The 112965-nt window shown below is 58.9% G+C and carries 110 protein-coding genes and 2 tRNA genes (1 of these 112 only partly in view); 58 read left to right on the forward strand and 54 right to left on the reverse strand.

Annotation, left to right across the window (positions count from 1 at the left end):
- Window positions 1-542 precede the first annotated feature (542 nt).
- The 4 genes from ACR0DS_RS08020 to ACR0DS_RS08035 all read left to right on the forward strand — a co-directional run bounded on the left by ACR0DS_RS08020 (window position 543) and on the right by ACR0DS_RS08035 (window position 4459).
- Entirely contained in the window at window positions 543-1292 is a 750-nt protein-coding gene (locus tag ACR0DS_RS08020) for a 5-oxoprolinase subunit B family protein (protein ID WP_480558941.1), read from the forward strand.
- Window positions 1289-2287, forward strand: coding sequence for a 5-oxoprolinase subunit C family protein (locus ACR0DS_RS08025; protein WP_480558940.1), 999 nt, complete (start codon window positions 1289-1291; stop codon window positions 2285-2287). Before ACR0DS_RS08020 ends, ACR0DS_RS08025 begins: the two co-directional genes overlap by 4 nt.
- 12 nt (window positions 2288-2299) lie before the next feature.
- Window positions 2300-3061 carry a LamB/YcsF family protein gene (locus tag ACR0DS_RS08030; protein ID WP_480558938.1) on the forward strand — a complete coding sequence of 254 codons (762 nt, stop codon included), beginning with the start codon at window positions 2300-2302 and terminating at the stop codon, window positions 3059-3061.
- Window positions 3062-3211: 150 nt separating this feature from the next.
- On the forward strand, window positions 3212-4459 hold the full coding sequence (locus ACR0DS_RS08035) for a hypothetical protein (RefSeq protein ID WP_480558937.1): 1248 nt from the start codon (window positions 3212-3214) through the stop codon (window positions 4457-4459).
- A 55-nt stretch (window positions 4460-4514) separates the two neighbouring features.
- Here the strand turns inward: ACR0DS_RS08035 and ACR0DS_RS08040 are convergent, their stop codons facing one another.
- Window positions 4515-5909, reverse strand: coding sequence for a D-alanyl-D-alanine carboxypeptidase family protein (locus ACR0DS_RS08040; RefSeq protein WP_480483349.1), 1395 nt, complete (start codon window positions 5907-5909; stop codon window positions 4515-4517).
- Window positions 5910-6188: 279 nt separating this feature from the next.
- Entirely contained in the window at window positions 6189-6890 is a 702-nt protein-coding gene (locus tag ACR0DS_RS08045) for an HAD family hydrolase (RefSeq protein ID WP_480538886.1), read from the reverse strand.
- A 93-nt stretch (window positions 6891-6983) separates the two neighbouring features.
- Between ACR0DS_RS08045 and clpS the strand changes: the two genes are divergently transcribed.
- Genes clpS through hemF form a run of 4 tightly spaced genes read left to right on the forward strand, consistent with a single transcriptional unit; the run spans window position 6984 to window position 10063 of the window.
- On the forward strand, window positions 6984-7325 hold the full coding sequence (gene clpS, locus ACR0DS_RS08050) for an ATP-dependent Clp protease adapter ClpS (protein ID WP_209598551.1): 342 nt from the start codon (window positions 6984-6986) through the stop codon (window positions 7323-7325).
- A gap of 44 nt (window positions 7326-7369) precedes the next feature.
- On the forward strand, window positions 7370-8335 hold the full coding sequence (locus tag ACR0DS_RS08055) for a class I SAM-dependent methyltransferase (protein WP_480545977.1): 966 nt from the start codon (window positions 7370-7372) through the stop codon (window positions 8333-8335).
- Window positions 8336-8372: 37 nt separating this feature from the next.
- On the forward strand, window positions 8373-9173 hold the full coding sequence (locus ACR0DS_RS08060; RefSeq protein ID WP_209507832.1) for an SDR family NAD(P)-dependent oxidoreductase: 801 nt from the start codon (window positions 8373-8375) through the stop codon (window positions 9171-9173).
- A 5-nt stretch (window positions 9174-9178) separates the two neighbouring features.
- Entirely contained in the window at window positions 9179-10063 is an 885-nt protein-coding gene (hemF, locus tag ACR0DS_RS08065; RefSeq protein ID WP_209507834.1) for an oxygen-dependent coproporphyrinogen oxidase, read from the forward strand.
- Window positions 10064-10066: 3 nt separating this feature from the next.
- On the opposite strand, the gene ACR0DS_RS08070 is transcribed toward hemF, so the two are convergent.
- Window positions 10067-10474 carry a hypothetical protein gene (locus ACR0DS_RS08070; RefSeq protein ID WP_480558934.1) on the reverse strand — a complete coding sequence of 136 codons (408 nt, stop codon included), beginning with the start codon at window positions 10472-10474 and terminating at the stop codon, window positions 10067-10069.
- A 182-nt stretch (window positions 10475-10656) separates the two neighbouring features.
- Between ACR0DS_RS08070 and ACR0DS_RS08075 the strand changes: the two genes are divergently transcribed.
- Complete coding sequence (locus tag ACR0DS_RS08075) at window positions 10657-11169, forward strand: toxin-activating lysine-acyltransferase (protein ID WP_209507836.1); 513 nt, start codon at window positions 10657-10659, stop codon at window positions 11167-11169.
- On the forward strand, window positions 11170-12096 hold the full coding sequence (locus ACR0DS_RS08080; RefSeq protein WP_480483335.1) for a Hint domain-containing protein: 927 nt from the start codon (window positions 11170-11172) through the stop codon (window positions 12094-12096). It begins immediately after the preceding gene.
- Window positions 12097-12098: 2 nt separating this feature from the next.
- On the opposite strand, the gene modC is transcribed toward ACR0DS_RS08080, so the two are convergent.
- From modC to modA, 3 genes are read right to left on the reverse strand one after another with little or no spacing between them, the layout of a single operon-like run.
- Entirely contained in the window at window positions 12099-13199 is a 1101-nt protein-coding gene (modC, locus tag ACR0DS_RS08085; RefSeq protein WP_480483333.1) for a molybdenum ABC transporter ATP-binding protein, read from the reverse strand.
- Window positions 13196-13888: a molybdate ABC transporter permease subunit gene (gene modB, locus ACR0DS_RS08090; protein ID WP_480483331.1), complete on the reverse strand. Its 693-nt coding sequence runs from the start codon at window positions 13886-13888 to the stop codon at window positions 13196-13198. Before modB ends, modC begins: the two co-directional genes overlap by 4 nt.
- 5 nt (window positions 13889-13893) lie before the next feature.
- Complete coding sequence (gene modA / locus ACR0DS_RS08095) at window positions 13894-14673, reverse strand: molybdate ABC transporter substrate-binding protein (RefSeq protein WP_480558932.1); 780 nt, start codon at window positions 14671-14673, stop codon at window positions 13894-13896.
- Between the two features lie 243 nt (window positions 14674-14916).
- Here modA and ACR0DS_RS08100 point away from each other — a divergent pair.
- The 4 genes from ACR0DS_RS08100 to ACR0DS_RS08115 all read left to right on the forward strand — a co-directional run bounded on the left by ACR0DS_RS08100 (window position 14917) and on the right by ACR0DS_RS08115 (window position 20538).
- Window positions 14917-14992, forward strand: a tRNA-Val gene (locus ACR0DS_RS08100).
- A gap of 146 nt (window positions 14993-15138) precedes the next feature.
- Complete coding sequence (locus ACR0DS_RS08105; RefSeq protein WP_480558931.1) at window positions 15139-18735, forward strand: adenylate/guanylate cyclase domain-containing protein; 3597 nt, start codon at window positions 15139-15141, stop codon at window positions 18733-18735.
- Between the two features lie 26 nt (window positions 18736-18761).
- The gene (locus ACR0DS_RS08110) at window positions 18762-19019 is read left to right on the forward strand and encodes a DUF4242 domain-containing protein (protein ID WP_267366859.1); all 258 of its coding nucleotides are present in this window, start codon (window positions 18762-18764) and stop codon (window positions 19017-19019) included.
- 103 nt (window positions 19020-19122) lie between these two features.
- On the forward strand, window positions 19123-20538 hold the full coding sequence (locus ACR0DS_RS08115; RefSeq protein WP_480538896.1) for an FAD-binding oxidoreductase: 1416 nt from the start codon (window positions 19123-19125) through the stop codon (window positions 20536-20538).
- 327 nt (window positions 20539-20865) lie between these two features.
- Here ACR0DS_RS08115 and ACR0DS_RS08120 read toward each other — a convergent pair whose 3' ends face one another.
- The 4 genes from ACR0DS_RS08120 to ACR0DS_RS08135 are packed head-to-tail and all read right to left on the reverse strand — an operon-like array spanning window position 20866 to window position 24028.
- Entirely contained in the window at window positions 20866-21663 is a 798-nt protein-coding gene (locus ACR0DS_RS08120) for an ABC transporter permease (RefSeq protein WP_480483323.1), read from the reverse strand.
- Window positions 21660-22412 carry an ABC transporter permease gene (locus ACR0DS_RS08125; protein ID WP_480475310.1) on the reverse strand — a complete coding sequence of 251 codons (753 nt, stop codon included), beginning with the start codon at window positions 22410-22412 and terminating at the stop codon, window positions 21660-21662. Before ACR0DS_RS08125 ends, ACR0DS_RS08120 begins: the two co-directional genes overlap by 4 nt.
- Window positions 22413-22421: 9 nt before the next feature.
- A complete protein-coding gene (locus tag ACR0DS_RS08130) occupies window positions 22422-23186 on the reverse strand; it encodes a transporter substrate-binding domain-containing protein (RefSeq protein WP_480475308.1) in 765 nt (254 codons plus the stop codon).
- Window positions 23187-23230: 44 nt separating this feature from the next.
- Window positions 23231-24028 carry an ABC transporter ATP-binding protein gene (locus ACR0DS_RS08135; protein WP_480558930.1) on the reverse strand — a complete coding sequence of 266 codons (798 nt, stop codon included), beginning with the start codon at window positions 24026-24028 and terminating at the stop codon, window positions 23231-23233.
- Window positions 24029-24105: 77 nt separating this feature from the next.
- On the opposite strand from ACR0DS_RS08135, the gene ACR0DS_RS08140 reads away from it, so the two are divergent.
- From ACR0DS_RS08140 to ACR0DS_RS08160, 5 genes are all read left to right on the forward strand, one after another.
- Entirely contained in the window at window positions 24106-24762 is a 657-nt protein-coding gene (locus ACR0DS_RS08140) for a TetR/AcrR family transcriptional regulator (protein WP_480558928.1), read from the forward strand.
- The gene (locus tag ACR0DS_RS08145; RefSeq protein ID WP_480538902.1) at window positions 24759-25943 is read left to right on the forward strand and encodes a pyridoxal phosphate-dependent aminotransferase; all 1185 of its coding nucleotides are present in this window, start codon (window positions 24759-24761) and stop codon (window positions 25941-25943) included. The genes ACR0DS_RS08140 and ACR0DS_RS08145 overlap by 4 nt, the downstream gene beginning before the upstream one ends.
- A complete protein-coding gene (locus ACR0DS_RS08150; protein WP_480558926.1) occupies window positions 25940-27544 on the forward strand; it encodes a 5-guanidino-2-oxopentanoate decarboxylase in 1605 nt (534 codons plus the stop codon). Before ACR0DS_RS08145 ends, ACR0DS_RS08150 begins: the two co-directional genes overlap by 4 nt.
- Before the next feature lie 3 nt (window positions 27545-27547).
- Window positions 27548-28330, forward strand: coding sequence for a dimethylarginine dimethylaminohydrolase family protein (locus tag ACR0DS_RS08155; protein WP_480558924.1), 783 nt, complete (start codon window positions 27548-27550; stop codon window positions 28328-28330).
- A gap of 225 nt (window positions 28331-28555) precedes the next feature.
- Window positions 28556-29554, forward strand: coding sequence for a LacI family DNA-binding transcriptional regulator (locus tag ACR0DS_RS08160; RefSeq protein ID WP_480538907.1), 999 nt, complete (start codon window positions 28556-28558; stop codon window positions 29552-29554).
- Here ACR0DS_RS08160 and ACR0DS_RS08165 read toward each other — a convergent pair whose 3' ends face one another.
- Together ACR0DS_RS08165 and ACR0DS_RS08170 are read right to left on the reverse strand one after the other, a co-directional pair.
- Window positions 29555-30688: a Gfo/Idh/MocA family protein gene (locus ACR0DS_RS08165; protein ID WP_480558922.1), complete on the reverse strand. Its 1134-nt coding sequence runs from the start codon at window positions 30686-30688 to the stop codon at window positions 29555-29557.
- 37 nt (window positions 30689-30725) lie between these two features.
- Window positions 30726-31829 carry a Gfo/Idh/MocA family protein gene (locus ACR0DS_RS08170; RefSeq protein ID WP_480558920.1) on the reverse strand — a complete coding sequence of 368 codons (1104 nt, stop codon included), beginning with the start codon at window positions 31827-31829 and terminating at the stop codon, window positions 30726-30728.
- Between the two features lie 124 nt (window positions 31830-31953).
- On the opposite strand from ACR0DS_RS08170, the gene iolC reads away from it, so the two are divergent.
- From iolC to ACR0DS_RS08185, 3 genes are read left to right on the forward strand one after another with little or no spacing between them, the layout of a single operon-like run.
- Window positions 31954-32922: a 5-dehydro-2-deoxygluconokinase gene (gene iolC / locus ACR0DS_RS08175; protein ID WP_480483371.1), complete on the forward strand. Its 969-nt coding sequence runs from the start codon at window positions 31954-31956 to the stop codon at window positions 32920-32922.
- Between the two features lie 9 nt (window positions 32923-32931).
- Window positions 32932-33768 carry a 5-deoxy-glucuronate isomerase gene (locus ACR0DS_RS08180; protein ID WP_480558918.1) on the forward strand — a complete coding sequence of 279 codons (837 nt, stop codon included), beginning with the start codon at window positions 32932-32934 and terminating at the stop codon, window positions 33766-33768.
- Window positions 33765-34604 (forward strand): class II fructose-bisphosphate aldolase, encoded by an 840-nt coding sequence (locus tag ACR0DS_RS08185; protein WP_480558916.1) that lies wholly within the window; start codon window positions 33765-33767, stop codon window positions 34602-34604. Before ACR0DS_RS08180 ends, ACR0DS_RS08185 begins: the two co-directional genes overlap by 4 nt.
- 15 nt (window positions 34605-34619) lie before the next feature.
- Here the strand turns inward: ACR0DS_RS08185 and ACR0DS_RS08190 are convergent, their stop codons facing one another.
- The 12 genes from ACR0DS_RS08190 to ACR0DS_RS08245 form a co-directional block, all read right to left on the reverse strand.
- Window positions 34620-35378: an SDR family NAD(P)-dependent oxidoreductase gene (locus ACR0DS_RS08190; protein WP_480483303.1), complete on the reverse strand. Its 759-nt coding sequence runs from the start codon at window positions 35376-35378 to the stop codon at window positions 34620-34622.
- The gene (gene iolB / locus ACR0DS_RS08195; RefSeq protein WP_480506798.1) at window positions 35375-36181 is read right to left on the reverse strand and encodes a 5-deoxy-glucuronate isomerase; all 807 of its coding nucleotides are present in this window, start codon (window positions 36179-36181) and stop codon (window positions 35375-35377) included. The genes ACR0DS_RS08190 and iolB overlap by 4 nt, the downstream gene beginning before the upstream one ends.
- A gap of 48 nt (window positions 36182-36229) precedes the next feature.
- The gene (locus tag ACR0DS_RS08200; protein WP_480558914.1) at window positions 36230-37411 is read right to left on the reverse strand and encodes a phytanoyl-CoA dioxygenase family protein; all 1182 of its coding nucleotides are present in this window, start codon (window positions 37409-37411) and stop codon (window positions 36230-36232) included.
- 47 nt (window positions 37412-37458) lie between these two features.
- Window positions 37459-38358, reverse strand: coding sequence for a myo-inosose-2 dehydratase (gene iolE, locus ACR0DS_RS08205; protein ID WP_480558912.1), 900 nt, complete (start codon window positions 38356-38358; stop codon window positions 37459-37461).
- Window positions 38355-40187 carry a 3D-(3,5/4)-trihydroxycyclohexane-1,2-dione acylhydrolase (decyclizing) gene (gene iolD, locus ACR0DS_RS08210; protein ID WP_480558910.1) on the reverse strand — a complete coding sequence of 611 codons (1833 nt, stop codon included), beginning with the start codon at window positions 40185-40187 and terminating at the stop codon, window positions 38355-38357. Before iolD ends, iolE begins: the two co-directional genes overlap by 4 nt.
- Window positions 40188-40338: 151 nt before the next feature.
- Window positions 40339-41160, reverse strand: a complete 822-nt coding sequence (locus tag ACR0DS_RS08215; RefSeq protein WP_209507866.1) for an ATP-binding cassette domain-containing protein — start codon at window positions 41158-41160, stop codon at window positions 40339-40341.
- Between the two features lies 1 nt (window position 41161).
- Window positions 41162-42268, reverse strand: a complete 1107-nt coding sequence (locus ACR0DS_RS08220; protein WP_267364099.1) for an ABC transporter permease — start codon at window positions 42266-42268, stop codon at window positions 41162-41164.
- A 68-nt stretch (window positions 42269-42336) separates the two neighbouring features.
- Window positions 42337-43257, reverse strand: coding sequence for a sugar ABC transporter substrate-binding protein (locus ACR0DS_RS08225; protein WP_267364100.1), 921 nt, complete (start codon window positions 43255-43257; stop codon window positions 42337-42339).
- A 124-nt stretch (window positions 43258-43381) separates the two neighbouring features.
- Window positions 43382-44395 carry an inositol 2-dehydrogenase gene (gene iolG / locus ACR0DS_RS08230; RefSeq protein ID WP_480558908.1) on the reverse strand — a complete coding sequence of 338 codons (1014 nt, stop codon included), beginning with the start codon at window positions 44393-44395 and terminating at the stop codon, window positions 43382-43384.
- Window positions 44396-44783: 388 nt separating this feature from the next.
- A tRNA-Arg gene (locus ACR0DS_RS08235) sits at window positions 44784-44860 on the reverse strand.
- Window positions 44861-44881: 21 nt separating this feature from the next.
- A complete protein-coding gene (locus tag ACR0DS_RS08240; protein WP_267366437.1) occupies window positions 44882-45358 on the reverse strand; it encodes a GNAT family N-acetyltransferase in 477 nt (158 codons plus the stop codon).
- Window positions 45359-45670, reverse strand: coding sequence for an ETC complex I subunit (locus ACR0DS_RS08245; protein WP_209507877.1), 312 nt, complete (start codon window positions 45668-45670; stop codon window positions 45359-45361).
- Between the two features lie 269 nt (window positions 45671-45939).
- On the opposite strand from ACR0DS_RS08245, the gene uvrB reads away from it, so the two are divergent.
- The 4 genes from uvrB (at window position 45940) to ACR0DS_RS08265 (ending at window position 50636) form a co-directional block, all read left to right on the forward strand.
- The gene (gene uvrB / locus ACR0DS_RS08250; protein WP_480558906.1) at window positions 45940-48126 is read left to right on the forward strand and encodes an excinuclease ABC subunit UvrB; all 2187 of its coding nucleotides are present in this window, start codon (window positions 45940-45942) and stop codon (window positions 48124-48126) included.
- Between the two features lie 79 nt (window positions 48127-48205).
- Entirely contained in the window at window positions 48206-48856 is a 651-nt protein-coding gene (locus tag ACR0DS_RS08255) for a hypothetical protein (protein WP_480558904.1), read from the forward strand.
- Between the two features lie 170 nt (window positions 48857-49026).
- A complete protein-coding gene (locus ACR0DS_RS08260; protein WP_480558902.1) occupies window positions 49027-49818 on the forward strand; it encodes a formate/nitrite transporter family protein in 792 nt (263 codons plus the stop codon).
- Between the two features lie 110 nt (window positions 49819-49928).
- A complete protein-coding gene (locus tag ACR0DS_RS08265; protein ID WP_480558900.1) occupies window positions 49929-50636 on the forward strand; it encodes an ORF6N domain-containing protein in 708 nt (235 codons plus the stop codon).
- Between the two features lie 15 nt (window positions 50637-50651).
- On the opposite strand, the gene ACR0DS_RS08270 is transcribed toward ACR0DS_RS08265, so the two are convergent.
- The 6 genes from ACR0DS_RS08270 to ACR0DS_RS08295 all read right to left on the reverse strand — a co-directional run bounded on the left by ACR0DS_RS08270 (window position 50652) and on the right by ACR0DS_RS08295 (window position 56604).
- The gene (locus ACR0DS_RS08270) at window positions 50652-51110 is read right to left on the reverse strand and encodes an excalibur calcium-binding domain-containing protein (protein ID WP_480585716.1); all 459 of its coding nucleotides are present in this window, start codon (window positions 51108-51110) and stop codon (window positions 50652-50654) included.
- Between the two features lie 102 nt (window positions 51111-51212).
- A complete protein-coding gene (locus ACR0DS_RS08275; RefSeq protein WP_267366111.1) occupies window positions 51213-51620 on the reverse strand; it encodes a universal stress protein in 408 nt (135 codons plus the stop codon).
- Window positions 51621-51684: 64 nt separating this feature from the next.
- Complete coding sequence (locus tag ACR0DS_RS08280) at window positions 51685-52011, reverse strand: antibiotic biosynthesis monooxygenase family protein (protein ID WP_480545942.1); 327 nt, start codon at window positions 52009-52011, stop codon at window positions 51685-51687.
- Window positions 52012-52152: 141 nt separating this feature from the next.
- Complete coding sequence (locus ACR0DS_RS08285; RefSeq protein ID WP_480558896.1) at window positions 52153-54441, reverse strand: glycosyl hydrolase family 28-related protein; 2289 nt, start codon at window positions 54439-54441, stop codon at window positions 52153-52155.
- 138 nt (window positions 54442-54579) lie between these two features.
- Window positions 54580-54981, reverse strand: a complete 402-nt coding sequence (locus ACR0DS_RS08290) for a DUF4864 domain-containing protein (protein WP_480558894.1) — start codon at window positions 54979-54981, stop codon at window positions 54580-54582.
- Between the two features lie 48 nt (window positions 54982-55029).
- The gene (locus ACR0DS_RS08295; RefSeq protein ID WP_480486734.1) at window positions 55030-56604 is read right to left on the reverse strand and encodes a lysine--tRNA ligase; all 1575 of its coding nucleotides are present in this window, start codon (window positions 56602-56604) and stop codon (window positions 55030-55032) included.
- Between the two features lie 219 nt (window positions 56605-56823).
- Here ACR0DS_RS08295 and ACR0DS_RS08300 point away from each other — a divergent pair, with 219 nt between their 5' ends.
- Both ACR0DS_RS08300 and ACR0DS_RS08305 read left to right on the forward strand, forming a co-directional pair.
- Complete coding sequence (locus ACR0DS_RS08300) at window positions 56824-57300, forward strand: hypothetical protein (protein WP_480558892.1); 477 nt, start codon at window positions 56824-56826, stop codon at window positions 57298-57300.
- A gap of 118 nt (window positions 57301-57418) precedes the next feature.
- Window positions 57419-57841: a tellurite resistance TerB family protein gene (locus tag ACR0DS_RS08305; protein WP_209507905.1), complete on the forward strand. Its 423-nt coding sequence runs from the start codon at window positions 57419-57421 to the stop codon at window positions 57839-57841.
- 26 nt (window positions 57842-57867) lie between these two features.
- On the opposite strand, the gene dacB is transcribed toward ACR0DS_RS08305, so the two are convergent.
- From dacB to ACR0DS_RS08320, 3 genes are all read right to left on the reverse strand, one after another.
- A complete protein-coding gene (gene dacB / locus ACR0DS_RS08310; protein ID WP_480558890.1) occupies window positions 57868-59346 on the reverse strand; it encodes a D-alanyl-D-alanine carboxypeptidase/D-alanyl-D-alanine endopeptidase in 1479 nt (492 codons plus the stop codon).
- A gap of 66 nt (window positions 59347-59412) precedes the next feature.
- Complete coding sequence (locus ACR0DS_RS08315) at window positions 59413-60033, reverse strand: nicotinate-nucleotide adenylyltransferase (RefSeq protein ID WP_209507910.1); 621 nt, start codon at window positions 60031-60033, stop codon at window positions 59413-59415.
- Between the two features lie 32 nt (window positions 60034-60065).
- Entirely contained in the window at window positions 60066-60536 is a 471-nt protein-coding gene (locus ACR0DS_RS08320) for an MOSC domain-containing protein (RefSeq protein ID WP_480558888.1), read from the reverse strand.
- 137 nt (window positions 60537-60673) lie between these two features.
- On the opposite strand from ACR0DS_RS08320, the gene ettA reads away from it, so the two are divergent.
- Complete coding sequence (gene ettA, locus ACR0DS_RS08325; RefSeq protein ID WP_010442471.1) at window positions 60674-62341, forward strand: energy-dependent translational throttle protein EttA; 1668 nt, start codon at window positions 60674-60676, stop codon at window positions 62339-62341.
- A 524-nt stretch (window positions 62342-62865) separates the two neighbouring features.
- Here the strand turns inward: ettA and ACR0DS_RS08330 are convergent.
- On the reverse strand, window positions 62866-63465 hold the full coding sequence (locus tag ACR0DS_RS08330; RefSeq protein WP_480538943.1) for an REP-associated tyrosine transposase: 600 nt from the start codon (window positions 63463-63465) through the stop codon (window positions 62866-62868).
- 136 nt (window positions 63466-63601) lie between these two features.
- A complete protein-coding gene (locus ACR0DS_RS08335; protein WP_480558886.1) occupies window positions 63602-64039 on the reverse strand; it encodes a hypothetical protein in 438 nt (145 codons plus the stop codon).
- 534 nt (window positions 64040-64573) lie between these two features.
- Here ACR0DS_RS08335 and ACR0DS_RS08340 point away from each other — a divergent pair.
- Complete coding sequence (locus ACR0DS_RS08340) at window positions 64574-64780, forward strand: cold-shock protein (protein ID WP_209506380.1); 207 nt, start codon at window positions 64574-64576, stop codon at window positions 64778-64780.
- 169 nt (window positions 64781-64949) lie between these two features.
- Window positions 64950-65504, forward strand: coding sequence for a L,D-transpeptidase (locus ACR0DS_RS08345; RefSeq protein ID WP_209506382.1), 555 nt, complete (start codon window positions 64950-64952; stop codon window positions 65502-65504).
- Between the two features lie 18 nt (window positions 65505-65522).
- Here the strand turns inward: ACR0DS_RS08345 and ACR0DS_RS08350 are convergent, their stop codons facing one another.
- Complete coding sequence (locus ACR0DS_RS08350) at window positions 65523-66149, reverse strand: arylesterase (RefSeq protein WP_480558884.1); 627 nt, start codon at window positions 66147-66149, stop codon at window positions 65523-65525.
- Between the two features lie 65 nt (window positions 66150-66214).
- Here ACR0DS_RS08350 and ACR0DS_RS08355 point away from each other — a divergent pair, with 65 nt between their 5' ends.
- Complete coding sequence (locus ACR0DS_RS08355; protein ID WP_480506777.1) at window positions 66215-66910, forward strand: ABC transporter ATP-binding protein; 696 nt, start codon at window positions 66215-66217, stop codon at window positions 66908-66910.
- The gene (locus ACR0DS_RS08360) at window positions 66907-69435 is read left to right on the forward strand and encodes an ABC transporter permease (RefSeq protein WP_480558882.1); all 2529 of its coding nucleotides are present in this window, start codon (window positions 66907-66909) and stop codon (window positions 69433-69435) included. Before ACR0DS_RS08355 ends, ACR0DS_RS08360 begins: the two co-directional genes overlap by 4 nt.
- Before the next feature lie 2 nt (window positions 69436-69437).
- Here ACR0DS_RS08360 and ACR0DS_RS08365 read toward each other — a convergent pair whose 3' ends face one another.
- Window positions 69438-69884: an RrF2 family transcriptional regulator gene (locus ACR0DS_RS08365; protein WP_267366061.1), complete on the reverse strand. Its 447-nt coding sequence runs from the start codon at window positions 69882-69884 to the stop codon at window positions 69438-69440.
- Between the two features lie 93 nt (window positions 69885-69977).
- Between ACR0DS_RS08365 and ACR0DS_RS08370 the strand changes: the two genes are divergently transcribed.
- Window positions 69978-70547, forward strand: coding sequence for a gamma-glutamylcyclotransferase family protein (locus tag ACR0DS_RS08370; RefSeq protein WP_480558880.1), 570 nt, complete (start codon window positions 69978-69980; stop codon window positions 70545-70547).
- A 47-nt stretch (window positions 70548-70594) separates the two neighbouring features.
- Here ACR0DS_RS08370 and gltX read toward each other — a convergent pair whose 3' ends face one another.
- Complete coding sequence (gene gltX / locus ACR0DS_RS08375; protein ID WP_480558878.1) at window positions 70595-71920, reverse strand: glutamate--tRNA ligase; 1326 nt, start codon at window positions 71918-71920, stop codon at window positions 70595-70597.
- A 75-nt stretch (window positions 71921-71995) separates the two neighbouring features.
- Window positions 71996-72430, reverse strand: a complete 435-nt coding sequence (locus ACR0DS_RS08380) for a DUF1801 domain-containing protein (protein ID WP_480483253.1) — start codon at window positions 72428-72430, stop codon at window positions 71996-71998.
- Between the two features lie 116 nt (window positions 72431-72546).
- Between ACR0DS_RS08380 and ACR0DS_RS08385 the strand changes: the two genes are divergently transcribed.
- The gene (locus tag ACR0DS_RS08385; protein ID WP_480483251.1) at window positions 72547-73479 is read left to right on the forward strand and encodes an MBL fold metallo-hydrolase; all 933 of its coding nucleotides are present in this window, start codon (window positions 72547-72549) and stop codon (window positions 73477-73479) included.
- 4 nt (window positions 73480-73483) lie between these two features.
- Here the strand turns inward: ACR0DS_RS08385 and ACR0DS_RS08390 are convergent, their stop codons facing one another.
- From ACR0DS_RS08390 to ACR0DS_RS08400, 3 genes are all read right to left on the reverse strand, one after another.
- Complete coding sequence (locus ACR0DS_RS08390) at window positions 73484-74815, reverse strand: NAD(P)/FAD-dependent oxidoreductase (RefSeq protein WP_480558876.1); 1332 nt, start codon at window positions 74813-74815, stop codon at window positions 73484-73486.
- Window positions 74816-74951: 136 nt separating this feature from the next.
- Entirely contained in the window at window positions 74952-75176 is a 225-nt protein-coding gene (locus ACR0DS_RS08395; RefSeq protein WP_245220582.1) for a hypothetical protein, read from the reverse strand.
- Between the two features lie 308 nt (window positions 75177-75484).
- Window positions 75485-77143, reverse strand: coding sequence for an NAD+ synthase (locus ACR0DS_RS08400; RefSeq protein WP_480558874.1), 1659 nt, complete (start codon window positions 77141-77143; stop codon window positions 75485-75487).
- 153 nt (window positions 77144-77296) lie between these two features.
- Here ACR0DS_RS08400 and ACR0DS_RS08405 point away from each other — a divergent pair, with 153 nt between their 5' ends.
- A complete protein-coding gene (locus ACR0DS_RS08405) occupies window positions 77297-78778 on the forward strand; it encodes an MORN repeat-containing protein (protein ID WP_480558872.1) in 1482 nt (493 codons plus the stop codon).
- A 4-nt stretch (window positions 78779-78782) separates the two neighbouring features.
- On the opposite strand, the gene ACR0DS_RS08410 is transcribed toward ACR0DS_RS08405, so the two are convergent.
- The gene (locus tag ACR0DS_RS08410) at window positions 78783-79448 is read right to left on the reverse strand and encodes an SDR family NAD(P)-dependent oxidoreductase (RefSeq protein WP_480558870.1); all 666 of its coding nucleotides are present in this window, start codon (window positions 79446-79448) and stop codon (window positions 78783-78785) included.
- A 290-nt stretch (window positions 79449-79738) separates the two neighbouring features.
- On the opposite strand from ACR0DS_RS08410, the gene ACR0DS_RS08415 reads away from it, so the two are divergent.
- The gene (locus ACR0DS_RS08415; protein WP_480558868.1) at window positions 79739-81307 is read left to right on the forward strand and encodes a 2-isopropylmalate synthase; all 1569 of its coding nucleotides are present in this window, start codon (window positions 79739-79741) and stop codon (window positions 81305-81307) included.
- Window positions 81308-81412: 105 nt separating this feature from the next.
- Here the strand turns inward: ACR0DS_RS08415 and ACR0DS_RS08420 are convergent, their stop codons facing one another.
- Complete coding sequence (locus ACR0DS_RS08420; protein ID WP_480486707.1) at window positions 81413-82198, reverse strand: 23S rRNA (adenine(2030)-N(6))-methyltransferase RlmJ; 786 nt, start codon at window positions 82196-82198, stop codon at window positions 81413-81415.
- 155 nt (window positions 82199-82353) lie between these two features.
- On the opposite strand from ACR0DS_RS08420, the gene ACR0DS_RS08425 reads away from it, so the two are divergent.
- Genes ACR0DS_RS08425 through ACR0DS_RS08450 form a run of 6 tightly spaced genes read left to right on the forward strand, consistent with a single transcriptional unit; the run spans window position 82354 to window position 88920 of the window.
- Window positions 82354-83400 carry a rod shape-determining protein gene (locus tag ACR0DS_RS08425; RefSeq protein ID WP_039523195.1) on the forward strand — a complete coding sequence of 349 codons (1047 nt, stop codon included), beginning with the start codon at window positions 82354-82356 and terminating at the stop codon, window positions 83398-83400.
- Window positions 83401-83458: 58 nt separating this feature from the next.
- Entirely contained in the window at window positions 83459-84361 is a 903-nt protein-coding gene (gene mreC, locus ACR0DS_RS08430; RefSeq protein ID WP_209506411.1) for a rod shape-determining protein MreC, read from the forward strand.
- Window positions 84354-84890 (forward strand): rod shape-determining protein MreD, encoded by a 537-nt coding sequence (locus tag ACR0DS_RS08435; protein WP_480558866.1) that lies wholly within the window; start codon window positions 84354-84356, stop codon window positions 84888-84890. Before mreC ends, ACR0DS_RS08435 begins: the two co-directional genes overlap by 8 nt.
- Complete coding sequence (gene mrdA, locus ACR0DS_RS08440; protein ID WP_480483236.1) at window positions 84887-86836, forward strand: penicillin-binding protein 2; 1950 nt, start codon at window positions 84887-84889, stop codon at window positions 86834-86836. The genes ACR0DS_RS08435 and mrdA overlap by 4 nt, the downstream gene beginning before the upstream one ends.
- On the forward strand, window positions 86833-87972 hold the full coding sequence (gene rodA / locus ACR0DS_RS08445; RefSeq protein ID WP_209506418.1) for a rod shape-determining protein RodA: 1140 nt from the start codon (window positions 86833-86835) through the stop codon (window positions 87970-87972). Before mrdA ends, rodA begins: the two co-directional genes overlap by 4 nt.
- Before the next feature lie 15 nt (window positions 87973-87987).
- Window positions 87988-88920, forward strand: a complete 933-nt coding sequence (locus ACR0DS_RS08450; RefSeq protein WP_480558864.1) for a 2-hydroxyacid dehydrogenase — start codon at window positions 87988-87990, stop codon at window positions 88918-88920.
- A gap of 2 nt (window positions 88921-88922) precedes the next feature.
- Here the strand turns inward: ACR0DS_RS08450 and ACR0DS_RS08455 are convergent, their stop codons facing one another.
- The 6 genes from ACR0DS_RS08455 to ACR0DS_RS08480 all read right to left on the reverse strand — a co-directional run bounded on the left by ACR0DS_RS08455 (window position 88923) and on the right by ACR0DS_RS08480 (window position 95493).
- The gene (locus ACR0DS_RS08455) at window positions 88923-90938 is read right to left on the reverse strand and encodes a M3 family metallopeptidase (RefSeq protein WP_480558862.1); all 2016 of its coding nucleotides are present in this window, start codon (window positions 90936-90938) and stop codon (window positions 88923-88925) included.
- A 75-nt stretch (window positions 90939-91013) separates the two neighbouring features.
- A complete protein-coding gene (locus ACR0DS_RS08460) occupies window positions 91014-92063 on the reverse strand; it encodes a HesA/MoeB/ThiF family protein (RefSeq protein ID WP_480558860.1) in 1050 nt (349 codons plus the stop codon).
- Complete coding sequence (gene dut / locus ACR0DS_RS08465; RefSeq protein ID WP_480558858.1) at window positions 92063-92518, reverse strand: dUTP diphosphatase; 456 nt, start codon at window positions 92516-92518, stop codon at window positions 92063-92065. The genes ACR0DS_RS08460 and dut overlap by 1 nt, the downstream gene beginning before the upstream one ends.
- A 15-nt stretch (window positions 92519-92533) precedes the next feature.
- Window positions 92534-93730, reverse strand: a complete 1197-nt coding sequence (coaBC, locus tag ACR0DS_RS08470; protein ID WP_480558856.1) for a bifunctional phosphopantothenoylcysteine decarboxylase/phosphopantothenate--cysteine ligase CoaBC — start codon at window positions 93728-93730, stop codon at window positions 92534-92536.
- 63 nt (window positions 93731-93793) lie between these two features.
- Window positions 93794-94618, reverse strand: a complete 825-nt coding sequence (locus tag ACR0DS_RS08475; RefSeq protein ID WP_480558855.1) for a ChaN family lipoprotein — start codon at window positions 94616-94618, stop codon at window positions 93794-93796.
- Complete coding sequence (locus ACR0DS_RS08480; protein WP_480486695.1) at window positions 94615-95493, reverse strand: RNA polymerase factor sigma-32; 879 nt, start codon at window positions 95491-95493, stop codon at window positions 94615-94617. Before ACR0DS_RS08480 ends, ACR0DS_RS08475 begins: the two co-directional genes overlap by 4 nt.
- Window positions 95494-95593: 100 nt before the next feature.
- On the opposite strand from ACR0DS_RS08480, the gene cobU reads away from it, so the two are divergent.
- From cobU to ACR0DS_RS08500, 4 genes are read left to right on the forward strand one after another with little or no spacing between them, the layout of a single operon-like run.
- A complete protein-coding gene (gene cobU / locus ACR0DS_RS08485) occupies window positions 95594-96115 on the forward strand; it encodes a bifunctional adenosylcobinamide kinase/adenosylcobinamide-phosphate guanylyltransferase (RefSeq protein ID WP_480558853.1) in 522 nt (173 codons plus the stop codon).
- Window positions 96112-96690, forward strand: coding sequence for a histidine phosphatase family protein (locus ACR0DS_RS08490; protein WP_480558851.1), 579 nt, complete (start codon window positions 96112-96114; stop codon window positions 96688-96690). Before cobU ends, ACR0DS_RS08490 begins: the two co-directional genes overlap by 4 nt.
- 58 nt (window positions 96691-96748) lie before the next feature.
- Window positions 96749-97633 carry a glutathione S-transferase gene (locus tag ACR0DS_RS08495; protein WP_480558849.1) on the forward strand — a complete coding sequence of 295 codons (885 nt, stop codon included), beginning with the start codon at window positions 96749-96751 and terminating at the stop codon, window positions 97631-97633.
- 46 nt (window positions 97634-97679) lie between these two features.
- On the forward strand, window positions 97680-99194 hold the full coding sequence (locus ACR0DS_RS08500) for a YifB family Mg chelatase-like AAA ATPase (protein WP_480558847.1): 1515 nt from the start codon (window positions 97680-97682) through the stop codon (window positions 99192-99194).
- Here ACR0DS_RS08500 and gshB read toward each other — a convergent pair.
- The 3 genes from gshB to rsmI all read right to left on the reverse strand — a co-directional run bounded on the left by gshB (window position 99191) and on the right by rsmI (window position 101415).
- The gene (gshB, locus tag ACR0DS_RS08505; protein ID WP_480558845.1) at window positions 99191-100123 is read right to left on the reverse strand and encodes a glutathione synthase; all 933 of its coding nucleotides are present in this window, start codon (window positions 100121-100123) and stop codon (window positions 99191-99193) included. The genes ACR0DS_RS08500 and gshB overlap by 4 nt on opposite strands.
- A gap of 61 nt (window positions 100124-100184) precedes the next feature.
- A complete protein-coding gene (locus tag ACR0DS_RS08510) occupies window positions 100185-100556 on the reverse strand; it encodes a YraN family protein (protein WP_480558843.1) in 372 nt (123 codons plus the stop codon).
- 1 nt (window position 100557) lies between these two features.
- The gene (gene rsmI / locus ACR0DS_RS08515; protein ID WP_480558841.1) at window positions 100558-101415 is read right to left on the reverse strand and encodes a 16S rRNA (cytidine(1402)-2'-O)-methyltransferase; all 858 of its coding nucleotides are present in this window, start codon (window positions 101413-101415) and stop codon (window positions 100558-100560) included.
- 88 nt (window positions 101416-101503) lie between these two features.
- Here rsmI and ACR0DS_RS08520 point away from each other — a divergent pair, with 88 nt between their 5' ends.
- Genes ACR0DS_RS08520 through murJ form a run of 3 tightly spaced genes read left to right on the forward strand, consistent with a single transcriptional unit; the run spans window position 101504 to window position 106993 of the window.
- Window positions 101504-102676, forward strand: coding sequence for a penicillin-binding protein activator (locus tag ACR0DS_RS08520; RefSeq protein WP_480483206.1), 1173 nt, complete (start codon window positions 101504-101506; stop codon window positions 102674-102676).
- Entirely contained in the window at window positions 102636-105455 is a 2820-nt protein-coding gene (locus ACR0DS_RS08525; protein WP_267365490.1) for a [protein-PII] uridylyltransferase, read from the forward strand. Before ACR0DS_RS08520 ends, ACR0DS_RS08525 begins: the two co-directional genes overlap by 41 nt.
- On the forward strand, window positions 105452-106993 hold the full coding sequence (gene murJ, locus ACR0DS_RS08530) for a murein biosynthesis integral membrane protein MurJ (protein WP_480558839.1): 1542 nt from the start codon (window positions 105452-105454) through the stop codon (window positions 106991-106993). Before ACR0DS_RS08525 ends, murJ begins: the two co-directional genes overlap by 4 nt.
- Here murJ and ACR0DS_RS08535 read toward each other — a convergent pair whose 3' ends face one another.
- Complete coding sequence (locus ACR0DS_RS08535) at window positions 106994-107680, reverse strand: rhomboid family intramembrane serine protease (RefSeq protein ID WP_480506755.1); 687 nt, start codon at window positions 107678-107680, stop codon at window positions 106994-106996. It lies immediately after the preceding gene.
- Between the two features lie 86 nt (window positions 107681-107766).
- Here ACR0DS_RS08535 and trpS point away from each other — a divergent pair, with 86 nt between their 5' ends.
- The 8 genes from trpS to ACR0DS_RS08575 all read left to right on the forward strand — a co-directional run.
- Entirely contained in the window at window positions 107767-108795 is a 1029-nt protein-coding gene (gene trpS, locus ACR0DS_RS08540; protein ID WP_480518485.1) for a tryptophan--tRNA ligase, read from the forward strand.
- 59 nt (window positions 108796-108854) lie between these two features.
- Window positions 108855-109718, forward strand: coding sequence for a branched-chain amino acid aminotransferase (locus ACR0DS_RS08545; protein WP_480558837.1), 864 nt, complete (start codon window positions 108855-108857; stop codon window positions 109716-109718).
- A 77-nt stretch (window positions 109719-109795) separates the two neighbouring features.
- Window positions 109796-110251, forward strand: a complete 456-nt coding sequence (locus ACR0DS_RS08550) for a universal stress protein (protein ID WP_267366250.1) — start codon at window positions 109796-109798, stop codon at window positions 110249-110251.
- Between the two features lie 9 nt (window positions 110252-110260).
- Window positions 110261-110854 carry a DsbA family protein gene (locus tag ACR0DS_RS08555; RefSeq protein WP_480486674.1) on the forward strand — a complete coding sequence of 198 codons (594 nt, stop codon included), beginning with the start codon at window positions 110261-110263 and terminating at the stop codon, window positions 110852-110854.
- Window positions 110855-110923: 69 nt separating this feature from the next.
- Window positions 110924-111487 (forward strand): NifU family protein, encoded by a 564-nt coding sequence (locus tag ACR0DS_RS08560; protein WP_267366253.1) that lies wholly within the window; start codon window positions 110924-110926, stop codon window positions 111485-111487.
- Complete coding sequence (gene tsaB / locus ACR0DS_RS08565; RefSeq protein ID WP_480558835.1) at window positions 111477-112067, forward strand: tRNA (adenosine(37)-N6)-threonylcarbamoyltransferase complex dimerization subunit type 1 TsaB; 591 nt, start codon at window positions 111477-111479, stop codon at window positions 112065-112067. Before ACR0DS_RS08560 ends, tsaB begins: the two co-directional genes overlap by 11 nt.
- A gap of 11 nt (window positions 112068-112078) precedes the next feature.
- Entirely contained in the window at window positions 112079-112477 is a 399-nt protein-coding gene (locus tag ACR0DS_RS08570) for a GNAT family N-acetyltransferase (RefSeq protein WP_480616723.1), read from the forward strand.
- 158 nt (window positions 112478-112635) lie between these two features.
- Window positions 112636-112965 carry the beginning of a BMP family lipoprotein gene (locus tag ACR0DS_RS08575; RefSeq protein ID WP_480486668.1) on the forward strand. It continues 669 nt past the right edge of the window, so only the first 330 of its 999 coding nucleotides appear in the window; its start codon is at window positions 112636-112638; its stop codon lies off the right edge, out of view.

Here is a 112965-nt window from a genome sequence, read left to right on the forward strand (position 1 = left end):
CGAAACCGCCTAAACCTCAACCTCAGATGCCCACCGTCTCTCCGGTGCGTCTCAACCGTCTTTCCAGTCCGTCAGGCCAACCTCAGTTGCGCCGGTGAAGGGGGTTCTAAGTATTACTCTCAAAACCCGCAAGCGGAAAATGACGTTATTGGTCTTTTTTTTGAATTTTCTTTGTTTATTGTTTTATTTCAACAGCTTACAATCATTCATAATTGACCTCCACCCTTCTGTCCGGGTACTTTTTGGCTTGATCTGACTGGCAAGCCCCATAAGATAAAATGGGCCGACACAAGATATAGAGACTCCGCGATTTCAAGATACAAGTCAGGGCGACTCGAAACGGGAAAACGAGTCGGAACTGCGGCCAGAATCCGGTCAAAAACCTCTCACCCCCGCCGGACGCCTAATACTGCGGGTCGCTCCCTGCCGGGATGTGGACGGAACAGGCACAATGTCCGCTATTGAACGCCCTGTCTTGCGCATCCCCTAAAGATGCGGTCAGGTTCCACCAATTCACTCTTCGATCCGAAAGCAGATCAGCAATGGCGCGCAACATTCAGTTTCCTTTGGTCAGAACCGTCGGATTTGACGGCGCGCTGGTGACCTTTTCGGATAGGATGACCAACACCGCGAACCGGGCAGCGCTGGCGTTTCGGTCTGAAGTCGATCGTCTGCACTGGGATGAGGTGACCGAGTCGTCAGCCTCCCTGGGCTCGGCCTTTGTTCGGTTCGACACGCAGCGCATCTCTCATCAGAAAATGCTGCAAAAGCTTCGGGATCTGGTTGACCAGAAAGACTGGTACACTACACCCCTGCCCGCAGGTCGCAGGTTGTGGCGCGTTCCGACAGTTTACGGGACCGACCTTGCCCCCCAGCTTGACGATGCCGCCGCTGCTGCCGGCCTGTCGCCGGAAGAAGCAATACGTCGGCTTGGACAGTCCCGCGTGCGGGTTCTGACCATCGGCTTCGCTCCGGGGCAGCCTTATCTTGGGCCTCTGGGACCCGAATTCAACATTCCCCGGCTGCAAAGCCTGACCCCCATGGTGCCGGAAGGGGCTTTGGTTCTGGCGATCTCGCAATTTGTTCTGTTTTCCGGGCCGACGCCAACCGGGTGGCGGCATATCGGGCAGACCGCCTTTCGGTGTTTCCGTCCCGAAAGGGTCGAGGCCTTTACCCTCAGACCCGGCGATGAACTGTTGTTCGAGCCCGTTTCCCGCGACGTTCTGGAACACATCAGAGTCAACAACGAGGACGGCACAGGCGGCGCAACCTGTGAGGAGATCGCGCCATGAGCCTGATCGTCCACCGGATTGGCCCGGCCTGCACCATTCAGGATCAGGGGCGCACAGGTTTTCTGGATCAGGGGCTGTCCCGATCAGGGGCCGCGGATATTCTGGCCTTGCACGAAGGGGCGGCGCTGCTGGATCAAAGCCCAAACCTTGCGGCGCTGGAGATGGCCGGGATGGGAGGCGAGTTCGAGGCGACGCATAACACGCGCATCGCCCTGACTGGCGCACGAATGCAGGCCAGCATTGATGGCAGCCCTGTCGCCTGGAACGCCTCGCACCAACTGAGCGCCGGGCAAAGGCTGGTCATCGGGGCGACGCTGGCTGGAAACTACGGCTATCTGCATCTGGGCGGCGGTATTGATGCCGAGGTTTTTCTGGGGTCCCGCTCCACCCATCTGACAGCGCGGATTGGCCGGGCGTTACAGCAGGGTGACAGGCTGACCCGTGGACCGGATGCAGGCAACAGCGGGATGAAACTGGCTGCTGTCGAGCGGTTTTCGGGCGGGGTGCTGCATGTGGTTGCCAGTTTTCAGACATCTTTGTTTGACGGCGCGACGCTTGAACGGTTTGCCCAAACCAATTTCCGGCGCGGCGCACGCGCCAACCGGATGGGCATGCAGGTAGATAGCGACGGCGATGGCTTTGCAGCCTCGGGCCAGCTGAATATCCTGTCCGAGGTGATCACCCCCGGCGATATCCAGATGACCGGCACTGGCGACCCGTTCATCCTGTTGCCGGAATGTCAGACCACGGGCGGGTACCCTCGTATCGCGACCGTTCTGCCATGCGATATGCCCCGCGCGGCACAGACACCCGCAGGCGGCGACATCCGGTTCGAATTTGTCAGCATGGAACAGGCTGAAGAAATGCACAAAGCGTTCCTGTCAGACCTTGCGCACCTGCCCTCAAAAGTCGAGGCACTGGTGCGTGATCCCCATGACATACCGGACCTGTTGTCCTACCAATTGATCGGCGGAGTGATCTCTGCCACCGACTAAGGAGATGTGCCAATGCCAAGCGTCGATCTGAATGCCGATATGGGGGAAAGCTTTGGTCCCTGGAAAATGGGCGATGACGAAAGCCTGTTGAAAATCATCACCTCGGCCAACATCGCCTGTGGGTTTCATGCCGGTGATCCGGATGTGATGGCATCAACGATGAAACTGGCGGCCGAAAACGACGTAGGCATCGGCGCGCATCCCGGCTTTCCAGATCTGCAGGGGTTTGGCCGGCGGAACATGAAGCTGCCCCATGACAACCTGTGCAATCTGGTCCGGTATCAGTTGGGGGCCGCAATCGGCATGGCCACGGCGGTTGGTACCAAGGTACGGCACCTGAAACTGCACGGGGCGCTGGCCAATATGTGTTCAGCCGATATCAATATGGCGCACGCCTGTTATCAGGGTGCACTGGATGTTGATCCCGATATCATCGTCATGGTGCTGGCCGCGACAAAACAGGAAGAGGCCGTGCGTGAACTCGGGTGCAATTGGGTGGGCGAGATTTTTGCCGACCGTGCCTATAACGACGACGGAACATTGGTCGACCGCAGCCTGCCCGGCGCCGTCATCCACGATGCCGACGTCGCCGGACCTCGCATCCTGAACATGGTCCGCGAAGGTGCGATCATCACCGAAAGCGGCAAGCGGCTGGAAACGTCCATCGACACGATCTGCCTGCACGGGGATGGTCCAACTGCCGTTCAGATTGCCCGCTCAGTTCGCGAAAGCCTGATCGGGGGAAGTGTCGAGGTGACGAAATTCACCCGCTGAACATCATGCGTTAACGTCAGCAACCCAATTTCACGACTGTTGCCCGTACAGGTCTCAGCGCCTAGCATGACGGGCAAGCACATGTTCTGAAACCTACAATTTCAAGCGATAGCTCGCCTCGGTTGGGGTGTCGCGCAAGGAGGTAGTCGAATGTCCTTTGATCTGATGTCCTATCAACCCCGGGGCGACAAGAAGAACTCGGACTTCTTCGCGGAATACCTTCCGAAAATCTACGAGCGCCGGACAAGCTCGGGCATCGCCGATCAGGTCGGGCCAATGCGCGCGATCTGTATGCAGGTCGAAACCGGCGCGCTGTTCGATACGCTGGTCGAGCTTTACGTGATGACACCCTATCGCCACACCGCCAGCTATCTGGGGCAGACCCACAAATTTTCGGTCCTGCATTCGCATCCCGATTATCCCGCGCTGATCGTGATGGCCCCGCTCAGCCCCGGTTTCGAAGACTTCATCCCCCGCATCAATCGCATGTACCCGCTGGCCCGCAATACGCCGCAAACGCGGTATGTTGGCGAGATTTTCGGCGCCTGTGATCTGAAGGCGCTGACCGGGACGCTTGAGGATCAGAATATCCGCTTCGAATATGCGGGAGACACAGAAAACCCGTTCTACACATTGGACGGCTTCCGCTTTACGACCCCGTCCGATTTCACCTGTAACCGGGTCGGGTATTCGACACTTGATTTCAACGACACAGACAGCCTGGGCCTTGGTGATCGTGTGTTATTGAGCGACGCGGAACAAGCCCGGCTGGATCAGGCAGCCGCGTTCGGATCGGACAGCAAAATAGCGCCCTTGATGCTGGGCATCGATCATCTGGCGACGCGCGTGCTGGCGGGTGAGCGCGAGGATGCGATCCTCGAATTCCTGACCATGGTGCCCTACTATTTCTGGGGGGCTTACAACATCTTCGACATGAACTCGTCCACCAATGTGAACCGCAACGCCAATGTGGACGATGACAAGAAATCTCCGGCCAAGGTTTTCACCGCCAACAACACGCCGTCCTTCGTCAACTCATTCGCCAAGCTGCCGATGCCGACCGAGGATTTTGTGCGCAATTTTGGCCGTCGCCTGCATCACATGGCCGTCGAGATCAAGGATGGCGACCATGGTGCCGGGGAAAAGAATGTCGACTTTGTCGTGAACACGCTTAAAGACAAGGGCGTGCCGTTCCTGGCCCATGTGGTGGGCGAATGCAAAGACGACCCGAACCTGAAACAGATCTTCTCGAAACACTCGAAGAACACGCTGCTGATCACTGAATATATCGAACGGTGTCACAAGTATGACGGGTTCTTCACCAAGGACAATGTCGCCGCCCTGACCGCCGCCGCGGGACAGGACGAACAATATCAGCACGGTCACGTCTTCGATTAAAAAAGGGCCGCGGATGACCGCAGCCCAGACCCAACAGGAGAGAATATGCCGGACCTTATGATGGCCCGATCATGAAACAGGTGACATTGCGGGCTTGCAGACGGCGACACGCAAGATCGGCCTGTTCCCGCGTCATGCCCTGGAATGTCGCATCAAAGCCGCGCGAGCTCTGACTGACCTTGCGCAGACTGCCATCCAGCGTGGTCATCTCCGACAGCGCCGTTTTCAGCAGAATCTTCTCGGCCTCGTATCGTGTGGTGTAGCGGCCCACATTGACCCCCCACAGATGCCCACCGGACGAGGACAGGCGGGTAATCACTTCCTGCTCGGGCTCTGGTGGGCTGGCGGGCTCGGTCGAGGCCAGCACCAGATTGTCCGGGCGCAATGCCGGGCGGGTGTCCGACGTTTCAACCGGCGGGGCGGTTGGGGCAACATCCGCTTCGGCAATCGCTGCGGCAATGCCGCTGCTGATACGGTCGCTGTTCTGGTCTGCCGATGCAGCAACCGCACTTGCAACCTGTGTCCCGGCACTCGGGCGCCCAAGCGGGCGCAGGCTGGATTTCGGTGCTCCGCTCAGCGCTGCGACCTGGGTATCGCCCCCCAACCCGACATTGCCCGCATAGACCGGGCGCTCAGGTTTGCGGATAGGTGCACGAGACGGGGCACGGCGAAACCCCAGATCCAGCAGTTCCGCAACTTTGGCATTCCGCGACGCCCCGGATTTACCGCCAAAGACAGTTGCGATGATACGCTCATCCTTGCGTTTGGCCGACGCCACCAGGTTGAACCCCGCCGCACGTGTGTATCCGGTCTTGATCCCGTCCGCGCCTTTGTAGGCAGCCAGCAGGCGGCGGTTGGTGTTGGGAACAGTTTTGATACCGGCATCCGTCGATTGACGCGAGAACAGGTTGTAATACTGAGGGTAATCATACAGCAGATGCCGTCCCAGCGTGGTCATGTCGCGCGCGCTGGACAGGTGCCCTGCCTCGGTCAGACCATGCGCATTCTTGAAGGTTGTGCGGCTCATCCCCATCGCTTTGGCGGTTCGGGTCATACGGCGGGCAAAGGCCGCTTCCGAGCCACTGATGGCAATGCCGATCGCCGTGGCCGCGTCGTTGGCCGATTTTACCGCAGCGGCGCGGATCAGATAGCGGAACGCAATCGTCTGGCCCGCGCGCAGGCCCAGCTTCGACGGGGGCTCTGCGGCTGCCTTCTGGGTAATCCGAACGGGTGTATCCAGTGTGATCTCGCCGTTTCGCACCGCCTCAAACGCGATATAGAGCGTCATCATCTTGGTCAGCGAGGCCGGGTGCAGCCGCGCATCCGCATTTCGTGAATGCAGCACCTCGCCAGTTCGGGCGTCAATCACCATAGCTGCATAAGGCGCCGCTATGGACCTGAGCGGCGCAAACGCCAGCACACATAGCAACGCTATAAGGAAAAAGCCCATTCGGGCCGGAACTGTCCGCCGAATCTGCACGATCTTTGCCTCTGTCTGCCTCGCGCTGCCGGGTTTTCCCGGTCAGCAATATTTATTTTATTGTCTCCAAGGCTATCACAGCGACCCAATGAAATAAACCGAAAGCTGAGGTTTTCGCAGTTTCGTTTTGCCTCTGGGCTGAGGCTATATTTTGCGAATTTCCCCCTCAGAACCACCAGATGTGCGATAAAGGCAAAACTGCGCCCGGTTGCGGCAGGGTTTATGTGAAACTGAGGCGAAAAGGCAACATCACTTCAGGTCGCGCAACAGATCGGCCAGATCACCCAAATCTCTCAACTCGCGGAATCGGGTGCTTTCGACCGGGGCTTCTGCATGTTCCACCTCCCAGACCAGACCGTGGGGCACGTAGACACCCCAGCACCCGGCCTGAATCGGGGCTACGACATCTGACCGCATCGAATTGCCGATCATCATTGCGGCAGTCGGGCCATCACCATGACGGTCGAACACGAACCGATAGGTTTCGGGGGTCTTTTCGGAAACGATTTCCACCCCATCGAACAGATCACCCAGCCCGGACTGGGCCAGTTTGCGTTCCTGATCGATCAAGTCGCCCTTGGTGATCAGGATAACCCGATACGCATCGGCAACACCTTCGACGGCCTCGCGGGCATGGGGCAACAGCTCGATCGGATGGGCCAGCATCTCTTGCCCCGCTTCGATCAGCTGCCGGATGACCCAGGCCGGAACGCGGCTTTCGGTAACTTCGATCGCCGTCTCGATCATCGACAGAACAAATCCTTTGATGCCGTACCCATAGCGCTGAATGTTTCGTTTTTCTGCCGCAAGAAGACGGTCCATCAGGTGATCACGATCGGCATGATCGGCCAAGAGTTCAGCAAAACGAGCCTGCGTCATCTGAAAAAACCGTTCGTTATGCCAAAGGGTGTCGTCTGCATCAAACCCGATTGTCGTCAGCTTGGTCGTCATCCCGTTTACGTCCGCTTGCTCTTTTCACTGGCCATGCACACGTTATATAAGCGCCAAGATAAACCCCAAGCCTGAATCGGACAGTTGCACACGATGCTTGAAATGATCTGGATGATGTCTGACAAGCCGGACGACGACAGTGACGCGTCCGTCCTGGTACAGACACGCCCAAAAACCAAGCGTCCGCCTTTATACAAGGTCCTGTTGCTGAACGACGATTATACACCGATGGAATTTGTGGTGCATGTGCTTGAACGCTTCTTCGGCATGACCCATGCGCAGGCGTTCGAGATCATGCTGACCGTTCACAAGAAAGGCGTGGCCGTAGTCGGTGTTTTCAGCCACGAAATTGCCGAGACCAAAGTTGGTCAGGTGATGGATTTTGCCCGCAGGCACCAGCACCCTTTGCAATGCACAATGGAACGCGAAGAGTAAGGCCTTTGGCCTGACGCGCGCGCCTCTCTCAGCCGGAATTGCCCATGTCCCCTCGTCTGGAACTTGCCTTGCAAAACGGCCTGACGCTGTCCCCCCCTCTTAGCGTGATTTGCCCCACACCCGACCATGATCTGTCTGCGCTGGCGGGCGGCGCACAAGTTGTGCAGCCTTTCAAACCATTTCACGACCATTTCGCCGCGCAGGGTTTTGAAACGGTGCCCGACGCAGATGGCCCCTGTCAGGACGCCATTGTCTTTCTGCCCCGCGCCAAGGCACTGGCCCGGTCGCTCATTCATCAGGCCTGTGCGCGGGCGAGCGGCCTGGTTGTCGTCGACGGTGCCAAGACGGACGGTGTGGACAGCATATTGAAGGATGTGCGCAAGCGGGTTCCGGTCGAGGGACCGCTTTCCAAAGCACATGGCAAGATTTTCTGGTTTCAGGCCGATGATCAGGCCTTTGCGGACTGGGCCGCGCCGAAACATCAGATGGTTGACGGATACCACACAGCGCCGGGTGTGTTTTCAGCGGACGGGATTGATCCTGCCTCAGCCCTGTTGCTGAAGACTCTGCCTGACCGGCTTGGTCCCCGCGTGGCCGATCTGGGTGCGGGATGGGGGTATCTGTCTGCGGAAATCCTGAAGCGCTGCGGGATAACCTCGCTGCATCTGGTCGAAGCTGACCATGCGGCCCTGACCTGCTCGCGGCTTAATGTCACTCAATCCCAGGCGCATTTCCACTGGAGCGATGCCGTATCCTGGACCGCCCCGGAACCTATCGACACCGTTGTGATGAACCCGCCATTCCACACGTCTCGCAGCGCGGATCCCGCCTTGGGGCAAGGGTTTATAACCTCCGCCGCCCGCAATCTGACACGCAACGGAACCCTTTGGATGGTCGCCAACCGGCACCTTCCTTACGAAGCTACACTGAACGAACATTTCGCTCAGGTCGGTGAAATTGCCGGCGACAACCGGTTCAAGGTATTCCAGGCCTCTCGCCCTCGGCGTTAAGGCCCGTTAACCTGCGCCCAAATTCAGGAGGATTCGGATGTCCTTTTCCATCGCTGGCAAGACAGCAATCGTAACGGGCGGAGCCAATGGCATCGGCCTGGCCATCGGGCGGCATTTCGCGGATGCGGGCGCAAATGTCATGTTTGCCGACATAGATGAAAAACGCCTGATCGACGAGCTTGGAGAACAGGCCGAAGGCAGCAATATCCGGTACTTTGCGGGTGATCTGCGCGAAAAGCTGACCATTGCCAACCTGTTATCTGCAACGCTGGATGCGTTCGACCAGGTGGATATTCTGGTCAACGGCGCACGACAGGTGATCCCGTCTGATCCGCTGGATCCGGATGACGATTCGATGCGCACCCTGCTGAACCAGAACCTGATGCCCGCCTTGCGGCTCAGCCAGCTGGTCGCAAATCGCATGATCAAGCAAGCCGACGGCGATGTCGAAAACCCGGCGGGGACGATCATCAACCTGTCCTCGATCGCGGCCCGGCGAACCCACCCCGACCTGATGGCCTATTCCGTTTCGACCGCTGCACTGGATCAGCTGACCCGATCCCTTGCGGTTGCGCTGGCTCCGAAACGGATCCGCGTCAACTCGATTGCGCTGGGTTCGGTCATGAGCGCATCGCTGCAATCGACCCTCAAGGACAACCGCGATTACCGCGTCGATATCGAAAAGCATACGCCCCTGGCCCGTATCGCCTCGGCAACGGAACTGACGGAAACCGCGCAATATCTTGCGTCTGATGCAGCTGGTTTCGTTACCGGGCAGATCCTGACAATCGATGGTGGCCGTACCCTGCTTGACCCGGTCGCGGCCCCTGCACATTAAGACCCATGTTCGAAACAGAAAAATCTACCGCCTCCGCCTGGTTTCGCCAATTGCGCGATGACATCGTTGCAGCGTTCGAAGCCCTTGAAGACAGCCACACCGACGGGCCGTTTGCCGATGCCGCACCCGGACGGTTCGAGGTCAAGGAAACCAAACGCCAATCGGACGATGGGTCAGACGCGGGCGGCGGGCTGATGTCGGTCATGCGCGGCGGGCGTGTGTTTGAAAAGGTCGGAGTCAATGTCTCGACCGTCTACGGCACGCTGGGCGACCGGGCGCAACAGGCGATGGCGGCGCGCAAGGGCATCCCCGGAATGACCGAAGATCCGCGCTTCTGGGCGTCGGGTATCAGCCTTGTCGCCCATATGCAGAACCCCCATGTCCCGGCGGTCCACATGAACACACGCATGTTCTGGACACCCCATGCCTGGTGGTTCGGTGGCGGCTCGGACCTCAACCCGTGCATCGAGTATGACGAGGACACCGCGCATTTCCACGCCACGCAAAAGGCGCATCTTGACCCGCACGGACCCGCCCATTACCCGCGCCTCAAGGATTGGGCTGACGAGTATTTCTACATCCCTCACCGCAAACGCGCGCGCGGCGTTGGAGGGATATTCATGGACGACTATTGTACCGGTGACTGGCAGGCGGATTTTGCCCTGACACAGGACATTGGCAGGGCCTTTCTGCCGGCCTTCCTGCCCTTGGTCGAAAGGCGCCGCGTTCAGAACTTCTCAGAGGCGGACAAGACCACCCAACTGGTGCATCGCGGCCTTTATGCGGAATACAACCTTGTCTATGACCGGGGCACAAAATTCGGTCTGGAAACCGGGCATGACCCGGATGCCGTTCTGATGAGCCTGCCTCCGATGGCAAAATGGGTCTGACGATCAGAACGGGTCCATGATGAAATTGTCGTAGCAATAGTTCTGCGCCGACACCGCCGACATGTTTGCTCCGACTTTCTTGACCGTGATCGAATAGCCGGGTTTCGTATCGGCCCCCGGCGGCGGAGTCATGGAAAACTGCACCGTTCGCACGCCGGGTTCATACGCCCGCCAGATATAGATCCTCTGCGAGTTCGGAACGCCCAGTGTGCGAATGGCATAATCTCCGATCCCGCACCAATAATTGACCGGCGCGGATGAACCGACAGCCTTTACTTCGTAAACCCCGTCCGGCAAGGGCGTGATCTCGGTTCGGAACTGCGGCCGGACTGACAGGCCGAACCCAACGGCCCCGGCCACCGCAGGCGTCATAACAAGTGTGGCAGCGATGAATGGCTTGAGAAAACGCATGATCCAGATATCCCGAAACAATGGTACCAATACCGATAGCATAACCACGACACCCTGCGAGTAAAGTGGGGCAAACCAGCTGCGCCGGCACAGTTATCCGGGGAAATTCCACTATTCATATCGCCGGAAACAAGTACACTACCCGAAAGAATTAATAACGCATCAAACTGTCGGCAGTTCCGTTGAACAAGAGTTTTCCAAAAGACTGGTTCGATTTCCCACCCGAGAAATATGCGGATCTGGGGGCGATGTTCTATCTCGCGGGTCTGACAAAAACGCACCAGAAACGTAACCTTGCGCAAGTTCTTTATGCGTTCGAAACCCCGTTCCGCCTGGGCCAATACCAGATCTTCAGGCAAAATGGCTTTCCCCGCGGATTTGTCACTTTTGCCGGTCTCAGCCCCGACGCCGAATATCGCTATGCGGTGAAAGAAACCTCACTGACAGACAAGGATTTTACCAGCGGGTCTTCCTTCTGGATCATCGACCTTGTCGCGCCGTTTGGACAGACCAGCCAGATTGTTGATATCCTCAAGCAAGAGATCCCGCATCCGCGCGTGCGCACCAACCGAATGGACAGCGACATGACACGCAACCGGATTGTCGAATGGACACGGGACGATGCAGGCGAGGTTCATATGCGCCTGTACCGAAAGAAGGAATTTGAGCGGATGCTGCAACAAGGCGAGGTCTAGTTGGTTTCAGTTCCGATCACAGGTGAATTGACCGGCAACGTGACCGGGTCCCCACCCAATGTGGCGATGGGGCAACCCACGCTGAACAACGGAAACTTTACACCGCTCACCCAAACCTGGACAATTGCGACACCCCCTGCCAACGGTACAGCCACGATCGACCCAAATACCGGTGAGTGGACCTATACGGTCGATCCGACGTTTTTCGACAGCCTCGACAATGGTGAAGTTGTTTTTGATTCCTTCTTCATCAGTGTCTCGGGAACAACGCAAGCCGGTCCGATTACACTTCCGTTTACCGGCTCCCCGGACCCGGTAGAGGTGGTCATCCGGATCGAAGGCGTGTGTTTCGTAGCCGGAACCCTGATCGAGGCCGAAAACGGCCCCCGCGCCATAGAGACCCTGAAGGTCGGGGACAAGGTGGCGACAGCCGATCACGGGTTGCAACCTGTTCGCTGGATCGAAAGCAGCACGATCCCACCCGACCGATTACGCAATGAACCCGCAATGTGGCCCGTTCGCATCTCGGCAAGCAGTCTGGGATCCAACACACCCTCGCGGGATCTTCTGGTGTCTCAGCAGCACCGTATTCTGGTGAAAGGCCCCCGGGTCGAACTGCTTTTCGGAACCACCGAAGCGCTGGTTGCCGCCAAGCACCTGTGCAGATGGCCCGGAATAGGGCTCGATACCTCGGTTGAAACGGTCGAGTATCTTCACATCCTGCTGGATCGGCACGAAATCCTCTCGGCGGATGGGGCACAGGCAGAAAGCCTGTTTCTGGGGGAAGAGGCGCTACATACCCTTTCATCCGACGCGCTCCAGGAACTGGCCGCCATATTTCCCGACCGTCCCTCCTCTGGCCATCAGGGGTTTGGGCGCGCCGCGCGCCTTATCCTGCTGGAACACGAAGCCCGCGCACTTGCCTGAGGTCAGGTGCCAGTCCCGATACGGCCACCGACATTCTGCGGGGCCAGTGCAACCGTCTTGATCACGGCATGGCACGTGCTGCCCGGCTGCAAGTTCAACGCCGCAACTGACCGGCGCGTGACCCGTGCAAGAACAGTCCCAGCCAGTGTCCTGACCGACACGATCGCTCCGGGACCTTCACCCGACCGGATCGAGTCGACCGTCCCGCTGAGCACGTTCAATGCCGACAGACCCTCGGGCTTTTGGACGGACAGGATCACCTCTTGCGCCGGAATGCGAATTCGCAGATGCGCGCCGACCTCCTGCCCGATACGTGGCAGAAACAGACGCGCGCCATTTGCGTTCAGCTCGGTCAACCCGTCAGCGTGGTGCTGGTGCACCTGCACTTCCAACACGGCCCCGACCGCGCGCACACCTGCGGGCGCCACGGACGGATCCGACAGAACCTCGGACGCGGGGCCATGGCGGACGACCCTGCCATCCTGCAAAGCGACAACCGATGTGGCCAGACGGGCCACCTCGTCGGCTGAGTGGGTCACATACAGGATCGGGACAGACACCTCATCCCTGAGACGCTCGAAATAGGGCAGAATCTCCGCCTTGCGGGCCTCGTCCAGCGCCGCAAGCGGTTCATCTGCAAGGATCAGTCGCGGGCTGGCCAGCAACGCCCTGCCTATCGACACGCGCTGTTTCTCGCCCCCTGACAACCCGGCTGGACGGCGATTCAGAAGGTGGCCGATCCCCAGCATCTCGATGACCTTTTCCGGGTCTTCACGCTGCGCGCTTTTGGGGGCGAACCAGCGGCCATAGGCAAGGTTCTGGCGCACGGTCAGATGCGGGAACAACCGCCCTTCCTGAAAGATATAGCCCAGCCGCCGCCGGTGCGGCGGCAGCCAGTGCCCGCGTTCGGTGTCAATCAACACCCAGTCATCCACGGCCACTCTGCCCGCGCGCGGCCGCAGCAATCCGGCCACCGCGTTGACAATCGTGGTCTTGCCCGACCCGGAACGCCCGAACAGCACAGTCACACCGGGTGGCGCGTCAAAACTGACCTCCAGATCGATCCCCGGCAGCTGATGATGCAAGCGAACGGACAGGCTCATGATCCGGCCACCCGCGCGGCGGCGCGCCGTCCCACATATTCCGACAGCAGTAACGCGCCCATGGCAATGACGATCGAGATCAGGACCAGCCGTGTTGCAGCAGCTTCGCCCCCCGGCACCTGCAAAAAGGCGTAAACAGCCGATGGCAATGTCTGCGTCTGGCCCGGAATATTCGACACGAATGTAATCGTCGCCCCAAACTCACCCATGGCCTTTGCAAAGGCCAGAATGGCCCCGGCGATGACACCGGGCAGGATCATCGGCAAGGTCACGGTCAGAAACACCATAAGCCGCGACGCCCCCAGCGTCGCCCCCGCCTGTTCCAGCTTCGGGTCCACCGCCTCGATCGACAGACGTATCGCCCGGACCATCAGCGGAAACGCCATGATACCAGCGGCCAGCGCGGCCCCAGTCCAGCGAAAGGCAACCACAATGCCGAACTCGGCCAAGAACCGCCCCAACGGCCCCTGAATGCCGAAGGTCAGCAACAGCAGATACCCCGTCACAACCGGCGGCAGGATCAAAGGCAAATGCACCAGACCATTCAGAACCTGCCGCCCGGGGAACCGCCAGCGAGCCAGAATGTAGGCAACAAAAATGCCGAACGGCAAGGTCGCCAGCGTCGCCCAGAACGACACGCGCAGCGACAGCTTCAGCGCTTCAACTTCGGCGGGGCCCAACCACTCCAACGCGATCACCCGCCCGGCAGGGAAAATCCCTGCTCCTGAAAAATAACCATAGCAGCATCGCTGTGCAGATGATCCAGAAAAGCCCGCGCCGCACCTGTGGCATTACCTGTCATCGCCGCCGGATAGATGATCGGAGGGTGCAGGTCGGTCGGAAAACTGGCCACAACACTGACCCGCTGTTCCGCCTGCGCATCCGATCGATAAACGATCCCCAGAGGCGCGGCACCGGTTGCCACAAGGGCCAGCGCAGCGCGCACATTATCGGTTTGCGCCACACGCTCCTGCACCGCCTCCCACTGGTTCAACCCCTGCAAAGCCGCCTTGCCGTAGATACCGGCGGGCACCGCATCGACCAGCGCCATGGCCAGAAAGCCTTCGCCCAGTTCGGCCCTGAGGTCATGAACCGTCCGAATGTCACCCAGATCAGGACGCCCAGCAGCGCCGATCAGAACCAGACTGTTGCCCAGAAAATCCGACCGTGTCCCCGGCTGCAACAAGCCCTGCTGTTCCAGATAATCCATCCATTCGGCGTTGGCCGAGATGAACACGTCCGCAGGCGCACCCTGCTGAATCTGCCGCGCCAGTACCGAAGACGCCGCGTAAGACACGGTGACATCCTGCCCCGTCCGCTCTGTGTATTCCGTTGCAATTTCGTCCAAAGCGGTCTTGAGACTGGCCGCGGCGAAAACCAAAACCCCTTCTGCCCCGGCCCGGACCGGAGCCAGCACAAATGCGCCAAGGACCAGTGCCACCATCCAGATACGGCAGGCGAAGGGTAGGATCATGTGTGCTCCCGACCGGAAAGTTGCAGTCTCTTCGGGCATATCGGAGGCCATAGGGCGCTTGCAAGCGCCTTTGATCTTTTCCAGACCACATGCCTGAAACCCACGCAGACCTGCCTCATAAGCCCATGCTCACCGAGGCTGGCGTCTTTGAGGGCGGCATTTCCTATCCGCAACCCATCGCGGAATAAAAATCTCACAGACCCTCTTGCGCCCGCCCGCTGGCTTGGCTACATGCAGCGTCACGGGTGATTAGCTCAGTTGGTAGAGCGCTTCGTTTACACCGAAGATGTCGGGAGTTCGAGTCTCTCATCACCCACCATCCTTTCCCCACAATTTATCAAGGTCTTACGTGACTGGCACATTTTGCTGTGCTGCGCGTGAAACTGTGTCCGCTGCGCATTGATCGCCCCGCTGAGTAAATAGCGTTTTCTTGATTAGTGACACGTATCTCAGCATGATCCGGATATGTCGGTTGAAATGGACACGTGGCTAAACGACCTCGGATTGGGTCAGTACGCAAGTGCCTTTGCGGAAAACGACATTGATGCGCGGGTTTTGCCATTGCTGACAGGCGACGACCTGAAAGAGCTTGGGGTAAGCCTTGGTCACCGAAAGATCATCCTTGCGGCGGTTCAGGATTTGGTTGGCTCTGGGCGCCTGTCTTCATCAGCGCCAGCCGCAGGGGAGCGAACCAGCGAGAAAACTCAGCCATCCGCCCTTGATGATGTGCATGGCGAAGCTGCACCAGCAAAAAAGCCCATCGCACCTGCGGCTGAGCGGCGTCATCTGACAGTCTTGTTCGCTGATCTGGTCGGCTCGACGGAGTTGACCAACCGATTTGATCCCGAAGACATGCGGGATCTGCTACAGAACTATCAGGATACCGTCGCGGGGGCAGTGAGCAGGTATGGTGGCTATGTCGCGAAATATCTTGGCGACGGTCTTCTTGTGTTTTTCGGCTGGCCAACAGCCTACGAAGATCACGCCATTCGCGCGATAAAGGCGGGGCTTGAGTGCGTCCGTCGGGTTGAAGAGCTCAACGCCCCTGACGGTGAGCGTTTGTCAGCCAGACTGGGTATTGCCAGCGGCGATGTCGTGGTCGGTGACACGATCGGCGAAAACTCGTACGAAGAAGGTGCCATGACCGGGCCGGCGGTCAATCTGGCGGCGCGGATACAGGAACACGCCCTGCCAAACTCGGTGGTTTTGTCTGCAGAAGAAACCGAAGCCGCCTTGCACCGGATATTCGAGTTCGAGACCCTTGGATCAACTCAGTTGAAGGGTTTCAAAGACCCTCGGACCTTGTTGAAGGTCGTATCGGAACGCAGCGCGGAAAGCCGGTTTCGCGCGTCATACAAGGATGACGCTGGCAGCACCATGATTGGCCGGGACTACGAAAAGGGTATCCTGTTGCAATCGTGGCAACGTGCCCAAAACGGTCATGGTGAGGTCGTTCTGCTGTCGGGGGAGGCGGGGATTGGAAAGTCGCGCCTGACTGAGGGGTTTCTTGCGGACGTTACAGCAACCGGACAAGCCGATGTGATAAGGCTGAACTGCTCGCCCTATCTGACCAGCAGCCCCTTTCATCCGGTCACCCAGCGAATTTCACAGGATGCGGGCGTTGAACCGGATTTTGACGACAATCAAATTCTGGAACATGTCAGGAAGCTGCTGGAAGGCCGGGAAGGTCTGGACTGGGAACAGGTTCTGCCTGTCTTTGCAGCGCTGGTTGCGCCGCGCAGCGCGCTGGCTCGTGAAGTTCTCGAGATGTCGCCGCAGGAGCAACGCGACATAACGATCCAAACCCTGATCCATGCGGTGCAGGTCCGGGCAAGTGTACGCCCGGTTATTCTGTGTGTTGAGGATGCACATTGGATCGATCCCTCGACGCAAGCCCTGCTGGAGCGGGTCAAGGCGATTTGCACCGATCTTCCCCTGATGGTCCTGATGACCCACAGACCTGGGTGGGACCTGGCCCGCGATGACGGGGACACGCATGTTCAAACACTCCTGCTGCGCCGGTTCGGTTCTGCTGATGTCTCGGATCTGGTCCGCAATATCACCGGCAAGGACCCTGACGATGCCTTGATCGCGACGATCATCGAAAAAACGGACGGCGTGCCCCTGTTTGTCGAAGAATTGACCCAAGCAATCGTAAATGCTGATGAGCAGGGACAAGTCCACATACCATCGTCGCTGAAGGGCGCCTTGATGGCGCGGCTTGATGCAGTTTCGCCCGAGGCCAAACAGGTTGCGTTGACGGGGTCCGTCATTGGGCGGGAATTTGAACCAGACTTGGCAAAGGCCGCGATGGGGCTGGAACGCGCGGATATCAATCTTCGCCTCGAAGAACTGTCGCGAACGGGACTGATCTTTGAAAGCGGAAACAACCGCGGGCATTTCGTGTTTCGCCATGCCCTTATCCGCGATACGGCGTATCAATCCATGTTAAGTTCTACCCGCAGGCAGCAACATTCAGATGTTGCCCGAGCACTGATCGCGATGCGATCAGCTGAAATCGAACGCCGCCCGGAACTGGTGGCCCGCCATCTGTCAGAAGCAGAAGATTGGCGCGCCGCATTCGACAAATGGGAAGCTGCGGCTGAAATGGCATTGGCCCGGTCAGCCAGCCAGGAAGCGATGACCAATGCCCAGGAGACGCTTAAAGCGGCTAAGCGTCTGAACTCGGAAACCAGCCCGGAAATGGTCAGGGGCATGATCCTGGTTGGCCGCAGCCATGACAGCCAGGGTCAGTTGTCCGAGGCGATGGCGGTTCTGAAAAGTGCATCTAACGCTGCACGGAAACTCCACGATGTGCAGTTGTCAGCCGATGCAGCCAATCATTTTGCTGACTCGTGCATGATGACAAGTACGCGACATCACGAGGCCATTGACCTTTGTGACAAGGCGCTGAAAGACCTGTCTGACAGTGACGAAGTCAGGCGGTGCCGGTTGATGAGCCAACTTGCACGGGCGTATATGTTTGTCGGTCAGTTTTCCGAGGGTACCCGCTTTGGTCAGCAATCCATGGAACTGGCGGCAAAGCTGGGTGACCATAAATCCCAGTTTTCAGTAATGATGATGCATTTTGGGGCGCCCTTCGTTGCGCGCAACGGGCGAGAGGCGCGCCATTGGCGTGAAAATCTGGACGCCATGCATCGGGTGGCAGAAAAGCTTGGCACCATAGACCAAGGTCGCGACCGGACGCTCAGCCTGTTTGTCGGCGCTGAAATGGCCGACCGCGACCTTATGGACAACTCGCTTGAGTTGCTGACAGCGATTTCAGAAAAGGACAATCATCTGCAACTCTATTGGGTTCAGAAACACGCACGCGCCATGGTTGCAATCATGGAAGGCGACTTTGTTCAGGCTGAAAAGCACGCCACCGAAGCGGTCAAGATCGGTCGAAAAACGCACGGCGAACATGTCGAGGGTGTTTTCGGCGTTCAGATGTTTACCATCCGGCGCGAGCAGAACCGCCTGCACGAGGTCGCGCCTGTGATCAAGAAACTGATGACCGACAGCCCCGAAGACATCTCGTGGAAGCCGGGTTTTGGCCTTATCGCAGCCGAACTGGGGTACACGGAACCAGCCGAAAAAATACTGAATGAAATGGCGGAAAACGGCTTCGACCTGCCGCCAGATGCCATGTATTCAACAACTCTGTCCTATCTTGCCGACATCTGCGTGGCTGTCGGGCATCCGGATCATGCCCAGACGCTTTACGGCATGCTGCAACCTTACGAAGACCTGACGATCACCGCAGGGGCAACCACAGTTTGCACGGGTGCCGCAGCCCGACGCTTGGGGAACCTGGCAACGGTGCTGAAAGACTGGGAAATTGCCGGGAAGATGTTCCGGAAAGCCATCGAGATTGACACGAGGATGAATTGCCCGCCCTGGATTGCGCATTCCAAGGCAGCGTATGCATCAGCACTCAGACAACAGGGCCGCCCCAGCGATTTGGAACTGGCGTTTCAACTGGAAGGGGAAGCGTTGGCAATATCACAGAAATTGAGTATGGTTTCCCTTAAGTCAAAGCTCGAAGGGGTAGCCAGTTAAGGCCCGGAAAATGCTTGGGGGGCATAATGCCACGATACATCATTGAACGGAATTTTGCCGAGCAGCTGAATATCAGCGACAACGACAAAATTCACATCAAAGAAATCAACGACGAAGTCGGCATTGAATGGATCTTTTCCTTCCTCAGCGCAGATAAGCGCAAAACATACTGCCTTTACGAAGCCCCGGATGAAGAAAGCCTGCGAAAAGCAGCCGAGCGTCTGAACATTCCTGCCGATGTCATCACGCCGGTAGATCGGATCGATCCGGGACTATTTGCCTGACGACCAGCTTTCTCCCACAACCAAGTATCCCCTTCTCAGGGCAATAACAAACTCACGAGGCAGCCGTGCGCGAAACCTTTCCTGAAACAAGGGAGGCCTAAGCATGTTTGACCTGAAAGCACTCGACGGACATATCGCAACTGTGGATCAAGGCGATTTGGACGCGCTTGATGCCTCACTGCGCGGCGGGGTCTACCTGCCGGGAACCCCGGAATACGAAGAAGCCAGGATTACCTGGAACAGCATGTTCGAGCGTTTCCCCGCCTTCGTGATCCGTGCGATGGGGGCGAGCGACGTCCAGAAGGCAATTAACTTCGTCCGACAAGCAGGCCTCATGATGACCGTTCGATCAGGTGGGCACCAGATTGCAGGGCACGCCGTCGCGGACAAGGCCGTCATGCTGGACCTGTCCCAGATGCGTTCGGTTCACGTGGACCCTGCCCGCAAAACTGTCCGCGTTGCACCCGGTGCGTTGCTTGGAGACGTTGATCGCGAAACACAGGCCCATGGTCTTGTCGTCCCCACAGGCATAAATTCGACCACCGGCATCGCCGGGCTGACCCTGGGCGGCGGTTTCGGCTGGACGACCCGGAAATTCGGCATGACAATCGACAACCTTCTGTCGGCAGAAGTTGTCACAGCGGATGGCGCGATTGTCACCGCATCATCCACGAGCCACCCGGAACTTTTCTGGGCCATTCGTGGTGGTGGCGGAAACTTTGGTGTCGTCACCTCATTCGAATTCCAGTTGCATGATCTTGGGCCCGATATCCTGTCCGGCCTGATCGTGCACCCGATCGAAAAGGCACCAGAACTGCTTTCCGAATTTGTGGCCATTGCGGACACGTCCCCCGATGAGCTCACCGTCTGGAGCGTGATGCGAAAGGCGCCGCCGCTCCCGTTCCTGCCGGAAGAGTGGCACGGGCGCGAAGTGCTGATTTTCGCAGCGTGCTATAGCGGCCCGATGGATGAAGGTGAAAAAGCGATGTCGGCCTTGCGCGCGCTGGGTGAGCCGATTGTGGATGTCATTTCACCGCACAGATTCGTGGACTGGCAGGCGGCTTTTGATCCTCTGTTGTCGCCGGGCGTCCGCAACTATTGGAAAAGTCATGACTTCAACACGCTGCCCCCGGCCGCCATCACGGACCTGCTGGACGCGATTTCCACTCTTCCTGATCCCGCCTGCGAGGTATTCATTGCTCATGTCGGTGGCGCGATGGCCCGCGTTGAGCCCGCTTCTACCGCCTACCCACAAAGATCTGCGCATTTCATCATGAATGTCCACACGCGATGGGAAGACCCTGACAAGGATGACACCTGCATCGGTTGGGCACGCCAGCTGTACGAACAGATGAAACCGTACTCAACAGGCAGTGCCTATGTGAACTTCATGCCTGAAGACCAATCCGATCACATGAAAGGCGCTTATGGAGTGAACGGCGAAAAGCTGTCCAAGATCAAAGGAAAGTACGATCCCACCAACTTGTTCAGGATGAACCACAATATTCTACCAACGTAAGACAACCAGAGTGGCAATTCCCGAACTGCATTGATGTTGGGACCGCTGTCTTAGCACCACTCAATTTTTCTCGCTGTTCGGCTATCGCGCCAAGCGGTTCCTCTCACCTATGGCCGCGCTGGCACTCATGCCCTCTTGTCGTGCAGCTACCCTAGATGCTGTATCCTTAGAGCGTTGAACTTGCGGGGCGCGACCGAACCGACGTCCCTGATCCCGCTTCAAACACCTGTTTTACGCTTAAGCCTGCAATCTGGGTCGCTAAGAACAATTCATCGAATAACCGCCTCGGAATTCGCGGGGCAAGTTTCTTTCGACTACTGGCCGAAACTATCCGACAAGCCCATTGCGGCGTCCGGTTCCCAGAACCTTCACCTCGAGCCAGTGGAACACCAAAGCAATTACGCCCGCTACGAGAATGTAGAATACAGCCAACAGGATAAGCGGTTCGTAGACGATAAACGTATCGGCACGCACACGGGACGACACGGCATAGATATCAACCACGGTTATTGTGGCGACCAGCGGTGTTGCCTTTAATTGCAGGATAGTTTCACCGCCCAAAGTCGGCAGAACATTGCGGATTGCCTGCGGTAACCAGATGCGGCGAAACATCGTCAGCCTTGGCATACCAAAAGCCTTGGCCGCCTCCAGCTGTCCTTTGGCAACGCCCTTGAAGGCTCCGCGCATGACCTCGCCTTCATAACCCGCATAAGAAAGTGTCAACGCCAGCACCGCATAGGGCCAAGCCTGACGCAGGTACGGCCAAAGTTCAGACGATCGTATCCATGGAAACTGCGGAAACAGAGAGCCGAGGCCATAATACAGCAACCAAAGCTGCAAAAGCAGCGGTGTGCCGCGAATGATGGTACAGAACGCCTTTGAGGGTGCCGCAAGATACCATGGCCCAACGGCCTGCGCTAATCCAAGGGGTACAGCCAGTAAAAATCCAAGAACGATCGTGACAACCAGCAACCAAAGCGTGGTCCAGATACCCTTCAATGCAAGAGGCGCATAATTGGGTATCCAATCCCACCGCAATGTCATCGCGCACCAAACCGCGATCCCGGCAAAGATCAGCATCATCACGATACGATGAGGTTGCATCAGAGATCTGAGGTCGATCATCTGCTGCCTCCGTTCAGAGCGGGTTGGCCGCGACGGGCCCATTTCTCAATCCGCGCAAAGATTCCACCCGAAAACAGCGTAACCATCAGATAAAGGAAGCCCGCCGCCAGGAAAAAGGTGAAGTAGGCCCGCGTGCTGCTGGCCGCCTGGCGCGTTTCCAGCGTCAGCTCGTTAAAGCCGACAACGGCCAGCAATGCGGTGTCTTTGGTTGCAATCAGCCACAAGTTGGCCAGACCCGGTACCGCAAAGCTCATCATGGCGGGGATTGTGACGCGCCGCATGGTCATGAAGGCCGGCATCCCGTAGGATTTCGCCGCTTCGATCTGACCGGGCGGAACCGCCTGAATGGCACCGCGCAGAATCTCGGTCGCATACGCGCCCTGAACGACGCCCAGCACCCAAATGCCTGCGGCAACGCCGTTGATCTCGACGCGGCCACCACCCATGGCAGCAGATATTTTGTTGATAATATCGGATCCCACGTAATACAGGATCAGGATCAGGACCAGTTCCGGCACGGCCCGGATCACGGTCGTATAAATGGCAAGAAGGTCGCGCGTGACCTTCCCGCCGTAAAGTTTGCCATACGCTCCGAACAATCCGATCACGAGGCCCAGCGCATATGCGCCAAAAGCGATCTGCAAGGAGTGGGACAATCCGCGTAGCAGATTGGCCCCCCACCCCGGCGGCGAGAGCGACAGAAGCTCTGCGCTCTGCGCCAAACCAAGTGATTCCAGAAATCCGGTCACGGCAACGGCTTAGTAGATGCTGGTCGAGAAATAGTTCGACGTGATCTTCTCATGCGTGCCATCGGCAAGAATTGCCGCGATGCCCTTGTTCAACGCCGCAAGCAGGTCATCCTGCCCTTTACGAACGCCCGCACCGACACCACGCCCCAAAATGGCGGGATCGTCCTTCACGGCACCTTTGATTTCGCAGCAAGCACCGGCATCCGAATTCACAAAATCGGCCATCGCAATGCTGTCAGCTTGTGTGGCGTCGATCCGACCCGCAAACAGGTCCTGATTGGCCTCATCCTGAGTTTGATAGACGCGCAGTTCGGAATCCTTGAAGTATTCCTGCGCATAGGCTTGGTGGATCGTCGAAGCCTGAATGCCAATGACTTTACCCGCCAGCGATTCCGGGGTTGCTTCGATATCCATCGATTTATCGGCAACGATAACCGCAGGTGTGTTGTAATAAGGATCGCTGAAATCAATGGTTTTCAACCGTTCCTCGGTGATCGACATCGAGGCCATGATGGCGTCGATCTGCTGCCCCGTCAGCGAAGGGATGATACCGTCCCAGGCCACCGGCGTGATAACACAGTCAAGTTCCGCAGCGGCGCAAACTGCATTGATGACGTCGATCTCCCAACCAACCCAGTTGCCTGAACTGTCCAGCGACGCGAAGGGCGGATAAGGCTCGGCCGCGATGCCGATCTTGACCTCTTCTGCACTGGCAACACCAGCCGAAAGGACAGCGGCGGCAAGACCGGACGCGAGCAGTTTCTTGACGTTCATTTTGTTACTCCCTTTAGGTTTATTTTGTTGTTTTTTGTAGTGGATCAGGCGACCGAGCTGAGGAACTGCTTCAATCGTTCTGATTTTGGATTTCCGAAGACCTCGGCAGGTGGACCCTGCTCTTCAATGCGGCCCTCGAAAAGATAGACGACATGGTTCGCGACTTCGCGCGCAAATTTCATTTCATGGGTCACAAGCAGCATGGTGCGCCCTTCCGCTGCAAGATCCCGGATCACGGTCAGAACCTCGCCGACAAGCTCTGGGTCAAGCGCTGAAGTTGGCTCATCGAAAAGCATCACCGAAGGATCCACCGCAAGCGCGCGTGCGATGGCGGCGCGCTGTTGCTGACCGCCTGAAAGATAGGCCGGATAGGTGTCGGCCTTGTCACCAAGCCCCACCCTTTTCAGCAGGTCATGCGCCCGCGCGACAGCTTCGGCCCTTGGTACCTTAAGGACATGTACCGGTACCTCGATCACGTTTTCCAAAAGTGTGCGATGTGTCCACAGGTTGAACTGCTGGAAAACCATCGCAAGCCGCGTACGGATACGTTCAATCTGGCGGCGGTTCGAGGGGCTGCCGTCGGCATGCATTTCAACCAGCTCACCGCCGATGGTGATCTTTCCCGAGCTTGGTGTTTCCAGAAAGTTGATACAGCGCAGCATGGTGGATTTGCCCGAGCCCGAACCCCCAATGATGGCAACGACATCGCCCTTGTTCGCTGTCAACGAGACACCTTTCAAAACCTCCAGCGTGCCGAAAGACTTGTGCAGGTCCTCAACCCTTATCGCCTCTTCAGACGTGGTTGTTTCGCGTGCGGGTGATGCTGCTTTGGCTGTATCCATATCCAAGAATCTTCTGATTTCAGCTTGCAGTAAGCCTCGAATCTCGCAATTATGCAAGTGTATAATAATTCCGTACCATGGATGACCCGGACGTGCAGGACGACAGCCGTAAATTTACACGTGAATCTGCCGAGTTTCGGCGCGAGGCGCTGATCCTGGCGACTTTGGACCTGATCGCCGAGATGGGTGTTCGGGGGGCCACTGTGCGTCAGATCTCGGCCCGCGCGAACGTGACCCAAGGGCTGATCCGGCACTATTTCTCATCCAAGGAGGAACTGGTTCAGGCTGCGTACGAACATCACATGAATACGCTGACCGATCAGACAGCTGCGTCGTCAGGGAAAGGCAGCGCAGTATCTCAGTTGACCAACTTCGTTGATGCGTCGCTGCGACCGCCAATCGTTGATCCAAGCGCTGTGGCCTTGTGGGCCGGCTTCCTGAACAAGGTGCAGCGTGATCCGAAAATGCAACGCATCCACCAGCAAACCTATAACTATTTCCGGGATCAGCTTGAAAAGCTGATCGTCGCCGCATTGCAAGAAACCGGACGCCCAGTCACCACGCCGCAAGCCGTGCAACTGGCCATTGCCTGCAACGCGGTTATCGATGGTCTTTGGCTGGAAGGCGGTGCGCTTCCAGATGAATTTTCCGAAGGTCAATTGGCGCAGATCGGATTGGATTCCGTCAGTGCTATCGTCGGTATCCCATTGATCAAAGAGGTGGAACAACCATGAAGACCACATCTGTGACAGAACGGTTAGCGGGCTTGGGTGGCGCCAAATGGGGCGTACATCTGAAAGCGCGCGACCTTATCAAGGCCGGAGCGGACATCGTCGAAATGACGATAGGTGAACCGGACGTGCCGGTGCCGGACGCGCTGGTCGAAGCCACCGTAACCTCACTACGGGCCCAGCGAACGGGCTACTCCAATGGCCGTGGCGAAGCTGGCTTGCTTGACGCGCTTTCCGCCCGTTACTCGGCTTCCCGCGGACGCGTTTTCGGGCCCGAGAATTTTCTGTGCTTTCCCGGAACGCAGACCGCATTGTTCGCTGCCATGGCCGGCGTTGCCGAGGCCGGTGACGAAGTTCTGGTCGGTGATCCGATGTATGCAACCTACGAAGGGGTCGTGCGTGCTTCCGGGGCGGAAATGGTGCCCGTACCGCTGCGCCCGGAACACGGGTTTCGCATGCAGGCCAAAGATATCGCCGTACGCGTAACACCGCGCAGCCGCGCCATTCTTCTGACCACGCCACACAACCCAACGGGCGCGATCCTGACCGCCGAGGAGCTAGCCGAGATCGGACAGCTCGCGATTGCGCATGATTTGTGGATTATCTCGGACGAGGTCTATGAAGAACTGATCTTTGACGGGGCCAGATTTGTGTCGCCACTGGCAGACCCGGAACTGGCGGATCGTGTCATAGGCGTATCATCCATCTCGAAATCACATGCCGCGCCGGGGTTCCGCAGTGGCTGGTGTGTCGGGCCAGCCGCGTTTTGCGAAGCGCTACTGCCCTATTCCGAGACCATGCTTTTCGGCAATCAGCCCTTTATCGCCGATATGACTGAAAAGGCGATCCGCGACGGGTCCGAGGTTGCCTCCGGCATGGCCGCCCGTTTTTCAGCGCGCGCCACGCTTTTGGCTGATCGCCTCGAAGCAGAAACGGATCTGACCGTTCACCGGCCTCAGGCGGGAATGTTCGCCATGATCAACGTCTCCGCCACCGGGCTGGACGGCGAAGCCTATGCCTGGGACTTGTTGCAGACCGGGGTGGCTGTCATGCCGGGATCCGCCTTTGGGGACAGCTTGAAAGACTGGGTGCGAGTGGCCCTGACGATCAGTGACACCGACTTTGCCACTGCGGTGTCCCGCCTCATCGATCACGCCAACAGAAAATCACGCGAGGTTGCATGAGTGAAATGACCGTGGGCGAAGCATTGGTTGCCAGGCTTCGCCAAAAGGATGTGACCTGCGTGTTCGGAATTCCGGGCGTTCATACGGTCGAGCTTTACCGCGGGCTTGCAGGCTCGGGCATTCGTCACGTTACACCCAGACACGAACAGGGTGCAGGGTTTATGGCCGACGGCTATGCGCGCGTGTCAGGCAAACCGGGTGTGGCCTTTGTGATCACCGGGCCCGGATTAACCAATACATTGACGCCGATGGCGCAGGCCCGCGCGGATTCAATACCAATGCTGGTGGTGTCTGGGGTCAACAAAACCGCGTCGCTTGGCAGGGGTTTAGGGCATCTGCATGAATTGCCAGACCAGTCGGGACTGGCCAGGACCGTTGCGTTGTTGTCCGAACAGGTTTCCGCCACCAACGCTCTGGACCCGGCCTTGGACCGCGTGTTCCACACCCTCACCAACGGTCGACCCGGACCGGTGCATATCGAAGTTCCGTTGGATATCGCAGCGGCTGATTATCAGGAAACACAGGTCGAACCGCTTGTCTCAGCCTCTCCGATTGACCCGGCTTTGATTACACAAGCCGCACAGCAACTGGCCAAAGCGAAGAACGTTGTCATTCTGGCGGGCGGCGGCGCAAAACGTTCCGAGGCTGGATTGCAGGCCCTGGCCGAAGCTCTCGATGCGCCCGTGGTGCAAACGGTCAACGCGCGCGGCCTGATGCACAGGCATCCGCTGACTGTTCCGGCAAGCCCCAGCCTGAACGCCGTACGCGGCTTGATAGAAAGCGCCGATTGCGTCCTTGCACTGGGAACCGAGCTGGGCCCAACCGACTATGATATGTATGCCACCGGCCAAATTGCCAAAATGTCAGGGTTGATACGGGTTGATCAATGTGGCGGGCAACTGGCGCGACATGAGGCAGCGCTCATCATTCAAGGTGACGTCAACTTGGCTGTATCAGCGCTGGTTGACGCCTTGCCGCACAAGCCAAAGCAAAGCGATGGCGCGGAACGTGCAGGCAAAACACGTGACGCCGCCTGGGCGGAAATTGGTCCGGACTATCGCAAACAGGTGGAAATCCTCAACGCAATGCGTTCTGCGGTCCCGAACACCCTGATGGTCGGAGACTCCACGCAACCAATCTATGCCGGCAATCTTTTCTACGATCACGACCGGGCCGGAGGCTGGTTTAACGCGGCAACCGGGTACGGCGCGCTGGGCTATGGAATCCCCGCAGCCATCGGCGCTTCGGTCGCCGATCCCACGGCACGTGTAATATGCATCGCGGGCGATGGGGGCGCGCAGTTTTCTCTGCCTGAAATTATGGCCGCGGTCGACGAAGACCTGCCGGTCACCTTCGTGATCTGGAACAATCACGGATACCAGGAAATTGCCACGTCAATGCAGGATGCGGGCGTGACAGTCATAGGATGTGATCCCTCGCCCCCCGATTTTTCAGCGACGGCCAAGTCATACGGTATTCCATTCGCTTCGGTTCCAGCTGAACCGCAGGCTGTCGCGCAGGCATTGCGCCAAACTGCCGCCCAGAACGGGCCGGTAATGATCGAAGTCACCGCTCCGAAATTCGCAGCTCAGAAAGATTGAAACATGTCAGACCCAACCTTTGAGTTTTCCCGCGCCATTACCCGCCGTCCGGCTCCGACTATTGCAGGCGGGTTGCGTGCAGAAGATATCGGAAACCCGGATTTCGACGGGATGACAGCGGCGCATAAGGCATATGTGGCAGCACTGAAGAGCACCGGAGCAGAGGTGATCGAACTGGATCCCCTGAACGCGTTTCCCGACGCGCAATTTGTCGAGGATACAGCCCTTTGCCTGCCGCAAGGTGCGATATTGATGCGGCCCGGCGCACCTTCGCGGATGGGTGAAGTGGCTGAAATGGCGCCGACCCTTCACGACTGCTACGACACGGTTCTGGAAATTCAGGGACCCGGCCATGTCGAGGGTGGAGATATCCTTGTTACCGGTCGCGAAATTCTGGTGGGCCGGTCAGACCGGACTGACGCGGAAGGTGTCGCCGAGCTGGCGAAAATCACCTCGGAGTGGGGGCACAAACTGCGCGAAGTTTTCACGCCCGAGGGCGTCCTACACTTCAAGACAGATTGTTCGCTGATGGACGCCGAGACAATACTGTCGACCCGACGGCTGGATGCATCGGGCTGTTTTGAGGGCTACCGGGTGCTGCATGTTGCGGACGGAGAGGAAGCTGCCGCCAATGCGATCCGCTTCAACAATCTGGTGCTGATGGCCGCCGGCTTCCCACGCACCGCTGAGATGTTGGATCGCGAAGGGTATGAGGTCGTAGAAATCGACAACACCGACTGCGCAAAGCTGGATGGTGGAATGTCCTGCCTTTCGTTAAGGTTCTAAGGGCGTGACCGGTAGCGTTCGATCCTTGGTGTTTCTTGCGAGAACCGTCGCCTGTACCGGTCTTTCCTTTCCCGCCATTCGCTCATAAACATAGGTGGCCGCCGATGATCTCGTCCGCCTAGTGCGACCTGCAACCGGTTGCAAGACTTTTGCGATGGTGCATAATGAATCTCTGATGCAAAACACCTTGATATCTCTGACCATCAACGACCGGAGCCGCACTGCGTGAGCGTGACCCTGAAAGACGTCGCAGCCTTGGCTGGTGTATCGCGATCCGCGGTGTCGCGCACCTTTACCGAAGGCGCCTCGGTCTCTGCAAAAACACGCAGCAAAGTTGAAAAGGCCGCGCGAGAGCTTGGCTACAGTCCCAACGCCCTCGCCTCGTCCCTGACCACCGGGCGCACCAAGTTGATCGGGTTGATTTCGAACAACTTTCACAACCCGATTTTCCTTGAGGTGTTCGATCAGTTCACCCGCGCCTTGCAGGAACGCGGGCTACGCCCTTTGATCGTGAACCTGACGGACGAGACCGAGCCCGCAAACTCGGTCCGCATGCTGCGCCAGTATTCGGTTGACGCGGCCATCGTTGCCTCTTCGACGCTGCCACCCAGCTTTGCCAAGGCGTTTCACGATGCGGGCGTACCGGTGGTGCATACATTTGGCCGCTCGGCCACCTCGCCCGAAGTGCATGTGGTCGGGATCGACAACGTCGAATGCGGGCGCATGGCCGCGCGCGAGCTTTTGGCGCGCGGATACAAGCGTGTCGGCTATCTGGGCGGGCCTGAAGATGCAACCTCGGCGCTCGACCGGTATCGCGGGTTCATGGAGGAGTTGACAGATCATCCCGATATCGAAGTAAGCCATTGTTTCGCAGGGGCTTATTCCTTCGAAGCCGGTCGCGCCGAAATGTTGCGCCTGTTGGCCAACACCCCGTCCGAAGCGTATTTCTGTGGCGATGACATCCTGTCTGTTGGCGCATTGTCCGCACTGGCCGATCACGGGCTGAAACCGGGTCAGGACATTGGAATCATCGGCCTGAACGACATGGAAATGTCGCGCTGGGAAAGCGTTAACCTGACAACGATCCACCAGCCGATCAAGCAGATCATCACCTCATCCGTCGATCTGGTTGTCGAGATGCTGAAAGAGCCTCAGCGCTATCCCGAGGCCCGTATTTTCCCCTGCCGCGTGATTGAACGGGGCACATTGCGGCCCCGCCCCTGATCAGCGAAACATCGGCGGCCGCGCGTCCTTCCATACGCCATCGGCCTTGCCCGATGCAACAGCCGCGTGAACGGCCGCAATGGACCGCAGCCCATCTGCCGCACCGGGCAGACCGTCGCGTCTTTCACCGCGGATCGCATCCGCCAGATCGCAATAGATGTTGGCGACCGCCAGCGGGAACCCCTCGGGGTGCGCTATGGCGACACGCGACAGGCGTTGCACCTCGTCGTGCAAACCGCCCTCACCCTTTTCGATGATCTGAGTACGCCCCCCGACCGGAGTATAGATCAACTGGTTGGGCTGTTCGGACGCCCAGCGCAGCCCACCGGTTTCGCCAAAAACCTGAATGTCAAAGCCATGCTGCCGTCCGATCGCCACCGATGATGTCCAAAGGCGTCCAACCGTGCCGCCCTCCATCCGGAAATTGATCATTGCATCATCTTCCAACTCACGGCTGGCGATGGTCGAAGCCATGTCGGCAGAAAGGGTTTTCACCTGATCGTCACAGATGAAACTGGCCATGTGCAACGCATGGATGCCGCAATCGGCAAACTGCCCCGAAACACCGGCCATCGCTGGGTCATAGCGCCAGCGCACGCGCGGGTTATCCGCATCTGTGGCGTCGCCATGATGGCCATGGCTGAAATTGGTCACCACCAGACGCACCTTGCCGATATCGCCTGCACGCACCATCGCACGGGCCTGACGCACCATCGGATAGGCAGAGTAACAGTAGTTCACCGCACAGATCCTGCCCGAGGCTTCGGCCACGCGCACAATCTCTTCGCCCTCTTCCACCGTCATGGTCATCGGCTTTTCACACAACACGTTAAAACCTGCCTCAAGATAGGCCTTGGTAATCTCAAAATGGGTCGAGTTGGGCGTCGCGATGGTTACCAGATCAACCCGATCCTCGCGGTCTTTTTCGCCAGCCAGCATCTCTTGCCAGTCACCATAGGCACGATCGGCAGCAACACCCAATCGCTGCGCGTATTCGCGGCCCACGTCGGGCCGGTGATCCAGCGCGCCAGCTGCAAATTCGAACAACCCGTCCGCCTGCGCCCCAAGGCGGTGTGCAGGGCCAATCTGGCTGCCTTCACCACCCCCGATCATGCCCCATCTCAACTTAGCCATGGTCATTGTCTCTCATTGGAATTGTCTCGTAGAGCGATCAGAAATCGCTGATGTCCTGCCACTGCCGCTGATCGGACGAGGCCAGCGCAGCGGCCAGCACGCGGTTGACCTCATGCCCGTCGCGGAACGTGGGCCAGATCGCCTCGCCGGTGTGGATGGCCTGTAGAAAGTCCTTGGCCTCGATGATGATCTGGTCCTGATAGCCGGTTCCATGACCCGGACCCTGACAGAAGGGCTCATAATCCGGGTGCGCGGGGCCGGTCAGGATCTTGGTGAACCCGCGCGCGGCTTCGGGCCCTTCGCGCTTGTACAGCCACAGCGCGTTCTGGTCCTCCTGATCGAACCGGAGCGCGCCTTTTGTGCCCGAAATTTCATAGGCATAGCCCATTTTCCGACCCGTCGCGACGCGGCTGAAATACAGGTTTCCCATAACCCCGTTTTCAAACCGACACATTATCTGGGCATGGTCGTCATTTGTTACCTCACCACCGGGGCGGGTTTTGTGAACGGTCTCAACATCTGCCATCACCTGCGCAATGGGCCCGATCAGTGCCAATGCGCCGTTGACCATATGCGGGGCAAGATCGCCGATTGTGCCATTGGCCCTACCGGTTGTGCGCCAGGTGGCCGGGGCCTGCGGATCTGCATAGAAATCCTCGGTATGCTCGCCCCGGAACCACGTGACGTCACCAATCGCGCCATCGGCAATCAACTGGCGGGCATATTGGCTGGCGGGTGTGCGGATATAGTTGAATCCCACCATGTTCACCGCTCCCGAAGCCTCAGCCGCGGCAACCATCGCCCGACTGTCTTCAAGCGATGCGCCCAATGGTTTCTCGCACAAGACCGGTTTGCCCAAGGCAAAAGCCGCTTCGGCGATCTGACGATGTGTTGACTGAGGCGAGGCGATCACGATTGCCTCGACCCTGGGGTCTTCAACCAACATGCGCCAGTCATCGGTTGCCCGCTGAAATCCATAGGCCGCCCGGTAGCGTTCGGCACTGTCCGGGCTCGACGCGCAGATGACCTCAAGCCGGGGGCGCAACGCCGTGTTGAACACCGCACCGACGGCCGACATGGCAACGGAATGGGCCTTGCCCATATAACCGCCCCCCACGATTCCCACTCCGATTTCAGGCATCTGCCATGGCCTCGCACATTGTGTTTGCAACCGGTTGCAAAATCAGTATCGTGTGAATCGATTCAACGCAAGGTCCAAACTTTGCCCACCCCACTTTGCCGGAGGACATGACGTGAGCGCTTTGATGGAGGGTATCAAAGGAAACAGCTTTGCCGTTCTGGGGCGTGCGGGTATGGACCTTTACGCAGACCCGATCGGTGTCAAAAGCGAAGAGGCCGATACGTTCCATGCCGATCTTGGCGGCTCGTCCGCGAATATCTGCGCCGGTCTGGTCAAGCTGGGCAGTCAGGCATCCTTGATCACCTCCGTCTCGGACGATGCAATTGGTCGGTTCTGCCTCAACCGGTTGCAACATTACGGGGTGGATACCTCTTATATCCGCGTGTTGGGGGGTGAGTATCGCACCTCTCTGGCCCTGTATGAAAGCCGGACCGATAACTTTCAGAATGTCATCTACCGCAACGGTGCGGTCGATTTTCAGGTTACTGACGCGGATGTCGACAAGGTTGATTATTCATCCTTCTCGGCCCTGATCTCGGCTGGTACCGTCTTTGCGTCGGAACCCTCGCGCAGCGCCACGTTCCAAGGGTTTGAAAACGCGCGCAAAGCTGGCCTTCCGATCATTTTCGATGTTGATTACCGCCCCTACAGCTGGCCATCGCCAGAAATTGCCGCTGACGTTCTGTCCCGTGCGGGCGAAGCCTGTGACCTGATTGTCGGCAATGATGAAGAGTTCGGCTTCATGGCCGGCGGCATGGAAAAGGGCTTTGCCAAGGCACAGGACCTCGCCAGGAAACCGGGCCGGGTTGTCATTTACAAGATGGGCGAAAAAGGCGCCGTGACGCTGGCGGATGGGCAGGAAATCAGAACCGGGATCTACCCAGTGGACGCCATCAAGCCAGTCGGGGCTGGTGACAGTTTCATGGCAGGGCTTCTGGCTTCGATCGCGGCGGGGCACTCGCTGAAAGACTCGGTGATGCGCGGTTCCGCCTGCGCATCCATTGTCGTTTCCAAACCCGGCTGCGCCCCCGCCATGCCGACGACCCCCGAACTGAACGCGTTCCTCGCCTCTCACCCCGGCCCGACCACATAGGAGTATCCCATGCATATCGCGCCCTATGACAATCAGAACAAGCCCATCGTTGACGCCGGTGATCCGTCCGTTCCGCTGAACTATTTCAACATCGTCAAACTGAAAAAAGGCGAGGCGTTCGAATACCAGGTGCCGGGCTACGAGACCTGCATCGTCCCTGCAACCGGCAGCGTCGATGTGGATGTCGAAGGCGTTTCCTTCCCCAGTCTGGGCAACCGGGGCGAAGATGTCTGGGATGGCGAGCCCGAGGGCGTCTATGTGCCCGTCGGCGCAAAAGTGCAGATGGTCTGCGTTTCTGACGCGACCGAGGTGTTCATTGCCGGTGCAACATATGACAAGGTGCTGGACCCGTTCGATGTGCGCGAACACGACCTTGTGCAATATGGCAGCGACGACACCAAAACCCACCGCAAGATCAAACACATCCTTGGCCAAAAGCAACACGACAAGGTCGGCCGCCTGCTGGTGAGTGAGCTGTTCACCGTCGGTCAGGGCGGCTGGTCGGGCTTCCCCAGCCACAAGCATGACACCAACCGCCTGCCGGACGAGACCCGCCACGATGAGACCTATAATTTCCGGTTCAAGCCCAACTGGGGCTCGGGCCTTCAGATGTTGCAGCGCGAAGATAACCAGCCGGGCGACGCCTATCACATCGTGGATGGATCGACCGTTTGCATCGACAAGGGCTATCACCCCTGCTGCGTTTTGCCGGGGTACGAGATGTATTATTTCACCATCCTCGGCGGCCTGACCCAGCGTTCTCTGGTGCAGTATTTCCAGCCCACACATGCCTATCAGATCGAGACCATTCCTGGCATCAAAGACATGATTGCGAAATTCAAATGACCCTCGTCACACTGAAAGACGTCCTGCAACCCGCTTATGAACAGGGCTATGCCGTAGGCGGGCTGGTCACACTCGGCTGGGAAGACATGCGCGCCTATGTAGCCGCGGCCGAGGCCGAGAATGCGCCCGTGATCCTGCAAGCCGGACCCAGCTGCCGCGAGCACACGCCACTGCCGATCCTGGGCAAGATGTTCCGGTATCTGGCCGAAAACGCCTCGGTGCCCGTCGTGGCGCATCTGGACCACGGCTATACGTTCGAGGACTGCAAGATCGCGCTGGACAGCGGGTTCACCTCGCTGATGTTCGACGGGTCGCGCAAACCCCTGCGGCAAAACATCGATGAAACTGCCGAAATTGCCGAGATGGCCCATGCGGCAGGGATTTCCTGCGAAGGCGAGATTGGTTTTGTCGGGTACTCGGGCGGTGAAGGATCGAACGGCACCGACCCGGCAGAAGCGGCCCAGTTCGCTCGTGAAAGCGGTGTGGATGCGATGGCGATATCGGTCGGCAACGTCCATCTGCAACAAAACAAGGAAGGCGGTCTGGACGAAGCCCGTATTGCCGAGATCGACGCCATGACCACAGTACCTCTGGTCATTCATGGCGGGTCGGGCGTGCCGATAGATCAGCGCGTGAAGCTGTCCCGCGAAACCTCGATCTGCAAGTTCAACATCGGGACCGAGCTGCGTATGGCGTTCGGAAATGCCATGCGTGAGGCCGTCAATCGTGACCCGGATCGGTTTGATCGCGTCACGATCCTGAAAGAAACCCACGATCCGGTCGAAGCCGCCGCGCGCATGGTCATCCGTGCCTTTGGCGCACCACCGCAACGTTAACGCGCGCTTTCGCCTTCAGATCGAGCCGCCCTCGACCATGAAGTTGCCCGCGCTGCACATGGCGGCGTCGTCCGAGGCCAGAAACAGAACCATGCGCGCGACATAGACAGGCTCTATCGGATCGGGCAGGCATTGACGGTCCACCTGTTTGGCCAGCGCCTCGGGCGTGACCCACAGGTCTTTCTGGCGCTCGGTCATGATCCAGCCCGGCACCACCGTGTTCACACGAATGCGGTGATCGCCCAATTCGCGCGCCATGGTGCGGGTCAGGCCATGCACCGCCGATTTGGCGGTGGCATAGGCCGGAAAACCTGCCCCGGCCTCCCACCAGGAATTCGATCCTATGTTGACGATCGAACCTGCGCCCTTGGCGATCATACCCGGGGCCACAGCCTGAATGGCAAAGAACATATGGCGGATATTGGTCGCCATCCGCTCATCCCAATAGTCCGGCGTCACCTCGCGCCAGTCGTGGCGGTCATCCTGGGCGGCGTTGTTGACCAGCACATCCGCCTCGCCCAGCTCCTCGACCAGTTGCTCCAGCGCAGCCCGCGTCCCTTCGATATCGCGCAGGTCACATTGCGCAAAGGCGTGTTCACCGTCCAAGTCCGCCAGCAGAGCATGGCCCGCATCCGCATTGATATCCAGAAACCCGACCTTCGCCCCTTGCGCGGCAAAGGCGCGAACGGTTTCCGCACCAATTCCCCCGGCCCCGCCGGTGATGATAACCGTTTTGCCCGCAAGGCTAGGGTAATTGGCGAAGTCTTGGCTCATCCGTCACGCTCCATGATCCATTCGACCTCGGGGGCCAGGGCAAACCGCCATTTGCGCAGCGGGCCCGCCATGACGTTCAGATAATACATCTCAAACCCATAGGGCGCGCCGCAAGGGTGATGGCCACGCGGAACGATCACAACATCGCCATCGGAGACAGCCATCGTCTCATCCAACTGGCCATCATCGGTATAAACCCGCTGAATTCCGAACCCGTTGGCCGGGTTGAGGCGGTGGTAATACGTCTCTTCCAGATAGGTGATGCGGGGAAAATCGTCCTCATCATGTCGATGACTGGGGTAAGAGGACCAGTGCCCATTGGGCGTAAAGACCTCAGTCACCAGCAGACTGTCGGCATAATCCTCGTTCTCCATCGCGATATTGTTGATATACCGCGTATTCACACCCTTGCCGCGTTCGGTCAGCGTGATGCCATCCGGCCCGATCCGGCGCGCTTTGTGGCCGCCCTTACCCGGGGCCGAGCACACCGCCACAACGCAGTCGGTTTCCGCCACAGCCTCCCACTCGGTTCCGTTGGGCAGATACAGGCTATGCGGCGGTGTCTTTTCGAACACGTTCATCCGGTCGCCCAATACACCCCAGTCCTGACCGGCCCCGGTGATCCGTGCCTTGCCTTCGACCATCACCAGAATGATCTCGCGGTCTCCTGTCGCCTCGGCCGCCCTGTCGCCCGCTTGCAGATGATACAGCCCAAAACCCACATATCGCCATCCGGCACTGTCCGGGGTGATGTCATGTACCTTGCCACGGGTTCCAATAGGCTTCTTCAGCAGGTCTGCCATTCTTGTTCTCCTTATTGGGCGGGCCTAAACGGCCCGCCTGTATCGCCCTCAGGCCGCTTGCCGTGCTTGCAGGGCCGAAAGCGCCTCGGACAGTCGGGCCTCGGCCCACCCTTCCGATACGGCCCGGTGCAATATGTCGGCCTGGCTTTCAGGCGCGTTACCACCAATCGGCGGGTCGGTGTCCAGATTGGTCGGGAACGGATAGCCCTCAGCCGTTGCGGCAATAGCGGCATTCAGCTCTGCCGCACTTAGCGCCCCCCGTTGTTTCAGGGCGACCAGCGACGGAAACACCGCCTGCGACATGGACTGCCGGTCAACCATCTCCATCGCACGACCGAAGGCAGACGAGACCTGCAACAGGTTCGCCATCCGCTGAATATCCGCACTGCTGTTTTCCCCGGCAGCGTGGAACAGCGCCGGATTGAAGAAAACGGCATCCCCCTTTTCAAGAGGCAACTGAATGTAGTTCTCTTCGAAAAACGCCCGGTGTGCCGCATCGTGAAAGGCCAGATATCCCGGCGCATAAAGCTGCGAAAAGGGCAACAATTTGGTTGGACCGCTTTCCACGGGCATATCGCAATGCGCAACCGCCCCCTGCAAGGTCAGCGAAGCCGTCACCAGATGGGCATGGGCCGGATACCGGGCGGCGCTGTCGGCGGTTTGAAAGCCCAGATGGTAATCCCGATGCGCCTGCTGTGCCTTGCCGCCGGGGCGCACCTGATTGATCTGCGCGGTCATTTGATAGTTCGGCCCCAGCCACGCCTCGCAAGCCGCTGCAATGGCCACATTCCCGAAATAGAGTGCAAAGCCTTCGGGGTCGCGCAAGCACTGTTTCTGCAATGCGTTCCATATCCGGTCATTCGCGCCCGAGGCCGCGAAGTGGTCGCCTTCTCCGGCCCCGCCCTGACGTTCTTCCACGATGATCTGCTGGAACACAGCCGTCGCCCGGTCGATCACGGACGTATCCGCAAATGCGCCTTTTAGAACGATCACACCCGCAGATTTGTCCAACACGCCTGCCCATTCCGCCAGCAGCGCTTTTCTTTGATCTGCCTTCTCCAGCGCCGGGCGCAGAGCGTGCATATCATAGATCGGAACGTTCTTTTGCACCGATGCGGCATGAGGCACCGCACCGGTTGTCAGGTTTTGCGAAGTCAACACCTTGAATTCATCCAGATCACAGGATTCCCGGTCAAAATAGCCGACATATCCAAGGTCTTGATGTACCATGACAAACTCCTCTTTCATGGCTTCGGTGTTGCCCCGAGGGGCGGTGATTAAACGGTGATCTCCAACCCTGCCTTGCCGCAAACCTCGACGATGTGGTCATAGCCCAATTTGGAGTACTCATAGGGCGGCGCCTTGGCGGGGTCCTGCTCGGCCTCGACCACGATCCAGCCGCTGTAATCCATTGCTTTCAACGCGTTGGCTACGGCCTGAAAGTCGATGCACCCATCACCCGGCACGGTGAATGCCCCGGCAATTACGGCATCCAGAAAGCTGCGATTGTTCTCGCGCGTGTCCTGCACGATGTCTGGACGGATGTCCTTGAAATGCACGTGATGCACCCGGTCGCCCCAACGGTTCAGCGTGGCCATCACGTCGCCACCGCCAAATAGCAGATGGCCCGTATCGAAACACAGCTTAAGTTCGGGGCCTGAACCCTGCATCAGCCAGTTCACCTCATCTTCGCTTTCGATGATCGTGCCCATGTGATGGTGATAGGCCATCGGCATACCCTGATCTGCCATCCATTTGGCAAGCTCGGTCAGCTTGGCCGCATAGGCCAGAACCTCGTCTTTGGACAGCTTCGGGCGGTCATTGACCGGCGTTCCGATCTGCCCCTGGACGGTATTGGAACACTCGGCGTAAACGATGCAGGGGCTGTTCAGCGCAACAAACTGTTCGACCTGTTCACGCACGACAGCGATTTCGGCGTCCAGGTCATTGACCAGAGTACTGCCCGAGCACCAGCCGCCACACAACGCGATGTCATTGGCCTCCAGATAGGCGCGCAACCCTTCGGTGTCGCCGGGCATCCGCTGGCCCCGTTCAACACCGGTATAGCCGATCTCGCGCGCTTCTTTCAGCGCCTGCTCCATCGTGTAAGCTGCGGTCAGGTCCGGCAGATCGTCATTCTGCCAGGCAATCGGAGAGATACCGATCTTCACGCTCATTTCGTGTTTCTTTCCTTGATGGCGACCTCATAGGCCGCACGTTTTTCGTTTACTTCCGGACGGATGCTGACCTCGGGCACCGCCACTTCCCACCACGTTCCGCCATATTCGGTCGATGGGTAGGGATCGGTGTCGATCACCACCACATAGGGGCCTTTGATGTCACTTCGCTTAGCCAGTGCCTCCTCAAGCTCGGTGATCGAGCTGACCTTGAGCGCGGTCGCCCCCATGGCTTCGGCATGTTTGGCAAAGTCGATCACCGAATTTTCGCCGCCGACCGCGTGATCCAGCAGGTTGTTAAACTCGGCCCCGCCGGTTCCCATCTGCAAACGGTTGATGCAGCCAAAGCCGCGATTGTCGGTGACCACAACGGTGAACGAAATCCCCATCATCGCCGCCGTCGCCATTTCGGAATTCGCCATCATATATGTGCCGTCACCGGTAAAGCAGATCACGTCGCGGTCGGGCTGGGCCAACTTGATGCCCATGGCACCGGCGATCTCATACCCCATGCAGCTGAAGCCATATTCCATGTGATAGGCACCGGGGCGCGGTGCCTTCCACAGCTTGTGCAGCTCACCCGGCATCGTGCCTGCGGCACACATGGCAACGGTGTTTTCATTGGCCGCCCGCTGCACGGCACCAATCACCTGCATGTCCGTGGGCAGCGCATTGCTGTCCACCGGCGCGTCGGTCAATGCGTCGACCTTGGCAAACCACTCGGGTTTCAGCGTTGCAGGCATATCAGGCGCGCGGTAACCGCCCAACGCACCGCTCAGTTCACCAAGCCCTACGCGGGCGTCAGCCTGCAGCGGCATCGCGCCGTGCTTTGCCGCGTCATAGGCGGCGGTGTTCAGGCTGATCAACTCCCGCTCGGGGTTTGCGAACAATCCCCAAGACCCTGTGGTGAAGTCCTGAAACCGGGTGCCGACGCCCAGCACCAGATCAGCCTCGGCGCAGATATCATTGGCAGGCTCACCGCCGGTGACGCCAATCGGACCAAGGTTCAGGGGGTGATCCCAGGCCAGCGCGGACTTACCGGCCTGCGTCTCGGCCACCGGCACGTTGTGTGCCTCGGCAAAGCGCTGCAACGCGGTGGTCGCATCCGAATAATGCACACCGCCCCCAGCCACGATCACAGGGCGCCTGGCTGCCTTGATTGCGGCCACGGCTCGTGCCAATTCACCTTCATCCGGACGAATGCGGCGCTGATACCAGACGCGCGGGTCAAAAAAGCTTTCGGGATAATCATAAGCCTCGGCCTGCACGTCCTGACAAAAGGCCAGCGTCACCGGACCGCAATCCGCCGGGTCCGTCATGGTGCGGAAGGCACGCGGCAGCGCCGTCAACAGGTGCTCCGGCCGCGTGATGCGGTCGAAATACCGGCTGACCGGTCTGAAACAGTCATTTGCACTAATAGTTCCGTCCGAGAACACTTCGGGTTGCTGCAAGACCGGGTCAGGGCCACGCGTGGCGAACACGTCACCGGGCAGCAACAAAACCGGCAGGCGGTTCACATGGGCCAGCGCCGCAGCGGTAACCATGTTGGTGGCCCCCGGCCCGATGGACGAAGTGACCGCCATCGCACGCCTGCGCCCCAACTGCTTGGCATAGGCAATCGCACAATGTGCCATCGTTTGTTCATTGTGACCGCGATAGGTGGGCAGGCTGTCTTTCACACCGTGCAGCGCCTCGCCCAGACCGGCCACATTGCCGTGGCCGAAAATCGCCCAGACACCTGCGATAAAGGGCTCTCCGGCCTCGTTCATCTGCGCGCCCAGATAGCGCACCAGAGCCTGCGCCGCGGTCAGTCGGACTTTCTTGCTCATCATGATCCCTTTCAACTCAGCTCCGCCTTTGGCGGCCTGCGGGTTTTCTCATTTGCGAAGATGCCAGCTTTTGTATCAAAGCCTGAATAAAGAGTGGCGTCACGTGCCACCGCCCGATGGATGCCCCATTGGGGCATCCAAGTTCTGAACTTTAAACCGTACCGCCCAGCGATCCTTCAAGCTCGGCCATTTCCTGACCGCCTGCCATCAGGTCCTGCAACTGCTCTGGCGTGATCTCGCCACGCGTTGCTGTGCCCAGCGTTTTGCCCCGGTTCAAAACGGTGAACCTGTCGCCCACCGCCAGCGCGTGACGCACGTTGTGGCTGATGAACACCACGCCAACGCCCTGACTGCGCACCTTGTCGATGGTGGCCAGCACGTTCGAGGTCTGGCGCACACCCAGGGCCGAGGTCGGTTCGTCCAGGATCAGGATCTTGGCACCAAAGTACACGGCGCGGGCAATGGCGACGGTCTGCCGTTCCCCCCCAGACAGGGTGCCAACCGCCTGATCCGGCCCGCGCAGGTTGATGCCCATCTTGCGCATCTCTTCCATGCAGACCTCATTCGCGTGTTCGACATCGAACCGCTTCAGCAAACCCTTACCCTTGGTCGGCTCGCGCCCCATGAAGAAGTTGCGCGTGACGCTCATCAGCGGGATCATCGCAAGGTCCTGGAACACGGTCGCGATACCTGCCTCCATCGCATCCCGAGGGGTGTCGAAATGCAGCGGCTTGCCTTCGAAATAGATCTCGCCCTTGGTGGGTTTATGTACCCCGGACATGGTCTTGATGAAGGTTGATTTACCCGCGCCGTTATCGCCCAGCAGGCAGTGGCATTCACCCGGCTTGACGTCGAAACTGACACCCGCCAATGCGATGATGTTGCCAAAGTGCTTTTCGATATCCTTCATTTCCACGATGGGGGCCTGATCACCCGCCGCATCGCCGTGGTGGAACTTGGTATCTTCGGTCATATCAGCGCTCCCCGGTTACGCGTTTGCGGATCGCGTTGTTGAACAGAACGGCAATCAGCAGCATCGCGCCCAGGAACACCTGGAACCAGTCCTGATCGAAATCCGTATAGGTCAGTCCGATGACAACCATGCCGAAGATGATCGACCCAAAGAACGCCCCGATGGCCGAGCCATATCCGCCCGTCAGCAGGCAACCTCCGATCACGGCGGCGATGATCGCCTCGAATTCTTTCTGGAAACCGCGCCGCGCGTCGGTCGAGCCCGCGTCGATCACCGTAATGATGGCAACAAGTGCAGCACAGCAGGCGGTCAGCATGAACAGGGACACTTTGATCTTGCTCACGGGAACACCTGAATTCGATGCCGCAGTGCTGTCACCGCCCGCCGCGAAAATCCAGTTTCCGGCCGGGGTCCGCAGCAACACGTAGGTGGCTGCCAATGCCAGCACGATGAACCACAGGATTTCGACCGGGACGCCGGGTACCTTGGGTGCTCCGCTTTTGAAGGTATCAATCATGCCGTTGGCCGCCAGCCAGGCAAACAGGCTGCCAAAGGCTTCACCCGAAAAGAACGGCGCCAGCCAGTCGTTTTCGACCACGTCACGCACACCGCGCAACTGGGTCGACCCTCCGGTCGCCGCCTTGAGGCCAACCAACGACAGACCGCGCAGAATAAACAGGAAAGCCAGCGTCACGATAAAGGACGGCAGGCCGGATCTTATGACGATATTGCCGTTCACTGCCCCGACAAATGCCGCGAATACAAATGTCATGGGGATCGCAATGATCAGTGGCAACTGCCATGTCACCACACAGACGCCGAAAAACAGGCCCGCAAACGCCACCATGGAACCGATGGACAAATCAAACTCGCCGCCGATCATCAGAAGGGCCGCACCGATTGCCAGAATGCCCAGCTGTGCCGCAGGTGTCATGAAGTTCATGACCCCGGCCAGGGTAAACATCGAATCGTCTGCTGTGATGGCAAAGAAGATGACCACCAGAACGACGCCCGCCATTGCACCGAGTTCGGGCCGTTTCATGAGCTTGGTCATGAAAGGTTCTTTCTTGACCCTTTCGTCCCCGGCGATTTGCGCTGAGTCACTCATCGTTTCCTCCCACTTGGGTGGGAACGGCGCCAACGCGCCGCCCCGTTTTGTTCAGGTTGCGGTATGGATCAGCGGATGCCCTGCGCGGACAGCTCGATCACCTGCGCGGCCTTGTCCTGAGTGATCAGGTTCGGACCCGAAGGAACGTTACCACCGGGCATCAGGCCGTATTTGGCGTGCAGGCCCATGAAGTTCACCGACAGGTACCCTTGCAGATACTGCTGCTGGTCGATGGCAAAGGCCGCGTCGCCATCCGCAATCGATTGCAGGAAGTTGGCCGACAGGTCGAAGGACGCAACATTCACGTCACGGCCCGATGCTTTGACAGCGGCAACAGTCGGCTCACCAGCCGAGCTTGCACCCAGCGCCATGACCGTATCGACGGCTTCGTTAGCAGCCAGAGCAGCCGAGACTTTCGACTCGATTTCCGACGGATCGTTCGAGGTCGGCAGAACTTCGACATTACCGCCAAAGCCTTCCGCGAAACCTGCACAGCGCAGGTCCAGCGCAACGTTGCCCACTTCGTGGTTTACGCAGATCGCGGTTTTGCCCCCCATCGAAGCCAGTTGTTCACCCGCAGCTTTACCTGCGTCAAACTCGTCCTGACCCACGTGCAGCAACGCACCCAGCTGTTTCGACACATCCGACCCCGAGTTGATCGAGATCACCGGGATGCCTGCGGCAACGGCACGTTCGATTGACGGGCCAAGCGCATCCGCATCCGGGATCGAAACGATCAGGCCATCGGGTTCCTGGTTCACGGCAGCGTCGATCAGCTGCGACATGGCCACCATGTCGAAGGTTTCCGGTGCGCGGTATTCCACATTCACACCGACATCCTTGCCAGCCTGTTCAACACCGTTCTTCACGACGTTCCAGAATGCGTCATTGGCCTGGCCATGCGATACGACCACGATGTCCTGCGCAAGAGCGGGTGTAGCCAGGGCCAGTGCCCCCGCGGCAAGTGCACCTTTAACGAATTTCTTCATTTCAGTTTCCTCCCATTGGTTCAGTCTGATCTTCTGTTGGGGTACCGGCCCCAATCATCCGGCTGTGCCGAATCTCAGTGGCTGCGGCGCAGGGCCGAGCTGTTGTTAGTTTGAAGAATTTTGGTCATTTTGCAACCGGTTTCAAAATTTCCTCCATCCGGACGGGCTTTCCCGTCTGCGCTGACAGGGTCGCGGCCTCGGCCATCGCCAGCGCCGCCACACCATCCTGCAACGTGACGGGAACGTTGGAACCGCCGCTGACGGCATCAACAAATGCGGCCCATTCCACGCGGTAGGCCGGCATGTAGCGTTCCAGAAAGAAATAAGTCGGCTTTGCGCCCACAACGCCATCTGCCGTCGATTTCACGACGGTGTTTTCCAGCATGTTATGCGCCTGCAACAACCCTTCCGAACCCAGCACCTCGACCCGCTGATCATAGCCATAGGCCGCCCGGCGCGAGTTCTTGATGACCGCAATCCGGCCGTCTGCGTAAGTCATTGTGACCACAGCCGTATCCACATCGCCTGCCGCGCCGATCTCCGCATCCACAAGCGACGATCCCACCGCCGTGACGGTCTGAGGCACATCCCCCATCAGAAAGTTCGCCATGTCAAAATCGTGGATCATCATGTCCCGAAACAGTCCTCCGGACACTTTTACATAGCTGACCGGAGGCGGTGCCGGGTCAAATGACGTGATCGACAACAGTTCGGCCTTGCCGATTTCACCTGCGTCCAAACCGGCCTTCAAAGCCGCAAAATTAGGATCGAACCGCCGGTTAAACCCGATCATGACAGGTTTGCCGCGCCCCGCTACGGCGCTCAGACAGTCCTGTGCCCTCTGAAGGCTCAGATCGACGGGCTTTTCGCACAGAACGGCTTTGCCAGCGCCCGTGGCCGCCTCGATCAGGTCGGAATGCGTATCCGTCGGCGTTGCAATCAGAACCGCGTCAATTTCGGGATCAGCGATAATTTCTTCTGAACTGCGTGCCTCGGCCCCATATTCATCCGCGAGGCTGTTCGCCGCCTCGGGCAGCGCATCGGATATCGCACACAGCCTGCTCCCCGGATGGGAAGATATGGCCTGCGCATGAACGCGCCCAATACGCCCGGCACCCAGCAATCCGACCCTCAACATGCAGCTCTCCCGAATCTTGTTGTTGTGCGTAACAATGATTTTCTTTGCAACCGGTTGCAATATATTTTTTGCATCACCCCCGGATTTGCCAGCGGCTTCTACAGCCTCAACACGAATACCGCGCAAAAACCCGATCTGATCTCAACAGGATTGCACTGCCTGACACGCATATTTCCGCGCAAATGCCAACCTACGGGAATCCCCCAATATCGCCGCACGGTGAATCACGTTAGATTGTACGTAAGGAACACATACTACCACTCTGTGACCCCCTTAGAGGGGCTGGCATGACCCCCTCGTCCAGCCCCTCATACCACACCAAACAGCCACAAGATCACGACGCGCCGACCAAAGCAGGCGCATGTCCGGTATAGATCTGGTTTGCAAATGGCGATCCCTGAAGGACTCGAACCCTCAACCTGCTGATTAGAAGTCAGCTGCTCTATCCAGTTGAGCTAAGGGACCGCTGCGCCCTTCTTGCGGTTTTTACCCGCGGGGTTCAAGAGGCAAGCGCATGAATGCGCTGTTGGGATCATCAACATATCCAAAGATAGGCCCGCAATAGGAATATCCCAGCGACTCATACAGCTTGCGGGCGGCATCATATTCGCGAAGATGGCTCGCCCCGGTCTCAAGAACCAAAGCCTCGCACCCCTCTGCGCCGGCCTGTTCAGCCAGATGCACCATCAGCACGCGCGCCAGCCCGCGCCCTCTTGCCTGCGCCAGAATATGCACTGATTTTACTTCGGCGGTTCCATCGGGCAGCGCTTTCAGCGCACCGCATCCCAATGGCTGCTGTCCGTCAAAAATGGCCCAGAACCGCACCCCCGGCCCGGCCAAGGCTTCAGCATCCATCGTGTGGTTGCTTTCCGCGGGTCCCGCGGTTTCACCATGGGCAAAATGCGCATCGACAATCGGGCGCAATACGTCCGATGTCGGGTCAGCCTCTCGGATTTCGATCATTCAGTGCGTCCAGGGGCCGCGCCGGTCGGTTGCGAAATTCTCGCCATAGCCCCGCGCGCGCAGATTGGGCTTGCGCTTGTGCGGCTCGCTGACCTGCGCATCGATACCGTGGGCCTTGGCATAATCCAGCGCCTCTTCCCTCGTGTCGAACTTCAGGCGCACCTGAGCCTGCGTGTCACTGGACGACGTCCAGCCCATCAGAGGATCAACCTCGCGCGCCGAGGCCGGGGCGTATTCCAGAACCCATTTGCGGGTCTTGGCCATCCCCGAGGTCATCGCATTTCTTGCGGGCTGGTAGATCCGTGCGCGCATGTCGCCTCTCCGTACTCACTTGGCTGAGCCCGTTTATGCGTCAGAGCGCGCCCGGGGGCAAGATTGCAATTGTCGCGGCTCCGCCTGCGAACTCATGCCAGAAACTGTCATCAGGTCGGAATAGGGTCTCGCCAAACAAACGCAAGAACATCACACCGTCTCACCCGTCGCACGGCCTCAGACCGCATAGCGGGCAATGAATCCGGATCGGCCCTTGCAGTTGGACAAAATAAGAACAAATGTAAGGGCCTGACGCCCGGAGCCTGCCAATGCCTTACGCCCATTCCGACAAGACCCAACTGACCGCCGAAGACGTGCGCGCGCGCCTGAAACTGGAAGGCGGCCGACAATTCGTGATGCATACCGAATTCAACCCGGCGGGCGATCAGCCCACGGCGATCAAGGAACTGGCAGGCGGCGTGCTGGACGGGGAACGCGATCAGGTGCTGCTGGGCGCGACCGGAACGGGCAAGACCTTCACCATGGCCAAGGTGATTGAAGAAACCCAGCGTCCGGCCATCATCCTCGCCCCCAACAAGACATTGGCGGCGCAGCTATATGGTGAGTTCAAGGGCTTCTTCCCCGAAAACTCGGTGGAATATTTCGTGTCCTATTACGACTATTACCAACCCGAAGCCTATGTGCCGCGCTCTGACACCTACATAGAAAAAGAATCCCAGATCAACGAACAGATCGACCGGATGCGCCACTCGGCCACGCGGGCGTTGCTGGAACGCGATGACGTGATCATCGTCGCCTCGGTCAGCTGCATCTACGGTATCGGCTCGGTCGAAACCTACGGGGCGATGACGCAGGATCTGAAGGTCGGTCACGAATACGACCAGCGGCAGGTGATGGCCGATCTGGTGGCCCAGCAATACCGCCGTAACGATCAGGGGTTTCAGCGCGGCTCGTTCCGGGTGCGGGGCGACAGTTTGGAAATCTGGCCCGCCCACCTCGAAGACCGCGCCTGGAAACTGTCCTTCTTCGGCGAGGAACTGGAACAGGTCACCGAATTCGACCCGCTGACCGGCGAAAAAACCGACACGATGGACCATATCCGGGTCTATGCGAACTCCCACTACGTGACGCCGAAACCGACGATGCAGCAGGCCATCATCGGGATCAAAAAAGAACTGCGGACGCGCCTCGACCAGCTGGTCGGCGAAGGCAAACTGCTCGAGGCGCAGCGGCTGGAACAGCGCACCAATTTCGATCTGGAAATGCTCGAGGCCACCGGCGTCTGCAACGGGATCGAGAACTATTCGCGCTATCTGACCGGCCGCGCTCCGGGCGAACCGCCACCAACCCTGTTCGAATTCATCCCCGACAACGCCATCGTCTTTGCTGACGAATCCCATGTCAGCGTACCGCAGATCGGCGGCATGTACCGGGGCGACTATCGGCGCAAGTTCACGCTGGCCGAACACGGATTCCGCCTGCCGTCCTGCATGGACAACCGGCCCCTGAAGTTCGAGGAATGGGATGCCATGCGCCCGCAATCCGTCTTCGTCTCGGCCACCCCGGCGGCGTGGGAGCTGGACCAGACAGGCGGCGTCTTCACCGAACAGGTGATCCGCCCCACCGGCCTGCTGGACCCGCAAGTCGAAATCCGCCCCGTGTCGATGCAGGTCGACGACCTGCTGGACGAGGTGCGCAAGGTCGCCGCCGATGGCTATCGCACATTGGTCACGACGCTGACCAAACGCATGGCCGAGGACCTGACCGAATACCTGCACGAACAGGGCATCAAGGTCCGCTACATGCATTCCGATATCGACACGCTGGAACGGATCGAGATTCTGCGCGACCTGCGTCTGGGCGCCTTCGACGTGCTGGTCGGCATCAACCTGCTGCGTGAAGGGCTCGACATCCCCGAATGCGGGCTGGTCGCCATTCTGGACGCCGACAAGGAAGGCTTTTTGCGGTCCGAGACCTCGCTGGTTCAGACCATCGGCCGCGCCGCGCGCAACGCCGAGGGCCGGGTGATCATGTATGCCGACAAGATCACCGGTTCGATGGAACGCGCGCTGGCCGAAACCGACCGCCGCCGCGCCAAGCAGATGGCCTATAACGAGGAACACGGTATCACGCCCGCGACCGTGAAAAAGAATGTCGAGGATGTTCTGGCCGGGCTGTATGAGGGCGACGTGGACATGAACCGCGTCACCGCCACCATCGACAAACCAATGCACGGCGCCAACCTCGAGGCGCACCTGAACGGGCTGCGCGACCAGATGCGCAAAGCCGCCGAGAACCTGGAATTCGAAGAGGCCGCCAACATCCGGGATGAAATCAAACGCCTGGAAGCGGTCGATCTGGCCATCGCCGACGACCCCATGGCCCGCCAATGGGCGGTGGAAAAAGCCTCGGAGGACGCGGTTAAATCGCGCGGTCGGTCAACGGCTGGCAGACCGGGGCAGCGGGGTGGGAATGTGAAGCGGCGGAAGAGGTAGCCTTACACACAACCGATGGTTGCAATTTGCCTCAAAGCAGGAAATCTATCTTCTTAGACAATCGATTTAGGAAAGTATTTTGATCACGCTTCTTATTGTAGTTGGGCTGCTCGGAACAATTTCACTCCTAGCAATGGTTTGGGTATGGATAAGTGTGCTCGCAGGATGGCGCGAAGCGTCGCCCGGCAGAAGTTTATCAATGCTATGGTTCGTGCTCCTTTTGATGATCATCTGGGGACTTGGAGTAGATTCGAACTTTAGCGGCTTACGAATATTTGCGCTCGCTGTATGGCCGGCCTCAATCCTATTCTTACTGGGAGATGCTTTAACCGCGAGACTTTTTGTTTTTATCTTTGCGGCGTTGATTTTACTGTTTTTGGTGGCCGCAGCCGCTGCGATCATGCCGGGCAAGGCAAAAATACCGCCTATAATTGTTGGCGCAATGCTTACAGTGATATGTCCGGTCGCGTTGCAAAACCTGCAAGTGCAATGGCAAATGAAAAGATATGCGAAAGCATCCGAGTTACGCATCATAGAACGTTCGTCTTTGTTCAAGTCCATTCGAGAGCACTCCGACGGTTACAAGCCCCCACATGGCGTAGCCTGTGACAGCGAAAACTGGCCGTATCTGTGGAGTTACAAACGTAGGGACTGGGTCGCGTTGCCAGCCACCACCCGTTACGGCGGCGACACCAAAGAACGAGTCATGAGTGTATGTATCGACGGATAAGACGCGCCCACACTCCACCCTTGCACCCCGCACCACCCTCCGCCACGTCTAAAATCACAAATCGTGACTCCAAACGCCTGCCCTAACGGGTTGCTGGACCTGACCCTGACACCAGTCAACTTTGATCCCAATCAATGTCGAAACGCGAATGCGTCGGCAAAGTGGGTCCCATGCAAACACAGAACCCAACCGGAATTGACGCCTACAAACCCGCCCAGATCGCCGAGCTGGTTGAAACCGCCGGTGTTGCCAAGGCACATCTCACGGTCAGCCAGACACTGACTCTGGCGATACTCGCGGGCGTGTTCATCGGCTTCGGCGGGGCCGCCTATACCATGGTCATGACCGGCGTTGACCCGGGGTTTGGACCAGCCCGGTTTCTGGGTGGGGTCGTGTTCTCGCTGGGCCTGATCCTTGTGGTCGTCGGCGGGGCCGAGCTGTTCACCGGAAATGCCCTGATGACCATCGCGGCGGTGGACCGGAAAATCTCGCCGCGCGCCCTGCTGCGCAACTGGGGCCTCGTGTATCTCGGGAATTTGGCCGGGGCCATCGCGCTGGCTCTGGCCTTCGCTGCAACCGGTTTGCTGGACGGGCCCATGGGGGCCACCGCATCAGCAATCGCAAATGGCAAGGCCGACCTCTCGGCCACCCAAGCCTTTACGCGCGGCGTTCTGTGCAACGCGCTGGTCTGCCTTGCTGTCTGGCTGAGCTTCGCGGCCAGATCGGTGGTGGGCAAGGTCATGGCGGTACTCTGGCCCATTGCAGCGTTTGTCCTGTTGGGGCTCGAACATTCGGTCGCCAATATGTACCTGCTGCCGCAGGGCGCGCTTGCCGGTGCCGATTTCGGTTTGGGCGCGGCCATGGGCAACCTGTTCTGGGTCACGATCGGCAATATTGTCGGCGGCGCAGGCGGCGTCGCGCTTGCCTATCGCTTTGCCTATCTGCGCAATACGCCCGGCTGAGCACGCGGTTTATCAGGTTTAGGGCAAGGAGATCCCCACACTCCACCCTTGCACCCCGCCCCACCCTCCTCCACGTTTGAAATCACAAATTGTGATTCCAAACGGCTGCCATGACGAACCCGAAAAACCTGCCCAGCGCGCATGAGGTGCAAAGTGCCATTCACAGGGTGCGCGGCACCCGTGTGGTGCTGGCCGAGGATCTGGCGCAGTTCTACGGAAAATCCGTCAGTGCCTTCAATCAGGCGGTGTCGCGAAACACCGACCTGTTCGAAGGCTACCGATTTCAGCTGACCGATGCCGAGGTCGCTGATTTGCAATCACAATTTGTGATCTCAAAACCCAAAGGCCGCGGCGGGCGGAGGGTCAACCCGTGGGTCTATACCGATTACGGCGTGGCCATCGCCTCGGCCCTGTTCAAGGACCCGCGCGCGATCAAGATCACGCGGATGATCACCGAAGCCTTTGTCGATGGCGCGAACGCCCTGGCCGAGACCCCGCGCAGCGTGCCGGAAATCCTGCCGCCCGAACAGGCCCCTACCCCGCTGCTACCCAATGGCGACCAACTGCGCGAACTGGCTGAAAACATCCTCGATTCCGGGCAGCAGAGCCTTGTCGATTACATCGCCAACCCCACCACCAAACGCCAACAGGCCGTGGCGGTGATCATGAAGACGCTGGCCGAAACCGCCGGGGAAGAGGTCCGCACCCAACAGGAACGCCTGCGCCTGCGAATCGCCGAACGGCTGGCCACCGGCGATTATGCCAGTGACGACGACCGCAAAGGGTTGTTGGAACTGCTACAGGCGATGAAAGGCTAGACCCTTCCCCCGAATTCAGGGGCGCACGAACTTGGCGCTTCCCACCGACCGTTCGCGCGGCTTCGGCTGGTCCTGTGCCTGCACGGTGGTCGCGCGTGGCAGCTCCAGCTCGGCATACCCGCAGGCCACCCCGTCACCATCCGGGTCGTTGCGCTCATGATAGCCCGGCTGCCCTGCGCGGAATGGCCCGATCCCCATGGCCTGTGTCGCATCACATCCCGCCAGCGCGATCAGGTGGATCACCGCCTCGTCCCGCTCATAGCCCGAGGTGCGCAGAAAGACACCCGTGGCAATCAGCGCGGTCGTCAGCGGCAGCAGCAGAACCATGATCAGTATCCGCAGCGGGGACAGCGCCTGCCGCCGCGCCGCCTCGGCGCGCAGATGCCGTTTGGCCGAGCGCGGGTTCAGATCAGGTGCTTCCTGCGTTGGTTTCTTGAACAACATGCCCCGACCCATAAGGGCAATATGTGGCAAAGCCGAGGCAACGCAGTTCCACCGGGTTCAAAAAATCTGGCCCGGCCCGAAACCACCGCCCGCACAGGCACAATTTTGCTTACTGCCAGTGATGTCCGACCGTTACCGGACCACATGCACCGCACAAGGGGCGTGGCGCACGATATGGGACGCGGTTGACCCCAACAGCAGATCCTGCATCCCCGGCCGGTGCGAGGCCACGATGATCAGGTCCGGGTGATGCGCCTCGGCCCAGTCCAGAATGGTCCGGCCGGAATGCCCTTCGACCACCATGCCCGTTGCATTCGGCAATTGCGACGCCAGCGTATCCAGCTCTGACTGAATCGCCTTTCGGGCCTCGGACAGATATTCCGCCGGCATGTACGAGATTGCATAATTCGGAATATGCTCAACCACATGCAGCAATGTGACCTGCGCGTCCGGCGTGGCCAGAACCCGGGCCAGTTTCAACGGCCCGGACGTGTCTCTTTCAGCATCGAAAGAGATCGGAACGAGAATGTTGTGATACATAGCATGCGCCTCCGTTTTGCAGACTTACTTTGAAACAGACATGCACGGCAGGCTTTGATTCAGGTCAGGTAAAGCCAAATGTCTCTGCAACGTCATACATGACCGGCTCAAAGCTCTTGCACAGCTCGTTGATCTTGCGGTTGCGGTCGCGCATCTCGGGGGTCCGCAGCATGGCCAGGAAATCCTCGCGGCGTTGCCATTGCGAATAGTTGGCGATCCGGGTTTGCGCATCATTCACATGAAGCCCCGCGGAAACAAAGCCGGGCTGCTTTGAGATGAACTCGGAATAGGCGTCGGTCAGCGCTTCCAAAAGGTCCTGACAGGTGCCGGGCGTCATTTCAAACGTGGTGATAACTGTCTGAACACTGGCGTTTTTGGCGATTTTCGGCATCGGGATTCTCCATTTCTTTCCCCAAGCCTAGCACATCAGATTGAAACGTCGCCTATTTCCTTGCCGATGCGCCAATCAGCGCTTTTCTGCGCCCGTTTGTCAGGCGGCTGCCCACCCCGGAATGGGCGGCCAGCCGCTGTTTCAACGCTCCATTCGCATCGTGACCGAGACTTCGCCTTTCAGGTGATCCGGCCAGCGCAGAATAAGACTGTCGCCACTGACCCCCTGTTCGGTCAGAACATGAGGGGCCGAATAGACAAGGTTGTTGAACACCCCGGTCAGCGACCCGATGGCAGTGACCCCGTCGCAGCCGCGCGCCTTGCCGCCAAATGGCAATTCGCCGTTTGCCGAAACAGTCCAGACATTCGCGACCGAGTTCTGCTGGCTGCGGATGCGCAGCGGGTTCGAGGATCTCTTGCCAATCCCGTGATAGGTATTGTTCTCGTAGGTCACGTTCGAATGCCTGTTATTGTCCAGATCGGCAAAAGACGTATCGACCCGTTCCGCCCGCTCAATCGAACCGCTGGTGGCGCGGAACTTGTTGCCGGTCACCGTCACGCCATTCAGGTAATGGCCAGCGCCATAGGGGCGGATGATGATATAACTGAACCAGGCCGGTGCATCGCTTGAGAAAAAGATATTGTCCGTGATGCTCATCGAACTGAACGAGAAACCACTGGTATAATTCGGCGCCGCATCGCGTTCGTTGGTCCATTCGATAAAGCAGTTGTCGACATAGTTCTCGGCAATGGTCGAAGTGTTGTAGGTGCCGATCATGATCAGCCCTGCGGTGCGGACCCCTTGCGGGATGCCATCGCCCTGAAAGAAATGGTTGCCCAGAACCAAATTAGTACCGCCGCCCAGAACGGCAAAATGCTTGAACCGCACCGCCTGATTGTGACGCAGCTTCACATCGTTCGAGTTGGTGTTCAGCCCGATGGAATTCCGGTCCGTCACGTCAAGCGCTTCTTCTGAGGACAGGAACTGGCAATTGTCGATCAGCAGCCCCTTGCACCCCGTCGCGGTCGAGGTCAGGCCCCGATCCTTCGGGCGACTGATAAAACAGTCTTTCAACGAAAACGTACTGCCCGAGGCCGCCAGACGAATACCGCTGCACCGGCTGTTGCACTGAAACTCGATCTGTTCCATGCCGAATTTCCGCAACGTATCGAAACCGCTGAAATCCAGCAGGTATTTGAACGACTGAAAGGTAAAGGTCTGGGTACCGGCGGCGTCATAGATGGGTGCACTCAGGGTTATCTCACCGGCACCTATGTTTTTCGAGCGCACGTAAACCTCACGCCCGACACCACTGCCTTCAACCAGCGATCCTACTGGAATATTGGCCACATTGGCGACATTGGTCAGGCGTGTCTTGTCCGACGGGTCATAGGTGGCGACAGAGGTGAAGGTTTCGGTGTCCCAGGCGGTACCGCTTTTGACATCGAACTGCCCGTTACGGATCACGCGCCGCGTGGAAAAGCCGCTTTGCTTGTTGGGAACCGCAGCGGCCATGTCGATCGGCGCGGAAACGGAAATCTTGCGCCCGCCCAGATCCAGCGAGTCGTGGTCCGAGTTGTTCAGCAGAGCCTGAAACGCCTTCTTGAAGGCCAGCTCCTCATCTCCGAACGCCTCGATATATGCGGGCAGATGGAAATCCTTGGTCAGCAACAGCATCTTGTCATCCGGCATGGTGACGGTGCCTTCGAATTCAATCTCCGCATCGATGCTGGTGTTTTCCGCAAGGTGATAGATGCCTTGCGGAACAAAGACCCGGCGGCCACCGGCCGCCTGATCCGCCGCCTCAAACGCAACCGAGTCATCCGTCACACCATCACCAACGGCACCAAAGTCGCGCACATCGACCAGGCTGATCATCTCGCGCAGAAAGAACCCGGTGACATCGGTGATCTCAAGATCATCGACACGCACCAGCGCGCCGTTGGCCCCTTCGATATCCAGGCCGAAATGCCCGTAAAGGGCGGCAAGCCCCCAGGGCATGTCCACGCCCGGGCGCTGGCCGGTGCCGACAATCGCGGTGATCTCGTGAACCGTGCCATAGCCCGACAGCTGGGTGGCAGGCCCCTGTTCCACAACACCGGCCACATGCACATCACCCGCGCCACCGGCCCAGGCTGCTATGCGCACCGACGGCAACGGGCCGCTGATCGCCTTGACCCGGGCTTTGATCTGCAAATAGCAACCGGGCAGGATCGGCGTCTGCCCCATGTAACGCAATTGCTGGGTTGTGTTGACCTTCAGGATCTCAAGACAACCGGCAAAATCCGCATCCGCCGGAACAAACACGCCCGTGCCGGACCCGCCATATGTGGGCGACCCGGGCGTTCCGTCCCCCGCAGACCAGACCGTCAGACCATTCGCGAATTGAGGCGGCATGAACACGATGCCGTCGGTGATTGCCTTGTTCATTGAAAACCCTTTCCCAATCGCGTCGCGCAAATCCGGCGACGCGTTCAAACCCCGTGTTCAGGTCCGCCCCGAACGCGACAGTCTGGATATCGAAAAGGAATTAACCACGGCTCATCTCACCGTGACGGTGGTGTTGCCTCAGGCCGCAGGGTCAGCGGCACCCAACAGTTGCACCCCGTTGATCTTCCAGCCTTCCGTCAGCGGGATCATCTGATAGTCCAGAAGATGCACCCGCCCGTTACCGTCCGTAATCATCACCTTCTGCCACAGCGCGCCATCGACCTCGCGCAGTTCCAGAAAACGCACATCGGCGGGGCGCCAGACCATGGGATAGCCATTGCGCACCATCGCGCCGAAATTGTCGGCGTTTCGGAACAGACGCTGGATGCTGGGGCTGGCAAAGGTGAAAGCGGTGGCAAAATCATCCGCCCGGAAGGCCTGTATCTGTGCCGCGATATTAGCCTCGATCTCGGCACTCTGCGCAAATGCGCCCGACGCCAGCCCGGCGTTCAGGGATAATGCAAGCAGTAGTCGACGCATGGGGCCACCTCCTGTTCCAAGGATAGCCCCATGCTGGTTCAGGTCAAATCAGACCAGCTCTCCGGCCAGAGCCTTGTCGATCAGAGCGATGGTCTCGGGCACGCCGTAAAGCGCAATAAAACCCCCGAAACGCGGCCCTTGCGAGGCCCCCAGCAGCACCTCATAAAGCGCCGAGAACCACCCTTTCATCGGATCAAACCGCTCGCGTCCGATGGCATAGACCACCGATTGCAACGCTTCATCTTCGGTCGGGCCATCATATGCCTCAAGCGCCGCCTTCAGCGCTTCCAGCGCCTCGCGCTCCTGATCCGTCGGCGCGCGATGCTTGCGCGTCGGCTTGACGAAATCGTTGAAGTACCGCACGGCGAAACCGGCTGCCTTGTCCAGATCGGGATGGCTCTCTGCCGTTGCCTCGGGCGCATAGCGGCGAATAAAGCCCCACAGCGCCTCCTTGTCTTCGGCACCGGAAACCGATGCCAGATTCAGCAGCATCGCAAAGGGAACGATCAGGGTCGACTCCGGCACGTCACCGCCGTGAATATGCCAGACCGGGTTGTTCAACTGCGCCTTCAGGTCCTGCCCCGGATAGGCGCGCAGCTGCTGATGATACTCATCATAGGCTTTCGGTATCACGTCAAAATGCATCCTCTTGGCCGTCTTGGGCTTTTGGTACATGAAATAAGCCAGCGACTCAGTCGGCGCATAGGTCAGCCATTCGTCGATCGAGACACCATTGCCCGACGATTTCGAAATCTTCTGTCCGTTCTCGTCCAGAAACAGCTCATAGCTGAAATGCTCGGGCGCGCGTCCACCCAAGGCCCGGCAGATCCCGTCATAGATCTTTTCGTTGGTCGCGTGTTCCTTGCCGTACATCTCGAAATCAACGCCCAGTGCCGCCCAGCGTGCCCCGAAATCCGGCTTCCATTGCAGCTTCACGTTGCCGCCAGTGACGGGAACGGTCCATTCCTTACCGTCTTCATCATCGAAGGTGACGGTGTAGGTCTCGGCGCAGACTTTTTTCATCGGCACATACAGAACCCGCCCGGTTTCCGGGTGGATCGGCAGGAAGATCGAATAGGTCTGCTGGCGTTCTTCCCGCAGGCTTTTCAACATGATGGCCATCACGTCGTCATAGCGTTCAACCGCACGCTTCAGAATCTCGTCGAACTGGCCCGAGCGATAAAAGTCTCGCGCCGAATAGAACTCGTATTCAAACCCAAAGGTATCAAGGAACCGGCGCAGCATCGCGTTGTTGTGCTCGCCAAAGCTGTCATACTCGCCAAACGGATCAGGAACCGAGGTCAGCGGGCGCTGCAAATGCTCTTCCAACGCCTCGGGGTTCGGCACGTTACTGGGAACCTTGCGCATCCCGTCCAGATCGTCCGAAAAACAGATCAGCTTGGTCGGGATGTCCGACAGCGCCTCAAAGGCACGCTTGACCATCGTGGTCCGCGCCACCTCGCCGAACGTGCCGATATGCGGCAGGCCCGACGGGCCATATCCGGTTTCAAACAGCACATACCCCTTTTCCGGAGCACCTTTCTGATAGCGTTTGAGCAACCGGCGCGCCTCTTCAAAGGGCCAGGCCTTGGACGACATCGCGGTTTCGCGCAGTTCAGACATTTCAATGTGCTCCATTGGGGAAACGGTCGCGGCTGCACCACGCAACCCGACCGGCCCCTCCTATTGTGCCAGTGCAGCATGAGTCAATGACAGGCAACACTTTTCGCGATCCTGCGGCACCAGATCACTGGCGCCACCCCGCAAGGACTGTCAGTTTTCCCAATAGGCACACGACCCTTCTGCCTCCACGTCCAGGCGCGAAAGCAACTCATGTACAGAATGAAACCCGGTGTTAAGAAAGACCCCGAGCGCAGGTGGGCGCTTCCGGACCGTATATTCTTCGGCAATGGCGCCTGCCACATACTCGCTGGCGTCTATCTGAAGATGTCGCCTCTGCCCGGTTTTTATGCAGAAAGAATTGTCCCTGCCGAAGGGTTTGCCGGAAGCCACATTTACGTCACCAATGGCTTGCTCGCGTTCGATTGCCACGGGTATACGATCCGGAACCGGCTTGTCAGGTATTACACGAACAATTGGGCCGGCGAATATGATGAAGGGTGGAATTGCTGGCTGGAACTGGTGAATTTCGACCTTCTGAGTACCGCAGATCTGAATGCACGCAAGTTTCTTGGCCCCGACCGGTACAGATATGACCCGGTTGAGCGGGCACAGAACTATCTCGCACGGATTGACCACAAAAATGCTTCAGAGAAAACCATGCTCCGGCACCTCCGGGTTATGCCCGACCGGGGTTAAACAGAATTCCTAACCCCCAGAACCTGCTTTTCCGCCTCAAATCACGAGCTAGGTGTTGAACCTCACCGCCCCCCCTCATATCGTGCGCGATCAGAAACACCCAAGCAGGATGCCCCGAATGACCGAGCAAGTTCCCCACCCGATGTCCCCACAGGATTGCCTTGTGGCGATCATGGTTGCGATCTCGGCCTCCGACGAAACCATCCGAACCGCCGAGCTGGTAAAGATCGAGGTCGCCGTGAACATGTTGCCGGTTTTCGCCGGGTACGACATCGACCGGATGCGCCACGTGTCGCAGGTCGTGTTTGACCTGTTCGAACAGGAAGACGGGCTGGATGCGCTGTTTGGCCTGATCCGGGACAACCTGCCCGAACGCCTGAACGAAACGGCCTATGCTCTGGCCTGTGACGTCGCCGCCGCTGACGGAACGCTGGCCGAATCCGAACTGCGCCTGCTGGAAGAAATCCGGTACGAGCTGAACATCGACCGCCTGCACGCGGCCGCGATCGAGCGCGGGGCCCGGGCGCGCCACACCGTCTGACGCCCGCTTCAGGCCGGTTTCAGGTTTCAGCTTCCGTAAAGTGACCCCCAGCGCTCCAGCAAGGCGCGCTGCAATTTTCGTGATCTGCTGTTCCAGCTGCGTGCGCCATCCGGGCGCTCACGCTGCGCGCGTGGGATCGTTGCGCGATGGTCCACGTCGGCGGTGAATATCGCGAATGCCAGATCGACCCCGTCCGCAGTTGTCAGGAAACCACCCAACCCGGATACAAAGTTCAATGTCCCTGTCTTGGCATCAACCTTGATCGGGTGGTTCTTGACGGGCCGCCCGTTCCGGTCGGTCAGTGCAAAAGGTTTCATCAGGGGCCGCAACATCCCCGACTTCTGTGTTGCAACAAGGGCCGCAACCAAATCCGCCGGTACCATGCGCGAGGCATCGCTTAGTCCCGAATGATCGACCATGGCGATCCCGGTCACGCCGAAACGACTGGCGGCCCACCGGTTCATCTCGGCTGCCGATTCCGCCAGGGTGTGCGGGTCAACACCGCGCGCCCTGGTCGCGGCCAGCCCGACCATCTCGGCCGTCAGGTTGGTCGAGTATTTCAGCATCCCGCGCAGGACATGGTCCAAACTGTCGCTGCGATGCACCACAAGATCAACACCCCGCACGCTCTGGCGAGTCACCTGAACACGCTTCAAAACGATCCCGTTCGACCGCGCCAAGGTGCGAAACACATCGCCCGCGTACAAAGCGGGCTTGCGCACCGGCAACCAGCGGGCCCCGCCATTGCCCAACGCGCCCTTGGCCACGGTCCAGCGATCCTGCCGCGCGCTTGCCTGATAGGTATAGATCGGCAGGCTGCGATCCTCGACCCGCATGGCCGAGACATCCACCGCAGGCACATATCGCTCGCTGCGGGCATCCATGGTTATGTCATAGCCATTGCCTGCGCGTTTCCATTCAAAATGGACACGATTGAAGTTCAGGGAAATGCCGCTGACGGCCGGGCTATAGCCCACATGATCCGGCTGTTCGGGATCGATGCTGAACACATAAGGCAACGCCCCGTCATAAACCTTGAACGCGCCGCGCACTTCGATAATCCCGGCCTCGCGCAAATTGGCCGCCATCGCGGCCAGCGCATCCGTATCCAGCAGCGGGTCGCCGCCCCCAACCAGAATCAAATCGCCGTGCAGAACGCCCTTCTCGATCCGGCCATCCGCCACCAGCCGAGTCTCGAACCGGTGTTCCGGCCCCAGAACATCCAGCGCATAAAGCGCGGTCATTGCCTTTCCAACGCTGGCCGGGGGCAGACTTGCGCCCTCACCAAAAACTTCCAGTTGCGCCCCGGTCGCCACATCCGCAACCGCAAACACAACTTCGCCTTTCAGGCCTGCTGCGGCCACCAATCGCTCGGCACCACTTAATATGACCCCACGCGCCTGCGGCCTCAGCGATACAAGCGGCGCCTGCGCAAGGCCCGCTGCCGGGATCAGGGACGCCCCCAATCCCCCCAGAAACAATCGACGTGAAAAACGACCAGCCATAGCCGAATTAAAATCCCACAGATCAAAAGCACACAACCACTGTGTTAGATTATGCGCCCGTTGGGGCTATTCCGGCAACACTTCAGCGCCCCATTCGCCGCGCGTCCGGAGTTCAGTCGAACTGACATCGATCATCGGCACGTTCACGAAACACCACGCCGGGGCCTGTGCCTGCCCCAGAAGATGCCGCGCCTGCCCGTCGATCCGGTACTTCGCATAGACCCGCGCCGCAGGCGACATCCGGGCCGAGATCCGCTCGCCCGGCCGCGCCACCACGCCCACCGGCACAGTGTCCATGATCAGCCGCCAGTCTTTCCAGCGATGAAACTGCGCCAGATTATCCGCGCCCATCAGCCAGACAAACCGCACCTGCGGGTAAAGCCGCCTGAGCGCTGTCAACGTGTCCGCCGTCGCCCGCGTGCCGACCAGCGCCTCGATATCCGTCACATCCACCTTCGGATGCTGCATCACCTGACGCGCCGCCGCCATCCGCCGCGCGATCGGCGCAGGCCCCCGCTCTTTCAACGGATTGCCGGGTGACACCAGCCACCACACCCGATCCAGACCAAAGGCCTTCATCGCCTCACGCGTTACATGCACATGGCCCCGATGCGGCGGATCGAATGACCCGCCGAACAGCCCAACGACCTGCCCGGGCCGCGCGTATGGGATGTCGTACCGCTCCATAACCTGCTGATGTTCAGAACCGGGCCGCGTTGTCAATCAATCGGTTGCAAGGCGTCACCCAGCGCAACCCGCCCCGGCCTGACAACTTCGGCACACCATCCCCCATGCCCCCGCACGGCAGAATAGCCGCCCTTGCCCAGCGCCTCTTCCATCCGGCTGCACGGCGCACAGATCACGGTAAAGCGCAAAACGGCCTCGCCCACCTGCACCTCACGCCCCTTGAGCGCGGCAAGGTTGATCCCCGAAACCACCAGATTGCGCCGCAGGATTTCGGGCGCAACCGGCCCCCGCCCCAGATAGGACCCAATCGCCGCCAGATGCTCCTGCTGGATCAGAGAAACCGCCCGCTTGCCGGCACGGCTACGGTCGCCGTCGAACCCATCAGCCGAGACCACCGCCTCCCTCACAACCTCCACCCCAACCCGCCGCTCGGGCCGGACGCCAATCCACTCTACCCGTCCAGGCTTCGCCCAGCCTGATATTAGTTCTGCCAGTTCCACCACTTCATGCCCCTCATACAGCCCGGTAAACCTAGCCCATGCAGATACGGGACGAAATTCACAAAACCACCAGCTTGCCCCGCCCGCCCCGCTCGGATATCCAGCGTTCCAACCCAATTTCCCGACCCAGAGGACGCGACATGGCCGCCTATCAATATGTCTACCACATGCAGGGTGTCTCCAAGACCTATCCCGGTGGCAAGAAGTGCTTTGAAAACATCCACCTCAGCTTTCTGCCCGGCGTGAAAATCGGTGTTGTCGGCGTCAACGGCGCCGGTAAATCGACACTGATGAAGATCATGGCCGGCCTCGATACCGATTTCACCGGCGAGGCCTGGGCTGCCGAGGGCGCCAAGGTCGGTTACCTGCCGCAGGAACCGCAGCTGGATGAATCGCTCACCGTCCGCGAAAACGTCATGCTGGGCGTCGCCGCGAAAAAGGCCAAGGTCGACCGCTTCAACGAGATCGCCATGGAGATCGCCGAGAATTACTCGGACGAGCTGATGGAGGAAATGACCACCCTGCAGGACGCGATCGACGCGGAAAACCTCTGGGACCTCGACAGCCAGATCGACGTCAGCATGGAAGCGCTGCGCTGCCCGCCGGACGATGCCAACATCGCCAACCTCTCGGGCGGTGAGAAACGCCGCGTGGCGCTCTGCAAGCTGCTGCTGGAAGCGCCCGACATGCTGCTCCTGGATGAACCGACCAACCACCTGGACGCCGAGACCATTGCATGGCTGCAACAGCACCTGATCGACTACAAGGGCACCATCCTGATCGTCACCCACGACCGTTACTTCCTGGATGACATCACCGGCTGGATCCTCGAACTCGACCGCGGCCGCGGCATTCCGTACGAAGGCAACTATTCCGCATGGCTGGAACAAAAGGCCAAACGGCTGGAGCAGGAAGCCCGCGAGGACAAGTCCAAGCAGAAAACCCTGCAGCGCGAATTGGAATGGATGCGTCAGGGTCAGAAGGCCCGTCAGGCCAAATCCAAGGCCCGGATCAACGCCTATAATGAACTGGCCGAACAGTCCGAACGCGAAAAGCTGACCCGCGCCCAGATCGTCATCCCCAACGGCCAGCGCCTTGGCGGCAAGGTGATCGAGGTCGAGGGCCTGTCGAAACATATGGGCGACAAGCAATTGATCGAAGGGCTGGACTTCGCCCTGCCCCCCGGCGGCATCGTCGGCGTCATCGGCCCCAACGGTGCCGGTAAATCGACGCTGTTCAAGATGCTCACCGGTCAGGAACAGCCCGACAGCGGCACCATCACGCTGGGCGACACGGTCGAGCTGTCTTATGTCGACCAGTCCCGCGACGACCTGAAAGACAACGACACCGTGTGGGAGGCGATCACCGGCGGCGCCGAGATCATCCAACTGGGCGACGCGCAGGTCAACTCCCGCGCCTATTGCTCGTCCTTCAACTTCAAGGGCGGCGACCAGCAGAAAAAGGTCTCGCTGCTCTCTGGCGGTGAACGCAACCGCGTCCACATGGCCCGCCTGCTGAAAGAGGGCGGCAACGTCCTGCTGCTTGACGAACCCACCAACGACCTCGACGTCGAAACCCTGCGCGCACTGGAAGACGCGCTGGTCGATTTCGCTGGCTGCGCCGTCGTCATCTCACACGACCGCTTCTTCCTCGACCGGATTTGCACGCATATTCTGGCCTTCGAGGGCGATGCCCATGTGGAATGGTTCGAGGGCAACTTCGAGGATTACGAAGAGGATAAGAAGCGGCGGTTGGGGCCGGACGCGCTGGAGCCCAAGCGGTTGAAGCATAAGAAGTTTGCGCGGTAAACTTTGTCAAGAACTTGGGAAAGAATACCTGAAGACGTCCCCTTTCTGGACGGCGAGAGAACGATTGATTTCGTCATAGGCGAATACGAATATTCGTTGACACTTCGACCTCTTTCGCCCAACAAGCTGCTTTTCGCGGATGACAGCCGAACCGAAGATTGGATCGTGGAAATTGTCAAAACAAATGGAGAATTGCTGCAGTTGCATGGATGTGCGTTCAGCGTTCCTGGCGCGGAATACACCGACTGCTGGTTCGAATTGGAAGTAGGCTCAGTAGCCAAGGTTACCTATTGGGGAGACCAAACTTTACTGAGAACCGACAAATCCAAACAAGCTTAGCAAGCGTAAGTTAAGTGCTCGCTTCCCTCACGCCAACTGGTAGGCCGGGCTTCAGCCCGGCACCCCTCGAAACACCCACACTTTTACCAACATACGCCGATGAATGGCCTCAAAACCCTTCAATCGCCTCAAGGGGAATGGTGGATGCCGGGCTGAAGCCCGGCCTACGGGGGGTGTTCTTTGTATCACGGCTCTCCGAATGCGCCGTCCGTCACACCGCCGCTCCATTCCGGATCAACCCGGCCCGCACGGATATCGCGATGGATCGACGAATACGGCCAATCGGTTGAATGCTCTACCAACCCGTGTTTGACCGGATTCCCCCAACAATACGCCATATGATTGCGAAAATCCCGTTCGTCACGAATGGTATGTTCCCAAAACCGACGCTGCCAAACGGGCGCTTCGCGTTTGTTGGCCCGTAGGCCGGGCTTCAGCCCGGCATATCTGCCAAAGGTCACAACGGGCAGAACTGTCGGTATCGGTGCCGGGCTGAAGCCCGGCCTACGGTTTGCCTTGTTCACGCGCATGGTAAACCGAGCTTTGATCGCACCCCACCGCGTGGAATAATCCGCATCCCCCGGCGGCAAGGACCACACCGCGTGCAGGTGATCGGGCAACACCACAAACGCATCACACCAAAACGGACGCTCCCGCTGCGCTTCGGCAAAAGCCGCGCGCAGATGTGCGACCTCGCGGATCAACAGGTCTGACGACCGGTCGGCCAGCGAAACCGTAAAGAAATATCTGGCTCTGGGAATGCGGGCGCGGTGATAATCACTCATGCGCGCAAGGTGGCGCAGGTATGACTACCAAGTGGTTAACAAACACGCCTTTGCAGGCCATTGCCGCAGGTCGGCAGTCCCACCAACTTTCGGTGTCCCATATCACAGCATTCAAGGATGATTGCAGGTGCAGCGCTTACCCGGATCGGTTGCCACGCAGCCGTCCAAAACCAAACAGCCCCGTCAGCGCCCCAACCAGCAGCAGCCAACTGGCCGGAAGCGGCACGGCCGAGACGTTCACGTCCACCGGCGTTTCATCGGACCCGGGCTCATTGCACCACAGCTCGCAGAACTCGGGCCCGGAATCCTCCTCGACCTCCGTCCGTTCAGCCAAAACCTCCAGCCAATGCTTCGGCCTTCCACGTTCAGCCAAACGAGGACGTCTTTCCTTTCGGCGCGGCTTCTCCTTCGCGAAGACAGGTGTCTTCAACTCGTGTTCAACTTCGAACATGTTGCCGAATTTGAGCCCGCCTTCACGCGCACCCGGCATCGAACCCTCTGTCCCAAACGGAACAGTCAGGGCCTGCGCGGCTCCGGCCCAGCACAACAAGGTTATCGTACAGACAACTTTCATATCCGCCCCCACGGCTGCCTGAAAGTATAGCACCGGATCGCAGATTTTCCAAACATAGTGATTGATGAATAATAACCGTCAGTTGTGAGAAGACCCCCCGCTCAACCGGTCAGAGCAACACTGGTTCTGAACACGTGCCTGCAACCAAAAAGTGTCGCCCTCCAGAGCGCAGGCGTGGCCCGTGGTGACCGCTCTGGATGGCTGACCGGGAACGTGTGGGTCCGGGTTTTTCACCGCCGTCGCGCGTATCAACAGACAGGGTGGTCAGAGCGCTCGGGACGCTGTCAATCACCGCCAAATCCGCCTGAAACCCATCAGCGGATTCTTGTACAAATTGGGCTTTCTGCCTTCTGGCCCCTGTACAATCCGTACAAACCACTCTTGCCACAGGCTTGCCTCAATGCCATATGCAAGGTGCTAACGTTTTTCTATTTCGACCTACTGTCTCCTTCTACGGCGCTCAGTCTATCGATCCAGACCTACGACGCCAGGCTGCCGCAACTCCGTGGGCAGCACCAAACAGGAGACACGGATATGCCAGCAGGCACCGTAAAATGGTTCAACACCACTAAAGGCTACGGCTTTATTGCGCCCGAAGATGGCGGCAAGGACATCTTCGTCCACATCTCGTCCGTCGAACGCTCGGGCCTGACCGGTCTGGCCGACAACCAGAAAGTCACGTACGAACTGCGTTCGGGTCGTGACGGCCGCGAGAGCGCCGACAACATCCAGCTTGCATAAGCTCTTGAAAGGGTGAGGGAAATTCCTCACCCTTTTGTTCAACCGCTGCCGTTTCAGGTGGCCGATTGATCACATCACGGATGCGTGATGCTTGCCCCAGAATTGACCAAATAACATATCATGATGAAACTGGTTCTTGGGTTTCATTGGTCAATTGATGAGGGTTTCGATGTTTACACGCCGAGTTTTTCTGGCCGGAACAGCGGCCACGCTGCTGCCGGGCATCGCCAGCGCCAAGAAAGCGGTCGAGTATGATCCGACACCGCAATTCGTGCGCATCAAAAAGCAGTTCCTGCCCGGGCAGCTGCTGGTCGCCCCCCGTTCATTCTATCTTTACTATGTCACCGAACCACGCAAAGCGATCCGCTATGGCTGCGGCGTCGGCAAGGCAGGTCTGGAATTCACCGGCACCGCTACCATCGATGTGAAGAAGGAATGGCCGACCTGGCGCCCGACCCAAGAGATGATCCAACGCGATCCGGTGGCCTACGCAAAATTCAAGGACAATGACTATGTCCAGCCGGGAGGTGGGGATAACCCTCTCGGCGCGCGCGCGATGTATTTGTTCCAGAACGGTGTCGATACCTATTTCCGAATCCACGGCACGACACAGCCACAAACCATAGGCAGGGCGGTGTCAAACGGGTGTATTCGGATGCTGAATGAACATGTCATCGATCTGTATAACCGGGTCCCCATCGGAACGGTTGTTACGGTCGTCTGATCGCTATCACGGGGATGGCTAACCTTCCCCGCCCGCCTGCGTCACGAGTTGCAGCACGGACGGACCCATTGCGTCGACGATCTTCGCCACCCCTGCCGCATTTGGATGAATGCCGTCCGATTGCATGAAGTGCGATACGGCCGCGGGGTCGCCCTTCGCTGCAAGCCCCTCGAAGAAACTGCTGAAAAACAGGACTTCAAACTCCTGCGCCAGCGCAGGGTACATGCCATCGAATGCCCGCTTGTATTCAGCACCGTAGTTGCCCGGCGCCTGCATTCCGATCAACAAGACAGGAACCTTCGCATCGCGTGCAACCTCAAGGATCTTGCGCAGATTGGCTTGCGAAACAGCAGGATCGATCCCGCGCAACACGTCATTCCCGCCTAAGGCAACGATCATTCCGTCCACATCCGGTGTCAGGGTCCATTGCACCCGTGCGGCACCACCCGCCGTTGTATCGCCCGAGACACCGGCGTTGATAACCCGGACATCTGCGCCCTGCGCCTGCAACCAACGGTCAAGCTGGGGAACAAACCCGTTCTCCTCCACCAGCCCGTAGCCTTGCGTCAGCGAATCCCCAAGGGCTGCAATCGCCACCTGTTCGGCTGTGGCCGCAAAACCGCAGAAAACAAATGGACTTGCCATCAAAACCTTGCGCAATACGGTGATCACTCCATATCCCAAAAACCGCTCCTTTATCGGGAAGACCCATGACGCCTGCTGTTCTCGCTCTTCAGAATGCCGCTTTATCGCTGGATGGCAATGCCGGGCGGGTCGATATTTTGCATGACATTACGTTGACCGTGAACAGGGGGGAAACGCTGGGGCTGATCGGGCCATCGGGGTCGGGAAAATCGTCGCTGTTGATGCTGATGGGTGGGTTGGAACAGGCAACAAGCGGTCAAATCTTGGCCTTGGATCAGAATTTGACAAGCATGGACGAGGACGCCCTGGCGCGGTTTCGGCGCGACAACATGGGCGTGGTGTTTCAGAATTTCCACCTGATCCCGACGATGACCGCGTTGGAAAACGTGGCGACACCGCTGGAACTGGCAGGGCACAAAGATGCGTTTCACCGGGCCGAAACTGAACTGAATGCCGTGGGGTTATCGCATCGCCGCGATCATTACCCAGCACAGTTGTCGGGTGGCGAGCAGCAACGAGTTGCCCTGGCGCGCGCATCGGCACCACGCCCCAAGATCTTGCTGGCGGATGAACCGACCGGGAATCTGGACGAAACAAACGGTGCCGCGATTGTCGATCTGCTGTTCGGGCTTCGGCGCAAATATGATGCGACGCTGGTTCTTGTAACGCACAGCCGTTCGCTGGCTGAACGATGTGACCGTGTGATCCGGCTGCGCGACGGCAGGATTGCCGACGAGACCCGGCAGGAGGCCGCAGAATGAGCCTTCGGCTCGCCGCGCGGCTGGCCCGTCGAGAGCTGCGCGGGGGCCTGCGCGGGTTTCGCATCTTTCTGGCTTGTCTGGCCTTGGGCGTCGCAGCCATCGCAGCCGTCGGATCGGTGCGTCATGCGATTCAGACCGGGCTGACCCGCGAAGGGGCATCCCTGCTGGGCGGCGATGCCGAGCTTGAGTTCACTTATCGTTTTGCCACTGAGGCCGAGCGCCTCTGGATGCAACAGGCATCCGAGCAGGTGTCCGAGATTGTCGATTTCCGCTCGATGGCGGTTGTACCCCGCGACACCGGGCCGGAACGTGCGCTGACCCAGGTCAAATCTGTGGATAAGGCTTACCCGCTGGTCGGATCGGTTAAGCTGGAGCCGGATATCACGCTGAGCGACGCCCTGAATGGCAGGGCCGGATTACCCGGTGCCGTTATGGAACCCGTTCTGATCGACCGGCTTGGTTTGTCGGTCGGTGATCACTTCGCGCTAGGCACGCAAGAGTTCATTCTGATGGCCGCACTTCGGAATGAACCCGACAGCGCCGCGGCTGGTTTTGCCTTGGGGCCACGTACAATGGTGCGTACCCAAGCGTTGCAGGCATCTGGCCTGCTGGAACCCGGAACGCTTTTTTCGACCAGGTACCGGCTGACCTTGCCCCAAAACGCGAACCTGTCGGAGGTGTCCGCACGTGCCAGCGCCGCGCTTGAGGGCTCGGGGATGCGCTGGAGCGATGCACGCAACGGCGCGCCGGGCATATCGGAATTCGTCAACCGCCTGAGTGCCTTTCTGGTCCTTGTCGGGTTGTCGGGGCTTGCCGTCGGTGGCATCGGTGTGTCCGCCGCCGTGCGGGCCTATCTGGGCCAGAAAACGGAAACCATTGCGACATTGCGGACATTAGGGGCGGATCGCGCTACCATTTTTCAAACTTACCTGATTCAGATCGGAATGCTGTCCCTGACCGGCATTTTAATTGGGCTGGTGCTGGGCGGGGTGGCTCCGCTTTCGCTGGCGCCGCTGCTGGAATACCGGTTGCCGGTTCCGGCGGTGTTCTCGCTCTATCCGCAACCGCTGATCGAGGCCGCACTCTATGGCCTTTTGACAGCGTTTCTGTTCACGCTCTGGCCGCTGGCCAGAACCGAAGATGTGCGCGCCGCAACCCTGTTTCGCGATGCGCTGAGCGCAGCTCGTCCCATCCCACGCGCGGTTTACGTCGTGGCAACCGGGATTGGATTGGCGTCCCTGATCGCGATTGCGTCCTGGTTCAGCGGATCAACTCGCCTAACCCTGTGGACCAGTGGCGGACTAGCGGGCGCACTGATCCTGCTGGCGCTCGCAGCCTATGCCATTCGCAAACTGGCACGGGCCGGAACACCTTTAGCGCGGGGCCGCCCTGCCCTGCGATGGGCCTTGTCCGCCATCTCTGATCCGCGTGAAGGCGCGGGGTCGGTGGTTTTGTCACTTGGTCTGGGTTTGTCAGTGCTGGCAGCGGTTGGGCAGATCGACGGCACGCTGCGCAATGCGATCTCCGGCAATCTGCCGGATGTCGCGCCCTCATACTTCTTTGTCGATATTCAAAAAGACCAGATGCCAGGTTTTACCGAACGGCTGCAAACCGATCCGGCTGTCAGCCGCATTGAAAGCGCACCAATGCTGCGAGGGATCATCACTCAGATAAACGGCCGCCCCGCGCGCGAGGTAGCCGGAGATCATTGGGTACTGGAGGGAGATCGCGGCGTTACCTATTCAGCCCGACCCCCGGCAAATGCACGGGTGACAGCGGGGGAATGGTGGGCAGAGGATTATTCTGGTGCACCACAGATCAGCTTTGCAGCCGAAGAAGCCGAAGAGATGGGTCTGAAACTCGGTGATCAGATAACTGTCAACATCCTGGGGCGGGATATCACCGCAGAGCTGACCTCAACCCGAGAGGTGGATTTTTCCACAGCGGGTATGGGTTTTGTCATGTCGATGAACCCGTCGGCGCTGGCGGGCGCGCCACACAGCTTTATTGCGACGGTATATGCAGAAGAACAGGCCGAGGCCGCCATTCTGCGATATCTTGCAGGCCAGTTCCCCAACATCACGGCCATCCGAGTGCGCGATGCCATTGACCGGGTTTCGGGCCTTTTGGCAGGAATTGCCGCCGCAACCTCGTATGGCGCGGGCGTGTCGTTATTGACCGGATTTCTGGTTCTGATCGGGGCGGCAGCCGCCGGTGAACCCGCCCGCAGATACGAGGCGGCAATCCTCAAGACGTTGGGGGCTGACCGTAGCCGCATCCTGCGCAGTTTTGGGCTGCGCTCGGTCTTGCTGGGCACCGCGGCGGGCTGCGTCGCCTTGCTGGTCGGCATCCTGGGCGGCTGGGCTGTGGCCACGTACATCTTCGACACAGGTTTTACTGTGATCTGGTCTTCGGCCATTGGCATTGTTCTGGCCGGTATCGGCGTTACGCTCTGCGCAGGTTTCGCCTTCGCACTGCGCCCTCTCTCGGCCCGGCCAGCCCGCATTTTGCGGGCCAGCGACTAAGGTCAGCGTACGCAGGCCACCGGCTGCAACAGCTTCAGCAACGGGTCGTTGTCACAAACCAGCGCATCCAACGACACTTCGTCCAGAGACGCATAAAAAACTTCCGCCGCATCCTGTAATGCCAGCCGCAGCCTACAGGCATCGGTCAAAGGACAGGTGTTATCCGCATCCGCAAAACACTCGGCGATGGGCAAGGCCCCTTCGACATGCCGAAACACCGCGCCGATCCGGATTTGACTTGCCGGGCGTGCCAACGACATACCGCCGTTGCGGCCGCGCTGAGTGCTCAGGTAATTCAACTGGCTTAACTGGTTGATCACCTGAGCCAGATGGTTTTCCGAGATGTTGCAGACTTCGGCGATCTCGGCTTTGGTGACCAGCCGGTCCGGGTGTGCGGCGCAATACATCAACAGGCGCACAGCGATATTCGTCCGTTTGGTAATCCGCATGAGGGCCTCCCTGAATAAAAGATGAAGCCTTATTGCATGTCGCGGAAAAAAGCGGTTTGACATACATCAATCGACCCAAAGGACACCTCTCGCATGGCCGACCCCTATTTCTTTGGCTATGGAAGCCTTGTGAACCTCGCCACACATGATTTCCCCGACCCCCGCCCGGCAAAGCTGAAAGGTTGGAAACGCGCATGGCGTCATACCGATCTGCGTCCGGTCGCGTTCCTGACAGCTGTCCCGGACCCGGAGTCTGAAATTGAGGGAATGATCGCGCATGTCCCAAAGAACGACTGGGCCGCACTGGATGAACGGGAATGGGCGTACGACCGAATTCCTGCGACGCATTCGATTTCACATCCACTGACACATGAAGTTGAAATTGCGGTCTACGCCGTCCCGCAGGATCGGCATAACGAGCCCAGCAACCACCACCCCCTGCTACTCAGCTACATCGATGTTGTTGTTCAGGGTTACTTGCGGGCGTTCGGAGAAGACGGAGCGGATCGTTTCTTTGAGACGACAACCGGCTGGAACGCCCCGATCTTGAATGATCGCGCCGAGCCGCGCTATCCGCGCCACCAGCAACTCAAACCTGCTGAGCGTGATTTTGTCGATGACCGCCTGACCAGTTTGTCGGCCCGGATTGAACAGCCGGAATAAAAAGGGCCACGCTTGGGCACGACCCTTTATGCTGGAATAGTAGCGGTTTACCCGCGCGCGCGGATCACCTGCAGCAATGGCAGCAACGCAGCCATTTCCGGGCCACGCTCTGCACCGGTCAACGCCTTGCGCAGCGGCATGAACAGACCTTTCCCCTTGCGGCCTGTCGCCTCTTTCACGGCATTGGTCCAGGCCCCCCAGGTGTCGCCATCAAACGGGCCCTCGGGCAGCAGCGACATGGCCTGAGCGATGAATTCGCGATCTTCATCCGCAACCAACGGCTCGGCACCATCGCGGCACAGATCCCACCACCTTTTGAGGTCGGCCAAAGTAGTGATGTTTTCCCGCGCCATGGCCCAGAACGGTTCAGCCAGTTCGGCTGGCACTCCGGCATCCGCGACAGCACCGGCCACATTCGCCAGCGGCAGAGATTGCAGGTATTTGGCGGTCAGCGGGAACAGGTCCTGCACGTCGAACTTGGTCGGCGCGGCACCAAACCGGCTCACGTCAAAGCCGTCGATCAACTCGGCCATATCCGAGCGCAGCTCGACCGGATCGGACGAACCCAGACGCGCCATCAGGCTCAGCAGTGCCATCGGCTGCACACCCTGTTCACGCAGATCGCGCAGGGCCAGCGTACCAAGGCGTTTCGACAGTGCTTCGCCCTGCGGGCCGGTCAGCAGCGAGTGATGCGCAAAGCGCGGGCAATCCCCACCCAGTGCCTTGATGATCTGAATCTGGGTCGCAGTGTTTGTCACGTGGTCCGAGCCGCGCACGACATCAGTCACGCCCATTTCGGTGTCATCCACCACCGACGCAATCGTATAAAGTACCTGTCCATCACCACGGATCAGCACCGGATCAGAGACCGAGGCCGCATCGATCGAAATGTCGCCCAGAATTCCGTCGGTCCACTCGATCCGTTCGTGATCCAGCTTGAAACGCCAGACACCGTTGCCACGTTCCGCGCGCAAGGCATCCTTCTCGGCATCCGACAGGTTCAGCGCGGCGCGGTCATAAACCGGCGGCTTGCCCATGTTCAGCTGTTTCTTGCGCTTCAGGTCCAGCTCGGTCGGCGTCTCAAACGCTTCATAGAACCGCCCCATCGCGCGCAACTTGTCAGCCGCTTCGGCGTAGCGGTCCAAACGCTCGGATTGACGCTCGACACGATCCCAGTGCAAACCCAGCCATTCAAGATCCTGTTTGATGGCATCGACATATTCCTCTTTCGAGCGTTCGGGGTCGGTGTCATCGATGCGCAGGATGAACGTACCGCCCGCCTTGCGGGCGATCAGATAGTTCATCAGGGCGGTGCGCAGGTTGCCCACATGGATGTAACCGGTGGGCGACGGGGCGAAACGGGTGGTTGTCATGGGTGTCTCCTGTTGGCGCGGCTCTTGTCACATGGGCGCGTTTTTGTCCAGCCGCCGCTTGATCCCTCAGGTGATTCAACGCGGTTCCACGGGCCATATCCTGCCAAGGTCGTCCAACCCGGCGCGGATGAGTTCCGACAGAACCTGCATGTCGATATCCGCCAGCGTGTTCACATACAGGCAGGACTTTCCCAGCTTGTGCTTGCCCAACCGGGCAAGAATGCCGCCAAAATCCGCGTAACCCGGCATGATATAGATCACCAGCGCCGACTTGCGCGGGGAAAATCCGGTTGCAAGAAATTCGCCCTCCCGGCCCGAGGCGTAGCGATAGTGATAACGGCCATACCCTATCATCGACGGGCCCCACATGACCGGATCAAACCCGGTGGTGGCCCGAAACAGTTCATCCAGAGCGCGCGCCTCCTCGGCCCGACGTTCTGATTGGACCGAATTAAGGAAATCTTCTACGCTTTGATCCGTTGGAACGGTTTTGTTCTGCGATCGCGACATGAACAAAAATTAACACGTATTGTTCATCCATGCACCCTACGTGGATGTCGTAACATCTGGTCAGAATCTCACAACGTTCTAGTTTTTCTAAAGGTGTTCTGACAGGGAGAACGATAATGACAATCAAACTTACGCGCCGTGCCGCCTTGGGAACTGCTGCCGCCTTGCCGTTTGCCACGGCAGCAGCGCCGGTTTTGGCCGCAGGCTCTGACGCCAAGGCCAACTCGACCATCGCCAAATCCTTCAAGGTCGGCGACTTTACCGTCACGACCCTGCTGGATGGCAGCCTGCCGCGCGACGGCGCCAAGGATATCTTTGGCGGTGGCGCGTCTGATGAAGACTTTGCAAAGGTTTCGGCAGAGAACTTTATTCCCGCCGACACCGCCCAGTTCTTTTTTACCCCCTCACTGGTCAACACCGGATCGGAACTGGTGTTGTTCGACACCGGTCTGGGGCAAGGCGGCATTCAAGCCGCTTTGGCCGATGCAGGTGTCAGCCCGGATCAGATCGACGTTGTCGTGCTGACCCATATGCATCCAGACCATATTGGCGGCATGACAACGGATGGCGCACCGACCTTTTCCAACGCACGCTATGTGACCTCGGCAACGGAATACGATTTCTGGTCCGCGCAAGAGGCCGGAAACAATGTCGGTGATCTTGTGGCCGCAAAAGTCACGCCGCTGGCCGAGAAGATGAGCTTTATCGGTGATGGAGAGCAAGTGGCATCGGGCATAACTGCGGTTGCGGCCCACGGCCATACTCCGGGCCATACGGTCTATCATCTGGAGAGCAACGGACAGCGCCTTCTGCTGACAGCGGATTTGGCCAACCATTACGTGTGGTCCTTTGCCCATCCGGAGTGGGAGGTTCGGTTTGACATGGACAAGGCCGCCGCGACAGCCGCGCGCCGTAATGTTCTTGGCATGCTGGCAGCCGACAAGGTGCCGATGGTCGGCTATCACATGCCCTTCCCTGCCGCGGGCTTTGTCGAGACACGAGGCGAGGGCTTCCGCTTTGTTCCGGTCAGCTATCAGATGATGGGCTAAGCCCCTAGTAACCCGGATCCGGTCGCACCTTTGAGCCGTCGGTGAACCGAGACAGGCGGAACGCGGTCGGATCCACACAAGGGGTTGAATCAGTGACAAGGTCAGCCATCAGGCGGCCGGCGCCGGGCCCGATGCCAAAGCCGTGGCCGGAAAAGCCCGTGGCGATATACATACCCGGCATGTCATCCACGCCCGAGATTACGGGAATGGCGTCGGGGGTAACATCAATCATACCCGCCCAACTTTGGACGATTTCACTGTCCTGCAAGGCAGGGAACCCTTTTCGTGCACTGGCCCAGGCTTGTCGCAAAAACTTCTGCGAAGGTTCAGGATCCAAAACCCGGCACAGCTCGAACGGGGTCACGTCGGTCGGCAACCATTTTCTGTTCTGACGGGCCTCGATAGCCCACTGTTTTGACCAGCGAAAACGCAGGGATTTCCATTCCTGCGCAAAGGCAAAACGAAACTGCAACCCCAGCCGGAAACTGTCTGGCACGATATCGACCGTGTTCTGATGTCCCGACGCGATGGTGTGCCCGCCATCTGCGCGCTTTCGGATCGCAAAATCATCCGACCATAGCGCAGTTTCGGGCCCATCTTTCACCGGAGAGGTCCGCAGAACTGTGTTCAGAACCTTAAGCTGCGGCAGGTTGATACCTGCATTACCCGCAAACAGGCGCGACCACGCACCCCCCGCCAAAACCACGCGCCCGCAGGCGACCTTGCCGCGTTCGGTGAATACACCAGCAATACGCCCATCCTGAATGTCCACACTTCGCACAGCGCAGCCTGTCATGATCACAGCACCTAGACGACGTGCGGCTTCGGCAATGGCCGGGGCGGCCCATTGCGGTTCAGCACGCCCGTCCTGCGGCATGTACAGAGCAGATGTCAGGCCGGTTTCGAGCCCGTGCAACAACTCTGCCAACTCGCGTCCCGACACCATTTTTGCCCCGGTCTGCAATCCTTCCACATGGCACATCCAACGCTTCAGGTTGACTTCTCCCCGCTTGCCGGACGCGCCGAAAAGAATGCCGGATTGCGCATAGCCGGTATTGCCATCCAGGCGGGCATCAAGGGTCTGCCAGATCCGCAACGCCTCTTGCATCAGGGGAATTTCGCGGGGGTCACGCATGCCCAAACGCACCCACCCCCAATTGCGCGAGCTTTGTTCAGCTGCAATCTGCCCCTTTTCGCACAAAAGGACGGAAGCGCCGCGTTCAGCCAGTTCCAGCGCGGTTGAAACGCCGATTATGCCGCCGCCAACAACGACAACATCAACAGATTTGGGAAGGGCAAGATCGGATTCTACGGGGTTCGGTTTTGGTGCCGTCATAAATACGCAATACTCTGTCGCCTGAACCCGTATGGGGACCAAGACCCAGAAGTTTGGCAACACGAATTGTCACAACGTCGGCACTATTTTTACGCCTGTGGCCCAGACGCCAATGGCAACGAAAATCCTCAGCACATCACGCTGCGCCGGACAGTTCCGCCCATTTCTGACGCAGCTTCGCGGTCAATCCGGTGTCTTTTTGCACGGTCTGCGCGGTTACGTCCTTCTGCGGCAACAAGCTTGGAAACTCAGCCCGAAGCGACGCCGCTGCCTGTTCGTCGGACAGCCGCTGTTCATTCAGGACACCGGCAATCGCCGCTTCCAGCTTTTCCTCATCCAGCTCCTGCGGCGGAGATTCCATCGTCCGCCGTTTCAAAAGAGCATGATGCGATCCTTGATATTCCTCATACATGTCAAAACCAAACCATTTACTCAGACATCCAACCCCGGATGCGTCACACTTCATCAAAATCAACTCGCGACTTTGAGAATTGCGTCGCACCCGCCCCACATCGGGCAATTTTCAAGCTAAAATGTGGCAGAAAGTTGGCGTCACAACAAGTCAGAGTCCGGTTTTAGCGCCTGTGGCGGGCCCATAACGAGAAATCGGAAAACAATCAAAGGGAGGGAAACTTTACTGTTTCCAAGTCAGCGCACGAATTGCGGCAATCAGGTGCGATCGCGCCAGCGATTCACAATTGGATACCGCCGATCCAGCCAGAACGCGCGGTTGCTCAGGCGCGTGCCGGGGGCGGACTGAAACCGTTTATACTCGCTGATATAGACCAGATGTTCGACCCGCTGTGCATCTGCTTCGTTGTACCCGGCGGCGACACAGTCTGCGATCGATCCGTCCTGATCGACCAGGATCTCAAGTATTCCGTCCAGAACCGGGTAATCCGGCAGGCTATCGCTGTCTTTCTGATCTTCGCGCAGTTCCGCACTGGGCGGTTTGTCGATGACAGACGGACGGATCACTTCGCCTGCAGGGCCCATCATCCAGTCTCGGTGATTGGCATTGCGCCAGCGGCAGGTTTCGAACACACGGGTCTTGTACAAATCCTTGATCGGATTATAGCCGCCGTTCATGTCGCCATAGATCGTGGCATAGCCCACGGCGACCTCGGATTTGTTGCCGGTGGTCAACAGCATTTCGCCGAACTTGTTCGAGATCGCCATCAACAGCAACCCGCGCAGGCGGGATTGAATGTTTTCTTCGGTCAACCCTTCATCCAGCCCTGCAAACAGCGGTGCCAAAGTGCTGGTGACGGCTGCGCGGCTGTCCGAGATCGGCACGTAGTCATAATGCACGCCCAGCGCTTTGGCGACCGCCTCGGCATCGTCAAGCGAGGCCTGGCTGGTGTATTCCGACGGCAGCATCACGCAGCGGACATTTTCGGCCCCGATGGCATCGACCGCAATGGTCGCAACCAGCGCGGAATCGACCCCGCCGGACAAGCCCAGCAGCGCCTTCTTGAAACCGGTTTTTCCCATATAGTCGCGAAGGGACTGCACCATTGCGCGATAATCCTGCTCCCACTCATCCGGTTGAGGCACGATTTCACCTGATGCGATCCGCCAGCCGTCTTCGCCGCGCTCAAGATCGACTTGCGAGAGCAGTTCGTCAAAAACAGGCATCCGGAACGCCAGTTCCCCGCCCGGGTTCAGGCCAAAGCTGGCACCGTCAAAGACCTGATCATCCTGCCCGCCAACCATATTCAAGTAGATCAGCGGCAAGCCGGTTTCGACCACGCGCGCGACCATATGGTTCAGTCGCACATCGTATTTATCCCGGAAATAAGGCGACCCGTTGGGGATCAACAAAAACTCGGCCCCGGTTTCCTCCAGCGTTTCTGCCACGTCCGGGTGCCAGCTGTCTTCGCAGATCGGGCTGCCAATCCGGAAATTCCCTACCGAATACGGCCCACCCAATGGACCCGCATCATACAAGCGCACTTCGTCGAACACCGTCTCATTCGGCAAGTGGTGCTTCAGAACCTTGCTGGTGATCCGGCCACCCTTCAGGATCAGGTAGGCGTTGTACAGCTTTCCATCGTCGACCCAGGGACCACCAATGGCGATTGCAGGACCTTCAGCGCATTTTGCGGCCAGCGCTTCGACCGCAGCCATGGCTGCGCGGTGGAATACCGGTTTGAGAACCAGATCCTGCGTGTTGTAGCCGGTGATGAACATCTCGGGGAAGGCCACCAGATCCGCGCCCGCTGCCTTGCCTTGCTCCCATGCCGCAACGGCCTTGGCCGCGTTGCCTTCGATATCGCCAACGGTCGGGTTCAGTTGCGCCAGAGTGATGCGGAAACGGTCGGCCATGCTGCCCTCTTGCCTCGTAAGTCCTATTGCCATTTAGCAGATCACCGCGCGAGTAAAAGACCAATGCGGCAAAAGCCGTTGCTCTGCCCGCAACGGTACCTTAGTTTTGCGAAAGAGATATCACCAGCGACGACCGGGCAGACAGGACCAGAAATGAACGTGATCCGAAACTCAATTTTGGCGGCGGGGATGAGCCTGACAGCGGCCACTGCTTTCGCGCAGGACGGGACCGTCATCGTCAAGGATGATGAAGTTGGCGGTGTCTATGAAGGCACTTATGAGAACGGGTTGCGGCACGGGACAGGAACGTATCGGCTGCCGAACGGATTTGAATACACCGGGCAATGGGTAGAAGGCGAAATTCAGGGTCAGGGTACCACACACTACCCCGACGGGTCAGTCTACGAAGGCATGTTCGCCAAGGGTCAGCCCGAAGGGCGCGGCAAGATTATCTATGCCAATGGCAGCAGCTACGAGGGCGATTGGTCCAACGGGTCAATCAACGGCACCGGCATCGCTGAATTCACGAACGGCACGCGCTATGAGGGTGAATTCAGGAACGCCCAGCGACATGGCAAGGGCGTGCTGAGTTTTCCCGACGGATATATCTATGACGGCGACTGGGTCGACGGTGAGCGGCAGGGCAAAGCAAGGATCACCTATGCCGATGGCAGCGTTTACGAGGGCGACGTCAGCTCAGGCATGCGCGATGGCACTGGCACGCAGACGATGCCCGACGGAATGGTGTATTCAGGGGATTGGTCCGGGGACCAGATCACCGGGACGGGCAGCCTGACCTATTCCAATGGCGATGTATACGAAGGCGAACTTCAAGAAGGGCGCCGCCACGGCAAGGGCAAAGTGACCCACGCCCAAGGGGATGTGTACGAAGGCGATTTTGTCGACGACCGTCGCCACGGCAAAGGAACGTTCACCGGAACGGACGGCTTTGTGTATACCGGCGACTGGAACGCCGGGCAGATTGAAGGTCTTGGCGAAGTGACCTATCCGGATGGATCTGTCTATGTCGGCGATTTTGTTGCCGATCTGGCCGAAGGAAACGGCAGCATCACCTATCCGGACGGATCGACCTATGAAGGCGAATGGATCGCGGGTGTTATCGAGGGTCAGGGCACGGCCACCTATACCAATGGTATAATCTACAAAGGCCAATTCAAAAACGCGCAAAGCCACGGCAAAGGTGTGGTTACGCGCGCAGATGGCTCGGTATATGACGGCGACTGGGTTGAAGGCGTGCGTCAGGGCAAAGGCAAGGCGACCTATTCCGATGGCACGGTCTACACCGGCGATTTCCTGAACGGAAAACGGCATGGCAAAGGGGAAATCGCAACCCCTGCCGGGTTCAAGTATACGGGCGACTGGTCGGACGGAAAAATCAACGGCGTGGGTACCGCGACCTACTCGAACGGGGATGTGTATGAGGGCAGCTTTGTCGACAACAAACGTCAGGGCAGTGGGACGATGCGCTATGCCAATGGCCAGGAGGAAAGCGGTGTCTGGGAAAACGGCGTGTTGCCGGACCAGACCTCGGACCAGCAGAGTGACGCTGACACCGTCGCCCCGCAACCCGCCCCAGATGCGAACTCCGAGGCAACCGGAACCTCGGACGGGTGATGGCTCACCACGGGACCGGCTTACCGGCCCAATCATAGAACCCTCCGGTATCAGCGAGCGTTAACCCGCGTATCACGTTCAACAGGTTGCTGGCGGCTGCTTCAGGTTCGACGGCAGGATGTCGACCCAGGTATTTGTTCGTGAACTCTGTTTTTACCGTGCCGGGGTGAAGGGCGACGCAAATCGCCTGTTTATGTGTTCGGGCCAATTCAATTGCGGCGGTATGGACGACCTGATTAACCGCTGCCTTGGCCGCACGGTAGCTGATCCAACCACCTGTTCGATTATCCCCGATTGATCCCACCCGCGCCGAAAGCACCGCGAATACAGATCGTCTTTGTCGCGGCAACAGATGATACGCGTGGCTTAGCACCAATGCCGGACCAACGGCATTCAACGCAAACTGATCCATCATGGCTTTGGCTGAAATCGCCCGAAGGGTTTTTTCTGGCACTGCGCCGTTTATCTCCAAGGCGCCCGAAGCCACCAGAATCAGATCAAACTGGTCTGGCAGGTTTTCAAGCTTCAGCATCACCCCGTCCGGATCGGTCAGGTCAAAGCCGTCCTCCGACCGGGACAAACGCGTAACCGAAACGCCCTGCTCAACCAGCCGCCTGGTAACAGCTGCGCCAATCCCGCCAGAAGCACCAATTGTCAATGCAGTTTCCATCCATGATCAGCTAGCGGCGCTGTGCAAACAATCAAGGCGGTCGAAACAAGGGCAGTTGCCAGAAGTTCGCGTATTGCAAATTGGTTCTTTTCATTCCCGGCGGGCTCTGTATAACCTCAATCCCATGATCAACCGCGCAGATATCCCTTGTGTCGACACCGCCCTTCGCGGTGCGTCGCTGCGTGGCCTACTGATCCTAATCCGCCTCTGAGCGTGCCATCCGGCGCGCCCGCTCAGAGGAGGACGCCAGCGCGCCATAGGCTTTAGGACAGAAGAAGAAAGAGAACCCCATGACCAACGTGACCGACCAAGACCGCGTCTTGATCTTCGATACCACTTTGCGCGACGGCGAGCAGAGCCCCGGCGCCACCATGACCCATGACGAAAAGCTCGAAATCGCCGAGCTGCTGGACGACATGGGCGTCGATATCATCGAGGCCGGCTTCCCCATCGCGTCGGAAGGCGATTTCAAGGCTGTGACCGAAATTGCACAGCGGTCGAAAAACAGCCGCATCTGCGGTCTGGCCCGTGCAAATTTTGCCGATATCGACCGCTGCTGGGAGGCGGTAAAACACGCCGAGAAGAACCGCATTCACACATTCATCGGCACTTCGCCGCTGCACCGCGCCATCCCGAACCTGACCATGGACGAGATGGCCGACAAGATCCACGAAACGGTCAGCCATGCGCGCAACCTGTGCGAAAACGTGCAGTGGTCCCCGATGGACGCGACGCGAACCGAATGGGATTACCTTTGCCGTGTGATCGAGATCGCAATCAAGGCCGGGGCAACCACGATCAACATCCCGGATACGGTGGGCTATACCGCTCCGGTGGAAAGCACGGACCTGATCAAGCGTCTGATCGAAACGGTGCCGGGGGCGGATGACGTGATCTTTGCCACCCATTGCCACAATGACCTTGGCATGGCGACCGCAAACTCGCTGGCCGCTGTGGCAGGTGGTGCCCGCCAGATTGAATGCACCATCAACGGTCTGGGCGAACGCGCTGGCAACACGGCGCTGGAAGAAGTTGTCATGGCACTGCGCACGCGCAACGATATCATGCCGTGGCACACTGGCATCGACACCACCAAGATCATGCACATCTCGCGTCGGGTTGCGACGGTCTCGGGCTTTCCGGTGCAGTTCAACAAGGCAATTGTCGGCAAGAACGCTTTTGCCCATGAAAGTGGCATCCATCAGGACGGGATGCTGAAAAACCGCGAAAACTTTGAAATCATGCGTCCTGAGGACATTGGTCTTTCGGGAACATCCTTGCCGCTTGGCAAACATTCGGGCCGCGCAGCCTTGCGCGACAAGCTCGAAACGCTGGGGTTTGAGGTGGGCGACAACCAGCTCAAGGATATCTTTGTCCGGTTCAAGGATCTGGCAGATCGCAAGAAAGAGGTGTTCGACGACGATCTCATTGCACTGATGACGCTGGACGAGGCTGACGACCACCTGCAACTGGTTTCGATGAAGGTGACTTGCGGCACGGGTGGTCAGGCGGAATCGACGGTCGAGCTGGAGGTTGAAGGCGTGGACAAAACCGCCACTGAACATGGCGACGGCCCGGTGGATGCGACCTTTAAGGCGATCCGTGCGATTTATCCCAACACGGCACGCCTTCAGCTTTATCAGGTTCATGCCGTAACCGAGGGCACGGACGCACAGGCGACGGTTTCCGTGCGCCTGGAAGAGGATGGCATGATCGCAACCGGCCAGTCGGCAAACACCGACACCGTCGTGGCGTCAGCTAAGGCTTATATCCACGCTCTCAACCGCCTGATTGTGCGCCGTGAAAAAGCTGGACCAGGCGCGGATGCGCGCGAGATCAGCTATAAAGACCTGACGTGATTGCATAAATCATCCGGGCAACCGCAAGTTTGGTTGCCCGGAAAATCCAACACGACCCACGGTGATGGATTGGGTGCTTTATCCCGACCAGCGTCTCGTCTGCTGCTAAAGCTGCGCGAAAAGCTTGGAAAGGCGGTTCATTTCGTCGCCGATACAGAACGGCGCGTTCACAACAAACATACCTGACCCAATCATCCGGTGCCCCTCACGCGCAGGCGGGAATGTCACTTCGTGGCAAATTGCTTTGGGGTAGTTTCGCGATTTGAGAGCCGCAGTCATCCCAGCATGTCGATTGTCCGTCAGGATCGGGTACCAAAGGGCAATCACGCCCACATTCCACTTGCGGTGCAGCTTGGCGATAATGCCGGGCAAGCGGTCATAATCGGCTTTCACCTCGTAACTGGGGTCAATCAGCATCATGCCCCGGCGCGGAGCTGGAGGCAGCAAGGACTGCGCCAGATCGAACCCATCCTGCTGATAGACTTTCGCCCCAAACGGCGACATCGCCAACGACAGGGCCGCAAATTCCTGTGGGTGCAGTTCCGCGAGGTGCAAACTGTCCTGTTCCCGCAACATAGTCGCAGCAATCATCGGCGATCCTGGATAGGCCATGTCGCCGTACCGGGCCTCTACCTGCTTCAGGACCTGCGCCATCGGGTGGTCGGGCCCGAACCACCCTTCCCGCTGTGCGCGACCGATCCCTGCCTCTGCCTCTCCTGTCCGAATGGATTCGTCTGCATCCAACCGATACAACCCACGCCCGGAATGCGTTTCGATATAGCTGAGCGGCTTGTCCTTGCGTGTCAGATAATCCAGCACCCACGCCAGTAAAGCGTGCTTTTGGACATCCGCCAGATTCCCGGCGTGGTAAATGTGTTGATAAGAGAGCATTTTGCCTTCTAAAGTCCCATTCAATAAGGCGGAAAGGTGCTGATTGTCGCGGAATCAGCCCTTTTACCGGGCGTGATGGCACCCTATAAGTCATCCGTCCCGGAACCGTCGAGTCGCGGGCAGTAGAAAACCGACATTACAGGATCAGGGAAAACATGGGGATCTTTGGCAATCTGGGCGGCCTGTTCACAGCGGACATGGCTATCGACCTTGGAACAGCAAACACGCTGGTTTACGTCAAGGGGCGCGGTGTCATCCTGTCTGAACCTTCGGTTGTGGCCTATCACGTCAAGGACGGTGTGAAGAAAGTTCTGGCAGTTGGCGAAGATGCCAAGCTGATGCTGGGTCGGACGCCCGGTTCGATCGAAGCCATCCGCCCCATGCGCGAAGGTGTGATCGCGGATTTTGATACTGCCGAAGAAATGATCAAGCACTTCATCCGCAAGGTGCACAAACGCTCGACCTTCTCGAAACCCAAGATCATTGTCTGCGTTCCTCATGGCGCAACCCCGGTCGAAAAACGTGCAATTCGGCAGTCGGTCCTGTCAGCAGGTGCTCGTCGCGCGGGCCTGATTGCCGAACCGATTGCGGCCGCAATCGGGGCCGGCATGCCGATCACCGACCCGACCGGCAACATGGTTGTTGATATTGGCGGGGGCACTACCGAGGTTGCTGTTCTGTCGTTGGGAGACATTGTCTATGCCCGTTCGGTCCGCGTTGGTGGTGACCGGATGGACGAGGCCATCATTTCCTACCTGCGTCGCCAGCAGAACCTGCTGGTAGGTGAATCCACGGCTGAACGCATCAAGACAACCATTGGTACCGCCCGCATGCCCGACGACGGGCGCGGTCAGTCGATGCATATCCGGGGGCGTGATCTGTTGAACGGCGTGCCCAAGGAAATCGAGATCAGCCAGGCCCAGGTGGCCGAAGCGCTGTCAGAGCCCGTGCAACAGATCTGCGAGGCGGTTATGACCGCGCTTGAGACAACGCCCCCCGATTTGGCTGCGGACATTGTCGACCGTGGTGTGATGCTGACCGGCGGCGGCGCGCTGCTGGGCGATTTGGACCTGGCCCTACGCGAACAGACCGGCCTGGCGGTATCCATTGCGGACGAAAGCCTGAATTGTGTGGCTTTGGGCACCGGCAAAGCACTGGAATATGAAAAACAGCTGCGCCACGCGATTGACTACGAAAGCTAAGGCGCGCACCCTCGGAAGATAGGGTTATATCGGCGCGAGCAGCACGGGAAGGTAACCTGTGGCAAAAGACCGATCACAGCGCGATGAGTACACGACCCCCCTGCGACGTTTGTTGCTGGGGATTGTTGTGCTGTGCCTGCTTGGTATCTTCCTTCTGTGGCGCATCGACAGCCCGCGCGTTGAACGGTTCCGCGCGCGGATCGTGGATACGGTTGTACCGTCGATGGAATGGGCCATGGTCCCCGTGACTGCCGCCGTCAATCTGGTGCGTGACTTCCAAAGCTATCAGCGCCTGAGCGAGCAGAACCGGGAACTGCGTAGCGAACTGCGCCTGATGCGCGCCTGGAAAGAGGCTGCTTTGCAGCTTGAACAGGAAAACGCGCGACTGCTGGATTTGAACAATGTCCGCCTTGACCCGCGTCTGACTTATATCACCGGCGTTGTCATGGCCGACAGCGGGTCGCCATTCCGGCAATCCGTTCTGCTGAATGTCGGAGAGCGTGACGGGATCGTGGATGGATGGGCCACGATGGACGGCATTGGCCTGGTCGGCAGGATATCAGGTGTTGGCCCTGACACGGCACGCGTGATCCTTGTGACGGATGCCACCAGCGCGATTCCCGCAACCATTCAACCTTCTGGCCAGACCGCGCTGATCAAAGGCGACAACAACCCCGCGCCCGCGGTGGAGTTTCTTGAAAACCGCGAGCTGGTTCGCCCCGGGGACCGTGTGATCACTTCGGGTGATGGCGGCGTTTTTCCTGCGGGCCTGCTGATCGGTCAAATCGCGGCAGATCCCGGGGGGCGCCTGAGGGTCCGCTTGTCGGCAGATTTCGAAAGGCTCGAATTTCTCAGGGTTCTGCGGTTTCACTCGGCTCCGCCCATTCAGGATCCGGGCAGTATCGTCGGGCCTACCCGCCCAGAGGCAGCGCTGACCCCGGATGAGGTCAGCGATGGATAGACCGGCCTCGCAAATCTGGGCCATGCGCAGCCTTTATGCCTTGCTGGCATTTTCTGTACTGTTTCTGCATCTGTTGCCGTTGGACGCTCAACCCGATCGCTGGCCTTTTCCCGACGTCCTGATTGCCCTGACTTTTGCCTGGGTGCTGCGGCGGCCCGATTACGTCCCGACTGTATTGGTTGCGCTTGTCATGCTGATGGCCGACTTTCTACTGCAACGTCCACCGGGCCTTTTGGCCGCGCTGACCGTAGTCGGGTCGGCCTATTTGCGGTCAGCGGCGTTGGGTATGAGGGATGCGGGATTTGCCGGAGAATGGATGTCTGTCGGCATTGTGATCACGGCGGTCATTTTGATGAACAGGGTCGTACTATCGGTGATGTCCGTGCAACAGGCCGCATTGGGGCCGGTCGTGATTCAGCTTGTGCTGACGGTCGCTGTCTACCCGTTGGTCGTGCTGCTTAGCCAAAGCGCGTTGGGGGTTCGCCGCATATCCGCTGCTGATGTCAGCGCTGTGGGAAGCCGGGCATGAAACAGCGTAAACCCAAATCCCAGGGCCTTGCCTATAAGCGCCTGCCACGCAGAGCGCTGTTGCTGGGTGGTCTACAGGCGGTGTTCATAGGCGGTCTGGCGGCACGAATGCGGTTCATGCAGGTCGAACAGGCCGACGAATACCGCCTGTTGGCCGAAGAAAACCGTATCAACATCCGGCTTATCCCGCCGACCCGTGGGCGTATCTATGACCGGAACGGCCAGATCATCGGCCAGAACTCACCTTCCTATCGCATCGTCATCGTGCGTGAAGACGCCGATGACGTGGAAAAAGTCATCGCCAAACTGTCGGAACTGATCCCTCTGAACGAAGATGAGATCGAGCGCGCCAGGACTGAAATGCGCCGCTCGGCTCCGTTTCTGCCGGTGACGCTGGCGGATCAGGTTACGTGGGAGGATATCTCGAAGGTTGCGGTCAATGCTCCGGCGCTGCCGGGCGTAACGCCCGAGGTCGGCCTGACACGGCAATACCCACGATACGAGGATTTCGCACATATCGTCGGCTATGTTGGCCCGGTCAGCGACTATGACCTCAGCAAGATAGAAGACCCTGAGCCGGTATTGCGCATTCCAAGGTTCCAGATTGGAAAGGTTGGCCTTGAGGCCAAGCAGGAAATCGAACTGCGCGGCAAGGCCGGTGCAAAGCGGGTCGAGGTCAACGCGACGGGCCGCGTCATGCGCGAGCTTGACCGGCAGGAAGGACAACCCGGCGCAGACCTGCAACTGTCCATCGACGCTGATCTGCAACAATATGCACAGGCGCGACTGGCAGGCGAAAGTGCAGCCGCAGTTGTCATAGACTGCGAGACCGGTGACTTGCGTGCGGTCGCCTCGGCACCCAGTTTTGATCCGAACCTGTTTGTACGTGGCATTTCGGTCGCCGATTACCGGGCATTGACAGAAGACAAGTACCGCCCTCTGGCGAATAAATCCGTGCAAGGAACTTATCCTCCGGGATCGACCTTCAAGATGGTCACCGCGCTGGCCGCGTTGGAAGCTGGCGTAGTCTCTCCCGGCAACACCGTGTACTGCCCCGGACACCTGAAGGTCGGCAGCCGTCGCTTCCATTGCTGGAAGCGTGGTGGGCACGGGACGGTTGACCTCAACCTCTCGCTGAAACGCAGCTGCGATGTCTATTACTATGACGTGGCTCTGCGGGTTGGCATCGACAAGATCTCCGACATGGCCCGCACTTTGGGACTGGGCGTCAAGCATGACATCCCGATGTCGGCGGTGGCGGATGGGCTGGCCCCCAATCAGGAATGGAAGCAGCGCGCGCACGGTCAGGAGTGGCTTGTGGGCGATACGGCAAACGCGTCCATCGGCCAGGGATTCATGCTGGCTTCACCGCTGCAGCTTTCTGTGATGGCCGCCCGCATCGCCACCGGTCGCGCGGTCACGCCGCGCCTGGTGCGCTCGATCGACGGTGTTGAACAACCCTCGGGCGCCGGAGAACCACTGGGCCTTAATTCTTACAATCTGGAACAGGTCCGCAAGGCCATGTTCTCGGTCTCGAATGACAGGCGGGGAACGGCATATCGAAGCCGCATCATCGCGGATGAGTTCCGGATGGCGGGGAAAACCGGAACCAGCCAGGTTCGAAACATCACCAAAGCAGAACGGGCCGCAGGCGTGATCCGAAACGAGGACTTGCCGTGGGAGCGTCGCGACCACGCGCTGTTCGTTTGCTTTGCACCGTATGACAACCCAAAATACGCCGTGGCCGTGGTTGTTGAGCATGGCGGCGGCGGGTCCACAGCCGCAGCCCCGGTTGCACGCGACATCATGCTGCAAGCTCTTTATGACGGCACACCGCCGCTTGAAGCCTACCCCGTCGCCGACCGCGAACGCATCAAGGAACAGCAAAAACGGCTGGAGGGTGACAAGCGCCCCAAGGCGCGACCGGATGAAAAGGACCGTGCATGAGCTATCTTGAATATGCCGTCAAGTCCACGCCGTCGGGGTTTCGCAAGTTTCTGTATATGAACTGGCCGCTGACATTGCTGTTGATCAGCACCGCCAGCGCGGGCTTTTTGATGCTGTATTCTGTTGCGGGCGGTTCGTGGACGCCCTGGGCCGAGCCGCAAATGGAACGTTTCGGGCTTGGCCTGACAGTGATGTTCATCATCGCACTGGTTCCGATCTGGTTTTGGCGCAACATGTCGGTGCTGGCCTATCTCGGCTCGGTGGCATTGCTGGTATTTGTTGAACTGTTCGGCACCATCGGCATGGGTGCGCAGCGCTGGATCGACCTTGGGTTCATGCGCCTGCAACCCTCGGAGGTCATGAAAGTCACGCTGGTCATGTTGCTTGCCGCTTATTACGACTGGCTTCCCTCGCACAAAACGTCTCGTCCGCTTTGGGTTCTTATCCCGGTTGTCCTGATCATCCTGCCTACTTTGCTGGTTCTGAAACAGCCCGATCTTGGCACATCCATCCTGCTTCTCGCCGCAGGAGGTGGGTTGATGTTTCTGGCAGGGGTTCACTGGGCCTATTTTGCCGCCGTTATTGCTGCTGTCGTGGGCCTGATCGCCGCTGTGTTCAACAGCCGGGGGACCGACTGGCAATTGTTGAAGGACTATCAGTTTCGGCGCATCGACACCTTTCTGGACCCGTCCACCGACCCATTGGGGGCCGGATACCACATTACCCAGTCCAAGATTGCCTTGGGGTCCGGGGGATGGAACGGGCGTGGTTTCATGCAAGGCACGCAGTCCCGCCTGAACTTCCTGCCCGAGAAGCATACTGATTTCATTTTCACGACGTTGGCCGAAGAGTTCGGATTTGTCGGGGGAACGACCCTGTTGACCCTTTATGCCTTGATTCTGGTTTTCTGCATGGTCACGGCCCTGGCAACCAAGGACCGGTTTTCATCTCTGGTCACGCTGGGTATCGCGCTGAACTTCTTCCTGTTTTTTGCCGTCAACATGTCGATGGTGATGGGCATGGCCCCGGTCGTGGGTGTACCACTGCCAATGGTCAGCTATGGTGGCTCGGCCATGCTGGTTCTGATGGCGGCCTTTGGCATCGTCCAAAGCGCCCATATTCACCGCCCCCGTTGATCTGAAAGGGCTCTGATGTCTGTGAACGTCCTGTTTTCCGCGCGCCCTGCCCTTTGGCCGGTGTATCAGCCGCTGCTGGCACAATATCTTGATGAGGCGGGTCTGGACGTCCAGCTAGAAACCGAGTTCGAACCGGATCAGGTCGATTACGTTGTTTACGCCCCAAACGGAGGGGTACAGGATTTCAGACCTTTCACGCGCCTGAAAGCGGTGCTGAGCCTTTGGGCCGGTGTCGAAAAAATCGTGGGTAACGAAACACTGACCGTTCCATTGGCGCGGATGGTGGATCACGGCCTGACGCAAGGCATGATCGAGTGGGTGGTTGGCCACGTTCTGCGCTACCATCTGGGGATGGACCGGCACATCACGGTACAGGACGGTGTCTGGACCCCAGATATCCCGCCGCTGGCGCAAGAGCGCAACGTTTGTATTCTGGGGCTTGGAGCATTGGGCGAAGCGGTGGCCCGCGCGCTGACCGCGCTTGAGTTTCGGGTCTTAGGCTGGAGCCGTACAGCCAAGAACATCCCCGGCATAACCTGCCTGCATGGTGCCGAAGGGCTGCGCCAGGCGCTTTCTCATGCCGAAATCGTAGTCTTGTTGCTGCCCGATACACCTGCCACTGAAAACGCGCTGAATGCGGAAACGCTGGCCCTGCTTCCCAAAGGTGCGCGTATCATCAACCCGGGACGCGGGCCGCTGATTGATGATGATGCACTATTGGATGCCCTGAACTCGGGCCAGGTGGGCCACGCAACGCTGGATGTGTTCCGTGTCGAGCCCTTGCCCACCGATCACCCCTATTGGGCGCATCCGAATGTCACCGTGACCCCGCATATCGCGTCCGAGACCCGCCCGGTCACTGCCGCACAGGTCATTTGCGAAAACATCCGGCGCGGGGAATCCGGTGAGCCCTTTGTGCATCTGGTCGACCGCACGCTGGGCTACTGAAGTCACGCCGCAATCAGACCGCGGCCTTTCAACAGGGCATCCACGCCCGGCAATCGCCCCCGGAACGCCAGATACAAATCCTCTGCCTCGCGCGAACCGCCGGTGGACAAGATATTGTCTTCCAGCGCTTTGGCCCGTTCAGGATCAAAGGCACCACCTGCTTCTTCGAAGGCCGCAAAGGCGTCAGCATCCATCACCTCGGACCACATATAGCTGTAGTAGCCCGAGCTATAGCCATCGCCTGCGAAAACATGCGCAAAGTGGGGCGTGGCATGGCGCATTCCAATGGCTTGCGGCATCCCCAACCCGGCCAGAACCTCGGCCTGTTTTGCCATCGGGTCTGCCGGGGCGTCGCCATCGTGGAAGGCCAGATCAACAAGAGCCGAGGCGACATATTCCACCGTCTGGAACCCCTGGTCGAAATTGGCGGCGTTCAGCACTTTTCCAAGCATCTGCTGCGGCATCGGCTCACCCGTTTCGGCATGGGTGGCAAACTCGGCCAGAACTTCGGGCACTTCCAACCAGTGTTCATAAAGCTGGCTGGGCAGTTCGACAAAATCGCGCGCAACCGAAGTACCCGAGATGCTTTCATAGGTAACGTTGGACAGCATCTGGTGCAAGGCATGGCCAAACTCGTGGAACAGGGTGCGTGCATCGTCATAAGACAGCAGTGCCGGATCACCCTTGGCGAAGTTGCAGACATTGATGACAATCGGTGCCTGTTCTTTCGGGAATCTGGCCTGTGCCCGCATCGCGCTGCACCAGGCACCTGATCGCTTTGACCCCCGTGCAAAGTAGTCACCGATGAACACGGCGACATGCCGACTGTTGCGCGTAACTTCCCACGCGCGGCAATCCGGGTGATAAAGCGGCACGTTCAAAGGCTTGAATTCCAGCCCGAACAGGCGGTTTGCACAAGCAAACGATGCCTCGATCATCCGGTCCAGTTGCAGGTAGGGTTTCAGTTCCGCCTCATCCAGATCATGTTCCGCCTTGCGCCGCTTTTCAGCGTAATAGCGCCAGTCCCATGCTTCCAGCGGGCCGTTGACACCGTCTTTCTGCATCATCTGGGTCAGGATTTCCGCGTCCGCATCGGCGCGGGCCTTGGCAGGTTCCCACACCTGCATCAACAACTCACGTACCCGGTCCGGAGTACGAGCCATTTCAGTTTCCAGCTTGTAATCGGCGAAGTTGTCATAGCCCAACAGCTTGGCGCGTTCCTCACGCAAGCCCAGAATCTCAGCCGCGATGTAGCGATTGTCGGTCTCGCCACCATTCGCCCCGCGGGCAGCCCAGGCGCGATAGGCTTTTTCGCGCAGATCCCTACGGGGTGAAAACTGAAGAAACGGCACGATCAGCGACCGGGAGAGGGTAACAACCGGCCCCACGGCGCCCTTTTCCGCACCAGCAGCCCGTGCCGCATTCACAACGAATTCCGGCAGGCCCCACAGATCTTCTTCGGTCAGGTTCATGAACCAATCCCGCTCATCCGCCAGCAGGTTCTGGGTAAAGGATGTCCCCAACGAGGCGAGGCGCGACTTGATTTCTTGTATACGAGCGTCTTTGTCCCCGTCCAACGCCGCGCCTGCACGAACAAAGCCCCGATGGGTAAGCATCAGAACGCGTGCCTGTTCCTCGGTCAGGTTCAGGTTTTCGCGCCGCGCCCAAAGGTTTGCAACGCGTTCAAACAGCGCCTTGTTCGAGGAAATTCCCGAGAAATGCGCCGACAGCTTGGGTGAAAACGCGCGCTGCAACTCTTCCCGCTTGGGGTTGCTGTCTGCGCCTGCAACAGTGAAGAAGACCGACAGAACCTTGTCCAGCTGCTCGCCCGCAGCCTCAAGGGCTTCCACCGTGTTCGCGAAAGTAGGGGCCTCTGCATTTGCTGCAATCGCGTCGATCTGCGCGTTATGCGCAGTCATCGCCTGATCCAAAGCCGGTGCAAAATCTTCGTCCGAAATATCGGCGAAAGGGGCTATTTCGAATGGGGTGGTCCAGTCGGACAGGATCGGGTTGGTCATGCGGATCTCCTTTGACCCTATAGCTAGTTCGCCATGGCCGGGTGTTCCAGAACCCCCAGCCCACGTTAAGAAAGGTTAATTGCTTGCGGCACCGCAAATGGGGCAATCGGCACGGCGGGTCAGCGTGATCTTGCGGCTTTCACCGTATAGGGCGTCGTAGATCAGCATCTCGCCCCGCAGCGCCATGCCAGCGCCCGTGATCACCTTTATCGCCTCAACCGCCATCATCGATCCAACAACACCCGGCAACGGGCCAATCACACCGGCCTCGGAACAGGACGGGGCCAGACCGGGGGCCGGGGCTTCGGGAAAGATACACTGGTAGCACGGGCTTCCATTGGCTGGGTCAAACACGCTGAGCTGCCCTTCCCACTGCGACAAGGCCCCCGAAATCAGTGGCTTGCCCAGCGCGGCGGCAGTCCGGTTGGCCAGATAGCGGGTCTCAAAATTATCCGTACCGTCAAGGATCAGATCGAAGTCGGCAAAAAGTTCTGCCGCGATTTCATCGCCCAATCTGCGATGAAAGGGCAGAACTACCACATTCGGGTTCTGCGCCTCCATCGCTTGCTGGGCGGAAAAGACCTTGGGCATATCAATATCTGCATCGCGGTGGATCACCTGCCGCTGCAGGTTCGCATTCTCGACTATGTCGTCGTCAATGACCCCGATTGTACCCACACCTGCGGCCGCTAGGTATTGCAGCGCCGGGGCGCCCAAACCTCCTGCACCGATCACCAGAACACGGGCTTGTTTCAACTTTTTCTGACCCGGCCCGCCCAATTCGCGCAGCACAATGTGACGGGCATACCGGTTCAGTTCGGTTTCGGTGAAACGGTCAGAGGGCATGGTGGTTTCCGGCTTGGATGCTTGTACTGCGCGGTTACGCAGGGCCTTCAGCACACGGCCATATAACAAAACGATGGCCGCGAAACCTGCAAGGATCAGCCACAGCGCCGCAGACCCACCGGTTGCTTCGCGCAGAGGATGCCCATCCGGCAAGATCAGATGAGACAGGATCACCCCGACCAACAACACACTCACCGACACCACGCGCGCGGTTTTTGACGTGCCGGCGATATAGCCAACGCCCCATAGCCCCGCTGCCAGAACAAGAACCAGCAACATCAGCCGCGCCCGGTCGAGCCGAAACCGCCAGCCCCGCGATCTGTTTCACCCAATGCCTCAGCCAGTTCGAATGCCGCCTGCACGACAGGGGCAACTACCAGCTGCGCGATACGATCGCCATGAGCAATCTCGAACGGTTCCTGACCGGCATTCATCACGATCACCCCCAAAGGTCCGCGATAGTCACTGTCAATAGTGCCCGGCGTATTGGGCAGCGTGATCCCATGTTTCAGTGCAAGGCCCGAGCGGGGACGGACCTGAACCTCGTATCCCTGCGGGATTTCAATGCGCAGACCGGTCGGCACAAGCGCCCGCTGTCCGGGCTCCAGCATAATCGAAACCCCCTCGGGCAAGTTGGCACGCACGTCCGCGCCAGCAGCACCCACAGTTTCGTAGGACGGAAGCGCCACGGCGGGGTCTGCCCCGTCTTCGCGGATCACTCGAATTGCAACCATGGTTTTGCCTTTCCTTCAGCCCGCCAACGCGTCTGCGATCCTGCTTGCCAACCTCCGCGCAACCTCAGCCTTGCCCATACGCGGCCATTCCTCGACTCCGCTGTCCGAGATCAGGATAACCGCATTCTCGGACCCGCCCATGATCCCGGTGGCAGGGCTGACATCGTTGGCAACAATCCAGTCACAGCCTTTGCGCAGCCGCTTGGCGGTAGCATGTTCGATCACGTCATCGGTCTCGGCCGCAAAGCCGACAACCAAAGGTGGGCGCCCATTTTCCATCCGCGAGACACGTTTGAGAATGTCGGGGTTCTCGGCAAACTCCAGAACCGGAAGCCCGTCTCGGCTTTTCTTCAGCTTCTTGTCCGACGCACTGGCCACGCGCCAATCTGCCACCGCAGCCGCAAACACGCCCGCGTCGACGGGAAGCGCCGCATCAACCGCGTCCGACATCTGTTGCGCGGTCTCGACCGGCACGACCTGCACACCCGCCGGAGGCGGTACGTCTGCGGGGCCTGTGACAAAGATCACCTCGGCCCCCAAATCCGCAAGCGCCTGTGCCACGGCCGAGCCCTGCGCCCCGGAAGAGCGGTTCGCGATATACCGGACCGGATCAATCGGCTCATGCGTCGGGCCCGAAGTTACCAGCACGCGCTTTCCCACCAAGGGTCCTGCCGCAAGCTGCGCCTCAACCGCCGCGACGATTTCCAGCGGTTCCGACATGCGTCCCGGCCCATATTCACCGCAGGCCATATCACCTTCGTTTGGGCCAACAAAGCGCACGCCATCCGCTTGAAGCTGCTTCAGGTTGCGTCGCGTCGCCGGGTGTTCCCACATGCGTACATTCATCGCGGGCGCACACAGAACGGGTGTGTCCGTTGCCATCAGAAGGGTCGATGCCAGATCATTTGCCAACCCCCCGGCCATCTTGCCCATCAGGTCCGCTGTTGCGGGGGCCACGACGATCAGATCGGCAGAGCGTGACAGCTGGATATGACCCATCTCGGCCTCGGCGGTCAGATCGAACAGGTCACCATAGACCTTTTCTGAGGCAAGGGCAGACACGGACAGAGGTGTTACAAATTCCTCTGCCGCACGCGTCAGCACAGGCGTCACGGCCGCGCCACGTTCACGCAGCCTGCGGATCAGGTCCAGCGATTTGTAGGCCGCGATGCCGCCGCCGATGATCAGCAGAATGCGTTTGGATGACAGCATGTTCAGCCCTTCCTGTCCCGGTCGGCCCCGACATTAGGCAAGCCCAGCAGGTTGTTCCAGCGATTAATTCTGAACCTGAAACGCCGCACAGGGATCTTCACGCTCGACTGTGGGGCTGTCGATTACGATATCAAAGTCACCGTCGATAATGTCGTCTTCGGACTGTCCGACCGAGACCACCTTCCATCCGGGTTGAAGGCGTTCAAGAAATGTCGGGATACCTCGGTCTTTGCGCGCATGTCCGTTCCCAGTGATCACGGCAACCGGGCCGCCGGTTTCTTCCATCGCGCGTATCACCGCGCGCGCAAGAACCGCATCGCGCAAACGCTGGATCGCGACCATCTGGGGTAACATTTCGGGCGGGAGAGCATCGCAATGCGCGGCCATTTGATCTGCCTCACGCGCCTCCTGCTCCTCGGGCGTCAGCGGTACAGTCAAACCATAGCGCGCCGCGTCTGCACCCAGCGCCGTGGCGGCCCCGCGTTCCATCGCAGCCCGCGCGGCAGCACGCGGCACCATGGCCCCGTAAACCGGCGCACCGGAGGCCTTGAACACCGGATAATACAGCCTGAGCGGTGGCCAACCACTTTCTGCCCATTGCAGAATACGGCTCAATTCTTCCGGGTTGGAGACGGCTTTTTGCGCCAGCCGTTGCGCGCCTTCTTCGGTGACCATCTCCCAGACAACGGCCGAGGGTGAAATTTCCACTATCGCTTCGGCTTGAATGAGGTGGTGGCGGGGATTGTCGTGAACCTCTCCCAGAATTACTACATCTGCATCCCGCATCGCGAGAGCCGCATCATCAGAAATAAGATCTTCCGCCAGTCCGGGTCGCGCTGCTGCAACCGTAAGGCCCAGAACACACGCAAGAATCGCAAGCTGTTTCATGCGATGAAGTGTTGCACCTCGTTCGACTGGGCTTCAAGGTTCTTGCGCATTTTTGCGAACGCTGCGGCCTCAAGCTGTCGCACCCGCTCCTTGGACAGTCCCAACTCGACGCCGAGACTCTCCAGTGTCCGCGCAGGCTCGCGCAGTTTGCGTTCGCGCACAATGAACCGCTCGCGGTCATTCAGTGCGTTCATCGCGATCAGCAACCACTGGCGCAACTGTTCGGTGTCGTGGGTGTGTTCAACTGCTTCGGCGGCCTGTTCGCGTTCATCTTCCAGCGCATCGATCCATTCACGCCCGTCTTCGTCGGCGGATTGCACCGCGTTCAGGGAAAAATCCGACCCTGACAGCCGACCTTCCATCAGTTCAACGTCGCGCAGAGGAACCCCGATTTCCGTGGCGATCATCTGATGCAGCTGGTGGCGATCCAGTTCAAGACCTTCGGTTGCGGCCTCGCGTTCAAGGCGGGCCTGAACCCGACGCATGTTGAAAAACAGCGATTTCTGCGCCGAGGTGGACCCCGTTCGCACCATGGACCAGTTCCGCATCACATAATCCTGAATGCTCGCCTTGATCCACCACACCGCATAAGTCGAAAACCGCACCCCACGATCAGGGTCGAACTTGTCTGCGGCCTTCATCAATCCCAGACCGGCCTCCTGGATAAGGTCATTCATCGGCGCGCCATAGCGTTTGAACTTGGCCGCCATCGAAATTGCCAGCCGCATATACGCTGTGATCAGGCGGTGCAGTGCCTGTTCGTCACGCTGGTCACGCCAGGCATAGGCCAGCTTCAGTTCCGTTTCCGCATCCAGCAACTCGGCCTTCATCGCTTGCCGGGACATCGAAAAATCTGTCGCGTTGTCCAGTGCCATAAACCTCTCCCCTGATTTGCAGGCGTTGGCCGGGCTTGCCATGCCGACCTATGACCGATACGCAAAACAGCACCAATTGGATCATCTTTAGGTAAGTACTGTGGCGTCAGATTTAACCTTAATTCTGGGCGGAGCTGCTTCGGGCAAGTCGGCATTTGCCGAGAACCTCGTTGTTTCCACAGGGAAAAATCGAGTTTACCTAGCGACATCACAAGTGTTTGATGACGAGATGCGGCAGAAGGTTGATCGCCATTTGGTACAGCGGGGCGGCGGTTGGACCACGATTGAAGAGCCCCTTGACCTGAGGCCGGTGCTGTCCAGCCTGTCCTCGGATCAGGTGTGTCTGGTCGATTGCGCCACCATGTGGCTCAGCAATCACTTGCTGGCCGAAACCGATCTGGGCGCAGTCCAAACTGACCTGCTAAAGGCCCTGCGTGCATGCCCCGCGCAGATTGTGATCGTGTCGAACGAAGTCGGGCACGGTATTGTTCCGGATAACGCGCTTGCCCGCCGCTTTCGCGAAGCGCAGGGCCGGCTGAACATCGCACTTGCGGCGCAGGCTGATCTGGTGGTGCAAGTGACCGCCGGGTTGCCGTTGGTCCTGAAAGGGCAGCTACCGTGACACGACTGCATCTTGTTCGCCACGGGCCCACGCATGCAAAGACGATGCTTGGCTGGTCCGATCTGCCTGCTGATCTAAGCGATACAGCGGCGCTGAAGCGCCTGCACGACCATTTGCCATTCGATGCACTTGTGATTTCGTCCGACCTGTCGCGCGCAATTGACACTGCTTCGGCCATTCAGGGCCAGCGTCACCGTCTGCCACATCACCCGGACCTGCGGGAAATCCATTTCGGTCAGTGGGAGCTTCGCGGGTTTGCCGATATTGAAGCCGAAGACCCCGAGCTGGCTTTTGCCTATTGGGACAACCCCGGTGATGTCCGCCCACCGCAAGGTGAAAGCTGGAATGAGGTCCGCGACCGGGTCGATTCCGCGATCGACGCGCTTATGTCCGCGCATACGGGCCGCGATCTGGTGATCGTCGCGCATTTCGGCGTGATCCTGACACAAGTGCAGCGCGCCCTTGGTCTGGACGGGCAGCAGACCTTTGCGCATCGGATCGACAACCTTTCGGTGACGGATATCGCTGTCAACGGCGGGGCGTGGACTGTCGGGTCGATCAATCACCTTCCGTGAACAGGTCCAACACAAATCACTGATTTACCGGTCCGCAAAGCTGAGGCATCGTCCGCGCATGACTTATGACCTTTATATCGGCGATCGCCTCTTCTCCAGCTGGTCAATGCGCGGCTGGTTGATGCTTGAGAAATTCAACCTGCCCTATCGCAGCCACATGATCGGCCTCTATTCCGGCACTATGGCGCAAGACATGGAACCGCTGGCCCCTGCCCGCCTTGTCCCTGCCCTGCGCATGCCGGATGGAACGGTTGTGGGGGAAAGCCTGGCGATGGCCGAAACACTGGCCGAACGCCACCCCGATGCCGGGTTGTGGCCTTCGGATGCCGCAGCCCGGGCAACGGCCCGCTGGCTATGCGCTGAAATGGTAGCCGGATTCAGCGCCCTGCGTGGAGAATGCGCCATGCAGCTGCGCAACGTGTGGCAAGGCTTTACGCCGTCTGAGGCGACTTTGTCAGACCTGGAGAGGATTGAAACACTCTGGGCACATGCGAGGAGCGTGTCAGGGGCAGACCAAGGCCCGTTATTTGGTGCCTATTCACTGGCAGACGTCTTCTACACACCCGTTGCTGCGCGGATTATAGGATATGGGCTGCCGGTGTCAGAGGCGAACCGGGCTTATTGCATGGAACTGCTCTCTGATCCCATCGTCAGACAGTGGCGCGCCATGGGATTGACCGTAGAGTATGACACCTTCCCATACGCGCAGGACTTGCCGTCCGGCCCTTGGCCAGTCGGGGGTGTTTCTGCTGCGAAGCCGGTTTCAAGTGGTCCGTCAGTCAACGCCGCCTGCCCGTATTCCGGCAAGCCTGTCACCGATTTCCTGGAGCTTGACGGGCAATGCTGGGGGTTCTGCAACCCATTCTGCCGGAACAAAACTGTGGCCGACCCCGGAGCATGGCCCAAATTCGCGGCCATGCGCGCAGCCGTTAACGACTCTTAAACCAGAACCGTGGCAGCAACGTCCTGTTAACCAAAACAGGACTGCCATGGTCGCCCGCGCCCACACCGTTGCTTTTCAAGGGGTCGATGCCCGCCCGGTCGAGGTGCAATGCGCGGTGTCACCCGGACTGCCAGCCTTTTCCATCGTGGGCCTGCCCGACAAAGCCGTGTCCGAGGCGCGTGACCGCGTCCGCAGCGCGCTGAACGCGATGGCCATCGCGCTGCCGTCCAAGCGGATCACCATCAATCTGTCCCCCGCCGACCTTCCTAAAGAAGGCAGCCATTTCGACCTGCCCATCGCGGTCGCGCTTTTGTCCGCGCTCGACATCATCCCTGCCGATGCCGCGGAAAGCACCGTTGCATTGGGGGAGTTGTCACTCGACGGTTCTCTGGTGCCCGTTGTTGGTGCTTTGCCCGCCGCGATGACGGCAGCTTCAGAAGACCGCGCCTTGCTTTGTCCGCGCGCCTCCAGCGCCGAGGCGGCCTGGGTAGATGCCACTCAAGTGATCGGCGCCGGATCACTTGGAGAGGTCGTGCGGCATTTCTCGGGCCAATCCCCGTTGCCAGCGGCGCAAGCTGGCGAAGTGAACCTGACACCGTCCAACCGCGACCTGCGCGATGTGAAAGGGCAGGAGCGCGCCAAACGCGCCCTGGAAATCGCCGCCGCCGGACGTCACCACTTGATCATGATCGGCACGCCGGGATCGGGCAAATCCATGCTGGCGGCGCGGCTTCCCGGAATTTTGCCGCCGCTTACTGCCGTGGAAGCCCTGGAGACGTCGATGATCCAATCGCTATGTGGGTTACTGGATGAAGGCGGAATAAACCGCACTCGCCCGTTCCGCGAACCGCACCACACGGCCTCGATGGCGGCCATAGTTGGTGGTGGGAAAGGGGCCAAACCGGGCGAAATCTCATTGGCTCATAATGGTGTGCTGTTCATGGATGAATTCCCCGAATTTCCACGCACCGTTCTGGAAACCCTGCGGCAACCCATTGAAACCGGCGAAGTCATGGTGGCGCGCGCGAACGCCCATGTGAAATACCCCTGTCGTTTCATGCTGGTCGCCGCCGCCAACCCTTGCAAATGTGGCTATCTGACCGATCCGTCCCGTGCCTGTTCGCGGGCACCGGGATGTGGCGAAGATTACCTGAACCGAATCTCGGGGCCCCTGATGGACAGGTTCGATCTGCGGATCGAAGTCCCGCCCGTGGGCTTTACCGACCTCGATCTGCCCCCTTCGGGCGACAGTTCGGCGACGGTTGCAGCACGTGTCGAAAGGGCGCGAGCCATTCAGGCAGACCGGTTTTGTGACACGCCGGAGTTACGACAAAACGCTGATGCAGAAGGCAAAATACTGGAAGAGATCGCCACGCCCGATGCCGAAGGAAAAGAGCTGCTGTTGAAAGCCGCAGATCGTTTCGGCCTGTCAGCCCGGGCCTTTCATAGAATCCTGAGGGTGGCGCGCACCATCGCCGATCTGGACGGCGCGACCGATATCCGCCGACCACACGTGGCTGAAGCGCTGAGTTTTCGCATCTCTGCCCGGGTTATGGCCTAAAGCCTGGCCTCGATGGCCTGCCAGATCTTTTCGGCGATATTTACGCCGTCAAACCGTTCCAGCTCCTGAATGCCGGTCGGTGAAGTCACGTTAATCTCGGTCAAATAGTCGCCAATAACGTCAATTCCGACAAAGACCTGACCCTTTTCCTTCAGCAAAGGCCCAATCGCCGCACAGATCTCAAGATCGCGTTCGGACAAGCCGATCTTTTCCGGACGTCCGCCAACATGCATGTTCGACCGCGTTTCGCCTTTGGCGGGTACCCGGTTGATTGCGCCGACCGCTTCGCCATCCACCAGAATCACCCGTTTGTCGCCATTGCTGACATCCGGCAGGAATTTCTGCACGATCAAAGGTTCGCGCGAGAATCCGGTGAACAGCTCATGCAAGGAAGTCAGGTTGCGGTCATTGGCGTCAAGCCGGAACACACCCGCGCCGCCGTTCCCGTAAAGCGGTTTGAGGATGATATCGCCGTGCTTTTCCTTGAACGCCTTGATCGTCTGCAAGTCGCGCGCAATCGTTGTTGGCGGGGTCAGTTCGGGGAAATCCAGCACCAGCAGCTTTTCCGGGTAATTGCGCACCCAGAACGGATCGTTGACGACAAGCGTCTGCCCCTTGAGACGATCCAGCAAATGCGTGGACGTGATGTAATGCATGTCAAATGGCGGGTCCTGACGCAGCCAGACGACATCGAAATCGGCAAGATCCACCTCACGTTCGGGACCCAGAACCGCAGGATCTCCGGCAACCCTTTGCACGGTCATGTCGTGACCTCGCGCGGTGATGCGACCCTGTTGATAGGCCAAGTGATCCGGACCGTAGAAAAACAAAGAATGCCCGCGCGCCTGTGCCTCTTCCGCCAGACGGAATGAACTGTCGGCGTTGATATCCACGGCCCCGATCGGGTCCATTTGAAAGGCGATTTTCATGGCATGTCCCTCAGTTTCCCGCCAGATACATGGACCAGCACGCCTGTGGGTTCAATGGGGCTTAGCCAAAACCAAAGGCGTTTTCGATGATTTGAACCGCGCCAGAGCCATCCACAAGTGCCGCGTCAAAGCGCACGTTTGTCAGCTGCCCCTCCGGCTCGTTTTCCAAGAACTGCGCGGCGGAGGCATAAATTCGTTCGATCTGCTTGCGGCTGATCCGGGCAGCGGCTTTTTCAAAGCTGGTGCTTTTCTTAACTTCGATAAACACAAGCCCGTCGCCGTCGTGCGCAATCAGGTCGATCTCTCCGCCAGCGCCCCGCCAGCGACGATGCGCTATGGCAAAGCCCCGACGTTCGTAATCTGCAGCGACCTGTGACTCTGCGGCCTGTCCGGCGTGGTAAGAGATCGAACCCTGTCGTTCACGCCGCCCCATGTCATCCCTTGCCCAATTTCAGAGCTTTCTGGTAAATCGGTCGGCGCGGCAAGTTATACATTTCCGATACAAGATCCGCTGCATCCCGAACCGAGTGATGTTCCAAAGCTCGTTTCAAAGCTTCTTCTAGATCGGATTCGTTAACACTTTGCGAATGACTGCGGTCCACCAGCAGGACGATCTCGCCTTTGACCGTCTTGCCCCGATACTCCTCTGCCAGTTCGGACAGGCTGCTGCGACGGACCTCCTCAAACTTTTTTGTCAGCTCTCGACAAAGCGCAGCCTGCCGTTCAGGCCCCAAGCATTCAGCCAGGTCCGACAGACAGGCGGCAACGCGTTTCGGAGATTCGTAGAACACCAATGTGCCGGGGATGTCCTTCAACGCCTCGATACGGGTGCGGCGTGCTTTGGATGCGTTGGGAAGGAAGCCTGCAAAAAAGAAGGCGTCCGTGGGAAGCCCCGCCAACGTCAGGGCCGTTACAACGGCAGACGCGCCCGGGGCGCAGGTCACGGTATACCCGGCTTCGGCGGCCTGCTTGCCCAAATCATAGCCCGGATCGGCAATTAGCGGCATTCCTGCTTCGGACGCGTAGGCCACCGATTGCCCTTGCGCCAGCGCCTCCATGATCTTGCCGCGTGCGCCTGCGCCGCTGTGGTCGTGATAGGCTTGGATTCGTCGGCCTTCCAGCGGGATGCCATGTATTTCCATCAAGCGACGTAAACTGCGGGTGTCTTCTGCCGCAATCACATCGGCTGAGGCCAAAACATCCAAGGCCCTGAGCGTAATGTCGCGTGCTGTTCCAATCGGAGTGGCAACAAAATACAGGCCCGCAGCCAACTTGATCTTTTGGAAATTCAAAGCTGGACCCTCACAGCGTGACGTTTATTATCGCGGCTCAACAGAACAGAAGCATTCGCGGCCGCCGGATCAGGGAGTTTTCATTTAGATGTTTACCGTTTGCAAGCCCGTAAGCAAGCTGGCGAAAGTCGCCGCTGCCCTGACGACCGCAGCGTTTCTTGCTGCCTGTGAACCAGGTGGTCTTGGCGGAGGTCCCTCGATCAATACCGCAAAGCCGGTTCCTGTCGCCTTGCTGGTTCCCAGAGGATCTGCGCAATCTGGTGATGCAGCGCTGGCGCAAAGCCTTGAGAATGCTGCGCGGCTTGCAATGTCGGATTTGCCAAATGTCCAGATCGACTTACGCGTTTATGACACGGCCGGAAACCCGAACACGGCGACAGCCGTTGCACAACAGGCTGTTGCGGACGGGGCAAAAATCATCATTGGTCCAGTATATGCCCAAGCAGCGAATGCTGCGGGATTGGCGGTGCTGAGCAAGAACGTCAACGTTCTTTCGTTTTCAAACAACGCCAGCATTGCAGGCGGCAACGTCTTTGTATTGGGCCCGACCTTTGACAACACGGCCAACCGGCTGGTGAATTATGCGGGCAGTCAGGGCAAGGTCAACACCGTGGTCGTGCACAGCAACGACGCCGCAGGACAGTTGGGCCGGTCCGCAATCGCCAATGCCATAGCGAACAGTCGGGTCAACAATGCAGGGACCGTCGCATACGACCGGTCGCAACAGGGTGTCATTAATGCGGTTCCCACGATCAAGGCCACTGTCGATTCGACGGGCGCGGATTCGATCTTTCTGACGGCGACCACGGCGGGGGCATTGCCGCTGTTCTCGCAATTGCTGCCAGAGGCCGGTGTTTCTCCGGCAACCACGCAATTCATTGGCCTGACACGTTGGGATATCCCTCCGCAAACTCTGGAGCTTCCGGGGGTTCAGGGGGGGTGGTTTGCGTTGCCTGACCCGTCCAAGGCACAAGCCTACCGTCAGCGTTACAACGCAACCTACGGCGAAGCACCGCACCCGATCAGCGGCTTGGCCTATGACGGCATCGCCGCAATTGGTGCCTTGGTCAGCCAGGGCAAATCAGACGCCCTGACCGCTTCGGCCCTGACGCAGAACGCCGGTTTCCAGGGTGTTGGCGGCATCTTCCGCCTACGCCCGGACGGCACCAACGAACGCGGTCTGGCCGTTGCCACGATCCAGAACAAACAGGTGGTTGTGATTGACCCTGCCCCACAAAGCTTCTCTGGTGCCGGTTTCTGATCTGACGGGCGCGATCAACGTGCCCGAAAGCGCGTTGATCTGCCCCGCCGGAGACATCTTCGACAGCACTGCCGTCAATGATGCACTGGCTCAGGCCTTTGAGGTCTGCCCGGACAACACCAAAATGCGGTCCGAGACGGTGCGCATTCTGCGCGAGGCTCAAAAGTCTGGCCGCGCGGCCATTGCAGAGGCATTTGGCGAACGTCCTTTCGACGCGCGCGCACTCACGCGCTCATATACATACCTGACGGATCAACTGGTTGGGACGGCGATGCTGGTCTCAAGCACACGCCTGCATCCGCTTGCAACACCCACCCAAGGTGAAAAGATCGCCGTTCTGGCTGTTGGCGGTTACGGGCGTGGGGAAATGGCGCCGTTTTCAGATGTCGACCTGCTGTTCCTCACCCCCTACAAGATCACCGCATGGGCCGAGAGCGTCATCGAGTCGATGCTTTATATCCTGTGGGATTTGCGGCTTAAGGTCGGGCATTCGTCACGCACGATCAAAGATTGTCTGCGGTTGGGTGCCGAGGATTTCACGATCCGCACAGCGATGTTGGAGCAACGCTATCTGGCCGGTGACAAGGCACTGGCGGACGGGTTGGACCGAAGGCTGAAAGACGAACTGTTCAAGGGAACCGAACGCGAGTTCATCGAAGCCAAGTTGCACGAACGTGACGAACGCCACCACAAACAAGGCGAGCGTTACATGGTCGAACCCAACGTGAAGGAAGGCAAAGGCGGCCTGCGTGACCTGCAATCCCTCTACTGGATCGCGAAATATATCTATGGCGTTCAGGACGTGGCCGAACTGGTGCCTTTAGGCTTGTTCACCCCCGAAGAGTTCAAGACCTTCGTTCAGGCCGAAGAGTTCCTTTGGGCTGTACGCTCGCACCTGCATCTAGTCACCGGTCGCGCGACCGAGCAGCTTACCTTTGACATGCAGGTCGAGGTCGCCGCACGCATGGGGTACGAGGACCGCGCCGGGCGTCGCGCGGTCGAAGTGTTCATGCAGAGGTATTTCCGCGAAGCCACACGCGTAGGTGAGTTGACGCGCATCTTCCTGACCAAACTCGAAGCGCTGCACATGAAAGGTGCGCCCCTGCTGGAACGCATTTTCCGCAGGCGTCGACGGGTCAAGGCAGGGTACAAGGTGGTTCACGGTCGTCTGGATCTGGTGGAACCTGAGAAATTTCTCTCCGACAAAATGAACCTGCTGCGCCTGTTCGAAGAAGGTTTGCGGACAGGTATGCTGATCCATCCTGATGCCATGCGGCTGGTGAGCGCGAACCTGCATCTGATCGATGACGAAATGCGCGGCGACAAGGAAGCTCAGCGCATTTTCCTGGATCTGATGTTGAAACACGGCAACCCGGAACGCGCATTGCGACGGATGAACGAGTTGGGCGTGCTGTCCGCTTTCCTGCCCGAGTTCGAGCACATCGTGGCAATGATGCAGTTCAATATGTATCACAGCTATACGGTGGACGAGCATACGATCCAGTGCATCGTCAATCTTGCCCAGATCGAACGCGGAGAGCTGGTCGAATCTCTGCCTCTGGCCTCTTCGATTCTGAAAGGCGGGGTCAATCGCAAGGTGCTGTATGTCGCGCTTCTTTTGCACGACATTGCGAAAGGTCGCCCCGAAGACCACTCGATTCTCGGGGCGCAGATCGCGCGCAAGGTGGCGCCTCGGCTCGGCCTGAACAAATCGGATTCCGAAACCGTTGAATGGCTGGTGCGCTATCACTTGCTTATGTCCGATATGGCCCAAAAACGCGATATCTCCGACCCTCGGACAGTGCGCGATTTTGCCAAGGCCGTTCAGACAACCAAACGGCTGGATCTGCTGACGGTTCTGACGGTTTGCGACATTCGCGGCGTTGGCCCGACCACTTGGAACAACTGGAAGGCCACTCTGCTGCGCGCCCTGCATGCTGAAACAAAGCGTGCACTGGAAACCGGTATGGAAGATCTGAACCGGGCAAATCGGGGGGCCGAGGCCAAAACAGCGCTGCGCCGCGCTTTGGACAACTGGTCCAAGGCTGACCTCAAGGTCGAGACCGGGCGCCACTACGCCCCGTATTGGCAGGGCCTGAATCTTGCGACGCATATCGAGTTTGCCGAGATGCTGCACGCGCTGGAACAAAGCGGCGACCCCGGCGCGATGGAAATTCGCCTGCAACCTGATGAAGACCGTGATGCGACGCGGGCCTGTTTCGCTATGGGCGATCACCCCGGTATTTTTGCCCGCATCGCCGGGGCACTGGCCTTGGTCGGCGCGAATGTCGTCGATGCCCGCAGCTACACCACCAAAGACGGCTACGTAACGGACGCGTTCTGGATACAGGACGCCGAAGGGCACCCGTTCGAGGCATCGCGCCTTCCACGCCTGACGCAGATGATTCACAAGACCCTGCGCGGCGAAGTCGTCGCCAAGGAAGCACTGAAGTCACGTGACAAGATCAAGAAACGCGAACGCGCTTTCAACGTGCCAACACATATCACGTTCGACAATGAGGGCTCTGAAATCTACACGATCATCGAAGTAGACACACGCGACCGCCCCGGCCTGCTGTTTGACCTGACCCGGACCCTGGCCGCGGCGAACGTGTATATCGCCAATGCCGTGATTGCGACCTATGGCGAGCAGGTGGTCGATACGTTCTACGTCAAGGACATGTTCGGCTTGAAGTATTACTCGGAAAGCAAGCAGCGCGGACTTGAGGCGAAGCTGCGCACGGCAATCACCGAAGGCGCCGAGCGTGCGGCCTCATGAAGCAAATACGCTTGTTCTCGGGCTTGTTCACGGTCGGTTTCTGGACGCTCGCCAGCCGAATTCTGGGGTTTCTGCGAGAAATACTGCTGACGGCCTATATCGGGCCGGGCCCAGTGATGGATGCCTTTGTTGCTGCCTTTCGCCTGCCCAACATGTTCCGCCGCTTTTTCGCCGAGGGGGCATTTAACGCGGCCTTTGTGCCGATGTTTTCCAAACGACTGGAAGCAGACGAAGACCCTCAGGGTTTTGCGCAGGACGCGTTCAATCTTCTGGCCGTGGCTGTTCTTGCGCTGGTCGGGCTGGCCATGGTTTTCATGCCCGGTCTGGTGTGGCTGACCGCCGAAGGGTTTTACGGCGATGAACGGTTCGATCTGGCGGTGGACTATGGATATGTTGTGTTTCCATACATCCTGTTCATGTCTCTGGCTGCCTTGTTTTCTGGTGTTCTGAATGCAACCGGACGGTTCGCGGCGGCGGCAGCCGCACCTGTTCTGCTGAACATTTTCGCCTGCACCGCCCTGATCGCAGGTGCCATGTCCGGCGGCGAGGTGATCCGGTGGTTGATCTCAGTCATTCCGGTCGCCGGTGTCGCACAACTGGCGTTGGTCTGGGTTGCAACCGAACGCGCCAACATCCGCATTCGCCCCAGCCTGCCGCGCTTGACGCCTGAAATGCGGCGGATGGTACGTATCGCGGTCCCGGCCGCGCTGGCGATGGGGGTCACACAGGTCAATCTGGTTGTTGGGCAATTGGTTGCATCGAAAACCGAAAAAGCCGTCAGCTGGTTGTTTGCCGCAGACAGGCTCTACCAGTTGCCTTTGGGGGTGGTAGGCATTGCTGTCGGCATAGTCTTGTTGCCGGACTTGTCCCGCCGCTTGCGCGCGGATGACAAAGAAGGCGCACGCAATGCCTTTTCCCGGGCCGGTGAGTTCACATTGCTGCTGACGCTGCCTTCGACTGTGGCCTTCGTGGTTATGCCAACCTCCCTCGTGTCGGTGCTGTTCGAACGCGGCCAGTTCGGCCCCGAGGACACGGCCGCCACGGCCCTTGCGGTTGCCATCTACGGGGTCGGGCTTCCGGCCTTCATGTTGCAAAAATTGCTGCAACCACTGTTTTTTGCGCGCGAGGATACACGTTCCCCGTTTCACTACGCGATTGTTGCGATGATCGTGAACGCAGCTCTGGCGTTTGGTCTGTTTCCACTGGTGGGCTGGATCGCGCCGGCAATTGCCGCATCGACTGCCGGGTGGGCGATGGTCGTTCTGCTGGCACTTGGCGCACGACGAATGGGTGAAGAGGCGCGCTTCGATGTCCGGTTCAGAAAGCGCGCAGGCCGGATTGTGGCTGCTTCGCTTGGGATGGGCGCGATCTTATACGCAGCGCTTTACCTGTTCGGGTGGGCTTTGGATGTTCCCGGCTGGCGCTATCTGGCATTGCTGGTCCTGATCATGGTCGCTGCCGTCTCATATTTCCTTCTGGGCCATATCTTCGGCGCCTTCAAGCTGTCGGAGTTCAAGCAAGCCCTGCGCCGGTCGTGATCAATCCCGGCGAATGCGTCCGACGATCCGTGACCACGCGCCCGGTGCAACAAGAAAAGACAAGCCAAAACCGGTGGCAAACCCACCCAGATCAGCAACCCATTCCCAGTTGCCACCAAAGATCAGGCCGAAAAGAAATTGTATGCCCATAAGGACGGCAATCAATTGAAATGCCCGTGCTTGGTTTGCACCTACAAGTGACAGTTTGCGCCACAACAACCACGTAAATGCGCCAATCAGACCATACACCGGCGGGAACCCTCCAATCAGCGGATAGCGTGGGTCCAGTAACGCAGCGTAGACTAATGCGCCGCCAATGCCCGACACGACAAAAATCAGCAGCATCGGGAAACCGCCGAACACTTCGCCAACCATTTTGCCCATCGCCAGCACGAAAACACAGACGAAAATCGCCTGCGTGAAATTGGCGGATACAAAGGGATAGGTAACAAAGCGGATGACATGTTCGAATGGCCAGCGCCCGTTCAGAACCATCCAGTCGAAAATATCCGCAGAAAACGCATAATGCTGGATCGCATCCAGCCGCCAGCCCACCGCTGCTGGTCCTCCGACCAGCCCGCGTGATCCCAGCGTGAAGGCAATTTCTATCCCGATGATGAACAGAACCAGCGCCACCACGGCAGGTGGCAGGGGGTTCACAGGCGGTGTGTAATGTTCACTGCTCATTGGGCTGGCCTTTCGCGGCTGTTGACGTCCCTTTGCCTCATGGGTAAGCGACGGGGGCTGATTTTTCCAGACAGGAGTTCCCTTTGATGACTGAGTCCCAATTCACGCCGCGCGTGTTTTCTGGTGCGCAGCCTTCGGGCAATCTACACCTCGGCAACTATCTCGGGGCGCTTCGGAACTGGGTGAGAATGCAGAGCGAGGAGTTTGAGACTATCTATTGCATGGTCGATCTGCACGCGATCACCGTCTGGCAAGACCCAACCGAGTTGCAGCATGCAACGCGGGAGCTTTGTGCCGGTTACATCGCTTCCGGTCTAAACCCGGAAAAATCAATCTTGTTCAACCAAAGTCAGGTGCCGGAACACGCGCAACTGGCCTGGATATTCAACTGTGTCGCGCGCATGGGATGGATGCAGCGCATGACCCAGTGGAAGGACAAGGCTGGCAAAAACCAGCAGAACGCTTCGCTTGGCCTGTTTGCCTACCCTGCTCTGATGGCAGCCGATATTCTGATCTATCACGCAACCCATGTGCCAGTTGGCGAAGACCAGAAACAGCATCTGGAGTTGACCCGCGACATCGCCATAAAATTCAACAACGATTTTGGCGTCGATTTCTTTCCCATCACCGAACCGGTGATCGAAGGGTCAGCGACAAGGGTCATGAGCTTGCGGGATGGGTCCAAGAAGATGTCAAAGTCCGATCCCTCGGACATGAGTCGGATCAACCTGACCGACGATGCAGATGCGATCGCAAAGAAAATCCGCAAGGCCAAGACCGACCCTGACGCTTTGCCGTCGGATGTCGAAGGTCTGGAGGGCCGCCCCGAAGCGCGTAATCTGGTCAATATCTACGCAGCACTCAGCGAACAAAGCATCGAGCAGGTTCTGGCCGAAGTTGGCGGCAAGCAGTTCGGTGATTTCAAACCGATGCTGGCTGATCTGGCGGTCGCCAAGCTGGCCCCAATCTCGACTGAGATGTCGCGCCTTATGGGAGAACAGGCCGAGATTGACCGGATTCTGGCTCACGGGGCCGAACGCGCCCGCCAGATCGCTGCTCCGATCCTGCAAAAGACCTATGAAATCGTCGGTATGGTCGGATCGGCATCACGCTGAATGCACTGGACCTTCGCCTGACGCCCACCTAGGGTCTGCCTGAACCAGAGGAGGGCGTCATGGCAACCGGCAAAAACATCCGGACCTACTTTCAGGGCCAATGGCATGACGGGGATACTCCCATCATGCGCGCAGCGGATCATGGGGCCTGGCTTGGATCATCCGTATTCGATGGTGCCCGCTATTTCGACGGGTTGGCCCCTGATCTGCACGCCCATTGCGCCCGGGTGAACCGGTCCGCCGAAGCCCTGATGCTGACACCGACCATGACAACCGAACAGATGGTCGAATTGGTGCATGAAGGGTTGCAAGCCTACAGCCCTGACGCAGCTGTTTATATCCGCCCGATGTATTGGGGCATTGATGGCGACAGCACGGCAATCGTTCCGCAGGAAAACAGCACAGGGTTTGCCATCTGTCTGGAAGAAATCCCGATGGCACCGGAAACGGTTTCAGCCACGCTGTCGACCACGCGATTCCGTCGCCCGGTATTGGAATCGGCTGTGGTCAATGCCAAGGCCGGGTGCCTTTACCCCAACAATGCGCGCATGTTGCATGAGGCGCGCTCCAAAGGGTTCTCGAACGCTCTGGTCGCTGACGCGATGGGCAATGTGGCCGAAACGGCAACAGCCAACATCTTCATGGTCAAGGATGGCGAGGTCTTTACCCCGATCCCCAACGGCACATTTTTGGCAGGGATCACGCGGGCGCGACATATCAAGAATCTGCGCGAGGATGGTGTTACAGTTCATGAAACGGTCTTGGCTTTCGAGGATTTTCACCAGGCGGACGAGGTTTTCATGTCCGGCAATATGAGCAAGATCACACCGGTGACTGCGCTGGAAGACACACAGTTTCAGGTTGGTCCAATTGCCCGCCGTGCCCGCACACTTTACTGGGACTGGGCTGCAAGCGAACGCTAGTACATCGACATGAACGTGTCCGAGTTGCCAGCACGCAAACGCTCGGGCATGATCCCTTAAAATTGAAGAGGACACCCATGCGTAAGTTCTTAGTTGTTCTGGATGACAGCCGTGAATGCCTGAACGCAATGCGGTTCGCCGCGATGCGTGCCGCGCATACAGGTGGCGGAGTGACGATCTTGTCGGTTATTCCGCCGGACGAGTTCAATCACTGGATCGGTGTTGCCGAAACCATGCGCGAAGAAGCCCGGGAACGTATCCATGCCCATTTCGAAGTCTTCGCCAAATGGATGCGCGACAAACAGAACGTAGAACCTGAACTGGCCATTCGCGAAGGTGATCCGGTGCCGCAGATCATCGAACACGTTCAGTCTGACCCTGAGATCGGCGTTCTTGTTCTTGGGGCGGGGACTGACAAGAAAGGCCCCGGTCCGCTGGTAACCCAGCTCACAAAAAACTCTGGCAGCCTACCGATCCCGATCACGATTGTTCCAGGTGACCTGAGCAAGGAAAAGTTGGAAGAAATCACCTGAGGATCGAACATGGCGAAGACGTTGCAGTTCTGGTTCGACTTCGCCTCGACCTATTCCTATCTCAGCGCGATGCGGATCGAACAGGCTGCGCAGGACAAAGGCGTCCCGGTCGACTGGCAGCCTTTTCTGTTGGGTCCGATTTTCGCGGATCAGGGATGGCGCACGTCACCGTTCAACCTGTATCCGGCCAAAGGGCGCTATATGTGGCGCGACATGGAACGTCTTTGCGGCGCACGAGGGCTGCCGTTGGTTCGGCCTGACCCGTTCCCGCAAAACTCCCTCACCGCAGCGCGCCTGGCTCTGGCCCTTGCGCATCGCGAAGAACGGGCTTCCTTCGCAAAGGCTGTCTTCAGCGCTGAATTCGGGGGCGGGAGGGACATCTCTGACGAAGACGTGCTTGAGGATTGCCTGAAGATGGCGGGTCTGCCTGCGGCAGTGATAAATCGCGCAAAAGATCCGAGCATCAAGGCTGCGCTGTTCGAGCAATCCGCGCGCGCAAAAGCACTTGACCTGTTCGGCGCACCGACTTTCGTGGCAGGAACAGAGCTGTTTTGGGGGGATGACCGGCTGGATGACGCGATTCGTTACGCGGTCACAATTTAGAATCGTTCCAAATATTGACTTCTCCGACCCCTGAGCGCATATCAGAAACACCTCAGACGGAGCTGCCTCATGTTCATCCAGACCGAATCCACCCCAAACCCGGCCACGTTGAAATTTCTGCCCGGCCAAACGGTTCTTGAGGCTGGAACCGCGGATTTCCCGACAGCCGAGGCTGGTGACAAGTCCCCATTGGCCAAACGAATCTTTGCCGTAAACGGCGTGACCGGTGTGTTCTTTGGAAACGACTTTGTCACGGTGACCAAATCCGACGATGTTCAATGGGATCACATCAAACCTGCAATTCTTGGCGCAGTGATGGAGCATTATCAATCCGGCCAGCCCGTCATGGGTGCCGACGCGGCAGCGGCCTCGGGTCATGCCGAACATACCGGAGAAGATGCAGAAATCGTCAACCAGATCAAAGACCTGCTGGACAGCCGCGTGCGCCCGGCCGTGGCACAGGATGGTGGCGACATCACCTTTCATGGTTTTGATCGCGGCATCGTCTACCTGCACATGCAAGGTGCCTGCGCGGGGTGCCCGTCATCAACCCTGACACTGAAGATGGGTATCGAAAACCTGCTGCGCCATTACATCCCCGAAGTGACTGAGGTTCGCCCAGTTGCCGTCTGACCCGACGATCCTGGCATTTGATACATCGGCCGCGCATTGCGCGGCCGCTTTGTTGCGTGGCGGTGTGATCGCAGTATCCCGTGTCGAAGGCATGTCGCGGGGTCAAGCCGAACGATTGATGCCCTTGCTGCAAGAAGTGCTGACCGAGGCCGGTTGCGTATGGGCCGATCTGGACGCTATCGGTGTTGGGATTGGGCCCGGCAATTTCACGGGTATACGCATCTCGGTCTCTGCCGCCCGGGGCCTTGCATTGGGCCTTGGCGTCCCGGCGGTGGGCGTTTCTGGATTCGATGCTCTGATTGAACTGGCAGAAGAGAGCCAACTTCCAGCCATCCCTGCGCCGCGCGAACAGGTGTATGTACAACTTCCCGGAACCGGCCCTTGCCTTTTGCCCAGGGACGAGGCCGAACAGCACGGGTCTTTGTATGTCTGCTCCGACCCCGCATTGCAGGTACAAGCCGTTGCCAGACATGCCGCAAGACGATGGCGCAAGGTCAGTGCACCTCCGGCCCCGCTATATGTCAGACCTGCGGACGCAGCCCCGTCCCGAGATGTGCCGCCTGTGTTGCTGGACCAATGACGCCTTACGAGATGGCAGCGATACATGCAGCGGCGTTCACCCAGTCACGCCCATGGACTGCCGATGAGTTCGCCAGCCTTTTGGAGAACCGGTTCACTGATTACGTCGGGGATGACCGTTGCTTTGTCCTGTTTCAGGTGATCGCGGGTGAGGCAGAGTTGCTGACGATTGCGACTCACCCCGCGTTTCAAAGACAAGGGCTCGGGTTTCAGACCATGCGCAACTGGCACGACCGGGCAGTCACTTTGCAGGCAAACCGCGCTTTTCTGGACGTCGCTGCCGACAATGTTGCAGCAATCGCTTTGTACTGGCGATGCGGGTATCGCCAGTGCGGTCAGCGCAAGGGTTATTATTCCAGAAAAACAGGCCCAAATATCGATGCTCTCGTGATGGAACGCCGACTGCCCTAACGGCAACCAAAGATTTTTTAGACCATTTGGTCAGAAATCAATTGACCATCACGGTTGCAAACGTCCTTAATTCCCGCCATCACAACACTTATGCTCGCTAAAAGTGGGTAAACGGGGCTAATCTTACCTCGTGCCAACAAAAAAAATGGGAGACTTAAATGACCCTGATGAAATCCTTGATGGGTGCTGCCGCTGCTGTCGCTCTGACCGCAGGTGCAACTTTCGCCGAACCGGCGCTGATCTTTGACCTGGGCGGCAAGTTCGACAAATCTTTCAACGAAGCCGCGTATAATGGCGCGCAGCGTTGGGCCGATGAGACCGGCGGCGAGTACCGCGAGATCGAGATCCAGTCGGAAGCACAGCGCGAACAGGCTCTGCGCCGTTTCGCAGAATCAGGTGCTAATCCGATCATCACCATGGGCTTTGGTATGGCCGATCCGTTGTCGGCCGTTGCAGGCGATTATCCTGAAACCAAATTCGTGGCTGTC

Source organism: Ruegeria sp. AF5, assembly GCF_056541905.1.

What these genes read in the sequence shown, in the direction of transcription:
- ACR0DS_RS08020 (WP_480558941.1), top strand. Translation starts at nt 543, where the DNA reads ATGGCGCGCAACATTCAGTTTCCTTTGGTCAGAACCGTCGGATTTGAC.
- ACR0DS_RS08025 (WP_480558940.1), top strand. Translation starts at nt 1,289, where the DNA reads ATGAGCCTGATCGTCCACCGGATTGGCCCGGCCTGCACCATTCAGGAT.
- ACR0DS_RS08030 (WP_480558938.1), top strand. Translation starts at nt 2,300, where the DNA reads ATGCCAAGCGTCGATCTGAATGCCGATATGGGGGAAAGCTTTGGTCCC.
- ACR0DS_RS08035 (WP_480558937.1), top strand. Translation starts at nt 3,212, where the DNA reads ATGTCCTTTGATCTGATGTCCTATCAACCCCGGGGCGACAAGAAGAAC.
- ACR0DS_RS08040 (WP_480483349.1), bottom strand. Translation starts at nt 5,909, where the DNA reads ATGGGCTTTTTCCTTATAGCGTTGCTATGTGTGCTGGCGTTTGCGCCG.
- ACR0DS_RS08045 (WP_480538886.1), bottom strand. Translation starts at nt 6,890, where the DNA reads ATGACGACCAAGCTGACGACAATCGGGTTTGATGCAGACGACACCCTT.
- clpS (WP_209598551.1), top strand. Translation starts at nt 6,984, where the DNA reads ATGCTTGAAATGATCTGGATGATGTCTGACAAGCCGGACGACGACAGT.
- ACR0DS_RS08055 (WP_480545977.1), top strand. Translation starts at nt 7,370, where the DNA reads ATGTCCCCTCGTCTGGAACTTGCCTTGCAAAACGGCCTGACGCTGTCC.
- ACR0DS_RS08060 (WP_209507832.1), top strand. Translation starts at nt 8,373, where the DNA reads ATGTCCTTTTCCATCGCTGGCAAGACAGCAATCGTAACGGGCGGAGCC.
- hemF (WP_209507834.1), top strand. Translation starts at nt 9,179, where the DNA reads ATGTTCGAAACAGAAAAATCTACCGCCTCCGCCTGGTTTCGCCAATTG.
- ACR0DS_RS08070 (WP_480558934.1), bottom strand. Translation starts at nt 10,474, where the DNA reads ATGCGTTTTCTCAAGCCATTCATCGCTGCCACACTTGTTATGACGCCT.
- modC (WP_480483333.1), bottom strand. Translation starts at nt 13,199, where the DNA reads ATGAGCCTGTCCGTTCGCTTGCATCATCAGCTGCCGGGGATCGATCTG.
- modA (WP_480558932.1), bottom strand. Translation starts at nt 14,673, where the DNA reads ATGATCCTACCCTTCGCCTGCCGTATCTGGATGGTGGCACTGGTCCTT.
- ACR0DS_RS08105 (WP_480558931.1), top strand. Translation starts at nt 15,139, where the DNA reads ATGTCGGTTGAAATGGACACGTGGCTAAACGACCTCGGATTGGGTCAG.
- ACR0DS_RS08110 (WP_267366859.1), top strand. Translation starts at nt 18,762, where the DNA reads ATGCCACGATACATCATTGAACGGAATTTTGCCGAGCAGCTGAATATC.
- ACR0DS_RS08115 (WP_480538896.1), top strand. Translation starts at nt 19,123, where the DNA reads ATGTTTGACCTGAAAGCACTCGACGGACATATCGCAACTGTGGATCAA.
- ACR0DS_RS08120 (WP_480483323.1), bottom strand. Translation starts at nt 21,663, where the DNA reads ATGATCGACCTCAGATCTCTGATGCAACCTCATCGTATCGTGATGATG.
- ACR0DS_RS08130 (WP_480475308.1), bottom strand. Translation starts at nt 23,186, where the DNA reads ATGAACGTCAAGAAACTGCTCGCGTCCGGTCTTGCCGCCGCTGTCCTT.
- ACR0DS_RS08135 (WP_480558930.1), bottom strand. Translation starts at nt 24,028, where the DNA reads ATGGATACAGCCAAAGCAGCATCACCCGCACGCGAAACAACCACGTCT.
- ACR0DS_RS08140 (WP_480558928.1), top strand. Translation starts at nt 24,106, where the DNA reads ATGGATGACCCGGACGTGCAGGACGACAGCCGTAAATTTACACGTGAA.
- ACR0DS_RS08145 (WP_480538902.1), top strand. Translation starts at nt 24,759, where the DNA reads ATGAAGACCACATCTGTGACAGAACGGTTAGCGGGCTTGGGTGGCGCC.
- ACR0DS_RS08150 (WP_480558926.1), top strand. Translation starts at nt 25,940, where the DNA reads ATGAGTGAAATGACCGTGGGCGAAGCATTGGTTGCCAGGCTTCGCCAA.
- ACR0DS_RS08155 (WP_480558924.1), top strand. Translation starts at nt 27,548, where the DNA reads ATGTCAGACCCAACCTTTGAGTTTTCCCGCGCCATTACCCGCCGTCCG.
- ACR0DS_RS08165 (WP_480558922.1), bottom strand. Translation starts at nt 30,688, where the DNA reads ATGGCTAAGTTGAGATGGGGCATGATCGGGGGTGGTGAAGGCAGCCAG.
- ACR0DS_RS08170 (WP_480558920.1), bottom strand. Translation starts at nt 31,829, where the DNA reads ATGCCTGAAATCGGAGTGGGAATCGTGGGGGGCGGTTATATGGGCAAG.
- iolC (WP_480483371.1), top strand. Translation starts at nt 31,954, where the DNA reads ATGGAGGGTATCAAAGGAAACAGCTTTGCCGTTCTGGGGCGTGCGGGT.
- ACR0DS_RS08180 (WP_480558918.1), top strand. Translation starts at nt 32,932, where the DNA reads ATGCATATCGCGCCCTATGACAATCAGAACAAGCCCATCGTTGACGCC.
- ACR0DS_RS08185 (WP_480558916.1), top strand. Translation starts at nt 33,765, where the DNA reads ATGACCCTCGTCACACTGAAAGACGTCCTGCAACCCGCTTATGAACAG.
- ACR0DS_RS08190 (WP_480483303.1), bottom strand. Translation starts at nt 35,378, where the DNA reads ATGAGCCAAGACTTCGCCAATTACCCTAGCCTTGCGGGCAAAACGGTT.
- iolB (WP_480506798.1), bottom strand. Translation starts at nt 36,181, where the DNA reads ATGGCAGACCTGCTGAAGAAGCCTATTGGAACCCGTGGCAAGGTACAT.
- ACR0DS_RS08200 (WP_480558914.1), bottom strand. Translation starts at nt 37,411, where the DNA reads ATGGTACATCAAGACCTTGGATATGTCGGCTATTTTGACCGGGAATCC.
- iolE (WP_480558912.1), bottom strand. Translation starts at nt 38,358, where the DNA reads ATGAGCGTGAAGATCGGTATCTCTCCGATTGCCTGGCAGAATGACGAT.
- iolD (WP_480558910.1), bottom strand. Translation starts at nt 40,187, where the DNA reads ATGAGCAAGAAAGTCCGACTGACCGCGGCGCAGGCTCTGGTGCGCTAT.
- ACR0DS_RS08215 (WP_209507866.1), bottom strand. Translation starts at nt 41,160, where the DNA reads ATGACCGAAGATACCAAGTTCCACCACGGCGATGCGGCGGGTGATCAG.
- ACR0DS_RS08220 (WP_267364099.1), bottom strand. Translation starts at nt 42,268, where the DNA reads ATGAGTGACTCAGCGCAAATCGCCGGGGACGAAAGGGTCAAGAAAGAA.
- ACR0DS_RS08225 (WP_267364100.1), bottom strand. Translation starts at nt 43,257, where the DNA reads ATGAAGAAATTCGTTAAAGGTGCACTTGCCGCGGGGGCACTGGCCCTG.
- iolG (WP_480558908.1), bottom strand. Translation starts at nt 44,395, where the DNA reads ATGTTGAGGGTCGGATTGCTGGGTGCCGGGCGTATTGGGCGCGTTCAT.
- ACR0DS_RS08240 (WP_267366437.1), bottom strand. Translation starts at nt 45,358, where the DNA reads ATGATCGAAATCCGAGAGGCTGACCCGACATCGGACGTATTGCGCCCG.
- ACR0DS_RS08245 (WP_209507877.1), bottom strand. Translation starts at nt 45,670, where the DNA reads ATGCGCGCACGGATCTACCAGCCCGCAAGAAATGCGATGACCTCGGGG.
- uvrB (WP_480558906.1), top strand. Translation starts at nt 45,940, where the DNA reads ATGCCTTACGCCCATTCCGACAAGACCCAACTGACCGCCGAAGACGTG.
- ACR0DS_RS08260 (WP_480558902.1), top strand. Translation starts at nt 49,027, where the DNA reads ATGCAAACACAGAACCCAACCGGAATTGACGCCTACAAACCCGCCCAG.
- ACR0DS_RS08265 (WP_480558900.1), top strand. Translation starts at nt 49,929, where the DNA reads ATGACGAACCCGAAAAACCTGCCCAGCGCGCATGAGGTGCAAAGTGCC.
- ACR0DS_RS08275 (WP_267366111.1), bottom strand. Translation starts at nt 51,620, where the DNA reads ATGTATCACAACATTCTCGTTCCGATCTCTTTCGATGCTGAAAGAGAC.
- ACR0DS_RS08280 (WP_480545942.1), bottom strand. Translation starts at nt 52,011, where the DNA reads ATGCCGAAAATCGCCAAAAACGCCAGTGTTCAGACAGTTATCACCACG.
- ACR0DS_RS08285 (WP_480558896.1), bottom strand. Translation starts at nt 54,441, where the DNA reads ATGAACAAGGCAATCACCGACGGCATCGTGTTCATGCCGCCTCAATTC.
- ACR0DS_RS08290 (WP_480558894.1), bottom strand. Translation starts at nt 54,981, where the DNA reads ATGCGTCGACTACTGCTTGCATTATCCCTGAACGCCGGGCTGGCGTCG.
- ACR0DS_RS08295 (WP_480486734.1), bottom strand. Translation starts at nt 56,604, where the DNA reads ATGTCTGAACTGCGCGAAACCGCGATGTCGTCCAAGGCCTGGCCCTTT.
- ACR0DS_RS08300 (WP_480558892.1), top strand. Translation starts at nt 56,824, where the DNA reads ATGAAACCCGGTGTTAAGAAAGACCCCGAGCGCAGGTGGGCGCTTCCG.
- ACR0DS_RS08305 (WP_209507905.1), top strand. Translation starts at nt 57,419, where the DNA reads ATGACCGAGCAAGTTCCCCACCCGATGTCCCCACAGGATTGCCTTGTG.
- dacB (WP_480558890.1), bottom strand. Translation starts at nt 59,346, where the DNA reads ATGGCTGGTCGTTTTTCACGTCGATTGTTTCTGGGGGGATTGGGGGCG.
- ACR0DS_RS08315 (WP_209507910.1), bottom strand. Translation starts at nt 60,033, where the DNA reads ATGGAGCGGTACGACATCCCATACGCGCGGCCCGGGCAGGTCGTTGGG.
- ettA (WP_010442471.1), top strand. Translation starts at nt 60,674, where the DNA reads ATGGCCGCCTATCAATATGTCTACCACATGCAGGGTGTCTCCAAGACC.
- ACR0DS_RS08330 (WP_480538943.1), bottom strand. Translation starts at nt 63,465, where the DNA reads ATGAGTGATTATCACCGCGCCCGCATTCCCAGAGCCAGATATTTCTTT.
- ACR0DS_RS08335 (WP_480558886.1), bottom strand. Translation starts at nt 64,039, where the DNA reads ATGAAAGTTGTCTGTACGATAACCTTGTTGTGCTGGGCCGGAGCCGCG.
- ACR0DS_RS08340 (WP_209506380.1), top strand. Translation starts at nt 64,574, where the DNA reads ATGCCAGCAGGCACCGTAAAATGGTTCAACACCACTAAAGGCTACGGC.
- ACR0DS_RS08345 (WP_209506382.1), top strand. Translation starts at nt 64,950, where the DNA reads ATGTTTACACGCCGAGTTTTTCTGGCCGGAACAGCGGCCACGCTGCTG.
- ACR0DS_RS08350 (WP_480558884.1), bottom strand. Translation starts at nt 66,149, where the DNA reads ATGGCAAGTCCATTTGTTTTCTGCGGTTTTGCGGCCACAGCCGAACAG.
- ACR0DS_RS08355 (WP_480506777.1), top strand. Translation starts at nt 66,215, where the DNA reads ATGACGCCTGCTGTTCTCGCTCTTCAGAATGCCGCTTTATCGCTGGAT.
- ACR0DS_RS08360 (WP_480558882.1), top strand. Translation starts at nt 66,907, where the DNA reads ATGAGCCTTCGGCTCGCCGCGCGGCTGGCCCGTCGAGAGCTGCGCGGG.
- ACR0DS_RS08365 (WP_267366061.1), bottom strand. Translation starts at nt 69,884, where the DNA reads ATGCGGATTACCAAACGGACGAATATCGCTGTGCGCCTGTTGATGTAT.
- ACR0DS_RS08370 (WP_480558880.1), top strand. Translation starts at nt 69,978, where the DNA reads ATGGCCGACCCCTATTTCTTTGGCTATGGAAGCCTTGTGAACCTCGCC.
- gltX (WP_480558878.1), bottom strand. Translation starts at nt 71,920, where the DNA reads ATGACAACCACCCGTTTCGCCCCGTCGCCCACCGGTTACATCCATGTG.
- ACR0DS_RS08380 (WP_480483253.1), bottom strand. Translation starts at nt 72,430, where the DNA reads ATGTCGCGATCGCAGAACAAAACCGTTCCAACGGATCAAAGCGTAGAA.
- ACR0DS_RS08385 (WP_480483251.1), top strand. Translation starts at nt 72,547, where the DNA reads ATGACAATCAAACTTACGCGCCGTGCCGCCTTGGGAACTGCTGCCGCC.
- ACR0DS_RS08390 (WP_480558876.1), bottom strand. Translation starts at nt 74,815, where the DNA reads ATGACGGCACCAAAACCGAACCCCGTAGAATCCGATCTTGCCCTTCCC.
- ACR0DS_RS08395 (WP_245220582.1), bottom strand. Translation starts at nt 75,176, where the DNA reads ATGGAATCTCCGCCGCAGGAGCTGGATGAGGAAAAGCTGGAAGCGGCG.
- ACR0DS_RS08400 (WP_480558874.1), bottom strand. Translation starts at nt 77,143, where the DNA reads ATGGCCGACCGTTTCCGCATCACTCTGGCGCAACTGAACCCGACCGTT.
- ACR0DS_RS08405 (WP_480558872.1), top strand. Translation starts at nt 77,297, where the DNA reads ATGAACGTGATCCGAAACTCAATTTTGGCGGCGGGGATGAGCCTGACA.
- ACR0DS_RS08410 (WP_480558870.1), bottom strand. Translation starts at nt 79,448, where the DNA reads ATGGAAACTGCATTGACAATTGGTGCTTCTGGCGGGATTGGCGCAGCT.
- ACR0DS_RS08415 (WP_480558868.1), top strand. Translation starts at nt 79,739, where the DNA reads ATGACCAACGTGACCGACCAAGACCGCGTCTTGATCTTCGATACCACT.
- ACR0DS_RS08420 (WP_480486707.1), bottom strand. Translation starts at nt 82,198, where the DNA reads ATGCTCTCTTATCAACACATTTACCACGCCGGGAATCTGGCGGATGTC.
- ACR0DS_RS08425 (WP_039523195.1), top strand. Translation starts at nt 82,354, where the DNA reads ATGGGGATCTTTGGCAATCTGGGCGGCCTGTTCACAGCGGACATGGCT.
- ACR0DS_RS08435 (WP_480558866.1), top strand. Translation starts at nt 84,354, where the DNA reads ATGGATAGACCGGCCTCGCAAATCTGGGCCATGCGCAGCCTTTATGCC.
- mrdA (WP_480483236.1), top strand. Translation starts at nt 84,887, where the DNA reads ATGAAACAGCGTAAACCCAAATCCCAGGGCCTTGCCTATAAGCGCCTG.
- rodA (WP_209506418.1), top strand. Translation starts at nt 86,833, where the DNA reads ATGAGCTATCTTGAATATGCCGTCAAGTCCACGCCGTCGGGGTTTCGC.
- ACR0DS_RS08450 (WP_480558864.1), top strand. Translation starts at nt 87,988, where the DNA reads ATGTCTGTGAACGTCCTGTTTTCCGCGCGCCCTGCCCTTTGGCCGGTG.
- ACR0DS_RS08455 (WP_480558862.1), bottom strand. Translation starts at nt 90,938, where the DNA reads ATGACCAACCCGATCCTGTCCGACTGGACCACCCCATTCGAAATAGCC.
- ACR0DS_RS08460 (WP_480558860.1), bottom strand. Translation starts at nt 92,063, where the DNA reads ATGTTGCTGGTTCTTGTTCTGGCAGCGGGGCTATGGGGCGTTGGCTAT.
- dut (WP_480558858.1), bottom strand. Translation starts at nt 92,518, where the DNA reads ATGGTTGCAATTCGAGTGATCCGCGAAGACGGGGCAGACCCCGCCGTG.
- coaBC (WP_480558856.1), bottom strand. Translation starts at nt 93,730, where the DNA reads ATGCTGTCATCCAAACGCATTCTGCTGATCATCGGCGGCGGCATCGCG.
- ACR0DS_RS08475 (WP_480558855.1), bottom strand. Translation starts at nt 94,618, where the DNA reads ATGAAACAGCTTGCGATTCTTGCGTGTGTTCTGGGCCTTACGGTTGCA.
- ACR0DS_RS08480 (WP_480486695.1), bottom strand. Translation starts at nt 95,493, where the DNA reads ATGGCACTGGACAACGCGACAGATTTTTCGATGTCCCGGCAAGCGATG.
- ACR0DS_RS08495 (WP_480558849.1), top strand. Translation starts at nt 96,749, where the DNA reads ATGACTTATGACCTTTATATCGGCGATCGCCTCTTCTCCAGCTGGTCA.
- ACR0DS_RS08500 (WP_480558847.1), top strand. Translation starts at nt 97,680, where the DNA reads ATGGTCGCCCGCGCCCACACCGTTGCTTTTCAAGGGGTCGATGCCCGC.
- gshB (WP_480558845.1), bottom strand. Translation starts at nt 100,123, where the DNA reads ATGAAAATCGCCTTTCAAATGGACCCGATCGGGGCCGTGGATATCAAC.
- ACR0DS_RS08510 (WP_480558843.1), bottom strand. Translation starts at nt 100,556, where the DNA reads ATGGGGCGGCGTGAACGACAGGGTTCGATCTCTTACCACGCCGGACAG.
- ACR0DS_RS08520 (WP_480483206.1), top strand. Translation starts at nt 101,504, where the DNA reads ATGTTTACCGTTTGCAAGCCCGTAAGCAAGCTGGCGAAAGTCGCCGCT.
- murJ (WP_480558839.1), top strand. Translation starts at nt 105,452, where the DNA reads ATGAAGCAAATACGCTTGTTCTCGGGCTTGTTCACGGTCGGTTTCTGG.
- ACR0DS_RS08535 (WP_480506755.1), bottom strand. Translation starts at nt 107,680, where the DNA reads ATGAGCAGTGAACATTACACACCGCCTGTGAACCCCCTGCCACCTGCC.
- trpS (WP_480518485.1), top strand. Translation starts at nt 107,767, where the DNA reads ATGACTGAGTCCCAATTCACGCCGCGCGTGTTTTCTGGTGCGCAGCCT.
- ACR0DS_RS08545 (WP_480558837.1), top strand. Translation starts at nt 108,855, where the DNA reads ATGGCAACCGGCAAAAACATCCGGACCTACTTTCAGGGCCAATGGCAT.
- ACR0DS_RS08550 (WP_267366250.1), top strand. Translation starts at nt 109,796, where the DNA reads ATGCGTAAGTTCTTAGTTGTTCTGGATGACAGCCGTGAATGCCTGAAC.
- ACR0DS_RS08555 (WP_480486674.1), top strand. Translation starts at nt 110,261, where the DNA reads ATGGCGAAGACGTTGCAGTTCTGGTTCGACTTCGCCTCGACCTATTCC.
- ACR0DS_RS08560 (WP_267366253.1), top strand. Translation starts at nt 110,924, where the DNA reads ATGTTCATCCAGACCGAATCCACCCCAAACCCGGCCACGTTGAAATTT.
- ACR0DS_RS08570 (WP_480616723.1), top strand. Translation starts at nt 112,079, where the DNA reads ATGGCAGCGATACATGCAGCGGCGTTCACCCAGTCACGCCCATGGACT.